Source organism: Piscibacillus sp. B03, from assembly GCF_052246295.1.
In the GTDB taxonomy this organism is placed as follows: domain Bacteria; phylum Bacillota; class Bacilli; order Bacillales; family Alkalibacillaceae; genus Piscibacillus.
Genome location: NZ_JBQQCO010000014.1, coordinates 1 through 86,257, shown reverse-complemented (window position 1 = coordinate 86,257; position 86,257 = coordinate 1). Strand labels below are relative to the sequence as shown.

101 protein-coding genes, 2 pseudogenes, 4 riboswitches and 1 other annotated feature are annotated in these 86,257 nt (G+C 38.0%); of the genes and pseudogenes, 73 read left to right on the top strand and 30 right to left on the bottom strand.

Translation table 11 applies throughout. From position 1 onward, the window contains the following. The first annotated feature begins 175 nt into the window (after nt 1–175). The 4 genes from ACTWQB_RS10925 (at nt 176) to ACTWQB_RS10910 (ending at nt 3,044) form a co-directional block, all read left to right on the top strand. Nucleotides 176–610 carry a phage holin family protein gene (locus ACTWQB_RS10925; RefSeq protein WP_443139219.1) on the top strand — a complete coding sequence of 145 codons (435 nt, stop codon included), beginning with the start codon at nt 176–178 and terminating at the stop codon, nt 608–610. Beyond that, entirely contained in the window at nt 603–1,538 is a 936-nt protein-coding gene (locus ACTWQB_RS10920) for an N-acetylmuramoyl-L-alanine amidase family protein (protein WP_443139218.1), read from the top strand. Before ACTWQB_RS10925 ends, ACTWQB_RS10920 begins: the two co-directional genes overlap by 8 nt. 161 nt (nt 1,539–1,699) lie before the next feature. Further along, nucleotides 1,700–2,860, top strand: a complete 1,161-nt coding sequence (locus tag ACTWQB_RS10915; RefSeq protein ID WP_443139217.1) for an SDH family Clp fold serine proteinase — start codon at nt 1,700–1,702, stop codon at nt 2,858–2,860. Between the two features lie 19 nt (nt 2,861–2,879). Then, nucleotides 2,880–3,044, top strand: a complete 165-nt coding sequence (locus ACTWQB_RS10910; RefSeq protein WP_443139216.1) for a hypothetical protein — start codon at nt 2,880–2,882, stop codon at nt 3,042–3,044. 265 nt (nt 3,045–3,309) lie between these two features. Here the strand turns inward: ACTWQB_RS10910 and ACTWQB_RS10905 are convergent, their stop codons facing one another. Together ACTWQB_RS10905 and ACTWQB_RS10900 are read right to left on the bottom strand one after the other, a co-directional pair. Then, nucleotides 3,310–3,570, bottom strand: a complete 261-nt coding sequence (locus tag ACTWQB_RS10905) for a hypothetical protein (protein WP_443139215.1) — start codon at nt 3,568–3,570, stop codon at nt 3,310–3,312. Nucleotides 3,571–3,619: 49 nt separating this feature from the next. Further along, nucleotides 3,620–3,766, bottom strand: coding sequence for a hypothetical protein (locus ACTWQB_RS10900; RefSeq protein ID WP_443139214.1), 147 nt, complete (start codon nt 3,764–3,766; stop codon nt 3,620–3,622). Nucleotides 3,767–3,900: 134 nt separating this feature from the next. Between ACTWQB_RS10900 and ACTWQB_RS10895 the strand changes: the two genes are divergently transcribed. From ACTWQB_RS10895 to aceA, 12 genes are all read left to right on the top strand, one after another. Beyond that, complete coding sequence (locus ACTWQB_RS10895) at nt 3,901–4,464, top strand: hypothetical protein (RefSeq protein WP_443139213.1); 564 nt, start codon at nt 3,901–3,903, stop codon at nt 4,462–4,464. Nucleotides 4,465–4,810: 346 nt separating this feature from the next. Then, nucleotides 4,811–5,320, top strand: coding sequence for a YfiT family bacillithiol transferase (locus tag ACTWQB_RS10890; RefSeq protein ID WP_443139212.1), 510 nt, complete (start codon nt 4,811–4,813; stop codon nt 5,318–5,320). Nucleotides 5,321–5,563: 243 nt separating this feature from the next. Further along, nucleotides 5,564–6,385 (top strand): sulfite exporter TauE/SafE family protein, encoded by an 822-nt coding sequence (locus ACTWQB_RS10885; RefSeq protein WP_443139211.1) that lies wholly within the window; start codon nt 5,564–5,566, stop codon nt 6,383–6,385. A 22-nt stretch (nt 6,386–6,407) separates the two neighbouring features. Continuing rightward, complete coding sequence (locus ACTWQB_RS10880) at nt 6,408–7,787, top strand: bifunctional metallophosphatase/5'-nucleotidase (RefSeq protein WP_443139210.1); 1,380 nt, start codon at nt 6,408–6,410, stop codon at nt 7,785–7,787. Between the two features lie 63 nt (nt 7,788–7,850). Then, a complete protein-coding gene (locus ACTWQB_RS10875) occupies nt 7,851–8,156 on the top strand; it encodes a YunC family protein (RefSeq protein ID WP_443139209.1) in 306 nt (101 codons plus the stop codon). Nucleotides 8,157–8,220: 64 nt separating this feature from the next. Continuing rightward, the gene (locus ACTWQB_RS10870; RefSeq protein ID WP_443139208.1) at nt 8,221–9,318 is read left to right on the top strand and encodes an HD-GYP domain-containing protein; all 1,098 of its coding nucleotides are present in this window, start codon (nt 8,221–8,223) and stop codon (nt 9,316–9,318) included. A 54-nt stretch (nt 9,319–9,372) separates the two neighbouring features. Further along, nucleotides 9,373–10,188, top strand: a complete 816-nt coding sequence (yunB, locus tag ACTWQB_RS10865) for a sporulation protein YunB (RefSeq protein ID WP_443139207.1) — start codon at nt 9,373–9,375, stop codon at nt 10,186–10,188. Between the two features lie 58 nt (nt 10,189–10,246). Further along, nucleotides 10,247–10,415: riboswitch (Lysine riboswitch) on the top strand. Between the two features lie 101 nt (nt 10,416–10,516). After that, nucleotides 10,517–12,106: a Na+/H+ antiporter NhaC family protein gene (locus ACTWQB_RS10860; RefSeq protein ID WP_443139206.1), complete on the top strand. Its 1,590-nt coding sequence runs from the start codon at nt 10,517–10,519 to the stop codon at nt 12,104–12,106. A 373-nt stretch (nt 12,107–12,479) separates the two neighbouring features. Then, nucleotides 12,480–14,027: a sodium-dependent transporter gene (locus tag ACTWQB_RS10855; RefSeq protein ID WP_443139205.1), complete on the top strand. Its 1,548-nt coding sequence runs from the start codon at nt 12,480–12,482 to the stop codon at nt 14,025–14,027. Continuing rightward, entirely contained in the window at nt 14,024–14,128 is a 105-nt protein-coding gene (locus ACTWQB_RS10850) for a methionine/alanine import family NSS transporter small subunit (protein WP_443139204.1), read from the top strand. Before ACTWQB_RS10855 ends, ACTWQB_RS10850 begins: the two co-directional genes overlap by 4 nt. A 646-nt stretch (nt 14,129–14,774) precedes the next feature. Continuing rightward, nucleotides 14,775–16,349 carry a malate synthase A gene (aceB, locus tag ACTWQB_RS10845; RefSeq protein ID WP_443139224.1) on the top strand — a complete coding sequence of 525 codons (1,575 nt, stop codon included), beginning with the start codon at nt 14,775–14,777 and terminating at the stop codon, nt 16,347–16,349. Continuing rightward, nucleotides 16,339–17,610 (top strand): isocitrate lyase, encoded by a 1,272-nt coding sequence (gene aceA / locus ACTWQB_RS10840; RefSeq protein WP_443139203.1) that lies wholly within the window; start codon nt 16,339–16,341, stop codon nt 17,608–17,610. The genes aceB and aceA overlap by 11 nt, the downstream gene beginning before the upstream one ends. A 249-nt stretch (nt 17,611–17,859) precedes the next feature. On the opposite strand, the gene ACTWQB_RS10835 is transcribed toward aceA, so the two are convergent. Next, entirely contained in the window at nt 17,860–19,047 is a 1,188-nt protein-coding gene (locus ACTWQB_RS10835) for a S1C family serine protease (protein ID WP_443139202.1), read from the bottom strand. 160 nt (nt 19,048–19,207) lie between these two features. On the opposite strand from ACTWQB_RS10835, the gene ACTWQB_RS10830 reads away from it, so the two are divergent. Both ACTWQB_RS10830 and ACTWQB_RS10825 read left to right on the top strand, forming a co-directional pair. After that, entirely contained in the window at nt 19,208–19,888 is a 681-nt protein-coding gene (locus ACTWQB_RS10830; protein WP_443139201.1) for a response regulator transcription factor, read from the top strand. After that, a complete protein-coding gene (locus ACTWQB_RS10825) occupies nt 19,889–21,217 on the top strand; it encodes a sensor histidine kinase (RefSeq protein WP_443139200.1) in 1,329 nt (442 codons plus the stop codon). Between the two features lie 142 nt (nt 21,218–21,359). Here the strand turns inward: ACTWQB_RS10825 and ACTWQB_RS10820 are convergent, their stop codons facing one another. Together ACTWQB_RS10820 and ACTWQB_RS10815 are read right to left on the bottom strand one after the other, a co-directional pair. Continuing rightward, nucleotides 21,360–22,373: an aromatic acid exporter family protein gene (locus ACTWQB_RS10820; RefSeq protein ID WP_443139199.1), complete on the bottom strand. Its 1,014-nt coding sequence runs from the start codon at nt 22,371–22,373 to the stop codon at nt 21,360–21,362. A 63-nt stretch (nt 22,374–22,436) separates the two neighbouring features. Beyond that, a complete protein-coding gene (locus ACTWQB_RS10815) occupies nt 22,437–23,393 on the bottom strand; it encodes a M23 family metallopeptidase (RefSeq protein ID WP_443139223.1) in 957 nt (318 codons plus the stop codon). Between the two features lie 137 nt (nt 23,394–23,530). Between ACTWQB_RS10815 and ACTWQB_RS10810 the strand changes: the two genes are divergently transcribed. Further along, nucleotides 23,531–23,803: a YutD family protein gene (locus ACTWQB_RS10810; RefSeq protein ID WP_443139198.1), complete on the top strand. Its 273-nt coding sequence runs from the start codon at nt 23,531–23,533 to the stop codon at nt 23,801–23,803. A gap of 24 nt (nt 23,804–23,827) precedes the next feature. Here the strand turns inward: ACTWQB_RS10810 and ACTWQB_RS10805 are convergent, their stop codons facing one another. Both ACTWQB_RS10805 and ACTWQB_RS10800 read right to left on the bottom strand, forming a co-directional pair. Further along, entirely contained in the window at nt 23,828–24,115 is a 288-nt protein-coding gene (locus tag ACTWQB_RS10805) for a cytosolic protein (protein ID WP_443139197.1), read from the bottom strand. 43 nt (nt 24,116–24,158) lie between these two features. Beyond that, a complete protein-coding gene (locus ACTWQB_RS10800; RefSeq protein ID WP_443139196.1) occupies nt 24,159–24,431 on the bottom strand; it encodes an SAV0927 family protein in 273 nt (90 codons plus the stop codon). A gap of 140 nt (nt 24,432–24,571) precedes the next feature. On the opposite strand from ACTWQB_RS10800, the gene hepT reads away from it, so the two are divergent. Both hepT and ACTWQB_RS10790 read left to right on the top strand, forming a co-directional pair. Then, nucleotides 24,572–25,018, top strand: coding sequence for a type VII toxin-antitoxin system HepT family RNase toxin (hepT, locus tag ACTWQB_RS10795; RefSeq protein WP_443139195.1), 447 nt, complete (start codon nt 24,572–24,574; stop codon nt 25,016–25,018). Nucleotides 25,019–25,020: 2 nt separating this feature from the next. Further along, on the top strand, nt 25,021–25,782 hold the full coding sequence (locus ACTWQB_RS10790) for a TIGR01457 family HAD-type hydrolase (RefSeq protein WP_443139194.1): 762 nt from the start codon (nt 25,021–25,023) through the stop codon (nt 25,780–25,782). A 36-nt stretch (nt 25,783–25,818) separates the two neighbouring features. On the opposite strand, the gene gvpU is transcribed toward ACTWQB_RS10790, so the two are convergent. After that, complete coding sequence (gene gvpU / locus ACTWQB_RS10785) at nt 25,819–26,091, bottom strand: gas vesicle accessory protein GvpU (RefSeq protein WP_443139193.1); 273 nt, start codon at nt 26,089–26,091, stop codon at nt 25,819–25,821. A gap of 366 nt (nt 26,092–26,457) precedes the next feature. Next, nucleotides 26,458–26,949: a phosphatidylglycerophosphatase A family protein gene (locus tag ACTWQB_RS10780; protein ID WP_443139192.1), complete on the bottom strand. Its 492-nt coding sequence runs from the start codon at nt 26,947–26,949 to the stop codon at nt 26,458–26,460. Between the two features lie 76 nt (nt 26,950–27,025). Between ACTWQB_RS10780 and ACTWQB_RS10775 the strand changes: the two genes are divergently transcribed. Then, nucleotides 27,026–27,985, top strand: a complete 960-nt coding sequence (locus ACTWQB_RS10775) for a 2-hydroxyacid dehydrogenase (RefSeq protein ID WP_443139191.1) — start codon at nt 27,026–27,028, stop codon at nt 27,983–27,985. A gap of 245 nt (nt 27,986–28,230) precedes the next feature. Here ACTWQB_RS10775 and ACTWQB_RS10770 read toward each other — a convergent pair whose 3' ends face one another. Then, nucleotides 28,231–28,455: a NifU family protein gene (locus ACTWQB_RS10770; RefSeq protein WP_134338607.1), complete on the bottom strand. Its 225-nt coding sequence runs from the start codon at nt 28,453–28,455 to the stop codon at nt 28,231–28,233. 153 nt (nt 28,456–28,608) lie between these two features. On the opposite strand from ACTWQB_RS10770, the gene ACTWQB_RS10765 reads away from it, so the two are divergent. From ACTWQB_RS10765 to ACTWQB_RS10740, 6 genes are all read left to right on the top strand, one after another. Continuing rightward, nucleotides 28,609–28,935, top strand: a complete 327-nt coding sequence (locus tag ACTWQB_RS10765) for a YuzD family protein (protein ID WP_443139190.1) — start codon at nt 28,609–28,611, stop codon at nt 28,933–28,935. 41 nt (nt 28,936–28,976) lie between these two features. Continuing rightward, nucleotides 28,977–29,216 (top strand): DUF1450 domain-containing protein, encoded by a 240-nt coding sequence (locus tag ACTWQB_RS10760; RefSeq protein ID WP_443139189.1) that lies wholly within the window; start codon nt 28,977–28,979, stop codon nt 29,214–29,216. An 11-nt stretch (nt 29,217–29,227) separates the two neighbouring features. Continuing rightward, nucleotides 29,228–30,097: a diaminopimelate epimerase gene (gene dapF, locus ACTWQB_RS10755; RefSeq protein ID WP_443139188.1), complete on the top strand. Its 870-nt coding sequence runs from the start codon at nt 29,228–29,230 to the stop codon at nt 30,095–30,097. Nucleotides 30,098–30,144: 47 nt separating this feature from the next. After that, entirely contained in the window at nt 30,145–30,501 is a 357-nt protein-coding gene (locus ACTWQB_RS10750) for a HesB/IscA family protein (protein WP_443139187.1), read from the top strand. A gap of 123 nt (nt 30,502–30,624) precedes the next feature. Further along, entirely contained in the window at nt 30,625–31,125 is a 501-nt protein-coding gene (locus ACTWQB_RS10745) for an RNA polymerase sigma factor (RefSeq protein WP_443139186.1), read from the top strand. Beyond that, nucleotides 31,118–31,948, top strand: a complete 831-nt coding sequence (locus ACTWQB_RS10740) for a hypothetical protein (RefSeq protein ID WP_443139185.1) — start codon at nt 31,118–31,120, stop codon at nt 31,946–31,948. The genes ACTWQB_RS10745 and ACTWQB_RS10740 overlap by 8 nt, the downstream gene beginning before the upstream one ends. Nucleotides 31,949–31,993: 45 nt before the next feature. Here ACTWQB_RS10740 and ACTWQB_RS10735 read toward each other — a convergent pair whose 3' ends face one another. Next, nucleotides 31,994–32,674, bottom strand: a complete 681-nt coding sequence (locus ACTWQB_RS10735) for a TerC family protein (RefSeq protein ID WP_443139184.1) — start codon at nt 32,672–32,674, stop codon at nt 31,994–31,996. A gap of 175 nt (nt 32,675–32,849) precedes the next feature. Continuing rightward, nucleotides 32,850–33,848 carry an NAD(P)/FAD-dependent oxidoreductase gene (locus ACTWQB_RS10730; protein WP_443139183.1) on the bottom strand — a complete coding sequence of 333 codons (999 nt, stop codon included), beginning with the start codon at nt 33,846–33,848 and terminating at the stop codon, nt 32,850–32,852. Between the two features lie 258 nt (nt 33,849–34,106). Between ACTWQB_RS10730 and ACTWQB_RS10725 the strand changes: the two genes are divergently transcribed. From ACTWQB_RS10725 to ACTWQB_RS10710, 4 genes are all read left to right on the top strand, one after another. Further along, entirely contained in the window at nt 34,107–35,327 is a 1,221-nt protein-coding gene (locus tag ACTWQB_RS10725; RefSeq protein WP_443139182.1) for an NAD(P)/FAD-dependent oxidoreductase, read from the top strand. A gap of 96 nt (nt 35,328–35,423) precedes the next feature. After that, the gene (locus ACTWQB_RS10720) at nt 35,424–35,741 is read left to right on the top strand and encodes a YuiB family protein (protein ID WP_443139181.1); all 318 of its coding nucleotides are present in this window, start codon (nt 35,424–35,426) and stop codon (nt 35,739–35,741) included. Nucleotides 35,742–35,821: 80 nt separating this feature from the next. Beyond that, nucleotides 35,822–36,586, top strand: a complete 765-nt coding sequence (locus ACTWQB_RS10715) for a 3D domain-containing protein (RefSeq protein WP_443139180.1) — start codon at nt 35,822–35,824, stop codon at nt 36,584–36,586. A 125-nt stretch (nt 36,587–36,711) separates the two neighbouring features. Further along, nucleotides 36,712–37,137 carry a hypothetical protein gene (locus ACTWQB_RS10710; protein ID WP_443139179.1) on the top strand — a complete coding sequence of 142 codons (426 nt, stop codon included), beginning with the start codon at nt 36,712–36,714 and terminating at the stop codon, nt 37,135–37,137. 167 nt (nt 37,138–37,304) lie between these two features. Here ACTWQB_RS10710 and ACTWQB_RS10705 read toward each other — a convergent pair whose 3' ends face one another. After that, nucleotides 37,305–37,775, bottom strand: coding sequence for a divergent PAP2 family protein (locus ACTWQB_RS10705; protein ID WP_443139178.1), 471 nt, complete (start codon nt 37,773–37,775; stop codon nt 37,305–37,307). Between the two features lie 143 nt (nt 37,776–37,918). Between ACTWQB_RS10705 and ACTWQB_RS10700 the strand changes: the two genes are divergently transcribed. Further along, the gene (locus tag ACTWQB_RS10700; RefSeq protein WP_443139177.1) at nt 37,919–39,391 is read left to right on the top strand and encodes a leucyl aminopeptidase; all 1,473 of its coding nucleotides are present in this window, start codon (nt 37,919–37,921) and stop codon (nt 39,389–39,391) included. Nucleotides 39,392–39,611: 220 nt separating this feature from the next. Here ACTWQB_RS10700 and ACTWQB_RS10695 read toward each other — a convergent pair whose 3' ends face one another. Beyond that, nucleotides 39,612–40,214 (bottom strand): biotin transporter BioY, encoded by a 603-nt coding sequence (locus ACTWQB_RS10695; RefSeq protein WP_443139176.1) that lies wholly within the window; start codon nt 40,212–40,214, stop codon nt 39,612–39,614. 131 nt (nt 40,215–40,345) lie between these two features. On the opposite strand from ACTWQB_RS10695, the gene ACTWQB_RS10690 reads away from it, so the two are divergent. From ACTWQB_RS10690 to ACTWQB_RS10680, 3 genes are all read left to right on the top strand, one after another. Further along, nucleotides 40,346–40,882, top strand: a complete 537-nt coding sequence (locus tag ACTWQB_RS10690; protein ID WP_443139175.1) for a hypothetical protein — start codon at nt 40,346–40,348, stop codon at nt 40,880–40,882. Further along, nucleotides 40,879–41,058, top strand: a complete 180-nt coding sequence (locus tag ACTWQB_RS10685; protein WP_443139174.1) for a hypothetical protein — start codon at nt 40,879–40,881, stop codon at nt 41,056–41,058. The genes ACTWQB_RS10690 and ACTWQB_RS10685 overlap by 4 nt, the downstream gene beginning before the upstream one ends. 157 nt (nt 41,059–41,215) lie before the next feature. Continuing rightward, on the top strand, nt 41,216–41,647 hold the full coding sequence (locus tag ACTWQB_RS10680) for a hypothetical protein (RefSeq protein WP_443139173.1): 432 nt from the start codon (nt 41,216–41,218) through the stop codon (nt 41,645–41,647). A gap of 172 nt (nt 41,648–41,819) precedes the next feature. Here the strand turns inward: ACTWQB_RS10680 and deoD are convergent, their stop codons facing one another. The 4 genes from deoD to ACTWQB_RS10660 all read right to left on the bottom strand — a co-directional run bounded on the left by deoD (nt 41,820) and on the right by ACTWQB_RS10660 (nt 44,292). Then, nucleotides 41,820–42,527: a purine-nucleoside phosphorylase gene (gene deoD, locus ACTWQB_RS10675; RefSeq protein WP_443139172.1), complete on the bottom strand. Its 708-nt coding sequence runs from the start codon at nt 42,525–42,527 to the stop codon at nt 41,820–41,822. 75 nt (nt 42,528–42,602) lie between these two features. Continuing rightward, nucleotides 42,603–42,974 (bottom strand): nuclear transport factor 2 family protein, encoded by a 372-nt coding sequence (locus tag ACTWQB_RS10670; protein ID WP_443139171.1) that lies wholly within the window; start codon nt 42,972–42,974, stop codon nt 42,603–42,605. A 59-nt stretch (nt 42,975–43,033) separates the two neighbouring features. Then, entirely contained in the window at nt 43,034–43,837 is an 804-nt protein-coding gene (locus ACTWQB_RS10665) for a VLRF1 family aeRF1-type release factor (protein WP_443139170.1), read from the bottom strand. Nucleotides 43,838–43,968: 131 nt separating this feature from the next. Beyond that, complete coding sequence (locus tag ACTWQB_RS10660) at nt 43,969–44,292, bottom strand: hypothetical protein (RefSeq protein WP_443139169.1); 324 nt, start codon at nt 44,290–44,292, stop codon at nt 43,969–43,971. Nucleotides 44,293–44,521: 229 nt separating this feature from the next. Next, nucleotides 44,522–44,665, top strand: a riboswitch (FMN riboswitch). Nucleotides 44,666–44,700: 35 nt separating this feature from the next. Here ACTWQB_RS10660 and ribD point away from each other — a divergent pair. From ribD to ACTWQB_RS10625, 7 genes are all read left to right on the top strand, one after another. Next, the gene (gene ribD / locus ACTWQB_RS10655) at nt 44,701–45,804 is read left to right on the top strand and encodes a bifunctional diaminohydroxyphosphoribosylaminopyrimidine deaminase/5-amino-6-(5-phosphoribosylamino)uracil reductase RibD (protein WP_443139168.1); all 1,104 of its coding nucleotides are present in this window, start codon (nt 44,701–44,703) and stop codon (nt 45,802–45,804) included. After that, on the top strand, nt 45,804–46,454 hold the full coding sequence (gene ribE, locus ACTWQB_RS10650; RefSeq protein ID WP_443139167.1) for a riboflavin synthase: 651 nt from the start codon (nt 45,804–45,806) through the stop codon (nt 46,452–46,454). The genes ribD and ribE overlap by 1 nt, the downstream gene beginning before the upstream one ends. 30 nt (nt 46,455–46,484) lie before the next feature. Then, nucleotides 46,485–47,672 carry a bifunctional 3,4-dihydroxy-2-butanone-4-phosphate synthase/GTP cyclohydrolase II gene (locus tag ACTWQB_RS10645; protein WP_443139166.1) on the top strand — a complete coding sequence of 396 codons (1,188 nt, stop codon included), beginning with the start codon at nt 46,485–46,487 and terminating at the stop codon, nt 47,670–47,672. Between the two features lie 18 nt (nt 47,673–47,690). Further along, nucleotides 47,691–48,152 (top strand): 6,7-dimethyl-8-ribityllumazine synthase, encoded by a 462-nt coding sequence (ribH, locus tag ACTWQB_RS10640; protein ID WP_443139165.1) that lies wholly within the window; start codon nt 47,691–47,693, stop codon nt 48,150–48,152. 88 nt (nt 48,153–48,240) lie between these two features. Continuing rightward, nucleotides 48,241–48,426 carry a hypothetical protein gene (locus ACTWQB_RS10635; protein WP_443139164.1) on the top strand — a complete coding sequence of 62 codons (186 nt, stop codon included), beginning with the start codon at nt 48,241–48,243 and terminating at the stop codon, nt 48,424–48,426. A gap of 58 nt (nt 48,427–48,484) precedes the next feature. Beyond that, complete coding sequence (locus ACTWQB_RS10630) at nt 48,485–48,781, top strand: hypothetical protein (protein ID WP_443139163.1); 297 nt, start codon at nt 48,485–48,487, stop codon at nt 48,779–48,781. Between the two features lie 89 nt (nt 48,782–48,870). Continuing rightward, nucleotides 48,871–49,452 (top strand): superoxide dismutase family protein, encoded by a 582-nt coding sequence (locus tag ACTWQB_RS10625; protein ID WP_443139162.1) that lies wholly within the window; start codon nt 48,871–48,873, stop codon nt 49,450–49,452. Between the two features lie 29 nt (nt 49,453–49,481). Here ACTWQB_RS10625 and ACTWQB_RS10620 read toward each other — a convergent pair whose 3' ends face one another. Next, complete coding sequence (locus tag ACTWQB_RS10620; RefSeq protein WP_443139161.1) at nt 49,482–50,642, bottom strand: MalY/PatB family protein; 1,161 nt, start codon at nt 50,640–50,642, stop codon at nt 49,482–49,484. A gap of 281 nt (nt 50,643–50,923) precedes the next feature. Between ACTWQB_RS10620 and yugI the strand changes: the two genes are divergently transcribed. The 5 genes from yugI (at nt 50,924) to ACTWQB_RS10595 (ending at nt 53,958) form a co-directional block, all read left to right on the top strand. After that, nucleotides 50,924–51,313 (top strand): S1 domain-containing post-transcriptional regulator GSP13, encoded by a 390-nt coding sequence (gene yugI, locus ACTWQB_RS10615; protein ID WP_443139160.1) that lies wholly within the window; start codon nt 50,924–50,926, stop codon nt 51,311–51,313. A 102-nt stretch (nt 51,314–51,415) separates the two neighbouring features. Next, a complete protein-coding gene (locus ACTWQB_RS10610) occupies nt 51,416–52,579 on the top strand; it encodes an iron-containing alcohol dehydrogenase (protein ID WP_443139159.1) in 1,164 nt (387 codons plus the stop codon). A gap of 99 nt (nt 52,580–52,678) precedes the next feature. Beyond that, the gene (locus ACTWQB_RS10605; RefSeq protein WP_443139222.1) at nt 52,679–53,071 is read left to right on the top strand and encodes a GyrI-like domain-containing protein; all 393 of its coding nucleotides are present in this window, start codon (nt 52,679–52,681) and stop codon (nt 53,069–53,071) included. A 107-nt stretch (nt 53,072–53,178) separates the two neighbouring features. After that, nucleotides 53,179–53,481 carry a hypothetical protein gene (locus ACTWQB_RS10600; RefSeq protein WP_443139158.1) on the top strand — a complete coding sequence of 101 codons (303 nt, stop codon included), beginning with the start codon at nt 53,179–53,181 and terminating at the stop codon, nt 53,479–53,481. 69 nt (nt 53,482–53,550) lie between these two features. Continuing rightward, nucleotides 53,551–53,958, top strand: coding sequence for a YugN family protein (locus ACTWQB_RS10595; protein WP_443139157.1), 408 nt, complete (start codon nt 53,551–53,553; stop codon nt 53,956–53,958). On the opposite strand, the gene ACTWQB_RS10590 is transcribed toward ACTWQB_RS10595, so the two are convergent. The 4 genes from ACTWQB_RS10590 to ACTWQB_RS10575 form a co-directional block, all read right to left on the bottom strand. Continuing rightward, a complete protein-coding gene (locus ACTWQB_RS10590; protein WP_443139156.1) occupies nt 53,947–54,951 on the bottom strand; it encodes a potassium channel family protein in 1,005 nt (334 codons plus the stop codon). The genes ACTWQB_RS10595 and ACTWQB_RS10590 overlap by 12 nt on opposite strands. A gap of 380 nt (nt 54,952–55,331) precedes the next feature. Further along, on the bottom strand, nt 55,332–55,694 hold the full coding sequence (locus tag ACTWQB_RS10585) for a TraR/DksA C4-type zinc finger protein (RefSeq protein ID WP_443139155.1): 363 nt from the start codon (nt 55,692–55,694) through the stop codon (nt 55,332–55,334). A gap of 14 nt (nt 55,695–55,708) precedes the next feature. Then, entirely contained in the window at nt 55,709–56,092 is a 384-nt protein-coding gene (locus ACTWQB_RS10580; RefSeq protein ID WP_443139154.1) for a hotdog fold thioesterase, read from the bottom strand. A 46-nt stretch (nt 56,093–56,138) separates the two neighbouring features. Then, nucleotides 56,139–57,092, bottom strand: coding sequence for a 1,4-dihydroxy-2-naphthoate polyprenyltransferase (locus tag ACTWQB_RS10575; protein ID WP_443139153.1), 954 nt, complete (start codon nt 57,090–57,092; stop codon nt 56,139–56,141). A 157-nt stretch (nt 57,093–57,249) separates the two neighbouring features. Between ACTWQB_RS10575 and ACTWQB_RS10570 the strand changes: the two genes are divergently transcribed. The 9 genes from ACTWQB_RS10570 (at nt 57,250) to ACTWQB_RS10530 (ending at nt 66,375) form a co-directional block, all read left to right on the top strand. Further along, on the top strand, nt 57,250–58,635 hold the full coding sequence (locus ACTWQB_RS10570) for an isochorismate synthase (protein WP_443139152.1): 1,386 nt from the start codon (nt 57,250–57,252) through the stop codon (nt 58,633–58,635). Then, nucleotides 58,632–60,350, top strand: coding sequence for a 2-succinyl-5-enolpyruvyl-6-hydroxy-3-cyclohexene-1-carboxylic-acid synthase (gene menD / locus ACTWQB_RS10565; protein WP_443139151.1), 1,719 nt, complete (start codon nt 58,632–58,634; stop codon nt 60,348–60,350). Before ACTWQB_RS10570 ends, menD begins: the two co-directional genes overlap by 4 nt. After that, entirely contained in the window at nt 60,350–61,138 is a 789-nt protein-coding gene (gene menH / locus ACTWQB_RS10560) for a 2-succinyl-6-hydroxy-2,4-cyclohexadiene-1-carboxylate synthase (RefSeq protein ID WP_443139150.1), read from the top strand. The genes menD and menH overlap by 1 nt, the downstream gene beginning before the upstream one ends. 33 nt (nt 61,139–61,171) lie before the next feature. After that, entirely contained in the window at nt 61,172–61,990 is an 819-nt protein-coding gene (menB, locus tag ACTWQB_RS10555) for a 1,4-dihydroxy-2-naphthoyl-CoA synthase (RefSeq protein WP_443139149.1), read from the top strand. Nucleotides 61,991–62,059: 69 nt separating this feature from the next. Further along, nucleotides 62,060–62,362 carry a hypothetical protein gene (locus ACTWQB_RS10550; RefSeq protein ID WP_443139148.1) on the top strand — a complete coding sequence of 101 codons (303 nt, stop codon included), beginning with the start codon at nt 62,060–62,062 and terminating at the stop codon, nt 62,360–62,362. Nucleotides 62,363–62,417: 55 nt separating this feature from the next. Then, nucleotides 62,418–63,899, top strand: coding sequence for an o-succinylbenzoate--CoA ligase (locus ACTWQB_RS10545; protein WP_443139147.1), 1,482 nt, complete (start codon nt 62,418–62,420; stop codon nt 63,897–63,899). Next, the gene (gene menC, locus ACTWQB_RS10540; protein ID WP_443139146.1) at nt 63,892–64,995 is read left to right on the top strand and encodes an o-succinylbenzoate synthase; all 1,104 of its coding nucleotides are present in this window, start codon (nt 63,892–63,894) and stop codon (nt 64,993–64,995) included. The genes ACTWQB_RS10545 and menC overlap by 8 nt, the downstream gene beginning before the upstream one ends. 102 nt (nt 64,996–65,097) lie before the next feature. Next, on the top strand, nt 65,098–65,958 hold the full coding sequence (locus tag ACTWQB_RS10535; protein ID WP_443139145.1) for an ABC transporter ATP-binding protein: 861 nt from the start codon (nt 65,098–65,100) through the stop codon (nt 65,956–65,958). Nucleotides 65,959–66,048: 90 nt separating this feature from the next. Then, nucleotides 66,049–66,375 (top strand): hydrolase, encoded by a 327-nt coding sequence (locus tag ACTWQB_RS10530; protein ID WP_443139144.1) that lies wholly within the window; start codon nt 66,049–66,051, stop codon nt 66,373–66,375. 47 nt (nt 66,376–66,422) lie between these two features. Here ACTWQB_RS10530 and ACTWQB_RS10525 read toward each other — a convergent pair whose 3' ends face one another. Continuing rightward, nucleotides 66,423–67,166, bottom strand: coding sequence for a DUF6612 family protein (locus ACTWQB_RS10525; protein ID WP_443139143.1), 744 nt, complete (start codon nt 67,164–67,166; stop codon nt 66,423–66,425). Nucleotides 67,167–67,294: 128 nt separating this feature from the next. On the opposite strand from ACTWQB_RS10525, the gene ACTWQB_RS10520 reads away from it, so the two are divergent. From ACTWQB_RS10520 to ACTWQB_RS10510, 3 genes are all read left to right on the top strand, one after another. Further along, nucleotides 67,295–67,852, top strand: a complete 558-nt coding sequence (locus ACTWQB_RS10520; protein WP_443139142.1) for a hypothetical protein — start codon at nt 67,295–67,297, stop codon at nt 67,850–67,852. A 30-nt stretch (nt 67,853–67,882) separates the two neighbouring features. Next, on the top strand, nt 67,883–68,356 hold the full coding sequence (ytkD, locus tag ACTWQB_RS10515; RefSeq protein WP_443139141.1) for an RNA deprotection pyrophosphohydrolase: 474 nt from the start codon (nt 67,883–67,885) through the stop codon (nt 68,354–68,356). A gap of 210 nt (nt 68,357–68,566) precedes the next feature. Beyond that, on the top strand, nt 68,567–68,764 hold the full coding sequence (locus ACTWQB_RS10510; RefSeq protein WP_443139140.1) for a YwbE family protein: 198 nt from the start codon (nt 68,567–68,569) through the stop codon (nt 68,762–68,764). Nucleotides 68,765–68,979: 215 nt separating this feature from the next. Here ACTWQB_RS10510 and pckA read toward each other — a convergent pair whose 3' ends face one another. Further along, entirely contained in the window at nt 68,980–70,560 is a 1,581-nt protein-coding gene (gene pckA, locus ACTWQB_RS10505; RefSeq protein WP_443139221.1) for a phosphoenolpyruvate carboxykinase (ATP), read from the bottom strand. 366 nt (nt 70,561–70,926) lie between these two features. Continuing rightward, nucleotides 70,927–71,034: riboswitch (SAM riboswitch) on the top strand. Between the two features lie 142 nt (nt 71,035–71,176). Here pckA and metK point away from each other — a divergent pair. The 4 genes and pseudogenes from metK to asnB all read left to right on the top strand — a co-directional run bounded on the left by metK (nt 71,177) and on the right by asnB (nt 75,295). Continuing rightward, the gene (gene metK / locus ACTWQB_RS10500; RefSeq protein ID WP_443139139.1) at nt 71,177–72,376 is read left to right on the top strand and encodes a methionine adenosyltransferase; all 1,200 of its coding nucleotides are present in this window, start codon (nt 71,177–71,179) and stop codon (nt 72,374–72,376) included. Between the two features lie 199 nt (nt 72,377–72,575). Further along, nucleotides 72,576–73,001, top strand: a pseudogene (locus ACTWQB_RS10495) (IS110 family transposase); the annotation flags it as partial. Nucleotides 73,002–73,171: 170 nt separating this feature from the next. Beyond that, complete coding sequence (locus ACTWQB_RS10490; RefSeq protein ID WP_443139138.1) at nt 73,172–73,315, top strand: hypothetical protein; 144 nt, start codon at nt 73,172–73,174, stop codon at nt 73,313–73,315. 69 nt (nt 73,316–73,384) lie between these two features. Beyond that, entirely contained in the window at nt 73,385–75,295 is a 1,911-nt protein-coding gene (gene asnB, locus ACTWQB_RS10485) for an asparagine synthase (glutamine-hydrolyzing) (RefSeq protein WP_443139137.1), read from the top strand. A 28-nt stretch (nt 75,296–75,323) separates the two neighbouring features. On the opposite strand, the gene ACTWQB_RS10480 is transcribed toward asnB, so the two are convergent. Further along, on the bottom strand, nt 75,324–75,884 hold the full coding sequence (locus ACTWQB_RS10480; RefSeq protein ID WP_443139136.1) for a hypothetical protein: 561 nt from the start codon (nt 75,882–75,884) through the stop codon (nt 75,324–75,326). 137 nt (nt 75,885–76,021) lie between these two features. Here ACTWQB_RS10480 and ACTWQB_RS10475 point away from each other — a divergent pair, with 137 nt between their 5' ends. Both ACTWQB_RS10475 and ACTWQB_RS10470 read left to right on the top strand, forming a co-directional pair. Next, nucleotides 76,022–76,315, top strand: a complete 294-nt coding sequence (locus ACTWQB_RS10475) for a MazG-like family protein (RefSeq protein WP_443139135.1) — start codon at nt 76,022–76,024, stop codon at nt 76,313–76,315. 36 nt (nt 76,316–76,351) lie between these two features. After that, nucleotides 76,352–76,627: a hypothetical protein gene (locus tag ACTWQB_RS10470; protein ID WP_443139134.1), complete on the top strand. Its 276-nt coding sequence runs from the start codon at nt 76,352–76,354 to the stop codon at nt 76,625–76,627. Nucleotides 76,628–76,817: 190 nt separating this feature from the next. On the opposite strand, the pseudogene ACTWQB_RS10465 reads toward ACTWQB_RS10470, so the two are convergent. Then, nucleotides 76,818–77,491 (bottom strand): annotated as a pseudogene (locus ACTWQB_RS10465) (HAD hydrolase-like protein); the annotation flags it as partial. A 63-nt stretch (nt 77,492–77,554) separates the two neighbouring features. On the opposite strand from ACTWQB_RS10465, the gene ACTWQB_RS10460 reads away from it, so the two are divergent. Next, nucleotides 77,555–78,121, top strand: a complete 567-nt coding sequence (locus tag ACTWQB_RS10460) for a hypothetical protein (protein ID WP_443139133.1) — start codon at nt 77,555–77,557, stop codon at nt 78,119–78,121. Between the two features lie 32 nt (nt 78,122–78,153). On the opposite strand, the gene ACTWQB_RS10455 is transcribed toward ACTWQB_RS10460, so the two are convergent. After that, nucleotides 78,154–78,666, bottom strand: a complete 513-nt coding sequence (locus ACTWQB_RS10455; protein WP_443139132.1) for a gamma carbonic anhydrase — start codon at nt 78,664–78,666, stop codon at nt 78,154–78,156. 31 nt (nt 78,667–78,697) lie between these two features. Next, complete coding sequence (locus ACTWQB_RS10450; RefSeq protein ID WP_443139131.1) at nt 78,698–79,081, bottom strand: response regulator transcription factor; 384 nt, start codon at nt 79,079–79,081, stop codon at nt 78,698–78,700. A gap of 43 nt (nt 79,082–79,124) precedes the next feature. Then, nucleotides 79,125–79,208: riboswitch (cyclic di-GMP riboswitch) on the bottom strand. A gap of 145 nt (nt 79,209–79,353) precedes the next feature. Between ACTWQB_RS10450 and ACTWQB_RS10445 the strand changes: the two genes are divergently transcribed. The 3 genes from ACTWQB_RS10445 to ACTWQB_RS10435 are packed head-to-tail and all read left to right on the top strand — an operon-like array spanning nt 79,354 to nt 81,681. Further along, nucleotides 79,354–80,145, top strand: coding sequence for a lysophospholipase (locus tag ACTWQB_RS10445; RefSeq protein ID WP_443139130.1), 792 nt, complete (start codon nt 79,354–79,356; stop codon nt 80,143–80,145). 17 nt (nt 80,146–80,162) lie between these two features. Continuing rightward, nucleotides 80,163–81,233, top strand: coding sequence for a tetraprenyl-beta-curcumene synthase family protein (locus tag ACTWQB_RS10440; protein WP_443139220.1), 1,071 nt, complete (start codon nt 80,163–80,165; stop codon nt 81,231–81,233). 40 nt (nt 81,234–81,273) lie between these two features. Next, nucleotides 81,274–81,681 carry an NUDIX hydrolase gene (locus tag ACTWQB_RS10435; RefSeq protein ID WP_443139129.1) on the top strand — a complete coding sequence of 136 codons (408 nt, stop codon included), beginning with the start codon at nt 81,274–81,276 and terminating at the stop codon, nt 81,679–81,681. 13 nt (nt 81,682–81,694) lie between these two features. On the opposite strand, the gene ACTWQB_RS10430 is transcribed toward ACTWQB_RS10435, so the two are convergent. Beyond that, complete coding sequence (locus ACTWQB_RS10430; RefSeq protein ID WP_443139128.1) at nt 81,695–82,258, bottom strand: class I SAM-dependent methyltransferase; 564 nt, start codon at nt 82,256–82,258, stop codon at nt 81,695–81,697. 118 nt (nt 82,259–82,376) lie between these two features. Beyond that, nucleotides 82,377–82,590: a binding site (T-box leader), on the top strand. A 4-nt stretch (nt 82,591–82,594) separates the two neighbouring features. On the opposite strand from ACTWQB_RS10430, the gene ACTWQB_RS10425 reads away from it, so the two are divergent. The 3 genes from ACTWQB_RS10425 to ACTWQB_RS10415 all read left to right on the top strand — a co-directional run bounded on the left by ACTWQB_RS10425 (nt 82,595) and on the right by ACTWQB_RS10415 (nt 85,784). Next, complete coding sequence (locus tag ACTWQB_RS10425; protein WP_443139127.1) at nt 82,595–82,867, top strand: hypothetical protein; 273 nt, start codon at nt 82,595–82,597, stop codon at nt 82,865–82,867. A 62-nt stretch (nt 82,868–82,929) separates the two neighbouring features. After that, nucleotides 82,930–85,341 carry a leucine--tRNA ligase gene (gene leuS, locus ACTWQB_RS10420; RefSeq protein ID WP_443139126.1) on the top strand — a complete coding sequence of 804 codons (2,412 nt, stop codon included), beginning with the start codon at nt 82,930–82,932 and terminating at the stop codon, nt 85,339–85,341. 134 nt (nt 85,342–85,475) lie between these two features. Further along, nucleotides 85,476–85,784, top strand: a complete 309-nt coding sequence (locus ACTWQB_RS10415) for a rhodanese-like domain-containing protein (RefSeq protein ID WP_443139125.1) — start codon at nt 85,476–85,478, stop codon at nt 85,782–85,784. Nucleotides 85,785–86,257 lie beyond the last annotated feature (473 nt).

Below are 86,257 nucleotides of genomic sequence, written 5' to 3'. Positions count from 1 at the left end.
ACGAAGCTAACCCTGGTTTAGATGGGTTAGAAAGCCTAGTTAAAGAGAAATTGACGGAACGTTTTACAGCATAATTAACTTGTTGGGAGTACGAGAGGTGTTAACCACCTCTTTTTTTATGACCAAAAAATATAGAGGGGGTCTTACTCTTGATTAATTCAAAGGAGATGAGAAGATGGGAAGTGTTAATTTGTCCTATTTAGAAGCAGCGCATTTTTATTTATTTGGGAACGTAAAATTTCTACATTTACTCTTACTATTAATGGCACTTGATATTGTAACAGGGATTTTTAAAGCGTTGAAGAACGGGAACTTATGGTCCAGAAAATCGTTGTTTGGATACGCTAGAAAGCTGCTTATTTTAGTCGTGATTATCTTGGCCAATGTTGTTGATCAGATTTTAGGTTTAAATGGTGCAGTCACTTATGCGACTGTGCTTTTTTATATTGCGAACGAAGGATTGAGTATTATTGAGAATTTAGCAGCTGTAGGTGTCATCGCACCTCCTGGATTAGCTGATAAATTGAACAGCATTAATGAAGATAACAAAAGTGTAACTCAAGAAATGAAAGAAGAATTCTCAGATAAGGAGCGTGACATTAATGGTTAAGTTATATTTAGATCCCGGTCATGGTGGAAGCGACCCCGGCGCTATTGGTAACGGCTTAAAAGAGAAAAACTTAACGTTGGCCATCTCACTAAAAATAAGAGATTTACTTAAACAATACGATGGTGTGCAGGTTCGATTATCACGTACTACTGATAAGTCATTAACCTTAAAACAACGTACAGATGATGCGAATGCATGGGGGGCTGATTATTTACTATCGATTCATATTAATGCGTTCAATGGTAGTGCGAGAGGTTATGAGGATTATATTTATAGTGGACTTTCTGATTCTTCACAAACCGCTCAATACCGCAACGTTATGCATGAAGAAATAACAAAGGCAATTAACCTGCCAAACCGAGGCAGGAAGAAAGCTAACTTTCACATGCTTCGTGAATCTAGAATGTCGGCGATGTTATCCGAAAATGGCTTTATTGACAACGCTCAAGATGCAGCACTATTAAAACAAGACTCATTTCTTGATTCAATCGCAGAGGGTCATGTGAATGGGTTAGTTCGTATTTTTAGTTTGAAAAAGACGATTAATGGAAGTTCAGAGAAAACAAAACCTTCTAGGACAGCATTTAAGAATAAATTAGTTATTGATGGTAAGTGGGGAGAAAAAACCACTAGAGCACTGCAAGAATACCTAGGTACCGTTGTTGATGGCAAAATAAGTGATCAGGTACGTAATCCTATAACCAATGCATTTTATGGTAATACTATTGTTTTTGGTAGTGGTAAAAAAGGAAGCTTAGTCATTAAAGCTTTACAACAATTAATAGGTGCTAAAGTTGATGGATTATTAGGACCAGAAACCATCGGTAAATTACAAAAGTATTTAGGTACAACTCATGATAAAGTGTTAAGTCGTCCATCAGAAGTGGTTAAAGAGCTCCAACGTCGATTGAATAAAGGTAATTTGTAAGCATAAAAAGACGATTCAATAAAATAATAATAGCGTGGACTGATCACAAACATGTCCCGACTCTAAAGCCCCTCGAAATTGAGGGGCTAATTTTTTTTGCATTTTTGAAGGATTTAACAAATTATTATAGAATCCGATATAGTAAGTAAAGGGGGATTTTTATGGGCATTTATTGGGAATACATAGACAAAAAGATGAGTTTTGATGATATCACCAAAGAGAGAAAAAGAATGCTGGAAAAAATATCATCAATAAGAGGAAGAGATATCATAGTTTATACAGCAGATTTCAGTAAAGGTAGAGCGCCAATCTCACTTTCGTATGATGATTTAGTACCTTTTTATGATCAGTTGTCTAATTTAAACAATAATAAGGTAGATATTATATTAGAAACTCCGGGTGGATCAGGAGAAGTTGCAGAAGACATAGTGAAAACATTAAGGAATAAATTTGAAGATATTGCCGTCATTATTCCGGGATGGGCAAAAAGTGCTGGAACAATAATTTCTATGGCTTGTGATGATATATTAATGGATAGTACTTCTGCATTAGGTCCCATAGATGCACAAATTTCATGGCAAGGAAAAACTTTCTCTGCAGATGCATTAATTAAAGGTTTTGAGAAAATAAAAAGTGAAGTGGATGAAAAACAACGTCTTAATCAAGCTTACATCCCAATATTACAGGGAATTTCACCTGGCGAATTGGAAAGTGCGCAAAACTCATTAGACTTTGCTATAGATTTAGTGACAGATTGGTTAGTAACATATAAATTTAAGGATTGGAATATACATTCAAAAACAGGGGAAGAAGTTAGAGATGAAGAAAAAATAGCAAGGGCACAAGAAATAGCGGCTGAATTGTGTAATAATGAAAAATGGAAAACGCATGGTAGGTCGTTAAGGATTAATGACTTAGAGGAGCTTAAATTAAAAATCACTAATTATGAAGAGCAAGAGGAATTAAATGATGCTATTAAAAGGTATAACGCTCTTATGAGAATGACTTTTGATTCCAATATTTATAAAATGATTGAAACAATTAATTCTCAAATATATAGATTTTTTAATGAAAACATCAATTCTGCTCCTATTCCGCAAAAAAATGATTCGCACGAACATATATTCGTGGATTTGAAGTGTAAATGTGGATACACGAATAAAATTCAAGTAAATTTTAAATCTAAACAACAACCCGAAAAAGGGTATAAATTAATCAATGATGATGGTACAGTTGAATGTGAAAATTGTTCAAATCAAATGGATGTTACAAGAATGATAAGAGAAATTGAGAGTCAAACAAAGAAGAAAGTGATATTATAATATATAGGAGGTTGTGTAAATGGGTGATAACAAAGTTTTCGAAGAATTGAAGAGGATCCAAAATGAACCAGAATACAAATTTAAAATCAAAGATACTATGAGCGTTTCAGAAGAGATTAAAGAATTACAACGTTTATCAGAGGAAATGAAAGAAACTCAATATTTTGTAACAACTTCAACCTAAGCCCTATTTAGGGCTTTTTTATTTAAGAATGTATACTCGCACCTCCCCAGATAGCCTTTTACATATTTCATCACACTCTTTTTTGCTGGGAGTATCAAGATAAGCGTTATAACATATTTCAGACATCGCTTCGCCAAAATAGACCCAATCCTCATAATACCAATAATACTCCCATTTTTCCTAATCTACTAAATGACCTTCAAAAATGTATTCCATTATTAAATCCCCTCCTAACTCTAGAATCGAGTAAAAGGGGAATTTGGTGTTAATTACGCGAAGGATATATTAACTTGTTTGTAATATGATAATAAGCTGCATAAAATTTGTTTTCAATGTAGTCCATACCAGGCAAACCTTTTTCTAGCTCTCTTTCTGAATACCCCAAAACGGCTCTTAACAGTAAATCAATAGCTAGATCTTTTTCTCGGTCAGTTAAATTATAAATTTGATAATAGGGCCTATCTTGATCTAGGATTTCTCTGCACATTTTCGCAATTTCCCTATGCTTATCTTGATCCTTTTTCATTTTGCCACCTCCTAAAACATGTATATTAGGAAAAGCGACAAAATATGAGTTAATTTTCTTCTATATTTTTCACAACCTTTTCCAAATCCTTAACAGCTTGCTCTTTAGAATACTGGCTATCATATTTCAGCTGACAAGCTACCTCTAATATCTGAGTGATTAAAGCGTATTTATCATGTTTTTGTTGTAGTTCCATAATTTTCCCTCCTATTAACACTTAACTCTCTTTAGATACTAATAAAATAGAAATTTATTTGGAAGTCAAGATATATTGTAGAAATATTTAGAAATATGTATAATGTTGGTAGTAGTTATAGAGGGGGAGTTAATTTGAGAAAGGGTTTACTCAGTATAACAATACTATTTATTGTTGTAATTGTTGGTTGTTCTGGTGATGATGAGTTAAATTCTCAAGCAGAAGCAGAAGCTGAAGATGATAAGAAAATGGATCAAGAATTAGAAAAGTATAATGAGAAAAGTTATTTTTGGGATTATCATTTTGATGTTGACATTTCTCACAATTTCGAAGGGTTAAATATTGAATTTCAGAACATTAGGTTATCGACAGAAGATGATTCTAATTACATCGGGTTAAAAGTGGACTTCAAAAATCTCTCACATGACAAATTCAAGGTGTATCCTGGACAAATGGAAATTAAGTTAGACAACGGAGAAGAAATATCCTACCAAGATTCAGTTGCTACTTTCGAAAAAGGTGATGATGAAATTTCAGAGAAGGGAAATACTTATGAGGGGTTTTATGTTTTTGAAATGCTTACTCCAGTTCGAGATATAGAAGAAATTGAAGTAAGTTGGTCAAATTTTAAAATGGGGTATGATGATGAAGTGGATGACCATTTTGAATTTAAAAGTAATTTGACGGTAAATTATTGAAAAGAGAGTTGCATATCTTTTCTATTAAAGTGGTAAATGGTATAAGTTGATATAGCTTTTCACATGATTTAAATTGATAACAAGTATGCTAACGATATTAGTAAAGATGGCGTTTCAAACAAATATAAAAATTGCACATTGGTTGATTTAGCGGTAATTCTAGCAAACGAAATCAACCAATGCACGTATATATCATTGAAATGGAAGGTTCAATTGGTTAATAACGATAATAACCCTTGGTATAACTCAGTTTATACCAGGGTTATTTTTTTGATTTTGATTAAAGGAAACTACTTATTAATCATAGAAGATATAAATCAAGGACTATAAAAGGAGGGCGTGAAACATGGGTGTTAAATTTCCTATCGGTGAATTAGAAGTGCCAGATAACGTTACGTTAGATCACGTTCAAAAGTGGCTATCTGAAATTAAGACTTACACAGATCGATTAAGGGAAACGGTTGACTCATTAAGTGAAGAGGATTTAGACAAAACGTATCGCGAAGGCAGTTATACAGTACGTGAACTTGTTCATCACATTGCAGATTCACAGTTAAACATGTATCAACGCTTGAAGCTAGCCCTAACAGACGATAATCCAACAGTTCCAGCTTTTGACCAAGACAAATGGGCAACTCAACCCGACACCAAACTTCCGGTTGAAAGCTCCATTAAAATGTTAGAAGGCATCAATGAACGGATTGTATCGTTAGGATCTAGTTTGAAAGAAGAACAATTAGACAGAGCGTTCACTCACGAGGTAAATGGTGAAATAACGGTTGCAACAAAGCTAGCTAAGTTAGCTTGGCACGAAGAGCACCATTTAGAACATATCAAAATAGCATTATCGAAGTAGTGAAATGGCTTATTGACCTCAATAAGCCATTTTTTTGAGCAAAAGGGTCGATAAATTTAAATTAGGGGTCGATAAAACCGCATTTTTTACCTCGTCGACAAATTTCGAGGCCGATATATCTAGAAATAGGGTCGATAAATCTCAAATAGGGGTCGATAAAACAGAAGAAATTATCACTCGCACCAGCAACCTATTTAAATTGACCAAAATATGCTAATCTAATATTAAAGAGAGGGATTGCATATGTTGTTAATAATCATGCTTATAATAGGTTTAGCAAGTGCATTTATGGGAAGCTTAGTCGGACTAGGCGGTGGCCTCATATTCGTACCAGCACTATTGTTTCTTTCCAAATTCTCTGATTCATTTAGTTGGGTCACACCACAAAACGTTGTGGCAATGTCCTTGTTAATCATGATTTTTACAGGATTATCTTCAACTCTTACATATTTTAAAAGTAAACGGGTAGACATTTACAGTGGGCTTGTATTTTTAACGGGCAGTATTCCAGGCGCGCTAGTAGGTGTCTGGTTAAATAGTTATGTGGAAATAGAAGTCTTTGAACTATATTTCGGTATTTTAATGCTCATATTAGCGAGTTTATTTTTTGTAAAGGATTATTTGCTTCAGTTTGCTAAAAAACGCTATGTTCAAGATAGAAAGTTATACATTCATAGAGAATTTGAGCTATCAGGTGAGACGGTACAATACTCTTATTCCATCATCTTCGGCGTCATCATTTCTTTTTTTGTTGGAATGATCTCAGGGCTTTTCGGAATTGGTGGAGGCTCGTTAATGGTCACGTCGATGATCTTATTCTTTAGCTTTCCAGCTCATATTGCAGCACCAACTTCGATGTTTATGATTTTTATTTCAAGTATTGTGTCATCCAGTGCGCATGTTATTGCCGGAAATGTGATATGGGAATATGCATTATTAGCAGTACCGGGTGCTTGGCTTGGTGGTGTATTAGGAGCAAAGTTAAATCAAAAGTTAAACAGTCGAGTGCTGGAATGGATATTGCGATTATTAATGATTATAATTGGGATACGGTTAATTTTGTAATCGATGACGAAGGAGATGAAGTATGAGAGAAACGCTACATTTTTATTTCACTAGCGATTTACATAGTCATTTTGAAAATTGGCCAAAAATCATGCATGACATAAAAGAAAAAACGTATAAGCATCAATTCGAAAAAGAATTTTATATGCTATTAGACAATGGTGATCATATGGACAGATCGCATCCAATTACCGAAGCAACTTTAGGAAATGGTAATATTCAGCTTCTAAATCAAGCTAATTTTAACGTTGCAACATTAGGCAACAATGAAGGCATCACACTACCTTCCAAACAACTTTATCATTTATATGACGATGCAACGTTCGATGTTGTTTGCGCTAACGTTGAACCGAAATATGAAGCTAAACCGGATTGGTTAAAGCCATATAAAATTTACGAAACACCGTCTGGAATTAAAATTGGTGTAATTGGATTGACGGCCCCTTTTCAAGCATTTTATGAAAAATTAGGCTGGCAGACCTATCCACCATTTGATGTGTTAGATCAATGGTATTCAGACATTCGTGCTCAATCAGACGTATTAGTCGTCCTATCCCATTTGGGGATTAATTCCGATGAAGCAATGGCTGAGCAATATGATATCGATGTTATTATTGGTGGTCACACACATCATTTATTAAGACAAGGACAAATTCATCGCGGTACATTAATAACGGCTGTTGGAAAACATGGTTATTACTACGGAACAGTTACATTAACGTATGATCATGAGAAACGCTCAGTCATTGATCGAGAAGGGTATGCTATTTCTGTAGAAGATGAACAACCAGATCAGGCGACAACGAAGCAATTGAAAGACCTTAACGATCAATCAGACGAGACATTAGGGCGTGTTGTCGCAGAACTTGAACAGCCTTACCCGATTAATTGGTCAGAAGAAACCTCCTTGATGAAACATTTTGTTCAGGCATTAAGAAAGTGGACAAATTCTGACTGCGCCATGCTAAACTCAGGTGTTTTGTTAACTGGGTTTGATGAGGGCCCTGTTACGAGGAAAGACATCCACAGAAGCTGTCCGCACCCGATGAATCCTTGTACGATGGTTTTAACAGGTCAAGAACTGGTTGAAACGGTTAGAATGGTTGAATCAGAGCGTTTTATTCAATTTGAATTAAAAGGGCTAGGTTTTAGGGGAGAAAGAATTGGCAAAATGGTCTATTCCAATGTTGAACTTGATTATCATGAAAATTCACATTATGTCGAAACTGTTTTTGTGAATGGTGAGAAGGTAGATCCTCACGCAACTTATACAATCGCCACCGCTGATACTTTCTCATTCCCTTGGTTATTACCACCTATTTCATCAGTAAAAGAAAAACATTATTACCTTCCAGAGTTTTTACGAGACATCCTGGAGAAGTGCCTATCTACCTTAAAATAAGGGTTTGACAGGCACTTCTTTTTTTTGTCTTCATACGGTATATGAGAAGGAGGAGGATGAGAAATGGTACATGTAGAACCAATTTGGATCGATGATGTTCCTTTTACATTTGTGCATGTTGAATTACCTAAAACCGATTTATTAGTGATTTCAAATGATATAGGTTATATCATGTGTGGCGCACTTGATGTAGACTTATTAAATGAAAAATTAGCAGGCCGTAAAATCGTTGCCGGGAGAGCAGTTGGTGTCCGTACGAGAGATGAATTATTATACGCACCATTACAAAAAGTTACGAATTACGCCAAAGAAACATACGGCTGGGAAGAGGGCATGAGTGGTAAGGAAGCACTCCTTCGCCTTAAATAGTCATTGAAAAAAATGTCGTAAAAGCTTATCATAGTTAAAAAGATGTCATAATAAGGGGAAAACTATGAAGGCTGTAACGATTGACGCACTAAGACCAGGAGATCAACTCGCAAAACCTATCATTGATGCACATGGTCGCATTTTATTACAAAAGGAAGTTATATTTACTCAAAAATTAATAAATAGACTAAAAGATTTTAACTTTCGGTACGTGTATATTGAGGATTCGTTAGCCGAAGATATTGTTCCACAAAATATTATTGACGAACAGTTACGTGTCGAAGCTATTTCGAAAATTAGACAGACGTTTAAAATATTTGATCAATATAATGATAAAAAACATAAGCAATATATGTTGGAAAGATCCGTTGAAGACGTTCAAAAAACGGTCAATGAAATTATTGATGTTGTGAACAATCATGATGAAATCTTATCGATCATGTCAGATATATTCATGTTCGATGATTACTTATATAACCATTCTGTAAATGTAACTGTTTACACGTTAGTGTTAGCACGAGAACTCAATTTCTCTGAAAGACAAATAGAGGAGATTGGAATTGGTGCCATGCTTCACGATATTGGTAAAATGCATGTTCCAAAGTCTATTATTGATAAACCAGGAAAGCTATCCGATATGGAATTTGAAGTGGTAAAAGAACATACCACTTACGGCTATGAAATATTGAAACGTTTTGAAAATATTCCACAAGCGATTGCGAACTGCGCTTATCAGCACCATGAACGATTGGATGGTAGTGGTTATCCTTTAGGTCTTAAAGAACCTAATATACATGAGTACGCAAAAATCATGGCCGTATCAGATGTGTTTGATGCGGTCACATCCAATCGAGTTTATCGAAATGCATTTCTACCTCATGAAGGATTAGAAATCTTGTATTCTGGTAGTGGTACACAATATTCCAAAGAGTACATAGAATTATTTAGAAAACATATTTCTATTTATCCGAATGGCTCGTATGTTGCCTTAAGTGATGGGCGAAAAGGAATTATTGCAAGTCAAACAAAGGTGCCTGACAGGCCAATTATTCGTATTCTTGAAGAACAAGCTCACGAAATTCAAACCAGTCAAGTCTATGACTTAAATCTAGCCAGTAACCCATCTGTGGTAATTACTGAGTGTAATACGACCCCGTCCTAATTAATACATAACAAAACCCTCTCGAACATAAAATGTTTCGAGGGGGTTTTCTTCATGCGGGTTACTCATCGGCCGAAACCTTTTAAAAAACGTAAACCAAAAACATTTGGTCAAATTCTTATGTTCACATTTGTGAGTTTTGTAATTTCATTAGTTTTATCAATTTATATTATTAATCGCGGTATTGAACCAACTTTAATTGATATTGCTGAAACATTAACAGGTCAGTATGCGCGTGAAGCGATAAATGAAGCGGTCAGCAAGCGAATTGCTGATGACTTGGATGTTGAAAATCTTATTCAAATTGAAACGAACGATGATGGTAATATTGTATCCATGGGATGGAATGCCGTAATGGTGAATCGGGTCTTAAGAAATGCCACTTTTAGGGTTCAAAACTATTTAAAAAGACTGGAAAGAGGAGAACGCCCCATAGGGAACTCCCTTGACTTTGATATAGAAGAAGAGGATGAAGTGATTGAACCTGACGAACCGACGAAAAGTGAAGCACTTGTGAGGATTCCAATCGGTCAAGCTTCTGGTAATGCCTTGCTAGCTAACTTAGGTCCAAAAGTTCCAGTTCACTTTAGTGTTATAGGGGATGTTCAACCCGATTTTATAACTATAATTGAAGAGTATGGAATAAATAATGCATTGGTCCGCCTTGAAATAGAAATAAAGGTTAACGTGCAGATTGTTATTCCTTTTTCTACCAAAACGACAGAAGTAGTAACGACTATTCCAGTTGATACACGAATTATTCAAGGTCTAGTCCCAGATTTCTATAGTAGTGGAGGCAATTCTCCTAGTATTTCCATACCTTATAGTGAATTAGGTGAAGAAAAACAAATTGGTGGTTTACAAAATTAATTAACCTGTGCTATATTAACAAAGTGAAATTTTAAACAACTAGATAAACCTTATCGATCGATGAGGTAGAGGCGCAACTAACAAGAGTAATGTGCATGAGGATGACAACAATGACTGTACATGAAAGGGTTATTTGCCGAAGCACTCCATTTTCGTCAAGAAATGGGTGTTGGTGTATATCTGAATAAGGTATATACTCTCGCGTTGGGCGGGGAGCTACTGATCGAGAAATAACCAGTCTGTGTAAAGTAATGGTAGATTTCTCTATCATTACTTTTTTTATTTGGAATAAACTTGTACTAACTAAAATTTTTTAGGAGGAATGAAAATGGATTTTATCGGCACATGGTATTCATTGATTCCGCCGATTGTGATGATTATACTAGTCCTTTTAACTAGAAAAGTATTATTATCACTTGGTGCTGGAATTATCGTCGGTGCTCTAATGATTGAAAGCTTCAATATTTTAGACACGTTCGCGACGATTTGGGCTTCATTTAGAGATTTATTCTACTTAGGAGGAATGAACTTAATTCCGAATGGATCATTCTCTATAGGTGAATGGGACACTTGGAGTATTCAACTGGGATTGTTCTTATTATTACTAGGAGTATTAATCGCGTTCTTAACTGCGACTGGTGGGGCTAGAGCATTTGGTAATTGGGCCATCCAGAAAATTAAGACAAGAGAAGGTTCACAGTACACAGCTGGTTTATTAGGACTCGGAATTTTTATTGATGACTATTTCAATAGTTTAACAATCGGACAGGTTTCTCGCCCAATCACAGACCGTCAGAAAGTATCAAGAGCTAAGTTAGCTTACTTAATTGACTCTACTTCAGCTCCTGTAACGGTATTATCGCCTATATCTAGTTGGGGTGCTTATATTATCGGGATTATTGGTACCATTATCGCGGATCAAGCGCTTAATGACTACTCAGCTTTTAACGCTTTCATTGGTACAATTGGGTATAACTTTTATGCTATTGCAGCTATCATTCTTGTATTCTTAGTTATTAAAATGAAACTAGATGTCGGCCTTATGAAAGAGCATGAAGTTAGAGCACAGCAGACAGGTGAGTTAATTGATCCACTTCGCTCTGATGTGCCTGGTGACCTGCAAGATGATGTTCCGGAAAATGAACATGGCCGTATTTACCATTTAGTTGTTCCAATTTTAACATTAGTAGCAGTTACAGTATCACTAATGATTTATACAGGTGTGCAAGCATCTGAAGGAGCTGCAACCGTTGTTTCAACATTTGCTAACACTAATGTTAACTTCTCATTAGTAATGGGTGGTTTATCTGCTGTTATTGTTGCAATCTTGTTCTTCTTTGTTCAGCCTGGTACAAAATCAAACTTCTTTAGAGTTGTTTTAGAAGGAATTAAAGCAATGCTACCTGCAGTTTACATTCTGGTATTAGCATGGATGATTGTTGGGATCATCGATGGTATCGGAACAGGTGAATTTATTGCTGAGAAAGTTCAAGAAGCAGACCTTAACGTTGCATTCTTACCATTAATTATTTTCGTTGTAGCGGGCTTAATGGCGTTTGCAACTGGAACATCATGGGGAACATTTGGTGTTATGCTTCCGATTGCTGGTCAAATCGCAGCAACAACGGACCCGAGCTACTTCGTTCCAGCACTTGCTGCTGTATTAGCAGGTTCTGTGTTTGGTGACCACTGTTCACCAATTTCAGATACCTCAGTACTATCATCGACAGGTGCAGGTTCAAACCACATCGACCACGTCTTAACACAGATTCCATATGCAATATTAGCAGCCGTTGCATCTATTTTTGGTTATCTCATGTTTGCATTTACAAATTCTATGATTCTAGGTTTATTAGTGACTATTGGTACTTTAGTCTTAATGACTTACGTGATTTATAGAAAGATTTCTACAAACTAATATAAATTGGAAAGCGTAATGACAATTCGTCATTGCGCTTTTCTATTATCTGTCTAGCGCAATTCGTCCAACCACTGGGTGATTTCCCGTCTAAACCTACGATAAGTCAACATCGATTTGCTAAGCTCATCGTGTTTCCTTTATCACAGTTTAGTCGGTCCAATCACTGCGTGGTTAAACGGACGCATGCGCTTTTCTATGTATAAATTTGTTAATTGAAATTTCTGAAAAAAACTTTGACATGCTCTAGGCCATTGGTTACAATACTTTATATACACTTATGGCCTTAATTATCTGAATATATATAAAATTCATTAAAATTAAGACCAGCACATAAACTATTAGAAACTATCTTTGAAAGGGGAGTATTGAGATGGAAAATCGTGCTCAATGGGGTACAAGGCTAGGGTTTATTCTAGCAGCAGTAGGTTCAGCTGTTGGACTAGGTAACATCTGGCGTTTCCCAGCAACAGCATATGAAAGTGGTGGGGGCGCATTCTTCATACCATACCTCATCGCATTATTAACGGCTGGTATTCCACTATTAATCATGGAATTTTCTTTAGGTCATAAGCATCGTGGATCTGCGCCGTTAACATTTACGCGTTTAAACAAGAAAACAGAATGGCTAGGTTGGTGGGCAGTATTCGTATCGTTTGTTATTTCCACTTATTATGCAGCCATTATCGCATGGGCAATTATGTATTCTTATTTTGCAATTGGACAAAAGTGGGGAGCAGACACTGAAACCTTCCTATATGACTTCTTAGGCATTACAGCTGAAGGAGTGGGGCCAGGTAAAACGGGTGTATTCGTCCCTGAAGTCTTAATCCCATTATTAATTGTATGGGCTGTCGTACTATTCGTATTATTTAAAGGTGTTAGAAAAGGGATCGAGATTGCAAACCGTATTTTTATCCCAGCATTAGTAGTTATTTTCTTAATTATTGTTGTACGTGCTGTAACTTTAGAAGGTGCAGGTGCTGGTCTAACGGCATTTTTCACACCTGATTTCTCTCAGATTTTAGAACCTACTGTTTGGGTTGCGGCTTACGGACAAATATTCTTTAGTTTATCCATCGCATTTGCGATTATGATTACGTATTCTAGTTATCTAGATAAGAAATCTGATATTACAGGTAACGCATTTATCGTAGGTTTTGGGAACTCTAGTTTCGAATTATTAGCAGGTATTGGTGTATTCGCGGCGTTAGGTTATTTAGCCGGACAAATGGGTGAACCAGTACAAGAAGTTGTAGCGGGTGGAGTTGGCTTAGCATTCGTAATCTTCCCGTTAATTATTAATGAGTTCCCTGGAATGAATGGTTTATTTGGGTTCTTATTCTTCGCTTCACTTGTATTAGCTGGTATGTCGTCACTAATCTCAATTGTTGAGACATATGTGGCAGGTTTCTCTGAGAAGTTTAATATTTCAAGAAGTAAAGCAGTGTTATTAGGAGGAGGTCTAGCAACTCTTGTATCGTTACTTTTCGCGACACAAGGTGGTCTATTCTTCTTAGATGCAGCAGACTACTTCATTAACCAATTCGGTGTAGCATTTATCGGATTAGTAGAAGTTGTCGTAGTTGTTTGGGTACTACGTAAGCTTGGTAATATTCAAGAACATGCTAATAGTGTTTCTTCAATTAAGCTTGGCGGCTGGTGGAAAGCATCACTTGGTGTCATTACGCCAATCGTCCTTGGTTACATGATGTTTGGTTTATTTAAACAAAACATCCTAGGCCTACATGATACTGATAACGGTAACTATGAAGGCTACTCTGACGCATTCATCCTTTACGGTGGATGGGCAGTTGCAGCAGGAGCATTAATCTTCGGTTTACTATTTACATTGAAAAAGTGGAATCCGGAGCTCTTAGGTCAATCTTCAGACACGTCAAAGGAGGATAAAGCCGTATGACATTAGAAGCGATTGTCGTTATGATCATTGGTATGGTAATTATCTGGGGAGGCTTAGCAGCAAGTATTGTTACAGCTGTTAAACGTTCTAAAAATAATTAAATGATAGTAGAAGTGAGCAGATTGCGATCTGCTCACTTTTTTTGTTTTTAGTGGAGATAAAACTGTTAGGGCATGAGTGTTACGTTCATAAGTGATTGAAATACGTTCATACAGAGAGAAACCCGTTCATAAAAGAGAGAAACTCGTTCATAAAAGAGAGAAACCCGTTCATAAGTGAGAGAAACCCGTTCATAAAAGAGAGAAACTCGTTCATAAAAAAGAGAAACTCGTTCATAAAAGAGAGAAACTCGTTCATAAAAGAGAGAAACTCGTTCATAAAAAAGAGAAACTCGTTCATAATCAATATGCTGCATAGTAAAAAAGTACCGTTTTGAATTGAGAAAGCTATTAGAGACGGGCATGAATTAACAATTCAAGAAAAAATCTTAAAAAAGGTGTTGCATTTTTCTGAATTTACACATAAACTGTTTTATAACAGAACAACAAAATAAAACTTGTATTGTAACAGAAAGGGGTATAATTTATGAAACACATTTGCCAAGAGTGTGGTAAACCTGTTGATGAGAGTGTGGTTCTTTTAGAATGTGAGTATTGTCTTTCGAAGAAGGAAGACTAATTTTTTGTAGATGTTGTTATATAACAATTGTTATTAAAATTATATGTTTTATAACAGTAGGAGGTTTAGATCTTGATAGAAAATGTAAAGCGGATTGAAGTAACAAAGCAAGTCGATCAATTAGAAGAAGTTCTAACTAAAGAAGCTCTGGATTTCTTATACGAACTACACCATCGATTCGATGACACGCGCCAGCATTTATTAAAAGAACGCCAAGTACAGACCGAAGAATTACAAAACGGGAAACAGTTAGATTTTCTGGATGAAACAGAAGATATTCGAATGGGAGATTGGACGGTTGCACCATTACCCGATGATTTACTTGATCGACGAGTAGAGATTACAGGGCCAGTAGATCGGAAAATGATTATTAATGCGCTTAACTCTGGTGCAAAAACGTTCATGGCAGACTTTGAGGATGCTTCGTCCCCAACGTTCGAAAACATGATGAACGGTCAAATCAATCTTAGAGATGCGATTCGGAAGCAGATTGATTTTACGGGTGATAATGGAAAAGAATATAAGTTAAATGAAGATCCAGCAGTTTTAATAGTTAGACCAAGAGGGTGGCACTTAGATGAACAGCATTTAATCGTCGATGAAGAACCAATGTCAGCTAGTTTAGTAGATTTTGGACTATATTTTTTCCATAACGCTAAAGAACTAATTAACCAAGGTACAGGACCATACTTTTATTTACCGAAATTAGAAAATCATCGTGAAGCTCGCTTATGGAATGATGTGTTTGTATTTGCTCAAGATTACTTAGGTATTCCTGAAGGGACGATTAAAGCAACTGTATTAATCGAAACAATTACAGCTGCGTTTGAGATGGATGAAATTTTGTTTGAATTACGTGAACACTCTGCCGGCTTAAATTGTGGACGTTGGGACTATATTTTTAGTTATATTAAAAATTTCCATCATGACCCTAAATATGTTCTTCCAGATCGAGCAACGGTCACGATGGAGACGCCATTTATGAGAGCGTACTCTTTATTAGCGATTAAAACTTGTCATAAGCGTCAAGCTCCTGCGATTGGAGGCATGGCAGCTCAGATTCCAGTAAAAAATGATCCAGAGGCAAACGAAGCAGCCTTCGATAAAGTGCAAAAAGATAAAGAACGCGAAGTTAGGGATGGTCATGATGGTACGTGGGTGGCTCATCCAGGGATGGTCAATTTAGTGATGGATGTTTTCACAAAGTTTATGGACGGAACTAATCAAATTAGTCGTCAACGTGATGATCTTCATATTACGGCGAAAGATTTATTAGAAGTACCTGATGGCAAGATTACGGAACAAGGGTTAACGACCAATATTGTTGTTGGAATTCAGTACATTGCCGCCTGGTTAGGGGGGCGTGGAGCTGTTCCATTAAATAATTTAATGGAAGATGCCGCAACGGCTGAAATCTCACGAGCACAAGTTTGGCAGTGGCTTCAACACGGTGCGCATTTGGATGATGGAAGGAAGATTAACCTCGAATTAGTTGAATCTTTACTTCCGGAAGAATTAAAAAAGAATTACCCAGAAGCTTGTCAGTTGTTTATAGACTTAGTGACATCAGAAGAGTTTGAAGATTTTTTAACGATTCCAGCATACCAATTATTAATTCAAGGGGGAAAAACAAATGAACGTTAATCGAGTAGAACAGTTAAGAAATGATTGGGAGACGAATGAGAGATGGGTAGGAGTTGAGCGTCCATACTCACCTGAAGATGTCGAACGTCTAAAAGGTTCGATTGATATTGATTACACATTAGCGACTCGTGGAGCTGAAAAACTTTGGAAATTACTTCATGAAGAAGATTACGTTCACTCGCTTGGAGCGTTAACAGGGAATCAAGCAGTGCAACAGGTTAAAGCAGGTTTGAAAGCTATTTACTTAAGTGGGTGGCAGGTTGCAGCAGATGCAAACTTATCAGGACATATGTATCCGGATCAAAGCTTGTATCCAGCCAACAGTGTACCGAGTGTGGTGAAACGGATTAATCAAGCTTTGCAACGTGCCGATCAAATACACCATGCGGAGGGTGATGATTCGGTTGATTGGTTTGCGCCAATTGTAGCAGATGCTGAAGCTGGTTTTGGTGGTCAGCTAAACGTTTTCGAGCTTATGAAAGGGATGATTGAAGCTGGCGCATCAGCTGTACACTTTGAGGATCAATTAGCCTCAGAGAAAAAATGTGGTCACATGGGTGGTAAAGTTTTATTGCCGACTCAAACGGCTGTCCGAAATTTAATCTCAGCTCGTTTAGCAGCAGATGTTATGGGAACGCCAACATTAATCATCGCACGTACAGATGCGAATGCAGCTGACTTAATCACAAGTGACATTGATCCTTACGATGAACCGTTTATTACAGGGGAGCGAACGGCAGAAGGGTTTTATCGAACAAAAGCAGGGTTGGATCAAGCTATTGCGCGCGGTTTAGCATATGCACCTCATGCGGATTTAGTCTGGTGTGAAACGGCTGAACCAAACTTAGAGGAAGCACAACGATTCGCAGATGCAATCCATGAAAAATACCCAGGAAAATTATTAGCTTACAACTGCTCACCATCATTTAATTGGAAACGCAAATTATCTGATGCTGAAATAAAAGAGTTCCAAAAAGAGTTAGGTCGGATGGGATACAAATTCCAGTTCGTCACATTAGCTGGTTTCCACGCATTAAACCACAGCATGTTTGAACTGGCTAGTAATTATCGCGATCAAGGTATGGCGGCTTATTCAGAGTTGCAGCAAGCTGAGTTTGCGAGTGAAAAAGATGGCTACACAGCAACACGCCACCAACGCGAAGTCGGTACAGGTTATTTCGATGAAGTATCACAAGTCATCTCAGGAGGCACATCATCAACTGTGGCATTAGCAGGATCAACAGAAGCGGAGCAGTTTTGAACTGCAATGCATGGATGAACGGCCACTTGTGATTTTTTCTGCTATACAAAAACATGATTTGTCTAGTATTGAAAAAATTTTCTAGTAATATCGCGAAATTGTCTAGTAAAACTCAAATATTGTCTAGTAAAATCATCCCTTTCACACAAAAACCGCTGGGTATCGGTACTGCCCTCAAGAGTTAGAGTGAAAAATCTAACTCTTGGGGGTCACCACCATCCAGCGGTTTTGTTTAAAATCTATTACTTGTTAAATTGTTTGGTCGAGAGAAATTGTCGTCGTTTGTTTCTTACCATCACGATAATAAGTCAATTCCACTTCATCACCTAACTCTACTTCATTATAGAGATACACTTTTAAATCCATTAAGTTCTTAATCTCTTGATTATTAATTTTGGTAATGACATCATACTGCTGCAAGCCTGCTTCATCAGCTGGTGAACCACTTTCCACTTGAGCTACGACAATCCCTTCTTTAACATCTTCAGGAACATTAATGTTTTGTGTATAAGGTTGTGGCACCTCATTCATTTTAACAACACTGATTCCAACTAATGGACGTTTGACTTCACCGTGTTCCTCAATATCAGATATAATTTTCTGAGCTTGCTCAATTGGAATTGCAAAGCCCATGCCTTCAACTTGCTGTTGGGCTATTTTCATAGAGTTAATACCAATGACTTCACCTTTGGCATTGACTAATGCGCCACCACTGTTGCCGGGGTTGATGGCTGCATCTGTTTGAATAACATCCGTTACCCAATCTGGCTGTCTGTCACCATTCGTATCGACACTTAATGATCGGTTTTTACCACTAATTATGCCTTTTGTAACAGAATTAGAAAACTCTAATCCTAGTGGGTTACCAATGGCAACAACAGTGTCACCAACCATGGAATCTTCTGAACTACCTAATTTGGCCACTGTATCGATGTGTTTCCCATCAATCTTTAATACAGCCAAATCTGTTAATGGGTCTTCACCAATCACTTCAGCCTCTACACGCTCTTCTTGATTAAGTGCGACTTCAACACTTTTCGCACCATCGATGACGTGTTGGTTCGTTACAACATAGGCTGAGTCTCCGTCTTTTTTATAAACTATTCCTGAACCAGTTCCTGCATCTGAACCTTGGTCAAACACATTTTGCCTTTGAATGTTGACAACCCCTACAATAGATTTAGAAAGTTCATTGAGATCTGCAGATAAGGAGGCATCATCAAAAATTTGATCTGAAATTTCCGCAGCCTCCTGGGTAGGTGTTGGCTCTTCATTGGATGCACTTGTTAATATATTACTAGATAGTAGGAAAGCTATTAAAACCGTAGCAACGAGACCACCTAAGATGCCGGCTGCTAAGATTTGACCAGTTCCTTTTTTCTGATGAGCAGTTGATTCTTGGTGTTGTGTTTTGAAATCGTTATAGTTTTGTTCCATATTGATCACCTCATCATTTTATTTTCAATTAATATTATGGATCGTTTTTGTGGCAATCATTTAATGAAAATATATAAAAAGTGTGTAATTTAACAGGTGATTTCTCAATTTATATAAAATAGTTGTAACATAGGGTATAGAAGTAATGGAGGTGCGTAATATGAAGCGAATTGCAATTGTAGAAGATGATCCGCATATTCAGCAAATCGTATCTGCTTATTTAAAGAAATCAAATTTTGATACAATCGTGTTTGATACAGCAGAAGATGCAATGAGTCTACATACGTCACAACCACCAGATATGTGGATATTAGATATTATGTTGCCAGGGATGGATGGGTATGATTTTTGTAAAAAGATCAGAGAAGACAGTGATGTACCGATTATCATCATTTCTGCAAAAGATGAAGATATAGATAAAATCTTAGGATTAGAATTAGGCTCAGATGATTACTTAACAAAGCCTTTCAGCCCAGGTGAATTAGTTGCAAGAGTTAAAAGATTATTTAAACGCGTCGATCGTCCAAGTACTCCAAAACCTAATAATGCCATTCAAGTTGGTCCATTAAAACTAGACAAACGTGAGCGACGTGTGTTTTGGGATGATGAGGAAGTAGAGTTGACGGCAAAAGAGTTTGATATGTTAACGCTTTTCGCTGAATACCCTAATCGTGCCTATTCGCGCGAAGAGTTGTTATTACACGTATGGGGCGATGATTACTTTGGAAGTGATCGTGCCGTTGATGATTTAGTAAAACGCCTTCGTAAAAAAATGCCTGACATTCCACTTGAGACCGTGTGGGGGTATGGCTACCGTTTAAAAATGGATGAGGGATCTTAAATGAGGTTACGTACACAGCTAAATTTAGCTTTTACTACACTCTTGGTCGTTATTTTAACAGTAACAGGCTTTGTTACCTATTCACTAATTATGGACATGTTAATCGATAAAGAAGAAACGCAGCTAAAGCAAAAAGGTGAAATCTTAATCGATATATTAAATCGAGAGTATGGGTCAATTCGTTCTGTTAACGAATTCCAAGAGTTTTTACAATCACAAGATGGTGAGTTGATTTTATATAACAGAACAGAGGAAACGGTTCTGTTTTCAACTATGTCTGTTGATAATACCCGTCAGTTCTATGAAAAAGGTTATTTTAACAATTATTCCGATGAACTATGGGATGGTACGTCTCAGAAATATGTCACGGCTCGTATTGTAAGGCAACCGAATAATAGTGGAACGGAATTAATATTATTAACACCTATACGGGATTTACAAGCTGTTCAAAGTAGTTTTTTTAACAGGCTATTAATTGTGTTCTTAATAGGAGGTGCTCTTGCAATATTACTAAGTTACTTCTTAACGAATCGCTTAGTTAAACCATTAACGATGTTAAAGAATGAGTTGAAGAAAGTTGAGAAGAGACGTTTTGATGATTTAGAACGTGTTAATGCTACAGGTGAGATAAAAGAAGTTGAACAGAGTTTATTTGATATGGCTAATGAGTTAAAAAATTACATGCAATCACAGCAAGTCTTTTTCCAAAATGCAAGTCATGAACTGAAGACACCTCTGATGACGATCCAAGGGTATGCTGAAGGAATTAAAGAGGGCGTGTTTGAAGGCAAAGAGCGTGATCAAGGTCTTGAAACGATGGTTGAAGAAATTAATCGGTTAAAGAAAATCATTAACGAAATTATTTGGCTTGCTAAGCTTGAAAGCGAAGAACTACCTTATGAACGAGAATGGATCGAATCAAAAACATTATTGAATGAGGTTCATAATCGAATGTTGCCATTAGCTGAAAAAGAAGGTATTCACTTTGGTGTGAAGCAAGTCAAGGAATTTAGATTGTATGTGGATCATGAAAAGTTTTTACAAGCTGTGCTGAATATAGCTGTAAATGCAATTAGGCATGCAGATTCGAAAGTGGAGGTTAGTTTTAAAGATAGTCAAATCGTGATAGAAGATGATGGTAATGGAATTCCAAAAGATTTAATCCCATATATTTTTAATCGATTTGTGAAAGGAAAAGGTGGGGAGACAGGCTTAGGCCTTGCTATTGCTCGCACAATCATTGAGCAATCACAAGGCTCGATAAAAGTTGAACAGTCATCATTAGGAGGAGCAAGGTTTGTAATTGAATTGGTTGGGACTAAAAATTAAACTTGCCGATAAAATCGGAAAACCTGCCGAAAAATTTTAAAAAGTTGACGATAAATCTAGAAAACCTGCCGATAAATCATAAAAACTTGACGATAAAATCCAAAAACTTACCGATAAATCCAGAAAACTTGCCGATAAAACATTAAACGCCTTCTTCTTTATAGTAGTTTTCAACAATCGTAAAAATAGATACTAACTCATATAACACGATGATTTCTGCTGGGAAGGCGGTTGGGTATTCTTGCTTGCCATCACGGATTTTGTCACTGTCCTCCCAATAAAGTTCCATCAGATCTTTTAGTTTCTGGTGATGTTGTTCTAAATCGAATTGGGTATGCGTCTTCATGGCGTAAGCAAGTTCATGGACTGATTCTAAAATCTTGCTTCTTTCTTTATCGCTCAATTGCAGTTCTGTCAGTGGGGTGTTAAGTATGTTGTCCATATGATAAATCATGATTTTTACGCGCACGAGTTGGCGCTGGGCGTGCTGAAATTCTTTTTGTTCATCGACCGTTAGTGGATGATACTTTGATTCGTCTTTCTGAAACTCGATTAAGGATTCAATTTTATGTACTTCTTGGTCAAGTTGATCCAATTCGTGTTGACACTTGGCTTTGTCAACACGATTTAATATGTACTGACAAAACGTCATTTCAACAGCTTCGCCTGTCCGTTGTGTGATCGCTTTTAATTTTGATTGAATATCTTTTGTGTAATCAGGTGGTAAGACGAAGAGGTTAACTAATGTTGAGACGATTAACCCTATTGTCGTAGTACCTAATCTAATAAAGAATGATAAAAAAACATTAGTATGAATGACATCAATCATTGCCACCGCAGTCAGCGTTGCCACCAAGAGACCTGCGTATAATTTCAAGCGGTAAGTCGTAATAATTGTGAAAACAGCTGCTAGAGCGTAAGTGATTGGTGCATGACCAAATAAGGTAATAAATAAAACAGCATAAAAAGAACCGATCGCTGATGCTGGAAAACGAACGATTCCTTTTTTAATGGACTGTGACACAGTTGGTTCGATGGTAACAATCGCTGTAATAACAGCAAAAACAGGGGGCCAACCTATCATGTCACAAATCCATGCGGTTATAAAAATGGCGACCCCTGTTTTGATGACTCGACTTCCTGCAATTTTTTTCAAGGTTTTCCACTCCAAAAATTCTTCTCTCCTTATATTTTTTCAAGAATGAAGCGGAAAATCAAGTTACTGATTTCGTTCCCAACGTCTTAAATAAGGGTATGGGTCATAAGCCCACTCATGTTTACCATTATCTTTATACATACCGTAATGCAAGTGTGGTGGGAATTTACCTGATGTTCCTTCTGGTCCATAACCAGAAGCTCCAACATATCCAATGACTTCACCAGGTTCAACGATATTACCTTCTTCAATGCCTTCAGCAAAAGCGTTTAAATGTGCGTAGTAGTGATAAATATTGTACATGTCACGAATGCCAATCCGCCAACCACCAAAACGGTTCCATCCTTTAATCTCAACGACACCATATGACGCGCTTCGGACTGGAGTTCCATATCCTGCAAAAATATCAGTTCCTTCATGAATACGACGTCCTCCATAACCACGAGTGTCGCCCCAAGTGGATCGGTAACTGTAGTTATTCCATTTCGGTATTGGAAATGCGCGCTTACTTAAATCAATTGTATTAAAATGCCTAAACATCTGGGCTATTTCTGTAATGATTTTAGTGGCTTTTTCTCGTTCGTAATAAGTAGTAATCGCCGATTCCAAGTCGTGATTTTCGGCAATACTTTGCTGTATTTCCATAGCAAGCGTAAATAATACATCTTCATCATTTGTCGGATCTGCAATGCCATCACCATTCCCATCTTTTCCTATTCCATTAAATAAATTGAGAGTCGATTCGTTTTCTTTATGATTAGAATGTGGAGGTAGAATGCCGTACCACTTTTCTAAAGGAATTTGAATTCCTGTTATTCGGTCTTCATCATTTGTCTTCTTAATGTTACGTTCATACTGATCCATCGCTGCTATATAGTACCAAGGAACCTGAGTTAGTGCTTCAGTCTTTTGATATAAAGCTTTTCTCAGAGTTGCCTCATCCAGCTCTTCATTTTCTTCCGCCGAGATATTGTGAGTTTGTAAGACAACCATAATAGTTAGTAAGATGATTACTGTCATTCGCCTATGTAGACGTCTCATGTTAAAATCTCCTTTAGATAAATCTACTTGGTTGTTATACTGTTCATTTATTTGAAAAAAATGTACTCTTTAAAATAGGAAAATATGGTACACTATTTGTAGCAGAGGTGATAGTAGTGGAATTTCTAGGACAACGTTATGAATTAATTATTGATCATAAAGAAGGTTTTCAAGAAGAAGCCATTAATGAGCGTTTCAGTGATATATTAACGAAATATGACTTCATAGTTGGGGATTGGGGATTTGGACAACTCCGATTAAAAGGGTTTTACGATGACCAAAATCAAAAAGCAACTTTTGATACTAAAATCTCTACTTTAGAAGATTACTTATACGAGTATTGCAACTTTGGTTGCGCCTACTTTGTACTTAAAAAAATTGATTTATAAAAAGAATGACCTCGAAATTTGAGGTCATTCTTTTTCATCACGCGTAATGCCTTCATCATTTGGATAATCCTGTGGAACATGAGCTCCTGGGTATTGTCTTGGAAGATCTGCATGAAGTTCTTTATTCTCATATCCAAACGCAGTATGGTGTCGTTTGGATTCTTTATTTGGGTAAGGTTTTAGTGGTCGATCCTTATTGATTGGATTACCGTAATTCCCATCAGGAAACTCTTCAGGCACTTGATAATTGTCTTGTACCTCAACAGGTGTAAAATCATCTTGCTGGTCTTTAATTCTTCGACTTTTTCGCATAAAAACGCCTCCTGTACCAATAGTTTGCACAGGAGGCTTAATCTTATTCGATAACATGTTTTAAGAAATCATAAATTTCATCTGCTTCGTATTCATTTACATTAAATGCATGGGCTAAATATTCACTGTTCTCTATTTTATCCTTATGTATTTTTGTATACCTTGAACCTTGATCGTCAATGATGACCACTTCACCTTTTTTGTCTAAACTTTCGCTGGTTAACATGATAAGATCGTAACGCCTTGTGTCCGTTTTCGCACAGATATAACGAAGTTGTGCTGATTCATTTTCATCTGAAATAATTTGAAATTCCAATGTTAAGCCTCCTCAACAAGTGTTGACATCATTTTAGCAAATCTTCTTTGTTATGTCATAATATAACTGTATGCGAATTCGTTTCATGTCAATAATGTGATAATATAACGTATTGAGAACAATTTTAAGGAGTGTTTTAAATGTACTTCGTAGATCGAGACCATATTGAACAAACATTGTTATATATGAACGGCTTATTGGAAACTTATGAACAACAAACGAGTGAATCATTTTTAGAAAAGTTAGGAACAGAGCGCTTAGCTCAAATGGTAGTTGAATCTATTATTGATGTCGGAAATATGATGATTGACGGGTTCATTATGCGTGACCCAGGCAGTTATGAAGATATTATTGATATTTTAGTGGACGAGCAAGTGATTCCTAAAGAAGATGAAACTGCTTATAAAGAGACAATAGGTCTTAGAAAAATGCTTGTACGTGAATATACAAACGTCAATCATAAGGAAATTGAAGAAGTGCTGTCTAAACATGTTAAAACATTAGAGCACTTCAGACCGTATGTATTGGACTACCTTGAGAAGGAAATGGGACCTGTGACGACTTTCAAAAAACGTGAGGAGAAATAGTTGTGAAGGATTATAAAGGATACTTGATTGATTTAGATGGCACCATGTATAAAGGGAAATCCGAAATACCTGAAGCTAAAGTGTTTATTCAAGAACTAAGAAATCGAAATATTCCTCACATATTCGTAACAAATAACTCTTCACGTACACCAGAGGTAACGGTGGAAAAGCTTAAACAGTTTGGTATTGAAGCTGAAGTGGAGCAAGTGATGACGGCCTCATTAGCAACTGCCATTCATGTTCATGAGGAGAATCCTGATGCAACTGCGTATGTCATTGGTGAAGCGGGTCTAACCCATGCACTTGAAGAAAAAGGTGTCCAGGTGGTTAATGGTGAAGCAGATTATGTCGTGATGGGCATCGATCGGGAAAATACATATCGTAAATTAAGAGATGCTTGCCTTTATGTTCAAAAAGGAGCGAGATTTGTTGCGACGAATCCGGATATAAAAGTTCCAACAGAAAAAGGCTTAGTTCCTGGTAACGGTGCGTTCGTTAACTTAGTAGAAAATGTAACAGGAATAAAGCCAGAGGTCGTTGGAAAACCATCTGGCCTTATGTTACAAATTGCTTTAGAGTATTTGGGCATTCGAGCTGAAGAAGCCATTATGGTGGGTGATAACTATCATACCGATATCATGGCCGGAATTAATGCTGGTATGGATACGTTACATGTTCAAACAGGTGTTACAACTAAAGATGAGTTAACTCAATTTGGTACTCAGCCAACATATACCATTGAAACTTTAGATAAATGGTTTTAGATAAGAAAGAACAAAAGGGATGAATCATTTTTCGATTCATCCCTTTTGCTCATTATTAATCGTGCCTAAGAAAAAACCATCTACTTCTGATAATTTACCCCGCCACAAGAACTTTGTCTTAGAAGGGGTAGGCTTTTGATCTCCATTATAGACTTGAGCATCTTTTAAATGAATATATTGAATATCCTCAGAATTTTGTTGCGCAGCATACTCACTAGTTTTAGAAAGCTTTTCTGAGAATAACTTAGCAACATCATTACCTTCTTGAAACTTTTCACTCATTTCTTGAAAGTATTGGCTAGCTGACATGGTTTTTGCTCATTTAAAACCTCCTTTTAAGCGTCTGAAGACAAGATTTAAATATAGGTTGATGACCTTACAATGTCGATACCCGCATTAATAAAGTAGAAACGTAGATGAATTTATACTTGTAACTGAAAAGGAATTTTTTACCTTGAATATTAAAATTTTTGGGTTAAAGAAAAAATTTAAGTGTATGTGAATAGAAGGTTGGAATGTTAAATGAGGATTAAATATGACCTTTTTTACAAACATATTAAAATATTGAAAAAGTGGACAAGGGATAGTTAAAAATGAAAAAGACTGTCTAAGTTGGACAGTCTTTTGGGAGATGAAACGTAAATTTGATTATGATAGGATATTAATAATTAATCATTAATCATCAATTGAGCTCATTGCATCAAATTGACTGTGAGCAAGACGGCTTGAAGCTGCGGCTGCAATCGCACCTACAATATCATCTAAGAAAGTGTGGCATCCATAATTTTTATCATTTAATCGTTTCAGAACGCCAGGCTTTACTTTGTCAATATATCCATAGTTTGTAAAACCAATTGAACCATAAACGTTAACAATCGATAACGCAATCACTTCATCAATACCATATAATCCTTCATCTTGTTCAACGATTTGTTGTAACGGTTCATCAAGCTCATTTTTCTCTGCTAATTTATCTAGTTGAATGCCTGTTAGAATCGCATTTTGTACTTCACGCTTTTGCAATACCTTTTTAACGTTTGCTAAGCATTCATCTTTTGATAAGTCATCATGATATTTTTCTTGTAAAAAGTAGACAAGATCAGCAATTTCATCTAACTTTACATTTCGTTCTTCTAAAGCTTCTAATGCTTTTGTTTCTAAATTCATTATAAATCACACCTATCCTGTATTTTTTCTTTATTTTACTTCATTGACTAAATAATATAAAGGAGGCTTGGAATTGATGACAAAAATATTAATCACACGTAATTTACCCGAATCAGCCGTTGATAAACTAAACGAATCTTATGAAGTGGAAATGTGGCCCCATGAGGATACTCCGATTCCGCGTGAAGAACTTTTAGATAAAGTAAAAGATGCCGATGCGGTACTGGCTATGTTAACGGAAACAATTGACGAGGAAGTTTTTCAGAAGGCTAAGAACTTAAAGGTAGTCGCTAATATGGCAGTAGGCTTTGACAATATTGACTTGGAATCCGCTAAAAAGCATGAGGTGGTTATAACCAATACGCCGGATGTGTTAAATGAAACAACTGCCGATTTAACGTTTGCTTTATTACTTGCAACGGCAAGGCGAATTCCGGAAGCGGTGGAATATGTCAAGCAGGATGATTGGAAAACATGGTCGCCGTTTTTATTAGCAGGATCAGATGTTCATCATAAAACTCTTGGAATAGTAGGGATGGGAAACATAGGGCAGGCTGTTGCTAAGAGAGCAACAGGATTTAATATGAGTATCCTTTATCATAATCGTTCTAGGAAAAAGAATGCCGAGCAGGAACTTGGAGCGACTTATGTTGAGTTTGATGAACTTATTCAACAATCGGATTTTGTTGTTTGTATGACACCTTTAACAGATGAAACGAAGAATATGTTTAATGCAGATGTTTTTAAGAACATGAAAGAATCAGCTATTTTTATCAATTCATCTCGCGGTGGTGTCGTGAATGAAGAGGATTTATTTAAGGCGCTAGAAGATGGAGACATTAAAGCAGCTGGTTTAGATGTATTTAAAAATGAACCGATTAAGAGTGATCATCCATTATTGAGTTTGGGCAATGTTGTGGCACTTCCTCATATTGGATCAGCTAGTGTGGATACTCGAATGAAGATGGTGGAGTTAGCGGTTGAGAATATTGCGCGAGTGTTGAATGGAGAAGATCCAATTACGCCTGTTAATTAAATGTACTTCTTGCTTATCTATTTGGGTTATGCATTTCTAAAAGAATAGGTGTCATTAATAAGCCTATGGGTGTTAATTCGAACTTTATGGGTGTTAAACGGAATTCTACGGGCGTTAGTTGAGGATCTATGGGTGCTAATCCGCACTCTATGGGGGTAAATCAATCCTCTATAATAAAAATTCCATTATGATAAGAAAAAAATCGCATGTGTCGGCCACATGCGATTTGTACTGATTATAGAGTATTAGAAAATTTGTTCTACTTCTTGTACGCCAGGTACTTCTGCACGTAATGCGCGTTCAATACCTGCCTTAAGTGTGATGGCAGAACTCGGGCAGTTTCCGCAAGCACCTTTCAAACGTAGAAGTACAATACCGTCGTCATCCACGTCGACTAACTCTACGTCGCCTCCGTCACGAAGTAAAAAAGGGCGTAGTTTTCCAATGACTTCTTGTACCTGTTCAAACATCGTTCATCTTCCCCTTTCTTAACTATATTATATCACGAAATTGATATTTTTCTAACCGTTTAAACAAAAATATTGAGAATCATTATCATTGTACCTAGATTTTCTTATGGTGTAAAATAAAATTAACTGAAAGATTTACTTAGGAGGGGAAGTATGGGGAAGAACATCGAATTGACGGTTTATGGTGCTGAGGTACTTTGCCCAAGTTGTGTGAATTTACCAAGTTCTAAGGAACAATATGAGTGGTTACAAGCTGCGATCGGTCGTAAGTTTGGTGAAGATGCCATTCAATATAAATATGTTGATATATTTAATCCGCCTGAACAAGGGCCATATAAAGAGTTTGCTGAGCGGGTGGTTGAGGAAGATATGTTTTATCCAGTTGTGTTGATTGAAGATGAAATTGTTGGGGAAGGTAATCCTAAATTAAAAACGGTTTATAAGGCGTTAGAAGAACGGGGATTAGAACCACAATCATAAACAGAAATGGGTTCAATCAACAAGATTAAGGGAGTGTGTATATGAACCCAAATATAGAGTTCTGTATCAATAATTTAATGAGTGGATCTCAAGAAGCATATGATAAATTATCTCGTGATCCGGATCTCGATGTCGTTGAATTAGGATGTACGAGCCACTGTGCGCTTTGTTCAATGACGCTATTTGCGCTAGTTGAGGGTGTTTGTGTAACAGCTGAGACACCTGAACAGCTAGTAGATAATATTTATAAACAACTAGAAGAAGATGAACCGAGTATATAGGAGATATGAGTATGAATATTCCATTTACGAAAATGCATGGCCTAGGCAATAATTACATTTATATAGATGGTTTTAAAGTTGCCTTAGATGAAGAAGACCTATCACCACTAGCTCAAGCTGTCTCTAATGTCTATACGGGTATTGGTTCAGATGGCTTGATTTTAATGCTGCCATCGGATATTGCTGATGTAAGGATGAGAATTTTTAATAAAGACGGATCAGAAGCGATGAACTGTGGTAACGGACTTCGTTGTGTCGCAAAACTAGCATACGATTTAGGTTATGTTGATCAAACAACGTTTACGGTTGAAGCCAAATCAGGTGTGGTTGATGCCGAAGTCGAAGTTGAACAAGGTGTGGTGAAAAACGTCTCGATTGATATGGGGCAGCCTATTTTAGAACGTGGGAAAATACCAATGGAAACCTTAACAGGAGATGCAGATGATCATGTTATACAAGAACCGTTTTTAGTTGGTGAAGAAAACTTGTACGCAACGGCTGTGTCGATGGGGAATCCTCACGTCATTTTTTATGTAGATGATATGGTTGATGCACCACTTGAAACAGTGGGTCCGGCCGTGACGAATGATTCTCGTTTCCCGGAAGGTGTGAACGTTGAATTTGTTGAGGTGTTAAATAACCAGGAGATTAATTTCCGTGTTTGGGAAAGAGGGTCTGGCATTACCCAAGCTTGTGGAACTGGTGCATGTGCCGCCGTTGTGTCCTCTGTATTAAATGATTATGTTAAAAAAGACAAAGAAGTGGTAGTACACCTAGATGGTGGAGATCTCATGATTACGTGGAAAGAAGATGGCCATGTCATGATGAAAGGGCCGGCAGTTACAGTCGCGACAGGCGAATTTTATTGGCAGAAAATTTGAATGAACTGTATTCAATCAGTATAATGAATCTTAAGGAGGTATGTCGTATGGCAATCCAACTAACTGAGCAAGCTCAGTATCAGGTTAAAGAAATGCTTAAAGAAGAAACTGCGGAGAACGTATACTTACGCTTCGGTGTAAAAGGTGGAGGATGCAGTGGTCTTTCCTATAAATTAGGTTTTGATTATGAAGTCAAGGAAACCGATGAACTTTATGAAGACTTCGATATTCCTGTGGTCATCGCTAAGATGGACCGCCCAATCGTTGAAGGCACGACCATTGATTTTAAACAAAATATGATGGGTGGCGGATTCACGATTGATAATCCTAATGCCATCGTTTCATGTGGTTGTGGTTCTTCATTCAAAGCGAAAGAACGAGAAGGTACTCCAGAGAAGTGTTAATCAAAGCTTGTTGTCTACGGACAGCAAGCTTTTTTTCTGTAAAGAAGCCCAAAATAAAATTTTTTGTAATATGATGAACTTATGTGCGTCTATTAATTAGACAACAATTTAGGGGGTAAAGCCATGGATGAAGAACTCATTACCGAATGGTTTGATCGATATGCCGATGATATATATCGATTTTTAGCTTATTACACATCGTCACCCGATGTAGAAGATTTAGTTCAAGATGTATTCATTAAAGCTATAAACAACTTTGATTCCTTTAAAGGGAACTCAAGCCCGAAGACTTGGTTAATTTCAATTGCGCGTAACCTAGCAATTGATGAAGCAAGGAAAAAGAAACGACAGGATTGGCGTAAACTCATTGATACGTATGACACTGAAAACGAAGAATCACCTGAGGATGTTTATCAAACAACTGAGGAGAAAGCGTTGCTCTATGAAGCCATTCATACATTAAAGCCCAATTATCGAGATGTCATAATTTTACGTGGAATCGAAGAACTATCGATTAAGGAAGCGGCTGATGTATTGAATTGGACGGAAAACAAAGTACGAATCACATTCTATCGCGCATTAAAAGTGCTAAAGACTAAGGTTGGGAGGGTCAGCTATGAGTAAACATGATGATCAATTTCTTGATGAATTGAAGGGGTTAAAAACGATGAGTAGCATTGATCCAAAAAAGAAGGAAGAGATGAGAATGGCAATTTCCAAACATGCTAAGAAAAAGAGAGCACAACAGAAACGTAAGCGCCAATTTATTTGGATGGCAACTGCAGCTGCAATCTTATTATTCGGGATCGTTGCCGCGACAATGATTAATCAACAAAATATGACGGTTGATGAACCAGGTACACCACCTGATAGTGAACAGGTGCAAGGGCAGGATCCGGAAGAAGGATCAGAAGAAGAAGTGAACGAAGAGCCGGAAAATACACCTGAAGAAGACCCTGAAGAGGGTGAACAGCCAGTAGAAGAGGAAAAAAATCGCAATCTTGAAGTGAAAGTTGAAGGTCCATATGAAGAAACGATTATGATTGAGGGGATGGAAGAGAGCACAACCGTCTTGGAGTATCATATAACCTCTCATCAAATCAGCTACCAAATGAATGAATTCTTAGGAAATGACTTAATAGAGGATGATAAAATCGTTCATACAAGTGATGCTGAGAATGTGAAAATAACAGTAGAAATCATTAACAACACAGCTTTAAACGATTTTGCAACGGAGTTAGATGGAGATCAAACACCTTTAGACCCTGAGGAAAATTCCTTTGAAGGTATTATGCATCATGAAAGTGGTGATATCGCTTCTGGGTATTACGCCTATCAAATTAATGATGATGTATTATATATTCAATTTGAGTATATAATCGAAGCAGGAGACGGCGTCGAACCAAGACTAGAAAAGCTAAGGCAGTCAATAAAAGAAACCCAATAAACAGGCCGTAAAAATACCCTCCTCGTCTAAACGAGGAGGGTTTCCTTATGCTTGTCCAGCTGCTTGAGTTTGAGCTGATTTCTTCTTCATAATACCAAGGCCAATAACGGCTACAACGACCATGACTTCTAATCCGTATTTCAGAAATTCATTTGCAAACAGATTAGCTATGATCGGTTCTTTTACAATCATCTTAGAAGCGGTCCAGGCTAATACAGCACCACCAATAAAGATAATCATCGGGAATCTTTCCATTAGCTTTAGGACAATTTGACTTCCAAATACAATGATTGGAATTGAGATTAATAAACCAAGGACAACTAACAGAACACTTCCATGTGCAGCACCTGCAACAGCAAGGACGTTATCTAGACCCATCATCGCATCGGCAATAATAATTGTCTTGATGGCTGCCCATAGACTTCCTCCTGCTTTGACATTGACTTCTTCCTCTTCGGTTAAGAGTTTATAAGCAATCCAGATTAGCACGATACCACCAATAAGTAAAAGTCCTGGAATCTTTAGTAACCAAACTACGAAAACAGTTGCTAGTGCTCGGATGAAGATTGCCCCAAAAGTCCCCCAGATAATAGCTTTTCGTTGATGGTGCTTCGGTAAGTTTCGAGCTGCTAAGGCGATGACAACTGCATTATCTCCAGCTAACACTAAATCAATTAATATAATTGCGACTAATGCTGAGAAAAACTCAACTGTAAATAAATCCACTTAATTTATCCCCCCTCAATATATGTAACATAAAAAAAGAGACCTTTGCCCACCGTAAATTAGGTAAGCAAAAGTCTCGCTAACAATCTGTGATTGCCAATAAAGCCGAGAGGTTCTAACCTCCGAGAATGACGACTTTTATTGTGAAAGCTACTCCCCTTTGTTTGAAAAGAGATTACTTATCTTCAAAAATTTTCATTGATGTAGAGTGTTTCGGTTGTACTCTAGAATTAGGATCAATGCGAACTTTAGCATTATTTACAGCAGTTGGTCCTTCACCAAAACCAGCTGCAATTAATTTAACTTTTCCTGGGTAAGTACAAATATCACCAGCAGCATAAACGCCAGGAATATTTGTTTCCATTTTAGAGTTAACAACAATGCTGTTCTTCTCTAATTCTAATCCCCAATCTTTAATCGGGCCTAGAGATGAAATGAAACCGTAGTTGATAATGACATCATCAACATCAACCTCGACTGTTTCTTCTGATTTCACTTTTTGTAAGATTACCTTATTAATGTTCTCATCACCTTCAAGGTCATAAGGCACATAAGGCGTTAAAACTTCAACTGATGAATTTTTTAATTGCTCAACACTATGCTCGTGAGCTCTGAACTGATCGCGACGGTGAACAATAGTCACTTTTTCTGCGATCGGTTCTAACATTAATGACCAGTCTACTGCTGAGTCACCACCACCACAGACTAAAACTTTTTTGTCTCTAAAAGCTTCTAAATCTTTGATGTAATAATGTAAGTTTGTGCTCTCATACTTTTCAGCACCATCAATTTTTAGTCTGCGAGGTTCGAATGCCCCGTTACCAGCCGTAATGATCATTGTCTTTGTATAGAATGTATCTTTATCTGTTGTTAACTTAATTAAGTTTTCATCAACTCTCTCAACCTTTTGAACCGCATGATCTAACGTGATTTCAGGGTTGAACGGTTTAACTTGTTCATATAAGTTATCAACTAATTCTTGTGCGCGGATTTTAGGAAATCCAGCAACATCGAAGATATATTTTTCAGGATATAATGCAGATAATTGACCACCGATGTGAGGAAGGCTTTCAATGATTTGTACATCAGCCTGACGTAAGCCGCCGTAAAATGCAGTGAATAGGCCAACCGGACCGGCGCCAATGATCGTTATGTCTCTAACATGATCACTCATAAATTTTCCCCACCTTTTATGAATTCAATTCGCACCATTGAACATTATAACATTATACAGGCAGTTATGAGAACTTTTTTCTATTATAAATTATCTGAAACATTAGAAAATATTAAGAGGGTTGAAAATAGTCACAAAAAGTTCTAAGATTGACTTTAGGAATGTTTAACGAAATTATGACAATCTTTTATTTTTATCTGTGAAAAAAATCACAAAGTCATTCGTGACATAAAATTTTTAAGGATGGAAGGGATTAGTATGAACAGACCAAACATTGTCATTCTTGGTGCGGGTTACGGCGGTATTATGACGGCAGTAAACCTCCAAAAGAAAATGTCACCTGAGGAAGCCAACATCACGTTGGTAAACAAACACGACTATCACTATCAAACAACTTGGCTACATGAAAATGCAGCAGGTACACTTCACCACGATCGTACTCGTATTGCAATCAAAGATGTTGTCGATTTTAACAAAATTAATTTCGTACAAGACACAGTACAATCGATCGACCCAAAAAGCAAAACAGTTACATTAGAAGATGGCGAACTATCTTATGACTATCTTGTGATCGGTTTAGGATTTGAATCAGCTACATTCGGTATTGAAGGGCTTAAAGAGCACGCTTTCTCTATCCAAAACATTAACAGTGCGCGTTTAATCCGCGATCATATTGAGTACAATTTTGCTCAATACAATTTAGAAAAAGATGAACGTCAGGATTTAATTACAATTATTGTTGGTGGTGCTGGTTTTACAGGTATCGAATTCGTTGCAGAACTAGCAAACCGTATTCCAGAGCTTTGCCAAGAATATGATGTACCTAAAGACAAAGTGCGTTTAATCAATGTTGAAGCTGGTCCAACTGCATTAGCTGGTTTTGATCCAGAACTTGTTGAATATGCGATGAACCGTCTTGAAGAAAAAGGCGTTGAATTCAAACTTGGTACAATGATTAAGAAAGTTAATGAAGAAGGCATTATCGTTGAAAAAGACGAAGAACAAGAAGAAATTAAATCTAAGAATGTTATCTGGGCAGCTGGTGTAACAGGTAACTCGATCGTTCAAGAGTCAGGTTTCGAAACAAACCGTGGCCGTGTACCAGTTCGCAATGATCTTCGTACGCCAGACTATGATGATGTGTTTGTGGTAGGGGATTGTGCAGTGATCATGAACCCTGAATCAGAACGCCCTTATCCACCAACAGCACAGATTGCGATTCAAATGGCAGATGTTGTGGCTCACAACTTAAAGCAATTAGTCAGCGGAAGTGAGAAACTTGAAGGATTTGAACCAAACATTCAAGGTACAGTAGCATCATTAGGTCACACGGACGCAATTGGTGTTGTGTTTGATGATAAGAAGTTATTTGGTCGTTCAGCTTCAATTATGAAAAAAGTAATCGATAACCGTTATCTAATGAAATTAGGTGGCGTTGGTCTAGTCCTTAAAAAAGGTAAACTTGATATGTATCACTAAATTGTAACGATTTGAAAAGCAAAGGCATAGGTCTTTGCTTTTCTTTTATGTTAAACTGATAGAGGTTTAACGAACGAATAAAGGTAGGGAACAAACGTGGGTATTTTATTTGGATTTGTTGCAGCATTATTGTTTTTTGTATTATTTTTTGGCATTGCGTTTATTATCAACATGTTGTTACGTACAACATGGTTAATGTCGTTGGTTTATCCTATTGTTGTTATTTTAATTATTGATAATGTTTCATTCTGGAGTTACTTCACGTCTCCAACAGATTCCTTTTCACAACTACCAGATCGCATTGTTGCTCTTGAGGCATTTGACTTAATTGTCCTCTTGGCAGGGTTGGCTGGTACCATAGTAGCTGGAATTGTCATTAAAATTTTAAGGCAAAAAGGATATCAAATGTTTTAGTGTGTTAATTTCGAAATTTTCAGGTAAATGTATAAAAGCTTCTTAATTTGGTTACGCTTCATGACAAAGAGGTGTTAAACATGCGTAATCAATTAAGAAGCTTTTTCTTTTTCGCTATTTTATTAGTGAGCATGACATCACTGCTGTTGACTGTAAATCTATCTTTTAAAGCAGCTGATGAATACACACCATCTATTCAATCTAAAGAATTTGAAGGACACCAAGTCTCATTAACTCATAAATCTAAGGTATGGGAAGAGGCAGAGGAAGATCGAGAAGATGGGGAACAGTTATCAGTAGCTGGCGTTAGTGAGCAAGTTGATGCGAGTGAGAAACAAGAGGACAAGGAAGTACAGCCAGTTTTGGCAGAGCAAGAAAGTGGACAAGCAGATCAAAGTGATGAAGTTGAACAGACGTCTATGACTGCAGAAGTTGCGTTCAAACAATATCCTACTAAAACGGTTGTGGCAACAGGCTACACTGCAGGTTATGAATCGACAGGTAAAACAGAGGGTCACCCTCTGTACGGTATTACGTTTTCTGGATTAACAGTACAAAGAGGCGTACTGTCTACGATTGCAGCAGACCCAAGTGTGTTTCCATTAGGCACTGTGATGTATGTACCTGATTATGGTTATGGAATTGTAATGGATACTGGCGGAGCTATTAAAGGTAATAAAATAGATTTGTATTATGAAACAGTAGATGAAGTGTACAATGAATGGGGTAAAAAGAGCACGGATGTGTATGTCATCGAAATGGGTGAAGGTACCGTGACAGAAAGTGATTTAGCGTTTTGGGAAGAACAGATTACTTCAGAGGCATTACCCGTTTTTAATGAATAGTAGATTAAGGCTACCAAAGTCTAATAAAAGACTGAGGTGGCCTTTTGCTTTAAGTTTGAAATGGCTCCTGAAACGAAGTCAACCTACATACGGGTTGAAGGGTATCGCTGGATGTCGTCAGGGAAGTGCTGAATGTCGATAGGGAGCCGCGGAATGTCGATAGTGGAGCGCTGAATGATGATAGGGAAGCGCTGAATGTCGATAGGGAGACTCTGAATGTCGATAGTGAGCCGCGGAATGTCGATAGGGAGCCGTGGAATGTCGATAGTGGAGCGCTGGATGTCGATAGGGAAGTGCTGAATGTCGATAGGGAAGTGCTGGATGTCGATAAGGAAGCCCTTGATGTCGATAGTGGAGCGCTGAATGTCGATAGGGAAGTGCTGGATGTCGATAAGGAAGCCCTTGATGTCGATAGTGGAGCGCTGAATGTCGATAGTGGAGCGCTGATTGTCGATAGGGAGACTCTGAATGTCGATAGGGAAGCGCTGAATGTCGATAGGGAGACTCTGAATGTCGATAGGGAGCCGCCGAATGTTGATAGGGAGGGCTGAACGTCCGAAAGTGTACGAGAAATGCGACGCTGTGTCTGTAAAACGGATCAAAGCCCACACTAAATGGACATGGCCACTTTTAGCCGATTAGGAGTATTGCATTTTGACTATCCTACAATATGAAATAAACCGAACCCTAGGTGTTAATCCAAGAGTTCGGCCTATATTTATATTGCATAAAAGATAACGGATATTAAGATTCCTGTTAGTGCACCAAAGAACACTTCGATCGGTTGGTGCCCGAGTAATTCTTTAAGTTCACGCTGTTTTTCACGTTCTTCTTTTTCTTGCCAATGCTTTGCCTCATCGACCAAGCGTTGAAAATCTTTTACCAATTGATTTAAAATCGTTGCATGTTGACCGGCATGTCGTCTTATTCCTGTTGCATCATACATAACGATAATACTTAAGACGCAGGCTATCGCAAAATAAGGCGAATCTAACCCGTGTTCAATTCCTACCGCAGTTGTTAGTGCTGCCACTGCCGCTGAGTGGCTACTTGGCATTCCACCTGTACTGAATGCAAGTGAAAGTTCTAACTTACGGTCCGCAATAAAATGGATTGGAATTTTGACAACTTGAGCAAACACAACTGCAAACAATGCTAAAACTAACGGTGTATTGTGTAGTATTTCCATTTTGACGCCACCTTCTAAAACTGTTCTGTATCTAATCTATATAATCATCATACCCTATTTATGTTCTGAAAAAAACAAACATTTGTGATTTCGAACTGATAAAATATTTGATAAGATAATGATAATAATACGGAGGTGTACACATGGTCAATGTAATTAATAATCAAGTCACAAACGTCGAAACAGATGCACTATTAGTAGGTCTATACGAAGAAAGTAAAGAAGAACAACAAGTGTATCAGTCTTTAAATGAGGTACTAGATGGTCACCTAGAAGAACTTGTTAAGCAAGGCGACATCCACAATGCTTATGGAAAAGTTTCTAAAGTACATACATTTGGAAATGCGGACGCAAAACGAGTTTATTTTGTAGGATTAGGTAAAAAAGATGAACTAGATGTCAGTCGTTTTCGCAAAGTGATGGGGAAAGCGTTCAAACAGGTAAATAGTGATCAGTTAACAGGAGCGACGGTTGCTTTAGAAAGTTTTACAGAAGATTTAACGTTTGCAGAAGCAATCGGAGAAGCTTTTGTTATGTCGACTTATCAGCTTGAAACGTATCACACAGATCGAGAGAACAAAGGCTTCTTATCAGACCTCACTGTAATTTCAGGCGAGGAAGGTGTAAAACAAGCAATCGAAGTTGGTTTAGCTTTAGGTGAAGGGACAAACTCAGCTCGTCACTTAGTTAATTTGCCTGGAAACTTACTTACAGCTTCTGACTTAGCAGCTTATGCTGAGAATATTGCACATAAACACGGCATGGAAATCGAAATTTTTGAGAAAGAACAGATTGAAGAACTAGGCATGGGTGCATTATTAGCAGTTAACCAAGGGTCCAAGGAACCACCTCGTTTTATCGTAATGAAATATCAAGGGAAAGCGGAGTGGAGTGATCCTGTCGCATTAGTCGGTAAAGGGATTACATTTGATACAGGTGGCTACTCGTTAAAAGGTAAAGAAGGCATCATTGGCATGAAAATGGACATGGGTGGAGCAGCATCAGTGTTAGGTGCGATGGATGCGATTGGTCAAATCAAGCCTGAGGAAAACGTACTATGTTTGGTTCCATCTACTGACAATATGATTAGTGGTGATGCGTTCAAGCCAGATGATGTGATTGTGTCTATGAGTGGAAAAACAATAGAAGTCCGTAACACAGACGCAGAAGGTCGCTTAGCGTTAGCGGATGCAGTCACTTATGCGAATCAACAAGGTGCATCACGAATCATTGATGTGGCAACGTTAACAGGAGGCGTTGTGGTAGCGCTAGGAGATGAAATGACAGGCGCTATGACGAACAACGGCGAGTGGTTTGATCAAGTTTACGAAGCTTCTGAACAAGCAGGAGAGCTTATATGGGAACTTCCATACCATGACGTATTTAAGAAAAAAGTTCGTACAAGCCACATTGCGGACTTAAATAATTCACCAGGTCGTAAAGGCCATGCTGTATTAGCAGGTTGTTTTGTAGGTGAATTTGTCGGTGATACACCATGGGTTCACTTAGATATCGCAGGTACGGCCATGTCTGAATCAGAACACGACCTAGGTCCAAAAGGCCCAACAGGTGTCATGGTCCGCACGTTAGCGAAGACGATTATGAATCAAAAATAAATATGGAACTTTTGTGCAAGCGCAAAAGTATTCGATTGAAAGCTGGCGGATGCAAGTCCGTCAGCTTTTTCTTTTGGAATGGGATGAGTTCACGTGAAATCGAGGGCTGCACATGAAATCAAAAACAGTACCTAAAATCATAGAAAAAAAGCCATTTCGATCAAATCGAAATGGCCAACCACTGATTAGAAATGTGGAAAGGAAAATGGGTGTATATAAATTATGTTCTAGACGCTAAAGTTGGGACGGCTTTAGACAATCTAGATATAAACTGCGGTAATACAACCGCAAGTCCCATTGTTATAATAAAATCTTTAATAAAGAATGGAATCATGGAAATGACTGAAGCTTTCATCGAAATTGCGACTTCTGAGATGTAATTTAATGATAGATACATAAATGGTGTGCCGATTACGTAATTTGTCATAAGTCCGGCAAACGTTGCGATTAAGTAAATGCTTACTTTTGGCTGACTTGCTTTCTCAACGATATAACCTGCAATGAATGCGACAAAAATAAATGAAATTAAGAATCCACCTGTTGGTGAAATTAGTGCAGTCGCGCCAGCGCTCATTTGTGCGAAAACTGGAACTCCCGCGATTCCAACAAGTAAGTAGACAATCATCGAGAATGCGCCTAATTTTTTACCTAAAATTAAACCAGCCATGATCGCGAAAAGTGTTTGTAGTGTAATTGGTACTTCCCCGCTTGCGTATGTAATTTTAAATGCAGGAAACCAAAATGCAATGTTTGCACCAATCATCATTAGTACGACGAATACGGCGCCTAGTGTTAAGTCTAAAGTTTTAAATTTTGAATTCATGTATTGTCACCCTTTCTGAAAATATGGTAAACAATTACGAAAATAATGTCAACTAGTTTTTTGTTAAGGTGAACAATGCATGAGAAGGAAAAATAATCACTATATAGAATAAATACCTTTGGGGGGTTTTTATGTCTGAAACTGTAAAAAATGTTATAACTATCGTTGCACTCATAAGTTTAGCTGTTGGATTTTATTATTACTACCAAAATAGTCCAGAGCAAAAAGTTAAACGCGTCGCAGAGGAATATTATGAATCGTTAATCGACGAAGACTACGAGAGTACATTCAACCATTTGTACGTATATGACGATAATGAGAATCATCATCCAACAGACGGCACAAAGTTATCTGAGAAGGAAGCCAAACAATTTTATATGGAAAAAGTTAAAACGCTTAACGAATTTGAATATCAAATTAAGGATTTTGATATTTATAATATTAGAAAAGAAGATGGTCATACCTCGTTCGCGGAAACAACGTTAGTGGTGGACGTTCAAGGTCATACATATGAGTGGAAAGAAACAATCGATGAGTATAATGGAGAGGCTTGGATTGTTGATAGTAACGATCCATTTGTTAAGTTTCGTGATGGTACCGTTAATTTTGATCTCGACGAAGCTCAACCTAAGTACTTTTTTCAAGACGGCGAGGAGTCCCAGGAGTGAAAAAGCTCATAATCATATTAGTCGTATTTCTTGCAGGCTGCATCGGAAATAAAACATTTACGTGGGAAATTGATGCTTTGACCGAAGACGATGTGATGGTAGTCGACTGTTCTGAGCAACTCAATAAGACGGATGATGACTTTGGCGTAGAGTGTCCCATCGAGATCACAGACTAAACAGAAATTAAAAATCAAGAAGAAAAGTCGTTATCGATTGATGACCTTAAACCTGGGAGTAAAGTTGAAGTGACGTTAACCACTTCAATTGATATTGATATAAAACAAAATTTCGAAGCTGATCAAATTATTATATTAAGTAGAGGAGAAGATTAAGGTGAGATTTCTATGGATCGCACTAATAGTTACAATTTTAATTTTATCAGGATGCCAGTCTGAGAAGGAATTATCAGTAGAAAAATTGAATGAAGCAGATCTTGATGAAACGATTCGTGATTCTTTTGGTCACGTTGACGAAAATGGTGCACACCTATTTTATGGTAATGAAAAGGATGTACTTTATGTTTATCTAAACGGGTCTAATGTCCAACAAGGGGAGACTGCCACTTATTTTACACAGTTTGAAGTGGATTCGAATGGCGATACGTTAAATCTTAGATACAACAGTGATCATACTGAAGATTACGGTGATGAGTCGTTAGATTATGAAGCTTTCTATAAAGTTTCGTTAGATCAGGAATATGATACGATTTTGGTATTTGAAAATGGTGAGGAGGTTCCACTAGGGACCGTCATTGCTTCGAAATAACGATCACAGCCAATATAATCGACCCCATTTGATTAAATATCGACCCCATTTCAAAAAAAATCGACCACGAAATTTGTCGGCGGGGTAAAAAATGCGTTTTTATCGACCCCTAAACGAAATTTATCGACCCCAAAAAAAGAGCACCGACTACTCTCGGTGCTCATACCAATCATTATTTTGTCGCAGCTTCTAAAGCTACTTCGATCATGTCGTTAAACGTTGTTTGGCGTTCTTCAGCTGTTGTTTCCTCGCCTGTTAAGATGTGGTCACTTACTGTCAGAACAGATAATGCGTTACGGTTGTACTTAGCAGCTAATGTGTAAAGAGCTGTTGTTTCCATTTCAACCGCAAGCACGTTGTAATCCGCAAGCTTTTGGAATAGTTCCATTGCATTGTCACGGTAGAAGCTATCGCTTGTGAAGACGTTACCGACTCTTAGGTTCAAGCCGCGCTCTTCACCAACCTCGTAAGCTTTCTTAAGAAGATTGAAGTCTGCACCAGGAGCATAGTCAATTCCACCAAACTCCATACGGTTCATCTGTGAGTCAGTCGTTGATGTTTGAGCTAAAATGACGTCACGAACTTTAACGTCTTTTTGAAGCGCGCCACAAGAACCAACGCGAATTAAGTTTTGAACATCATACTCTTGAATTAATTCATTTACGTAAATTGAGATACTAGGGACGCCCATACCTGTTCCTTGTACAGAGATGCGCTTACCTTGGTATGTACCAGTGTAACCGTACATACCACGAACTTCGTTATAGCAAGTCACATCTTCTAAAAATGTTTCCGCAATATATTTGGCACGTAGCGGGTCACCTGGAAGTAGAATCGTATCTGCAATATCGCCTTTTTTGGCACCAATATGTGTACTCATATCGTAGATCCTCCTTGATTCTTTCTTACCTCCTTAACCTACCATATTTCATATTAGTGCACAATTTAAACGTATTTAGTTAATTAATTCAATATATTCGCGCAATAATTTCCACTGGTTATTTTCCTGACGCCAAACAAAGATCGCCTTAGCAGGATATTCGATTCCATTAACCGTATTAGTTTCAGTCCCGATTACTAACATGTCATTCGTTCTTTCAGTAATAGATTCTATTTCAAATGACTTTTGGGCATTCATATTTAAATATTGTTCTAAGACAGCATTTAAATCATAGTTGTAGTCATATTTCGAAGGGACATCTAGTGCGCTGTGACACCAGAAACCCGTAAATCTTTTAGACATCTTTTGGCGAATGTAGTCAGGATTGTTCGTATCAAGTGCTTTATTCCAGGCCTCAAAATATTCCTTTACAATTTGTTCAATCATCGGTGTTCCTCCTCATTTTGTTTAAAAAAACTGAGCCCGTGGTCGAGCTCAGTTAACATTTATACAACCTCTTCTAGCACTTTCATTTCTTCGTGATCGAGTAAGTTCTTATTAATTTTACCTTCAATTTCTTTATTCATATGGTCTTCTAAGTCATTAACTTCATCTGATTCACCAACTAGATAAATTCGTTCCCAACCATGATCTTTGGCGACTTTATCTAGTTTTGGTGCAATGCTTTTGTACCAACGATAACGGTTAGCTTCGAAACGTTCGTTAAATTCATCTTTTTTAGATGTTTTGCCACCGCCAGTACCTAAGTTGGAATCAGCTTTGTGGGTACCTTGGTGCATTCTCCAATCTTCTGTATCTAAGTCTAGTTCATATACATTTGTTTCATTGACCGTTCCTAAATCTGCATCAATATATTTGATTTGGTTCTTCTGAGTCAAAATGATGCCTGTTTTAGGGAACGTTTGTTGTAATTCTTTTAACTGATCTAATACAGGTTCTTCTTCCCAATAGAACGCTGTTTTAACTGGCATTTGTAAAATATCTGCGAACCAGATATCGCCATCTCCAGTTGCAAAAATGATAACACTCTTTTTAAGGTTCATTTCATTTTCATTCATAAAGTTTTCGACTTTCTCTTTAACAGCCCAGTAGTTACGCTTTTCATCTGAATCACCATCTTCTTGTAAGTAGGATTCAAAATTATTTAATCCATTTTTAAGCTGTAATCTCCATTTTCCACCTTGTTGGTCAGGGTCAGCTGGGTCTGTATTTAAATACATCGTAAACACTTTATTCGGTTTTTCAGAATGATAATGTTCAAGTTTATTTAGTAATGGTTTTAAATCCAATGAGATCATCTCCTTTTTGTGGATTTATTTGATTAATTCCACGAAAAGAATTGGTTTAAACACTTTTGAAAATTTGTTTTTTATTATATCAAGGATTGTCCAATATAATATATCGAAATATATGTAATAGCTTATGAGTTAATATCATCTATTTGTTTTTGAATAGAATTTAACCAAATGACGACTTGATCTATACTTTCTTGTTGTTGATCCTGATCACTTGTTAAGTCATCTAGTTGATTTTGAAGATTAAGTAATTGTTGATTTAACTCTTCTTTTTCTTGTTCGGCTTGTAAATTAGCTTCTTTAGTTTCATCGATTGCTAATAATGCGGATAAGGTAGCTATTGCATCAGCCAATGTTGTAAGTGTGCTGGCTACTAATGCTAATTTTAGACTTTCAGGTATGTCACTAGTATTTGTATTGTTAGATTTTAGGAAATCATAAATCTCCATTCAGATGCCACCTTTAAAAGATTTTGTAATTTAATATATGTCATGCTTAAAAGAGTGTTATAAAATGTCAGAGTTAACATTAAAGAGTAGGCCAATTTATAGCGTTTCTAAAAGACTTATTGTATAATTGTTAGTATCAGTTAACTGTTAATCACAGTATTATCTGATTTAATGTTTAATCCTAAAGTTAATTAGGGTTTATCGTATTCAGTTTTAAGCAATCTGAGTATTGATTCTTCGGGGCTGGGTGAAAATCCCGACCGGCGGTGATGGATGCAGAGCCATTCTTAGTCCGCGACCCGCTTTTTTTATGGCGGCTGATCTAGTGAGAAACTAGAACCGACAGTGAGAGTCTGGATGGGAGAAGGATCGGATCGTTACCCGTTTATGAAAAAAGGGGGTTAACGATTGAGAGATAAGTATTTCTTTATGCATCATGCCTTAGAATTGGCGAGACTTACGATTGGTCAAACACGTCCGAATCCATCTGTGGGTGCGGTCGTAGTTAAAGATGGCCAAGTGGTTGGCACTGGTACTCACATGAAGTCTGGTGAACCGCACGCTGAAGTGTTTGCGCTTAAGCAGGCTGGTGAACTTGCTAAAGATGCCGAAATTTATGTGACGTTAGAACCTTGTGCACATTACGGCAAAACGCCTCCGTGTACCAAAGCAATTATTGATGCTGGGATAAAAAAGGTATACGTTGCAACGCTTGACCCGAACCCGAAAGTTGCAGGTGGCGGTGTTGAGTGGATTCGCCGAGAAGGTATTGATGTTGAAGTTGGTATTTTAGAACAAGAAGCTCAAGACATTAATAAAATGTTCTTTCATTTTATGAAAACCAAGCGTCCATATATCACGCTAAAAACAGCTGTTTCCTTAGATGGGAAAATGACAGCTAATAGTGGTGATAGTAAATGGATAACTAGTGATCAATCAAGATTAGATGTTCATCATAATCGTCATCGACATGACGCGATTTTAGTTGGAAGTGAGACGGTTTTACGAGATGATCCTCTATTAACCACCCGTTTGCCCCACGGAGGTATGAACCCTACACGTATCGTCCTCGATACACATTTATCGATTCCTTTAGAAACTAAGCTTTTAACAAACCATGATTCAAATACAATAGTAGTTTGTGGAAAAAATGCAAATACTAACAAAGAAGACGTACTGAATGACATAGATCATGTGCAAGTATGGCGGCTAAATCATGAACAAATTAATTTAGAAGCCTTACTAGATCGCATGGCTGATGAAAAACTCATGAGCCTTTATGTTGAAGGTGGCTCAACGATTCATTCTGCTTTTATACAAGAGAAATTATTCAATGAGATACATGTTTACATGGCGCCGAAATTAATCGGTGGAGCCATGAGTAAAGCTTTTTATAATCAATTAGGTTTCGATGAAGTCAAAGACTCCATTCATGTGGAATTTGATTCGGTTGAAACGATTGGTCAAGATATAAAAATTATCGCAAAGCCTCGCGAAGAGGAGGGTTCATAATGTTTACAGGTATTGTTGAAGAAGTAGGGACAATTAAACAAATGATTCAAGGTGAAGAGTCGTTACAATTAACGATTGAAGTTGAAAAGATTACCCAGGATGTCCAGCTAGGCGACAGCATTTCGGTTAATGGTGTTTGCTTAACCGTGACGAATTTTACAAACACGACGTTTGATACTGATATTATGCCAGAGACATTTCATCATACTGCGTTAAAAGGTTTATCAGAAGGGTCGAAAGTGAATCTTGAACGTGCGATGCCAGCAAATGGACGTTTTGGTGGTCATTTTGTGTCAGGGCATGTGGATGGTGTCGGGAAAATTGTTAAACGTGAACGTAAAGACAACGCTGAGTACTTCTACATTGAGGTACCAGATGAGTTAGCCAAATATTTTATGTTAAAAGGATCTGTCAGTGTTGACGGGACATCGCTTACCGTATTTGGCGTTGAGAACAATCGATTTACGATTTCACTGATTCCTCATACTCAAGAAGCGACGATTTTAACATCTAAGCATGAAGGTGATGAAGTCAATATTGAATGTGATATGTTGTTGAAATACGTTCATCAACTGGTGAAGCCAAGTGAAGGTGAAGCAGACGGTATTTCAGTTGAACAATTACGCCGTGCAGGTTTTATGGGACAGTAACTAGAGAGGGTTAAAATAGGAGGGGCATTTATGTTTGATTCAATACAAGAAGCAATTGAAGATTTAAAAAAGGGGAAAGTCATCATTGTCGTTGATGATGAAAATCGTGAAAACGAAGGTGATTTTGTCGCACTAGCAGAATATACAACACCAGAAGTCGTGAACTTTATGGTAAGTGAAGGACGCGGATTACTTTGCGCACCCATCACGCAAGAAAAAGCGGATCAACTACAGCTTAATTTAATGGCTGATGTGAATACAGATAGCCACGGAACAGCATTCACGGTAAGTATTGACCACGTAGATACGACAACAGGAATTAGTGCAGAAGAGCGTTCGAATACGATTACTCGATTGGCAGAGGATGAGGTGGTACCGACCGAATTTAAGCGTCCAGGGCATATTTTTCCACTAATTGCGAAAAAAGGTGGCGTGCTTCGTCGTGCTGGACATACGGAAGCGGCGGTTGATTTTGCTCAGTTAGCAGGGTCAAAACCAGCAGGTGCGATTTGTGAAATTATGAATGAAGACGGTACAATGGCCCGTGTACCTGAATTACGCAAGTTAGCAGACAAACACGATCTAAAACTTGTCACCATCGAAGATTTAATAAAATATCGTCGCATGCATGAAAAACTCGTTCACCGTGAAGTGGAAATTAACTTACCAACGTCATATGGCGATTTTCGCACGGTAGCTTATACGAACCAAATTGATGGTCGTGAGCATATTGCGCTTGTTAAAGGTGAAGTGACACCTGATGAGCCTACACTTGTGCGTGTGCATAGTGAGTGCTTAACAGGGGATGTGTTTGGTTCACATCGTTGTGATTGTGGACCACAATTAGAGTCTGCATTACAACAAATTGAAGAAGAAGGCAAAGGTGTCTTATTATACATGCGCCAAGAAGGCCGTGGCATTGGTCTTTTAAATAAATTAAAAGCTTATAAACTTCAAGAAGAAGGCTATGACACGGTTGAAGCAAATGAAAAACTAGGATATCCAGCAGACTTACGTGATTACGGAATCGGCGCACAAATTTTAGAAGATCTAGGCGTTCGCAAAATGCGCCTGTTGACTAATAACCCACGTAAGATTAAAGGGCTCCATGGTTATGATTTAGAGTTAGTTGAACGTGTGCCTTTGAAAATGCAGCCAAACAAAGACAACCAAAAATACTTAGATACTAAACGTGATAAATTAGGACATTTATTCTAAGACGGAGGGGAATTTATTATGAAAACAATTGAAGGTAATTTAGTAGGATCAGGATTAAAAGTGGCCATCGTAGCAGGTCGTTTTAACGATTTTATTACAGAAAAACTAGTCGATGGAGCGGTTGGCGGACTTAAGCGCCACGGTGTTAACGACGATGACATCACATTAGCATGGGTACCAGGTGCATTTGAGATTCCACTTGCGGCGAAAAAATTAGCAGCTTCTGGCGATTACGATGCTGTCATTACATTAGGTGCGGTGATTAAAGGGTCAACGCCTCACTTTGATTATGTTTGTAGCGAAGCAGCTAAGGGCGTTTCACATGCTAACTTAGAAACTGGCGTACCAGTTATTTTCGGTGTCATCACAACCAACACCATAGAACAGGCAATCGAACGTGCTGGCACAAAAGCTGGCAACAAAGGTTACGACGCTGCAGTTGGTGCAATCGAAATGGCGAACTTAGTTAAAGAACTTTAATTTTCATAAAATCGAAACAAAAGTATTGAAGGATCGCTTGGCGCATCTGATATAATGAAGTTAGTTTAAAGAAATAGGTGATTTAGCTATGATGGAGTTTTTATACTTCCCAGAAGATAAATCTGCATATATTCCGGCGATTCTCACACTGTTAATATTTATCACAGTGGCCGTTTTAGTCATGAGAATGATTATAAAAAAAGCCAAGCGAGATCAAGAAAAATTTGAATCTCAGTATCCTGAAGGAAAACGTGAATCAGAACAACCTAGGTGACATAGCTCACCTAGGTTGTTTTTTATGAGACGAAAGAGCAGAGATGAAGTTCAGGTTTATGAACGAGTTTGAGCAGATCATGAACGGGTTCCGGGAGTTTATGAACGAGTTTGAGCAGCTTATGAACGGGTTTGAGCAGGTTATGAACGAGTTTGAGCAGCTTATGAACGGGTTCGAGCAGCTTATGAACGGGTTTGAGCAGGTTATGAACGAGTTTGAGCAGGTTATGAACGAGTTTGAGCAGGTTATGAACGGGTTCGAGCAATTTATGAACGAGTTTGAGCAGCTTATGAACGGGTTCCGGGAGTTTATGAACGAGTTACGGGAATTTATGAACGGTTTCCCCAATTTATGAACGGCTATTCAAAACAAAATCTCTGAAAATGACTTTCGTATGTTTAAGATTCCTCATTTTTCTACAAACTGAATAATGAGGTGAGAAGGATGCGAAAATTATTAATTGGAATTGGATTTTTATTGATTTTGTCAGCATGCCAAGCAGATGTGGAATCGATTTATGAAGCGGATATTAAAAATCAAGATTTAGATATTATAGGAAAGGCTAAGTTTCAAAGTGACCCAGGCGGTGTGAAATTAACCGTTAACTTAGAAGGATTGGAACCTGGTTTTCACGGGATTCACTTGCATGAGTTTCCGAAATGTGAAGCACCAACATTTGAGTCGGCCGGGAACCATTGGAATAATGAAGGTGAAAAGAAGCATGGTCTAATGCACCCTGATGGTCATCACATCGGTGACATGACCAATCTTGAGGTTAAAGAAGACGGCACCGCAACATATGAATATGTAATTGAAGACGCCACACTTCAAGATGGGAAAGGTTCACTTTTTAAAGATGGAGGAAAGGCATTGATTATACACTCCGACCAAGACGACGGTGTTAGTCAGCCTGCTGGAAATGCAGGTGATCGCGTTGCTTGTGCTGAAGTAATCAAAGGTCAAGAGCGCTCAGAAGGTCAAAACCCAGGTGATCAAGTCGAAGAACAAGAAGAAGAGAAAAAGTAAAGCGATTGGGCTACCCCAATCGCTTTTCCTTATCCAAAAACTTTAATAATACGATCGATTCCTTCTTCAATCACTTGCTTAGGTGAAGCGATATTTATCCGCATAAACGTTTCACCTTGGTCACCAAATGATTTACCGTCATTTAGACCAACTTTTGCTTCATCGTTCAACTTGCGCTTGATTTCATCATGGTCTAGACCTGTTTTAGAAAAATCTAACCATACTAAATAAGTACCTTCAGTATCAACAGCAGATATTTTTGTACCTGCCAATTTTTCATCAATTAACTGCTTATTTTCCTCAAGCTGGCGAATCAATGCATCTAGCCAGTCAGCACCATGATTATAGACTGTTTCCATCGCCGTGAATGCGAAGGTATTCAGTGATGAGAATCCTTGACGCATTAACTGCTCATTGACTTTCTTTTTAAGATCTTCATTTGGTGAAATAACATATGAAGCCTGAAGACCAGCAATATTAAACGTTTTAGATGGAGCCATTAATGTAAAAGTAAGCTTAGCTATCTCATCATTTAAAGTAGAAATCGGCGTGTGTTCGTATCCATCAAACACAATGTCTGCATGAATATCATCAGAGAATAACCAAACATTATATTTAACACATAAATCAGCCAATTTTTCTAGCTCATCGTTATTCCAAACGCGCCCAACTGGATTGTGTGGACTACATAAAATAAATGCTTTGGCTCCATTTTTAAACGTCTCTTCTAGATGGTCAAAATCCATCTCATAATGTCCATTACGATTAACTAATGGATTCTCAACTAGCTCACGATTATGAGCTTTTATGACAGAGAAAAATGGAGGATACACTGGTGGTTGAATGACAATTTGGTCATTTTCCTCTGTGAAAATTTGAACAAGTGCATGTAAAGATGGAATCACACCAGGACTAAAACTTAATAAGCTCGTGTCGATCTCAAAATTATGTCTTGATGACAGCCAATTTTTAATAGATTGTAAGATGTCATCATCAAATGTGGTGTAACCATATAAATTATGTTTTGCTCTCTTAATTAACGCTTCTTCCAGCTCTGGAACGGATTCAAAATCCATGTCAGCCACCCATAATGGGAGGACATCCGAACGGCCAAATAATGTTTCGCGATATTCAAATTTGGCTGCACGCGTATTTTCTCGATTAATTACATCACTAAAATTATATGTCATGTTTATTCACCTCAATATTAAGTTTAACGAAATATGGAAGTGAATGCTAAAAAATTTCAAAAAAAAAGAGCAAAGTGCTTATCCAACACTTTGCCAAAGGGGGAATACGAGAAAGTATTACATTACTATTTATAACCGTTTTAAAAATTATTAAACATGATTTTATAAAAAAATGCAGAAAATATACGTGATGGTTTAACTTAAGCATTTTTTGATTAAGTGCTTAGATTGTGTTAAAATATTAAATTGTGCAAAAGAAATAGCGTCGGGAGTTGTATAATATGTCAAAAATCATCGAAGAAGGACAAGTGCTAACTGGTAAAGTAACAGGTATCCAACCTTATGGTGCCTTTGTTGCCTTAGATGAAAATACTCAGGGCCTTGTTCACATTTCAGAAGTTACTCACGGTTATGTAAAAGATGTGAATGATCATCTTACCGTTGGTGATGAAGTACAGGTTAAAGTGTTAAACGTAGAAGAAGATAGTGGAAAATATTCTTTATCTATTCGTGCTACGGAAGAAAAACCAAAAACACAAAAACAGCCTAAAAAGCAAGCTGCTCAACCTAAGAAACAAGAAGATCAAGGAACTGGCTTTAACGTTCTTAAAGATAAACTTGAAGAGTGGATTGAGCAATCAAAAGACCGTGAACAAACGTATCGTGGTTAATCTTAAAGTGTCTCAGAGGAATTCCTCGAGACACTTTTTTTGATTAAAAAGGATTTTTTCCTCATAATAAAAATTAGGTAATGGAAGAAAGGAGTAATCGACATGGAAAATTTCACGTTTCACAACCCTACAAAATTAGTATTTGGTCGAGGTCAGCTAGAGAGTTTACCTAACTTAATTCCTGACGGCGTAAACAAAGTGTTAATTGTTTACGGTGGAGGAAGTATTAAACGTAATGGTATTTTTGCTAATGTACAGAAAAAATTACAAGACAATGGATATGAAACTTTTGAATTTGGTGGTGTTGAGCCAAACCCACGCTTAGCGACAGTGAATAAAGGTGCAGATTTTTGTAAAGAAAACAACATTGATTTCTTATTAGCGGTAGGTGGCGGTAGTGTTATTGATGCAACAAAAACAATCGCAAACGCAGCTAAGTACGATGGAGACGCTTGGGATCTTGTTACGAAAAAAGTAACCCCACAAGATGCGCTTCCGTTAGGCACAGTGTTAACGCTAGCAGCTACTGGTTCAGAAATGAACGCAGGTGCGGTTATTACAAACTGGGAGACAAACGAGAAATATGGGTGGGGCTCACCTTTCTCTTATCCTAAATTCTCAATCTTAGACCCAGTTCATACTTATTCAGTTCCAAAAGATCAAACGATTTACGGAATTGTTGATATGATGAGTCATATCTTTGAGCAGTACTTTTATCGTCCAACCACAGCGCCAGTTCAGGAGCGCATGTGTGAAGGTGTATTAAAAACGATTATTGAAACAGCACCGAAGTTGATTAATAACTTAGATTCATACGAGTATCGCGAAACGATTATGTATGCAGGAACTGTTGCATTAAACGGTATGCTACAAATGGGTACACGCGGTGACTGGGCATCACACAATATTGAGCACGCAGTATCAGCTGTCTATGACATTCCACACGCAGGCGGATTAGCGATCCTATTCCCTAACTGGATGAGACACAATGTGGATGTTGATCCGAAGAAATTCAAACAATTAGCAGTGAGAGTATTTGGTGTTGACCCTTCAGGTAAAACTGATAAAGAAGTGGCTCTTGAAGGAATTGATCGACTAAGTCAATTCTGGACAGCTCTAGGCGCGCCATCACGTTTAGCTGATTATGACATTGATGATTCTAAAATTGACCTAATGGTAGACCGTGCGATGAAGAACGGACCATTTGGTAACTTTAACAAGTTACAAGATGAGGATGTAAGACAAATTTTAACGATGTCATTATAAGAAAAGCTCAAGCGCATGGATTTGAAGCAAATCCATGCGTTTTTCTATGGGATTTAATGTTAGACTTAAATCAGACGGTAGAAAGCACAGAATGTAGATATACCTCAATTTTGGAATGAGTCTCACGCGAATGGAACGGTTGAACAGATATCTAGACAAGCGGGAGATTTAGGAGTTTTAGGTGTTTGTATGGATTTTTCATCTGATTTAGAGAAATTATCCTATGTAATTGGTATTGAAAAAACTAAACATGAACCAATGGATGGCTTAGTTGAGAAAGAAATTCCAGAAGCAACTTGGGCCGTTTTCGAATCCGTTGGTGCGATGCCAAATGCCATTCAAAATGTATGGAAGCGAATCTTTTCTGAATGGTTCCCTTCAACCGGTTATGAACATGCTGGTGGACCTGAAATCGAAGTGTATCCTAATAGTGATGCCTATAGTGAAGGTTATCGTTGTGAAGTTTGGATTCCTATAAAAGAAAAAAACTAATTTTTTTTACTAACACATAGGTTCTCTGAATTTGCGTGTTTTTATTTCGGTTGGAATTTTATGTTAATATAAGAATGATTAAATTTTTATCAAAGGGTGGGTAAATGATGACTTGGTTAAACATCGGTAGTCTAATTCTGGGTGTTGTGGCTTGGTTTATACCAATTATTGCTCTTGTGTATGATAAACAGCGCGAGAGCTCTAATTTGGCTGTTCTAGCCTTTATGAGTATTAGTGCTTGTGCGGTTGCATTATTTTTTCAAATTATTTATCAAAATCATTTAGTTAGGATTGAAGATTGGGCAGCAATCATGGATACAACAGGAGCCTTAGTAAAAGTTGGGGCTGTGCTGCTATTGGTGACGTTGGTTTTAAACACGATCATGATTTATCGCCATAAAACATCTTAAATTTCTTTGGCAAATTCTTAAATGAATGTTTATTTTTTCGCCGTACATACTAGTGGTGAGGTGATAAACGTGAAACAGTTAGATTCAGGTATTGATAATCAAATGTATGACTTATATGATTTAGAAAATATATTAAAACGCTTAGACTTTGTCATTGGCGGTAACTGGGATTATGACCATGCATACTTTGACTATCAATTAGATAAAGACCCAGAGCAGTATGTCTTTTTAAGAATTCCGATTAAAACTGAAATAGGTTACTTAGATGAGCGTGATGCCAAGGTCCGAATCGGTAAACCATTTGTTTTGGCTCACCGATTTGAGTCAGCCATTGACCAAGAAGGGATGAGCGGAAACCGTTCAGCGACCTTTAACCAATTCGCAGCTCCAGAGGAACCAGATGCCGAAGTTGACTCAAGATACGTGCAGGAAGCTGAAGAAGTTTTACAAAAAGTCGAAAGAGCGTTATTGCACTAATTTTTCAGAGAAAATAATTTGATCTCCCTCTACAAGTTCTTCTTGTGGTGCTGGATTCATGACGATTTTCTTATCACGGATAAGTCCAAGTAATAAAAGGCCTTCTTTTTTCATTTTATAAGTTAGTTCGATGACCGTATGACCCTTCCATTGATCGGCAACGTTATGAACGATAAATTCTTGGTCAGATAATAAAGCCATCACATATTCAAAGGTTTGAATTTGCTGGTGGCTTGTTAATTCATGGAAAAACAACGTACTCGTCGATTCATTTGTACAAATTGCTTCAGATGCGCCGGCTCTTAATGCGTTTGCTTTCTGAGCACTTGTTAATACTTCAACAAAAATAGGCACCTGATTATTAATTCCTCTTGCTGTAATGGTAATTAGTATTGAATAAGTATCAGCATCACGTTCGTATTTAGACTGGTCGGCTGTAATAATAACCTTTTTAGCTTCTTCAATATTCGCTTTATGCCACGTTTCATCTAAGCTTGGATCATGGCAAATAAAATGTACATACGCAACATTGATTGGATCTTTTCGCATGGATTCATCGATCAGTACAATTGATGTTTTATCACCATATTGCTCATGTAAAAGCTGAATTAATCGTCTTGATCGCTCATTCCACCCGACGATGATATAGTGATCTCTCCCTTTATAAGCAACTCTTCCTTGTTCATAGGATTTTTCTCTTGTAATTGTGCTCCTCGAAAATGCCACCATATAAAACGTAATCACTCCTCCGCCAGCTAGTATTAATAAAATAGCCACTAACCGACCTAACGCCGTTTGAGGAACATAATCCCCATACCCAATCGTCGACCCAGTAATGAATGCCCACCATATGCCATCAAAAGTCGTTTTAAATTCATTTGGTTCTAACAAATGTACTATGTAACCAAATACTGTCATAGTAAGAAAAATTGTTCCTAATAGTCGAACAAACTGAGGTACTTTGAAATACCATCGCTTTAATCTATATAACATATGTGAATCCCCCTCTGAACGCTATATACATTTTGTCCAGAGGGGGTGTATTTTAAACCTTATTAGTTTTGAGAACAAAATTGAGCATTTGAACGTCATGACAGTGGGTTTTACGTTCACTTCTGGGCTATAGAGCGACATTGCTTAGAAACTTATAGTTAAAGGTTTATTATCTAAAATGCGAGGTTTATTATCTAAAATGCGAGGTTTATTATCTAAAATGCGAGGTTTATTATCTAAAATGCGAGGTTTATTATCTAAAATGCGAGGTTTATTATCTAAAATGCGAGGTTTATTATCTAAAATGAGTAGTTTATTATCTAATTTAGAATTTTATTATCTAATTCTGCCTTTTATGATCTATACAAAACAAACCAACCTTATTCAGGTTGGTTTGCGGCTTCGATCGTATATCTAGCTGTTGGCATCGCTTTGAGGCGTTCAGCTGGTATTTCTTTACCTGATTTTTCACAGATGCCGTATGTGCCGTTTTCCATCTTTTCTAGTGCGTGGTCGATTTCGCTTAGTTCTTCTTCCGCGCGGCGGTGCAGGGCCATGTCTTTTTCACGTTCGTACATTTCAGTGCCCGTGTCAGCAGGATGTTGCTGGTCAGCGGAATTAAGCTCGCCAATACTTTCTTCTAGAAAAGATTCGTTCGTTTCAAATGAATCTAATTCTTCTTGAACTCGTTGTCTATCCTCTAATAGTTGCTGTTTCAATTGATTCATTAACTGTTGATCCATTAAATCTCACCTCATTATTTTAGGTTTACTACACCTAAGGTACATCTGGAAATCGAAATGAGTTGGTCCTTTTCATCGACAATGTTAACTTCCCAAACCTGAGTTGTACGACCTGTATGTTTAGGTTTGGCAACGGCTTTCACATATCCGTCGCGTTTACTTTTAACGTGATTAGCGTTAATTTCAATGCCAAATACGCTTTGTTTTTCTTGATCAATATGCAAAAATCCACCCATGCTTGCTGCGGATTCTGCTAGTGCAACGGAAGCACCGCCGTGTAAGAAACCTAGGGGTTGATGAACTTTAGGTGTAACGGGCATTTTCAATATAATCTCATCTTTCTCATACTTAACAATTTCAATCCCCAATGTCTCAAACAGTGTATTCTCCAACTGCATATTCTTCTCTCCCTTTTATAATGTTTTATGGACCGTTAATTTATACTTAAGTTAACGATTGAAACGCGTATAAATGGTTTAGTAAAAAGGCAATTCCGAATAAGAACCCGAAGATTGTATTCGTTTGTGCTGTAAATTTCATCGCTGGCATCATTTCAAGTGGAGTGTTGTTATTTTTGAAAACTTTGATTGCGTTTATCGCCTTTTTAACACTTAATAGAGTTAATAATCCCCAAACAGGCATAATGCCCATAATGATAAACAGGATCGTAATCGCATATGCTGCAATGAAAAATCCAGCAAGTACATTAATCGCATTGTTACGACCAACTAAAATGGCTAATGTTTTTCGGCCATTTTCTTTATCGCCATCAAGGTCGCGAATGTTGTTAGAAAGTAAAATAGCTCCAATTAGAATCGCAATTGGAATTGATAATAAAATAGCTTCAATTGAAATGAACTCTAACTGGATATAGTAACTGATCCCGATAATAACGGTCCCCATAAAGAATCCTGCGAAGAGTTCTCCAAAAGGTGAATATGCAATTGGATAAGGACCCCCAGTATATAAATAACCGAATAACATCGAAATTAATCCTATAACAGCAATCCAAAATGTCGTTAATAAACAAATATAAAAACCTAAGATAATAGCTATTCCATAAAAGATAAAGGCTAGGTTTCGAACGGTCTGTGGTGAAATACCATCACGGACGATTGTTCCTCCAATCCCAACTGAATCTTCAGTATCTAAGCCTTTAACAAAATCATAATATTCATTAAACATATTTGTAGCGGCTTGGATCAACATAGAGGCTATTAACATGGCCAAAAATAACCCAATGTGAACAGACGTCTCAATGCTCGCAATCACGGTTCCAACAAAAACTGGAATAAATGAAGCAGTTAACGTGTGTGGGCGTAGCATCCGCCACCAAATTTGGAAGCCTGACTTCTCCCCAAGAGCCTCTTTAGTTGTTTGATTTGACACGATTGTCATCCCTTTCTATACTAGTACAATTAACCTAAACATAGTTTAGAGAATCGACGTAACCATGTCAACGTTGGCTGCTTATACCTTGTCTGTTAAGGAAAAAAGTCATACAATAATGAAAGAGTGTTTTTTATTAGGTATGTTTTAAATGGAGGCGTATGCCATGCTACAAACAAAGCCACTTACTATACAAGAACAACTAAATAAGGCTAAAGAATATATGACCGAGCATAACCAAACTAAATTGATGGTTTCGATCGTTGAGAAGGTTGATCATATAGATCCAATTCGCTTTTTTAAGCATTTTCATAATGAAGACCTATTAAGATTGTTCTGGAAAGACACGGAAGATTCCTTTTATTTAGTAGGAATTGATGAGTTTAAAACAATCAAAGCTCAAGAAGACCGTTTTAATCAAATTCGTAAGCAGCGCCAAGAACTGCTAGAACAAATTTATACACCTAATGGCTTTGATAAAGGGACAGGTCCTGTCATGTTAGGAGGGTTTTCGTTTAACGATAAGACTACTGGAGACAAATGGCGTTCGTTTGAATCTGGCTTAATGGTCATTCCTAGAGCGATGTTAACCGTCGATGGTGACGAATGCTTTATGACTTACAATGTTACTGTTAAAGAGGATACGAACGTGAAAGCGTTAAGCTCAGATTTAAAGTATTATACAAGACGTGTTTATTTAGAAGATGAACAAAAAACGCAACAACTTAAGTCAACGAACAGCTTGGATTATCGTAATTGGGATCAACTTATAAATAAAGCTGTCAAATCAATTAATAATGGCTTAATGAGTAAAGTGGTACTTGCGCGAGAATTAGAAGCAGAGTTTAATCAACCAATTGATCTAAATGAAGTTTTAAATAAATTGGTTGAACAACAAACAGATAGTTATATTTATATCTTTGACCAAGGTGAGGACGCCTATATTAGTGCTACGCCAGAACGTCTTGTTAAAGTTGATAACGGTGAGTTACTTTCTACTTGTTTAGCTGGAACGATTAAGCGTGGTCAAACTGCAAATGAAGATGTAGAGCTTGCAAATCAATTAATGAATGACGAAAAAAATAGAAGTGAACATCAATATGTGGTTAATATGATAAAAGAATCGATTGAGCCGTTAACTTATTCAATCAACATTCCCAGTCAACCAGTCATATTACCATTAAGAACGTTACAGCATTTATACACACCAGTAACAGCAATGCTCAAAGAGTCTTATACGATTTTCGATTTAATTGAAAAACTTCACCCAACACCTGCGTTAGGTGGGGAGCCACGTGAAGTTGCGATTAACTATATTGAAGAAAATGAACCGTTTGAACGCGGGTGGTATGCTGCACCAGTTGGTTGGGTTGACCAAGAAGGTAATGGGGAGATGGCTGTTGCGATTCGTTCTGCTTTAATTAACAACAACACGGCTACATTATTTGCTGGTTGTGGTATTGTGGCAGAATCAGACCCACAAGAGGAATATGAAGAGACGAAGTTGAAATTCACGCCGATGTTAGAGGCTCTGGGAGGTATCTCTCAATGAATATGGGAGAGAAAACGTATTATGTGAGTCATTTTATTGATGAACTCTATCAAAATGGTTTAGAACATGTGGTAATCTCACCAGGTTCAAGGTCAACACCACTAGCCATGACATTTGCAGAACATCCATCCATTCGTGAGTGGATACATTTTGACGAACGATCGGCAGCTTTTTTTGCTTTAGGAATGGCAAAAAGGACTCAAAAGCCAGTAGCACTTGTATGTACGTCTGGCACAGCGGCTGCCAACTACTACCCAGCGATTGTGGAGGCTTACTACAGTCGCGTTCCTTTATTGGTGTTAACGGCAGATCGCCCGCATGAATTACGCGACAATGGTGCACCACAAGCCATCGATCAAATCAAAATGTATGGCTCATACACGAAGTATTTTCACGAAATGGCGGTCCCAGAAAATACAGACCAGATAAAGCGGTATTCGCGTAGACAAGCGAGTCGTGCTTTTTCAATCGCAGATCATCCAAATAAAGGGCCTGTACAGTTGAATTTCCCATTTAAAGAGCCACTGGTACCGGATTTATCATTATCGGATTTATGGGGAAATAGTACGGAACAATATGTGAACCATATCACAGGTCAGGAACAAGTTGATGAACACGCTGTTCATGACATGATTGAAATGATTAGTGGTTTAGGTAAAGGTGTTATCGTTTGTGGCGAGCTTCATTCTGAGGAAGCGCGTAAGCTTATTTTAAGGTTGGCTCAAAAGTGGGAAATTCCTGTGTTTGCAGATGTATTATCGAATCTAAGAAAACATCCTGACACAAACCAATACATCATCTCGACGTATGATGCGATTCTAAAACAAGAACAAGTTCGTCTTAAGTTAGATATAGACTTTGTCATTCGTTTTGGCTCGATGCCCGTATCGAAGCCTTATATGCAGTGGGTTACCGCGAAGAAACCATTGCACATTGTGGTCGATGAAAATCAAGGCTATCGAGAACCAACGAGTATAGAATCAACCATGGTATTTAGTGAACCAGCCGCATTATTAAAACAGCTTGTGGAATCGGAATTAACGCCTTCGATTGAGCAGCAGTGGAAAAACTTTTGGCTTAATAATGATCAAATGGCTAAAGAGTTACTAACATCTGATCATAACGAGTTAACTGAAGGGACCACTGTTTTAAAGCTATCTGAAGCGGTAGAAGAAAAGTCAGTTGTGTTTGTCGGAAATAGTATGCCAATTCGTGATTTAGATACCTTTTTCTTAAATGATGAGAAGTCTGTGAATGTGATGGCAAATCGCGGGGCGAATGGCATTGATGGTGTGATTTCGTCAGCGATGGGTGTCGCCGCAACAGGTCAATCTGTCACTCTTGTTATTGGCGACGTATCGTTTTTGCATGACTACACGGCTTTATTTATTGCAAAACAGTACGACTTACCTGTTCGCATTATCGTGTTAAATAACAACGGTGGAGGGATCTTTTCGTTTTTACCGCAAAATAATGAAAAGAAACACTTCGAGGCATTGTTCGGAACACCGTTTAACCCGCCGATTCAGACGATGGTAGAGGGGCTACAAGTTGCGTATGAGCATGCGCACGACTTAAAGCAGTTAGAACAGTGTTTGCGTGAGCAAATTAACCATTTAGAAGTCATCGAAGTCCAAACAGATCGAGAAGAGAATTTAGTCTGGCACAAACAGCAATGGCAAAACGTCTTTGAACAGTTGAAGTGGGATAATTAATGATGAACGTTCAAGTTAATCAAAATCAGTATTTTGTAGATGTTCAAGGTGAAGGTGAGCCAGTTGTCTTATTTCACGGATTTACTGGCTCAACAGATACTTGGAGAGAAATCGTAGAACTTTTGAAAAGTCGTTATCAGTGTATCTTGATTGATTTACCTGGGCACGGCAAGACCGAAGCTCAAGTAGATAGCATGGAACAGGCATGTGAAGAACTCTCAGAGGTAATAGACTCACTTTCTATTCATGCTTTTCATTTAATCGGGTATTCTATGGGAGGGCGAACAGCACTCGTCTTTGCCTCAATGTTTCCTGACCGAGTAAAGAAACTCATTCTCGAAAGTGCTTCACCTGGGCTAGAAGGTAACGCGAAGGCTGAGCGAAAAGAGCGTGACGATCGCCTAGCTGAGTTTATAGAATCAAAAGGCATAGAGGCATTTGTCGATTACTGGGAGACGATTCCGTTATTTAAGTCACAAGAAAAACTGCCGGAATCCAAACAGCAACAAATTCGGGCAGAACGTCTAAGACAAGAGCCTTCAGGATTAGCGATGTCATTAAAAAGTATGGGCACAGGAGTCCAACCTAACATGTGGCCGAAGTTAGAGAGCATTCAAATTCCGACTTTATTAGTCACGGGCGAGCTTGATCAAAAATTTTTTGAACTCAACAAAAGAATGGTTGAAGCCCTACCTGACGCTATTCATAAAACTATACCAAAAGTTGGCCATGTACCACACTTAGAAAATCCTGATTTTTTTGGTAAAATAATATTGAATAATTTATAATTAAATCGATTACATAAAAGGGAGGCAATCATTGTGACAGTACAATGGGAAAAAGTTCGTGATTACGAAGAAATTATTTATGAAAAATACAATGGTATTGCAAAAGTAACCATTAACCGTCCTCACAAACGTAATGCGTTTACGCCATTAACGGTCCAAGAAATGATCAGCGCATTTGCAGATGCACGTGACGACTCTGAAATCGGAGTGATCGTGCTTGCAGGTGAAGGTGATGAAGCATTCTGCGCAGGCGGTGACCAAGGTGTAAGAGGTCACGGTGGATATGTTGGAACAGACCAAATTCCACGACTTAACGTATTAGACTTACAACGCTTAATCCGTACGATTCCAAAACCAGTTGTAGCAATGGTATCTGGTTATGCGATTGGTGGCGGACACGTGCTACACGTAGTTTGTGACTTAACAATCGCAGCAGACAACGCAATCTTCGGACAAACTGGACCAAAAGTAGGAAGCTTCGATGCTGGTTATGGTGCAGGACTGCTTGCACGTATCGTAGGCCATAAGAAAGCTCGCGAAATCTGGTACCTATGTCGCCAGTACAATGCGGAAGAAGCAAGAGAAATGGGACTAGTTAACACAGTCGTACCAGTAGACAAGCTAGAAGAAGAAACAATCCAATGGTGTGAAGAAATGCTAGAGAAATCACCAACAGCTCTACGTTTCCTAAAAGCATCATTCAATGCAGACACAGACGGTCTAGCTGGATTACAACAAATGGGTGGCGACGCAACACTTCTTTACTACACAACTGAAGAAGCAAAAGAAGGCCGTGACGCATTCAAAGAAAAACGCAAACCAGACTTCAAGCAGTTCCCACGTTTCCCATAAGTTTTAATGTTAAAGATCGCGTTTTATACGCGATCTTTTCATTATGTTTTATAGGTGGGGTCAGGAAACTTGCAGGTAAAACTTAAGAACCTGCAGGTAAACTCGAAAAACCTGCAGATAAATTCGAAAAACCTGCAGGTAAATCCAAAAAACCTGCAGGTAAATCCAAAAAACCTGCAGGTAAATCCAAAAAACCTGCAGGTAAATCCAAAAAACATGCAGGTAAATTCAATAATCTTGCGGGTAAAACTCAAACAGGCCGATAACTGCACAAAACAGGCCGAAAAGTTTGAAAAAGAGACTGATAAAATCAAAAAACTGACTCATAAATCCAGAAAAGAGACCAATAAATTTCAAAAAAAGACTGATTAAATCAAAAAAACTGACCGATACGAATCATACATAACAAAGACAAAGAGGGATTCAAATGACCATTATGCCCAACTGGTTAGATAAAAGAGCATATTTAACACCTCATATGGAAGCCATCGTCTTAAACGATGGCTCTAGATATACTTTCAAGCAGCTTCAGCATGACGCTAAGGTGTATGCTGCTCACTTAAAACAACAAGGTTACGGCAAAGGCGATCATATTGCGCTCTTATCCAGTAACTGCTATGAATTTGCTGTTGTCGTTCATGCATTCCACTACATTGGTGCTGTAGCATTTTTACTTAATACGAGATTGACGGAGTCAGAGCTTTTATTTCAACTTAATGACGGTGAAGTTAAAAGTCTAATCTATCATACGCAATATAAGGAAGTGGCAACCAATTTAAGTGAGCAATGTAATCTGCCAATATTCGCGATGGACGTGCCGGATCAGCCAGAAATCTCAAATTACGAACCTGAACTAGACTTGAATGATGTTTCGCATATATTATACACATCAGGCACAACTGGAAATCCTAAAGGGGTTCAACTGACATACGGGAACCATTACTGGAGCGCAACATCCTCTGCTTTAAATTTAGGACTTCACCAAAACGATCGTTGGTTATTGAGCCTACCAATGTTCCATGTTGGTGGTTTATCTATTTTATACAGAAGTGTGATCTATGGAATGCCTGTACACTTACATGAGAAATTTGATGTTGAGGAGATCCACCGTGATATTATGGAGAGAGGTGTAACCATTGTATCGGTCGTTACCCTCATGTTAGAGCAATTAATGGATCGACTAGGAAAAAATAAATACCCTGAAACGTTCAGATGCATGCTACTTGGCGGAGGTCCTGCTCCAAAAACACTTGTAGAAACATGCCAGACTAAGGGAGTTCCTGTCTTCCAAACGTATGGCATGACTGAGACAGCTTCACAGTTTTGTACACTAGATGAAGATCATATGCTGGCGAAAATTGGCTCATCTGGTAAGCCACTATTTCCTGGGCAATTGAAAATTGTCGAAAACGAAGAGGAGCGTGCTGCGAACGACGTAGGTGAAATTGTCGTAAAAGGTCCGAACGTTACAAAAGGATATTGGAAAAGAGAGCAGACAAATCGAGAGGATTTTTATGACGGTTGGTTTAAAACAGGTGACCTAGGTTATTTTGATGAAGATGGCTTTCTTTACGTCGTCGATCGCCGTAAAGACCTTATCATTTCTGGAGGGGAAAATATTTACCCTGCAGAAATTGAATCGACGTTAAAAGGTTTTGACCGTATTCAAGATGCCGGTGTGGTCGGTAAAAAGGATGATCGATGGGGAGAAGTGCCTGTTGTATTTATTATCAAAAGGGACAAAAACCTATCAAAAGAAGAAGTTATTAACTACGCCAAAACCCATTTAGCCAAATACAAAATACCTAAGGAAGTCTATTTCATCGATGAGCTACCAAGAAATGCTTCAAGAAAACTTCAGCGCCATAAGTTACTCGAACTTATTGAAGGGGAGGGGAACCATGATTAAGCTAGATCAAGTAAAAGTAAGACATGTTTCAATGAAATTAAAAAAGCCTTTTCAATCAGTTAACGGACTTGTCGTCGTACGAGACACCCTCATCATCGAAGCGCATGATCAAGATGGCCAAATAGGTTATGGGGAGTGTGTCGCTTTTTCAGACCCTTTCTATTCACCTGAGACGACCACAACAGCTTGGGATCAACTGAAAAACTTCTTACTTCCCATGCTTAATAAAAAGAGAATTAAGCATCCAAGTGAACTGCACACGATTTATTCCTCCATTCAAGGTCATCAAATGGCCAAGGCAGGAATCGAAACGGCAGTTTGGGATCTTTATGCCAAACAACAAGGCAAGTCACTAAAAGAAGTCATTGGTGGCGTGCGAGACGAAGTTGAAAGTGGTGTGGTCCTCTCTCTAATGGATGACATAGAGGAGCAGGCTGAAGAATATAATAAAAAGGGCTATAAACGGTTTAAGTTAAAAGTTCAAAAAGGTCAAGAGAAAGAGACGATTGAGCGTGTTCGAAGTGTGATTGATGAGACACCGCTCATGTTTGACGGTAATGGAATGTATGAGCCAGATGATATTCTACATTTAACTAAATTAGATGACCTTAACTTATTAATGATCGAGCAGCCGTTTAGAACGGATGATTTTTACTATCACCATCAATTGAAAAAACAAATGAACACAGCGATTAGTCTTGATGAAACGATCAAGTCTGAACATGATGCATTCCAAGCGATTGAACTAGAAGCTTGTGACAACATTAACGTTAAACTGGGGCGTGTTGGTGGTTATCAGCAGGCGATTCAAATTCATAACTTTGCAAAAGTGGCGAACATGCCGCTATGGTGTGGAGGCATGCTTGAAACGGGAATCGGCCGTGCTCATAATGTGGCACTTGCATCGTTAGAACAATTTACACTTCCTGGAGATTTATCCGAATCTTCCCGTTACTGGGAAGAAGATATTATTAAGGAACCTTTTACTGTGAAGAAAGGAAAAGTAAAGGTGCCAACCAAGCCAGGTATTGGTGTGACTGTAAATGAGAAGCTTTTAAATAAACGAACTATTCGAGATTTCACACATAATTTTTAAAAATACAAGCATCACATCTTGCAATGATAATGATTTTCATTTACAGTAAGAGTAGATACTTAAGGTTTCGCGAATGTTTGATTAATAAGGGAGCGTTGACCTATGGAAACCCTAACGGCAAATAACCTAACGCTTGGTTACGGAGAAAAAATCATTATAGATGAATTAGATATAGAAATTCCTAAAGGAAAAGTGACTGTTCTGATCGGAAGTAATGGTTGCGGTAAATCGACGTTACTACGTTCGATGGCAAGGTTACTACAACCGAAATCAGGTGAAGTCGTGTTAGACGGTAATGAAATCGCTAAAATGAACACGAAGGAAGTCGCTAAACAAATGGCGATTTTGCCACAAGGACCATCAACACCAGAAGGACTTTCTGTTTATCAGTTAGTTAAAATGGGTCGTTACCCATATCAAGGCGTATTTAAAAAGTGGTCTCAAGAAGATGAAGATGCTGTCAACAAAGCGTTAGAAGATACAAATTTAATGGATTTAAAATATCAATCTGTTGACGAATTATCAGGCGGACAGCGTCAGCGTGCATGGATTGCGATGACGTTGGCACAAGATACAGAGCTTATTTTATTAGATGAGCCAACAACATATCTAGATATGACTCACCAAATCGATATTTTAGATTTATTGTTCGAGTTAAATGAAAAAGATAATCGTACGATTGTGATGGTGCTTCATGACCTAAACTTAGCATGTCGTTATGCCGATCATATTGTGGCAATTAAAGATAAAAAAGTTTACGAATCTGGTCAACCTGAAGACATCATTACTTGTGACCTCGTTTATAATGTATTCAACATGAACTGTGATGTCGCATATGACCCTCTATTTGGCACACCAATGTGTATTCCACACGGCAGAGGACGTTGTATCTTAGCTGAAGCACACGCAGAAAAAACAGGTGTTAAAAATAATTGTGTAACAACAGCTCTTAAGGCTAATTAGGTCTTAAGAGTTTTTTATTATACGTGCGCTTGCACTTTTTTTATGTATATGAAAATAAGTTTGGTCCACATTAAGAATGAGGTGGATAATATGGATAAACGTAAATTCTATATCAATGTTGAATCACGCGAGATATCTGAATTAAAGGCAGGGAATAACGATGAATTCGTTTTATATGGGACGCCTGAACAAATTATTGCATTGAGAGAATTGTTTGAGGATATGGAACATGCCGATCTAGGTACGTTTTGGCGATCGCATATGCCGTTTAAGGAGTATCACCGTGATGAAGACAATGATGCTTACGATCAATGTTTGCTTAAAGCGTACAAAATGATTCATGACCTTGGTGATGAGGCAGCCAAACAGCACGTCGAACAAATGCCTTTCTATGATGAATTAAATAAGCTTGATTAATTCCAAAAAACGACACCCATTCAGAAAATCCAAATGGGTGTCTTTCTTTATTCTTCAGGTATTTCTTTTGCTTGTTGATTATAGTCTGTATAATCACGTTTAATTTCTTGGCTAATTGAGGTTTCATTTTGTTCACTACTAAAACTAGTATTAATTGAGACAACTTCATAAGTATCTTGGTTAATTACGATTTCAACCTTCACTTCTTTAACATCAAGCTGAGCCTCTTTTATTGGTAACTCAGAGCCTCCGAATGTTGCTGTTTCTAATTGGTTTTTAACGTATGATTGAAAGTCCTCACCTTCACCGTTCATCACCAATGTAGCGTATTCATCACCTTTTTTTAACTCAAATTGATCTTCCATCGTTTGAAATAATTCTATTAAAACAGGTAGATGACGTTGTTTTTCTATTAACTCTGGTAACTGACTAATATTTTCATCAGAAATAGGTTGCAACGAATCATCTTGTTGAAGCGAGTATAATTGTTCATCTTTATAAACGATTGATAAATCCAAGCCAGTCGCTTTAACTTCTGTTAAAAATTGAAAAGGATCCATTTCTATGTAAGTAGACTCCTCTTGTTCCACAATGATTGGTTCATTGATTTCTGGTACGACAACTTCTTGATTGAGTGAATAATTCATCGAATAGTCCTGAACCTCTTCAAGATTATTAGATATTTTCTCAAATACTTCCGTTGCGTTATCACTTGATGTCTGTTGTTCATCATCCGAACATCCAGCCAGTAAAAGTAAAATAACTGCAACCATTACTACAAATTTCTTCATTTTTGTTCCCCCTAAAGTTAGTTCTTAAGTTCTATTTTTAGTAATTATTATAAATAGTGTTTATATATTATTCGTATGAGGAATAGTATTTATGAGAGTTAAATTAATAGAAAAGGTGGGAAGGCATCATGAAAAAAATTACTTACTTAATCGCATTAACAGCACTTATTCTAATAACAATACCATATTCTCTATCTGATATAAATGCAGAATCTAGTTCTTATAATTCCGAAGATTTTTCAAAGCATGTTGTATCTTCAAAAGTGACAGGACAAGCTGATTGGACGAGTGAACAAGCTGAACTATCAAATGAAGATATTAATCAGGTCCTTAACCAGTTTATGGACCAACTTGTTCAAGAAACGGATGATCAGTGGAAAGTGTTAAACTATCAATCACTAGAAGAATACAAGTCTAGCTTTGATCAAATCGCAGAGCGTAAAGTAGTAGATTATTTTGTAGATGAAATTTATTATGAAGAAGGGCAAACCTTATATCTTAAAGGAATGGACACGCCACCATGGTTTGATTCGGATCAAGATTTTAACAAAGAACAACTAGACGACGAAACGTACCGCATTACTCAAGATAATGAGTCGGACTTTTATGGGAATTATCGTATTGTCATTGATCTAAAATTGAATGAGAATGGAGAACCGTATATAATAAATGTACAATACCAATAATTCTCAAACATAAAGGAATGTAACCGACGCGTGGAAGTATTCAAAGACTATTACAACAATACAGTAAAATTAGTAATCGGAAGAGAAGCATTTTCAAAACAACCAAAGCATGTGTGGGTCATCACACGTTATCAAAATCAATGGCTTTTAACAAAGCACTCAGATCGAGGCATTGAGTTCCCTGGGGGCAAGGTTGAAGAAGGGGAAATATCTGAAGAGGCCGCCATCCGTGAAGTCAAAGAAGAGACGGGTGGTTTAGTTTCAGAGCTTTATTTCATCGGACAATATTATGTCGATGGAAAAGGTGGAGATATTATTAAAAACATCTATTTCGCTGATGTTGATGTTTTAGAGGATGAAGCACACTATTACGAAACAGAAGGCCCGGTCTTAATGGACGATTTACCGAAAAATATAAAGCGAGACCGACGCTTTAGCTTTATGATGAAGGATCAAGTTTTAGTAAAAGCAATGAAAATAGTAGAAGAACGGTTTTTGACATAGCACTCGAGCAAATCGGGTGTTTTTTATTTGCTCACTGATTCAAATAATGTTGCTTATGTTTTATAAAACTACCTCAGAAAAACATCGAATTCATTGATTTTACCGACATTATCCTTAGGCACAGCGACAATGGATTGATAGGATCAGCATCACGAGCGATTAAGTCCCTTCCCCCATCCTATGCTATACTAGTGAAAAGGAGGTGCTTCCATGGATCCAACCAAACGACCATCCATTAAGCCCGGTCAGTCTGTATCCATTGTTCTAAAACGTGATCAGAGTTCAGGTCGCTTAACCAACGGTATAGTCGGCGAAATTTTAACCAATAGCCCTCATCATCCACACGGCATCAAAGTCCGATTAACATCAGGCGATGTCGGACGTGTGAAGGAGATTCATCTTGATTAACCCTATCCAACTCATTGGATGGGTTTTGTTTTAAAACGTAAAGATAACATTAAAACTGACAAAATAGACACATCTACTAAAAAAAGAAATGCCTTTATATAGGCATTTCTTAGGTTTAATCCACTTGGAGATTTAAGTTTCAAAAATGTGTTATCCGTATGATATATATCTAGTTATTTGACGTTTTCTCCAAAATTGGAACGTCTTTTTAAATATTATTTATATGTCGGACCTGCTTGACGGATGTCGTCAGTCACGTGGTCGAACTTTTTGAAGTTATCATGGAACTTGCTAGCTAATTCTTTAGCTTTCACATCATAAGCATCTTTGTCATTCCAAGTTTTCTTAGGGTTTAAGACGTCACTTGGAACGCCTGGGCAATGTGTTGGAATCGATAGGCCAAAGAACTCATCTTGTGTTGTTTCAACGTTGTTTAACTCACCTTCTAGGGCTGCTTGAACCATCGCACGAGTGTAGCTAAGTTTCATACGGCTACCTTCACCATATGATCCACCAGTCCAGCCAGTGTTAACTAAGAATACTTGAGCATCATGCTCATCAATTTTCTCACCTAACATTTTCGCATATTCTGCTGCAGGTAATGGTAAGAATGGTGAACCGAAGCATGCTGAGAATGTAGCTTCTGGCTCTGTTACACCGCGTTCTGTACCAGCTAATTTACTTGTGTAACCACTTAAGAAGTGATACATCGCTTGTTCTTTCGTTAATTTACTGATTGGAGGTAAAACTCCGAATGCGTCAGCTGTTAAGAATACGATTGTATTAGGGTGACCTGCAATGCTAGGCTCGATAATGTTATCGATATGATCAATCGCATAAGCGGCACGTGTATTTTCAGTTAAGCTTGTGTCGTCATAATCCGGTAAGCGTGACTCTTCATCAACGACAACGTTTTCTAAAACGGCGCCAAAGCGAATCGCATTGTAAATCTGCGGTTCTTTTTCTTCTGAAAGGTTTACACATTTTGCATAACAGCCACCTTCAATGTTGAAGATTCCGTTTTGCGACCAAGCATGCTCATCATCACCGATTAAACGACGGTTTGGATCAGCTGATAATGTTGTTTTACCTGTGCCGGAAAGTCCGAAGAATAATGCCACATCGCCTTCTCCACCAACATTCGCTGAGCAGTGCATTGGTAGAACATCTTGTTTCGTTGGAAGCATATAGTTCATAACTGAGAAAATTGATTTCTTAATTTCTCCAGCATACTCCGTACCACCAATTAACACGATGCGGTGTTTGAATGATACTATCACAAATGCTTCAGAGTTCGTTCCGTCTACTTCAGGATTAGCTTTGAAGTGTGGAGCCGATACTACTGTGAACTCTGCATTGTGGTTAGCTAATTCTTCATCGGTTGGACGAATAAATAACTGATTCGCAAATAGATTATGCCATGCAAACTCAGTTACTACTTGGATTGGTAAGCGGTACTTTTCATCAGCACCTGCAAAACCATCAAACGTAAAGATCTCATCTCGTTCAGATAAGTAATCTGTTACCTTATTAAATAGATTTAAGAAAATATCTTCGCTGATTGGTTGGTTAACTGAACCCCAATCCACTTTATCCTTTGTTTCTTCATCTTCCACAATAAATTTATCTTTTGGCGAACGTCCTGTATACTTTCCAGTCGTGGCACGAACAGCACCAGTTGACGTTAACATACCTTCTTCTCTAGATAAAATACGTTCTACTAAACTGGCGATTGGTAAATTCGCCTGATTATTTTTATGTTGATTAAGCTGAGATACAGACGCTTGAACATTCATAGTTTTCACACCTAACCATCCTTTTCAATACAAAATTATTCATAATTAATAAGTTTATTTGATTAATAGTATAACACATTTATTTTAATAAACCATACTAATTGAATAATTTTTCATAATTTTTCTTAATGCCGTTCTTTATTATAAATTAAAATGTAAGCCTGTCATAGTGATAAGATTATAGTTTTTTGAACTGTTTTTAACTTTTATGTGTTAAAGGCTGCAAAATTATATTTATTGTCCCTTTAATATGACAAAAATTAATATTAAAATCCAAGTCTTATAAATTATGCGAGGGCGTGAAGTTGGGTCAATATCCATTGACACTCGTGTGGTTTCAAGTTATGATAAATCAGAACGGTACGTCTCTTATCAAGAGCAGTGGAGGGTGCAGGCCCTATGAAACTCAGCAACCATCACATATGTGACAGGTGCTAACCTGATGCAAGGGGAAGATCCCTTGAACGATAAGAGTGAAAGGCCATGCGTAATGAACCTTTCCTCATAATTGTGGAAAGGTTTTTTCTGTGTTTTGGGTAAAATATCAATGAAGTTAATATAGCTTTTCACACATAAGAGAGCCGTTGAAGATCCAAATCGAGGAGGAAACGATTTTATGACACATCAACGTCGACTATTTACTTCCGAATCCGTAACGGAAGGCCATCCGGATAAAATTTGTGATCAAATCTCGGATGCAATTTTAGATGAAATTTTAAAGGAAGATCCAAATGCAAGGGTGGCTTGTGAAACGACAGTCACAACGGGCTTAGTATTAGTAACGGGTGAAATCTCAACGACAACTTACGTAGACATTCCAGCAATCGTTCGCGAAACGATTAAAGACATTGGTTACACACGTGCTAAATATGGCTTCGACGCTGAGACATGCTCAGTGCTGACATCCATTGACGAACAATCACCTGATATTGCACAAGGTGTTAACGAGGCATACGAGAAGCGTGAAGGTAGCATGACAGATGAAGAGATTGAAGCGATTGGTGCAGGTGACCAAGGGTTAATGTTCGGTTATGCGTCTAACGAAACTGAGGAACTGATGCCATTACCAATCTCGTTATCACATAAGCTTTCGAAACGTTTAAGTGACGTTCGTAAGTCTGGTGAGTTAGATTACTTACGTCCCGATGGTAAGACTCAGGTGACAGTAGAGTACGATGATGATGGACAACCTGAACGAGTGGATACAATTGTGATCTCAACTCAACACCATCCTGAAATTACATTACAACAAATTAATGATGATTTAATTGAAAAAGTCATTCGACCAGTTGTGCCGTCTGACTTAATTGATGACAAAACGAAGTACCTTATTAACCCAACAGGTCGATTTGTCATCGGTGGGCCACAAGGCGATGCTGGGTTGACAGGTCGTAAAATTATCGTTGATACGTACGGCGGATATGCTAGACACGGTGGCGGTGCCTTCAGTGGTAAGGATGCTACGAAAGTAGACCGATCAGCTGCTTATGCGGCACGTTACGTGGCAAAAAACATAGTGGCAGCTGGTTTAGCAGATGCATGTGAAGTGCAGCTAGCCTATGCTATTGGTGTTGCACAACCTGTATCTATTTCAGTAAACACATTTGGTACTGGAAAAGTTAAAGAAGCTAAAATCGTAGAAGCGATTCGTGAAACATTTGACCTTCGTCCAGCAGGTATTATTAAAATGTTAGATTTAAGAAGACCAATCTATAAAAAGACTGCTGCCTATGGTCATTTTGGACGAAATGATGAAGATTTTACATGGGAATATACTGATCGCGTAGATGAATTAAAAAAATATATTAATAATTAAAACAAATCGTGACAAAACTTACCTTATAAACGTCTTTATAATGAAAACAAAAATGACTTTATAAGGAGCATTCCTGTAATAAGAAAAATTGACCCTAGATGAGGTTATTTGGAGTTACACAAAAAAAGCCCTCCTTGGTAGTATAGAGAGTGTCACGTCACGAAACAATGACCTCGAAAATACCGAAGGAGGACTCAAAATGGATTTTACACAAAACAAACGATTAATGCAAATCACGGAAAACACAATTATTATCGGCGTTGATATCGCCAAACACAAGCACGTTGCGCGTGCTATTGATGATCGAGGAATCGATTTAACCAAACGATTCGTATTCCATAACACACTAGAGGGATTCAATGGATTCGTCCAATGGATCGAATCCTTATCACATGAATTAAACCGTTCTATCTTGTGGGCATGGAACCAACGGGTCATTATTGGCTAAACTTAGCTTACTTTTTAAAAGAACGAGGTCTTCATTGCGCAAATCGTACGTGACGGTCGGTATCATGAACCAACATTACCTGAGGATGTGTACGCTGAATTACGTGAAGGCATGAAGCTTCACGATATCATTCAAGAAGATCTTAATTCTATTCAAGCCCAAATGCATAATTTGTTAGGCTTTGATGATAAATGGACATTTGAAGCACGGATTAGCCGGTCGATATACAACCATTAGGGCTATGACCCACTTAAGGAGCATTTCCGGCAGCCACGCATGGATAGGTTGAACGAAGGAATTTACGCGCATTGACGCCGAGAGACATGGGAAGGTTTACCGCCATGTGAATGTGGAGATCCAGTCGTGCGATTATAAAAATTCCACTAAATTGGAATATATATCCAATTTGGGTGGTTGGATGGCCATTCAACTACCAATTTCAGCCTAATTTTGAATCAATTGGTGGCCACCACTTGATTCAAAAGCAATAAAACCATAAAAAATCAAAGAAAAACGGCGAAATTCTAAGAAATAATTAATTTATTGAGGGAGTGTTGTCTGTGTGCGGTTTTATTGGACTAATCAAGAATGAAGCATCTGAACCCAATGAACATCTCAAGCAACGGATGGCTAAGGCGAATAACCTGATTGCACACCGTGGACCTGATGATGAAGGGTATTATGTTGATTCTTGTGTATCGTTTGGTTTTAGGAGATTGAGTATTATTGATTTAGAGAGTGGCCACCAGCCATTATCTTACGAAGATCAACGGTACTGGATGGTCTTTAATGGTGAGATTTATAACTATGTAGAATTAAGAAAAGATTTATTAGAAGAAGGCTATGATTTTTCTACTGAATCGGATTCTGAAGTCATCCTAGCGTTATTTAAAAAATATCGCGGCGAGGCGTTTAAACGTTTAAGAGGAATGTTTGGCATTTTAATTTGGGATAAACAAGAACAAGAGCTTTTTGGAGCACGCGATCCATTTGGGATTAAGCCTTTGTTTTACTCAACAAATGACCAAGGAACATTCTTCGCATCAGAGAAAAAGAGCTTATTAGAAATCATGAACAGCCATCAGGAATTAGACCTTGATAGTTTACAACACTATCTAAGTTATCAATTCGTCCCAGAACCATACACACTTACTGAAAATATTAAAAAAGTCGAACCTGGTCACTACTTTCACATGAAGCCAGGTGAAGACCCTACTTTTGAAAAATATTATCAAGTTGAATTCAAGCCTAAGCATATAGAGAAAAATCAACTGATCTCTAATATTCAAGACGTGTTAATAGACTCGGTGAAGGTTCACATGCGTAGTGATGTTCCAGTCGGTTCTTTCTTATCAGGAGGAATTGACTCTACGATTATGGTCGCTTTGGCAAAAGAAATTAACCCTAATCTTAAAACCTTTTCTGTAGGGTTTGAACAAGAAGGTTACTCAGAAGTCGATGTCGCTAAAGAATCTGCAGAAGCATTAGGTGTTGAGAACATTTCATATACGATTACACCTGAAGAGTTTGTTTCTCGTCTACCAAAGATTATCTGGCATGCCGACGATCCTTTAGCAGATCCTGCTTGTGTACCTCTCTATTTTGTAAGTCGAGAAGCTAGCAAACACGTGACAGTTGTGTTGTCAGGCGAAGGCGCAGATGAGTTGTTTGGTGGTTATAATATTTATAGAGAACCACAATCGTTAGAAGTCTTTAACTCTATTCCAAAGCCAGCGAAACATTTACTTGGAAGAGTCGCAATGGTTTTGCCTGAAGGAGTTAAAGGGAAGAGCTTTTTAATACGAGGCACAACACCATTACAAGAACGATACATCGGTAATGCAAAAATGTTTGAAGAAGCGGAAAAAGCGTACTTACTACAAAATTATAATGAGTCGCTCCCTTATCAAACCATTACCAATCCACTCTATCAACAAGTGAAGAACGAACACCCTGTTACACAAATGCAGTACATTGATATGCATACGTGGATGCGGGGGGATATTTTATTGAAGGCAGACCGAATGACGATGGCTCATTCACTTGAGCTTCGCGTTCCATTTTTAGATCATGAAGTCATGAGAGTGGCCAGCCAAATTCCGGTTGAATATAAGATTGCGAACGGCACCACGAAATCAATTTTAAGAGAAGCGGTTCAAGGCATCGTGCCCGATCACGTGTTAAACCGTAAGAAATTAGGTTTCCCAGTTCCAATCCGTCACTGGTTGAAAGATGAACTTTACGACTGGGCTCGTAATCTTATTTTAGAAAGCCAAACTGATCATTTAATCAATAAACTATATGTCCTTAACTTATTAGAAAAACATTGCAAAGGAAAACTCGACTACAGCCGAAAAATATGGACAGTACTCATGTTCATGCTATGGCATCAAATTTTTGTCGAAGGCGTCTACAAACAAGAAGACCTCATTCACGATCAAAGCTTTGAAGTCGAAATCTTATCGTCATAAAATGATACCCACTAGATGCGCCATGCATCTAGTGGGTGTTTTTGGTTGAATATAATACTTCGCCTGATGCGGTGATACCTTTGATATTGACGGGGCTATGTATAGGTTTATTTACTTTTTTATAGAAGAAGGTATTCTCACTTGTTGTGAAAAGTTTAGCATCTTCATATACGTTACTCTGAACTTCAACTTCCACTGCCGCTAAATTCGGATTTAAAATTTGCCCGAAATAATAGGAGTACTCATCCTGGTCACTCTCATTTGCACTCCACGCTAGGTCCTTTTCCTCATGATTAGGGTAACTAATTGAAGCTAGGGTTTTATCGTGACCAACGTCATTTCTAAGTTCCCAATTTCCTAGCCAGTTTTGCTCTAATTTTGCAATCATAATGGAATGTTGATTCCTAAAAATCGTTAGCCACTCGTCATTAACCTTCTCAACGAGTAAAACATCTTCAGTTGGCGGCGACCAGTCTTTAGTTATATCGAAAACATCATTTTGATTCGGCAACTGTTGGTGGTTGTAGATGATGTATGTAGCGAAAACAATCCCTATGATTAATATACTAATTCCGATTATTTTATTCATACTCTCACTGCCGGATTTTGATTTTACCATAAAATTTCCAATTTATGTTCAATTTATGTTCAATTAATGTTACACTAAATTTAGCTCTTAAGGAAAAGTATGGAAACTTATAAATCATTGAAATAGGGGGCTAGATTATGGAGCATTTATTAAAGGAAATTAAGATGTTAAGTCAAAAAGAACCTAAAACATTAGAACAAATGGCTTTAAAGTTATCAGAAGAAGCAGGTGAAACGGCACAAGCTGTATTATCTTATCAAAAAGCTAGTGGTAGCAACTATAAACAATTAGGAATAGAAGATGTAAAAGAAGAATGCATAGATGCTCTTTTAGTTTCCTTAGCCATGTTTTATAAAATGAGTGATGATGAAGATTTATACGACCTTATAAAGAAAAAGGTTACTAAATGGGACAGCAAAATCAGTAATTAGTGATAAGAGGATCGACAGTACTTCAATGTACGAGCCATGGATGTTGATAAAAGAGGTGTGAGAGTTGATAGGGCGAGTCGGAATGTCAATAGGGGAAGGTTGAATGTCGATTGGGAGGCGTTGTTTGTCGATAGGAGGAGCTTGAATGTCGATTGGGAGGCGTTGTTTGTCGATAGGAGGAGCTTGAATGTCGATTGGGAGAGCGCGAATGTCGATAGAGGCAATCCAAGTCGCGATAGGGAGCCTGCGAATGTCAATAGAAAGCGCCCGAATATCGATTGTGACCATGTGAACATCGAATGGAATTTATAAATTGGCGAAACCCCGAAAAGTTTGGCGAGACCTTACCTAATACTGGCGAAAGTTCGTGCGAATCCGGCGAAACCTCCTGTAAGTTTAGCGAAACATTACACTAATTAGGCGAAACATATAAAGACTTTGGCGAAACGAACTGTATTATAAAGAAAGACGCTCGTGCAATTTGCCGAGCGTCAACCGCAGACTATAATGAAAGCACTTTTCTTATTTCCAGTAGATCATCAATAACATCATCAGCTTGTGCGAGCTCTTCTTCACGTGCGAAGTCGAAGTTACACCCGACAGACATGAGATCGTTATCTTTTGCCGCGTTGATATCGGAGAGACGATCGCCAACAACGACACCGTCCGTAATGTTATATTTATGAATGATCGCCTCAACTAACTCGGACTTATTCAAGGAATCAATGTGCTGAATACTAAACGTCTCGGTGACCCAGTGATCAAGTATATAGTAACTCACGATTGCTTCTAAGTACTTGATGAGACCGTTACTAGCTATGAATATAGAAAAATTGTTCTCTTTTAAATCCTGAAAAAGTTCCTCAACATGAGGGTAGAGAGCGCCCTTCCCGTCATAAATATTTTCTATTAACCGTTCCAAGAAATAGGCATCAACTTGATTTCGTTCTTCAACAGAATGCTCAGGCAATAATATCTCCCACACCTTAGGTAAAGGAACTCCCATGATATCTCGGTATTGCTCAATCGGTGTTTCAGAACTCCATTTATTTTGCGACCTTAAATAGCTAAATGTATCGTCCAGTGATAATTCTAGTATTTGATCTGTTTGGAAAAGCGTCCCATCCATATCAAAGATGACAGCTTTGGTCATATGTAGTCTCCTTTGCTTTCATAATTAGTAAGTATGCTTAATAATGTATCATTAGATGTATAAGCCTGTGAAGAGGGTGTTAGGTTATGAAAAATGGAATTACCTTGGTACTGGTTGGTTTAGGTATCATATTAATAAGTTGGTTTGTGAGGTCTGACTTTGAGGTTAGAACATATGAAAACCTTCAAGAAGCGATGGACAAATCAATTCCTTTTAAAGTGAATCGTGTGATACATACAACTGAGTATGATGGTGTGACGATTGTGATGTACTCAACGATTCCAGATGACTTAGCTGGTGCTCAAGAAAATGAAGCACTAGGACTTGCTTACTTCAAGGGAAATGATGAAGATGGTTGGGAAAACGTTGGACATCATGGGTGGAGTCATTATCACCATGATCAGCTAAGTCTTTACTCAGAACCTTTCCGTGAGTATGACAGTAAAGGAAGGCCACTTCACGACTTTCACGTAGCATATGGTCAAATAGTTAATCCTGAAATTATAGAAGTAAAAGCAAGAGTGGATGAAACATATGAAAAAATAGACATCATCACGAATGAATGGAAACGTTACTATTTAACCATTGGTGAGGTTACAGCTATCAAAGGGTTGTCTAAAGATGGTGAGGTTTTAAGTAAGCATGGGGAATAAAAAACGCCCAGAACAATCTCTGAGCGTCAACATTAACCCTGTAACTTCTTATAGTTTTGTCCTCTTTCCACATAGACAGTTCTTACGCGTTCTAATTCCTTGTAGTCTTCTTCATTCAGCTCGCGAACGACTTTGGCAGGTCGCCCGAATGCCAGCGTGTTCGCAGGAATTTTTTTGCCAGGCGGAACAAGACTGCCTGCGCCGATAAAGGCGTTTTCTCCAATCTCAGCTCCATCTAAAATTGTCGAGCCCATTCCGATTAGGGCATTTTTTCTAATCGTACACGAATGAAGCATCACTTGGTGCCCCACTGATACACCGTCTTCTAAAATAAGCGGTAAATTTGGACTCTGATGTAACATCGATTGGTCCTGAACGTTGACGCGGTCCCCTATATAAGTTGGCGACACATCTCCACGGATGACAGTTTTAAACCAAATACTGCTATACTTCCCAATGGTCACATCACCTGAAATGACAACATCATCTGCGATATAAGCGGTTTCATCAATTTTTGGATAAGTTCCTTTGTATGGGAGTATCATGTGGTTCCTCCTTTAGTTCATTTTTCTACTATTATTGAAAGTCATTAGCTATTTTTGCTTCGAAAATTTGGTCTAAGGATCGAATAATTGACTTGAAATTAGGCTTTGCAATTATGTCTTTAGCACCTAGTTGAAAACATTCATCTTTAGTTAGTTTGCTAGTTAATGATGAAAAGACGATGACATTTGCAAAGGGAAAAAGCTTCAACATTAAGGATAGCGTTTTAAACCCGTCTAATTGATCCATGGTTAAATCAAGAATGACCGCATCTGGCTTCAACTTACGATATATGGATAAAGCTTCAATCCCGTTTGAGGCCTCCGATATAACCCTATAATGTTTTGTTTGATCTAAGGTGTTGGTAATTCTTTGACGAATAAACTTTGAATCGTCTACTACCAGAATGTTATACATGTTTTAAATCACTCCTCTATCAATCGCAAACACTAGAAAAAGTGATTGCAACCCGGCTACCGTAGGAAACCCCCTTAGGCCCGTGGCTTTGCGTCTCTTACTTTCATAAGATTTGCCTTTAAGATATAGTACCATATTATCGTGTGAATAAACATATTTCGACAAGGATTACACGTTCACAAAATTACCTTCAGCATACTGTTGTTTCTCCTTTGTTGAATTATGCTAATATGTTAATAATAAGATTTATTAAATGAAACGGGGGAGTTGTGATGATCGTTAGACGCGCTGATCAAGCGAAGGCAATAGTTGTAGTAGTGCATGGTGCTTTTGAGCATTCAGGACGTTACGAGTGGTTTTTTGATCGATTAAATCACCATGGATTCCACGTGATTGCTGGGGATTTGCCTGGCCAAGGTAAGACAAAAGGAAAAAGAGGACACATCAAGTCCTTTACAGAATATATTGTTACGGTCCTTTCCTGGATCGATGAAGCGAAAAAATATGACTTACCCGTGTTCCTATTTGGACACAGCATGGGCGGGTTAATCGCAGTCCGTACGGCTCAACAGCACAAAGAAGACTTAGCTGGAATTGTTTTATCCTCACCAGCTTTAGGTATGAAAAATGGATTAGCAAGACCTGTATATTATTTTTCAAAACTCTTAAATGTCGCATCTCCTTCCGTACGTTTTAAAACAGGGGTCCGGTCGTATTACGCAACTCGTAATGAAGCGTACAATGCGCACGATGTCTCAGATCCATTGTTTTTAAGAAAAGTATCCGTCCGCTGGTATCATGAATTTGAAAAAGCGATAGCCATGGCATTTAAAAAAATGGACCAATTCCCAGATGTTCCAACAATTTTACTCCAAGGTGGAGAGGATCATTTAGTAGATGTTGAAGCGGTAAAAGAATGGTTTAATGGAATTGACGTCAACGAAAAATCGATCAAAATTTACGAAGACCTTTATCATGAAATCATTAATGAACCTGAACGTGACGTAGTACTAGAAGATATTATTACTTTTCTAGACCATCGAATTAAACAAGAACCAGTTTAGGAGGGTTCACATTGACTGTGAATGTCCCGAGGACGTTGCCAAAATTACTGTATACGTGTTACCGACATATTTTTCCTGAAGTGAGAAAAAGTCTAAAGTACTGGGAAAACTATGCCGACCGAATACCGAATGAAGAATTAAGGACTCAAGCTAAAGCCAGTATTGGCACCAAAACCTTTCACTGCGAGGGTGGGTCCATCTATGCCACCCTTGCGAAAACTCGTTGGAAAGATGCGATAAACTTCATCATAGCTTACCAGACAATTAGCGATTATTTAGATAACCTTTGTGATCGCAGCACATCGATGGATCCTGATGACTTTAGACGCTTACACGACTCCATGCTCAATGCGATATCTAAGGACCCAATTGAAGAGCACCCTAATTATTATGAACTTCGTGAAGATCAAGACGATGCAGGTTACTTGAAGTCATTAGTGGATACGTGCCAAGAAGTCGTACAATCGATTCCAAACTATCAACGCGTTTACCCAGCTGTCAGACGGCTCGCCCAACTTTACATAGACTTACAAGTTCATAAGCACGTGACACTGATTGAACGCGTTCCAAGGTTGACCGAATGGTACGAACATGAAAACGAACATGATGAAGTGCTGTGGAATGAATTCTCCGCAGTCACTGGGTCAACTATTGGTATTTTTTCAATTATTTCATATGCACTGGACGGCTACGATTACAGCGCACAAGTGATGAAATCCTATTTTCCTTATATGCAAGGCCTACATATTTTATTAGACTATTATATCGACCAACGCGAGGACGAAGAAGAAGGCGACTTAAACTTCTGTCATTATTATCACGATGAACAAAAAACAATCGAGCGACTGAAGTTTTTTATCGATGGCAGCAAAACATCAACTAAAAAAATCCCAGACGCCGACTTCCACCAACTCATCGTCTCCGGCCTCGTTGGCTTATATTTATCCGATTTAAAGGCCGATGAACTAAACAATGGAGAACAACTCAAGAAAGAACTTCTAAGGCATTGTGGGCTTAAAGCACAATTGATTTATATGAATGGACGAGCCTACCGAAAGTGGAAAAAAAAGAAAGGATTGGGGGAGTGATCCCTTTTTCTTTCGCTTAAATCATGGGGGAAGTAGATATATGAAACGAATTGATGTAGCCTATACACTTTTGTTTGATGAAAAAACGAATAAAGTTTTAATGGTATTAAACAGGAACAAAACCTGGTCATTGCCAGGTGGGGCCGTTGAAGTCAATGAGACGCTGAAGGACGCAGCTGTTAGAGAAGCCAAAGAGGAGACGGGGTATGATGTACAGGTTCATGAAGTGATCGCAATTAATGAAGCGTTTATGGATGGAAACCATGTTCATTTTATTACATTTAAAGGTGAAACTTTGAAAGTTCCAGATGTCATACCAAAAGAAAAAAATATACTGAAAGTGGAATGGGTCGACATAGAGGAAGCTGACCGACTAATGCCTTATCATCCTGAAGGAATCTCTCAATTACTTAACCGTTTAGGTGCTAGATACATACTACAGTCTTAACAGTGGTATGTATCTATTTTTTATACAACGCCACTACAAACGGCGCTTTCTCACTTCGATTGACCATCTGATATCGGATAATGTCAGCTTGCTTCGCTGGGAAATTTTTAAGATAGGTCAGCAGCTCGTTCTTCTCAGCCTGACCCTCTTCATGCCCTGGATAAATGACAATGACGATGTAACGCTCTGGTTTCAATTTTAAAAATATCTGATCGATTGCCTCAATTGTCGTACTACTATTGGTCGTGACTGCTTTATCACTTCCAGGTAAAAAACCTAGATTAAAGATGCATCCGTCAATGGATTCAACCGACCTTCTACCGAGTTCGTCGCCAGCTTTTTCGTGACCGTTCAAAATCGTCGTCACATTATGTACGTCGTGCTTGGCAAAAAGTTTTTCCGACTCTCGGATCGCTTCCTCTTGAACATCAAAAGAATAAACGTGCCCACTTTCGCCAACGAGTTCACTTAAAAATAAACTATCATGTCCGTTTCCAAGCGTTGCATCAACGACCACCGAACCTTTCGAAACGGTTTCGTCTAATAAACTATGTGCAAATGGAATGATCTGTTTCATATACCTCTTCCTTTATTTAAACTTCATACTTATAATATCATGAAACATTGGATAATATAGTTACAAATATAGTTGACATTTACCATTTCATTGCATAGAATATGTATTAAATTAAAATAGTCCGACGTTAATGAAGGAGTAGTAAAAAGCTCTGTAAGCTTTGCAGAGAGGTAGCGGTTGGTGCGAGCTATCCTTACAACTTTTGAACTCGCCTTCGTAGTTGACCATCTGAATTCAAGTAAGATGGACCGTCTCATCCGCGTTAAGGATTTCAAGTGAGTACATAATTGTACTAATTTGGGTGGTACCACGGGTAAACTCTCGTCCCAACTACGGTTGGGGTGGGAGTTTTTTAGTTTAGGTTGTTTTATTAAAAAAATGGTGAGCGAAGGCGGCGACTCCAGGTCGGCTAAAAGCGGTCACGTCCTGCGCCTGCGATTACTCGGCGCAAACTTAAGCAAAGATGTAATGCAAGTAGCATTTGTGACCAACGCCGACACTAGAACGTCCAGTTCGTCGCGGGAACAGCACGAGCTGAAAATCACTCCGAATGAGGTTGACGAATTCGGAGAAGTTGAAGCCGTGCCCGCGGAAAGCGTCCGCCATTAGTAAACCCAAAACAGCCTTATTATATATAAGAAGTGGAAACTAAATTTTTAGGAGGAGTTTATATGGCGTTCGATCATCAAAGCATTGAACAAAAATGGCAAACATATTGGGAAAACAATAAAACATTCAAAACTAACGCTGATTCGGATAAACCGAAATTTTACGCGCTAGACATGTTCCCATACCCATCAGGCGCAGGCCTTCACGTCGGTCACCCTGAAGGTTACACAGCAACCGACATCGTATCCCGCATGAAACGTATGCAAGGGTATGAAGTCTTACACCCAATGGGATGGGATGCGTTCGGTTTACCAGCTGAACAATACGCGATTGATACAGGAAACAGCCCAGCTGCATTTACTGAACAAAACATCGCGACTTTCAAACGCCAAATCAAATCACTCGGCTTCTCATACGATTGGGACCGAGAAATTAATACGACGGATCCAAACTACTATAAGTGGACTCAATGGATTTTTGTCAAAATGTATGAAAAAGGTCTCGCTTATATGGATGAGGTTGCCGTTAACTGGTGTCCGGCTCTTGGTACAGTTCTAGCAAACGAAGAAGTCATCGATGGTAAAAGTGAACGCGGAGGTCACCCAGTTATTCGTAAACCAATGCGTCAATGGGTGCTAAAAATCACAGAATACGCTGACCGTCTCCTTGAAGACCTAGAAGAACTTGATTGGCCAGAAAGTCTAAAAGATATGCAGCGCAACTGGATCGGAAAATCTGAAGGTGCTGAAATCACGTTCCAAATTGCTGACACGGACCATACGTTTAAAGCGTTCACGACTCGCCCAGATACGATTTTCGGTGCGACGTATGCCGTACTATCACCTGAACATCCACTAGTTCAAGACATTACAACGGATGACCAGCGTGAAGCGGTAGAAAAATACGTGAATGACGTGCAAACGAAAAGTGAACTCGAGCGTACCGATCTTGCAAAAGATAAAACAGGAGTTTTTACGGGTGCATATGCTTTAAACCCAGCCAATGGCGAAAAGATGCCAATCTGGATTGCCGACTACGTTCTTATGTCGTACGGAACTGGTGCGATTATGGCCGTTCCAGCACATGATGAGCGTGACTATGAATTTGCGAAAAAGTTCGACCTTCCAATAGTCGAAGTCGTATCAGGTGGTAACGTTGAGGAAGAAGCTTACACAGAAGACGGTACCCTTGTAAACTCAGACTTCCTTAATGGCCTTAATAAAAATGAAGCCATTGAGAAAGCCATCGCTTGGTTTGAAGAAAAAGGTCACGGTGTTCGCAAAACGACTTATCGTCTCCGTGACTGGCTATTTAGCCGTCAGCGTTACTGGGGTGAACCAATTCCAATTGTTCATTGGGAAGACGGTACGATGTCAGCGCTTGATGAAAGCGAACTGCCATTAGAACTACCTGAAACAGATCAAATCAAACCATCTGGTACAGGTGAGTCACCACTAGCGAACATTCCAGAATGGTTAGAGTACACAGACCCTAAGACCGGTAAAAAAGGTCGCCTAGAAACAAACACCATGCCTCAGTGGGCAGGAAGCTGTTGGTACTATCTACGTTATATTGATCCAGATAACGACGACATGCTGGCTGATCCTGAAAAACTTAAGAAGTGGCTACCAGTCGACCTTTACATTGGAGGAGCTGAACACGCAGTCCTTCACCTACTTTACGCTCGTTTCTGGCACAAAGTTCTTTATGACCTTGGCGTTGTCCCAACTAAAGAACCATTCCAAAAACTCTTTAACCAAGGGATGATTCTAGGTGAAGGTAATGAAAAAATGAGTAAATCAAAAGGGAACGTTGTAAACCCTGATGATATCGTTGAGACTCATGGTGCCGATACACTTCGTCTATATGAAATGTTCATGGGTCCACTAGATGCATCCGTTGCATGGAGCACCAACGGACTTGATGGAGCACGCCGTTTCCTTGATCGTGTATGGAGACTATATGTTGAAGACGATAAACTTTCTTCAAGTATCCAAAATGAAGCAAACAGCAATCTAGAGAAGGTCTACCATGAAACAGTTAAGAAAGTAACCGAAGACTTTGCTAATCTTCATTTCAATACTGGAATCTCGCAAATGATGGTATTTGTAAATGAATGTTATAAAAATGATGTTCTTCCACGTGACTATGCTGAAGGATTTATCAAACTACTTTCGCCGGTTGCACCACACATGGCAGAAGAAATCTGGTCACTACTTGGGTATGAAGGAACCATCTCATATGAAGAATGGCCAACTTATGACGAATCCAAGCTTGTAGAAGACACAGTAGAAATTGTGCTTCAAGTGATGGGGAAAGTTCGTGGCCGTGCAGAAGTTCCAAAAGAAGCATCTAAAGATGAACTAGAAGAACTAGCACTAAAAGACGAACGCGTACAAGAGTGGATTGAAGGGAAAACAGTAAGAAAAGTCATTGTTGTTCCAGGAAAATTAGTAAACATTGTAGCTAATTAGTAATATAATTAGTAGAAATAATCCTAACGTCCTCAGACGATTTCGTTTGGGGGCGTTTTTCATTTGTCAAAATTGACATGGATTTAAAAACTTCTATATGATGAAAATATAAAAAGATAGAGAGGAGAATTGTAATGAGTGATGAAATCCGTGAAATCACACCAGAACAATTGGAACAAGAACTTGATTCAGGAAAATATGAAGTAGTTGATGTACGTGAAGACGAGGAAGTGGCTGGTGGAATGATTCCAGGAGCGAAACACGTGGTACTTGGTACAATCCCTGAACGTTTAGACGAATTCGATCAAAATAAAGAGTACGTGATGGTATGCCGTTCGGGCCGCCGCAGTCATAATGCATCACAATATCTACAGGAACAAGGTTATAAAGTACTTAACTTAAAAGGCGGTATGCTTGAGTGGAAAGGCGATGTGATCGCTTAGTATATTTTTTAAATTACTGTTTCGGGCGGCGAGTAATATAATCGATTAAAAAAATATATAAAAACCCATTGACTTATATTAGTGTGCGTATTATTATATTACTTGTCGCTTTTGAAGCGGCACTAAAAAATAGTTGAATTTGTTGTTGACGAATTAATACTTTTCGTATTATGATGTCAATTGTCGCTCTAAAACGACAGATCAAATTCAGGTAACAAAAATATTGACTTTTAACATCAAATTATGATATATTAATTGTTGCCGATAGATATGGGAGTTATCATTTTTGAAATTGATTTTTAAAAAGTTATTGACTTTTGAATTGCTTCCATGATATATTTATCAAGTCGCTTTTTTGAGGCGACATCATTTGAACCTTGAAAACTAAACAAAATAGCCTGTAGTCAATTCTAGTTTTTCATCTGGATTGGCAGATGAAAAACCTTAAACTATTTAGCCAATCAAACTACTTT

Coding starts and splice junctions, on each gene's coding strand:
- ACTWQB_RS10535 (WP_443139145.1), top strand. CDS start 65,098: ATGGAAACCCTAACGGCAAATAACCTAACGCTTGGTTACGGAGAAAAA.
- ACTWQB_RS10670 (WP_443139171.1), bottom strand. CDS start 42,974: ATGATTGAACAAATTGTAAAGGAATATTTTGAGGCCTGGAATAAAGCA.
- ACTWQB_RS10645 (WP_443139166.1), top strand. CDS start 46,485: ATGTTTGATTCAATACAAGAAGCAATTGAAGATTTAAAAAAGGGGAAA.
- ACTWQB_RS10920 (WP_443139218.1), top strand. CDS start 603: ATGGTTAAGTTATATTTAGATCCCGGTCATGGTGGAAGCGACCCCGGC.
- ACTWQB_RS10870 (WP_443139208.1), top strand. CDS start 8,221: ATGAAGGCTGTAACGATTGACGCACTAAGACCAGGAGATCAACTCGCA.
- ACTWQB_RS10695 (WP_443139176.1), bottom strand. CDS start 40,214: ATGAATTCAAAATTTAAAACTTTAGACTTAACACTAGGCGCCGTATTC.
- ACTWQB_RS10745 (WP_443139186.1), top strand. CDS start 30,625: ATGGATGAAGAACTCATTACCGAATGGTTTGATCGATATGCCGATGAT.
- ACTWQB_RS10580 (WP_443139154.1), bottom strand. CDS start 56,092: ATGCAGTTGGAGAATACACTGTTTGAGACATTGGGGATTGAAATTGTT.
- ACTWQB_RS10815 (WP_443139223.1), bottom strand. CDS start 23,393: ATGACAGTAATCATCTTACTAACTATTATGGTTGTCTTACAAACTCAC.
- ribE (WP_443139167.1), top strand. CDS start 45,804: ATGTTTACAGGTATTGTTGAAGAAGTAGGGACAATTAAACAAATGATT.
- ACTWQB_RS10610 (WP_443139159.1), top strand. CDS start 51,416: ATGGAAAATTTCACGTTTCACAACCCTACAAAATTAGTATTTGGTCGA.
- ACTWQB_RS10475 (WP_443139135.1), top strand. CDS start 76,022: ATGGAGCATTTATTAAAGGAAATTAAGATGTTAAGTCAAAAAGAACCT.
- ACTWQB_RS10575 (WP_443139153.1), bottom strand. CDS start 57,092: ATGACAATCGTGTCAAATCAAACAACTAAAGAGGCTCTTGGGGAGAAG.
- yunB (WP_443139207.1), top strand. CDS start 9,373: ATGCGGGTTACTCATCGGCCGAAACCTTTTAAAAAACGTAAACCAAAA.
- ACTWQB_RS10545 (WP_443139147.1), top strand. CDS start 62,418: ATGACCATTATGCCCAACTGGTTAGATAAAAGAGCATATTTAACACCT.
- ACTWQB_RS10860 (WP_443139206.1), top strand. CDS start 10,517: ATGGATTTTATCGGCACATGGTATTCATTGATTCCGCCGATTGTGATG.
- ACTWQB_RS10510 (WP_443139140.1), top strand. CDS start 68,567: ATGGATCCAACCAAACGACCATCCATTAAGCCCGGTCAGTCTGTATCC.
- ACTWQB_RS10825 (WP_443139200.1), top strand. CDS start 19,889: ATGAGGTTACGTACACAGCTAAATTTAGCTTTTACTACACTCTTGGTC.
- ACTWQB_RS10620 (WP_443139161.1), bottom strand. CDS start 50,642: ATGACATATAATTTTAGTGATGTAATTAATCGAGAAAATACGCGTGCA.
- yugI (WP_443139160.1), top strand. CDS start 50,924: ATGTCAAAAATCATCGAAGAAGGACAAGTGCTAACTGGTAAAGTAACA.
- ACTWQB_RS10730 (WP_443139183.1), bottom strand. CDS start 33,848: ATGAGTGATCATGTTAGAGACATAACGATCATTGGCGCCGGTCCGGTT.
- ACTWQB_RS10780 (WP_443139192.1), bottom strand. CDS start 26,949: ATGAATTTAGAAACAAAAGCATTAGAAGCTTTAGAAGAACGAAATGTA.
- ACTWQB_RS10480 (WP_443139136.1), bottom strand. CDS start 75,884: ATGAATAAAATAATCGGAATTAGTATATTAATCATAGGGATTGTTTTC.
- ACTWQB_RS10910 (WP_443139216.1), top strand. CDS start 2,880: ATGGGTGATAACAAAGTTTTCGAAGAATTGAAGAGGATCCAAAATGAA.
- ACTWQB_RS10725 (WP_443139182.1), top strand. CDS start 34,107: ATGAACAGACCAAACATTGTCATTCTTGGTGCGGGTTACGGCGGTATT.
- ACTWQB_RS10435 (WP_443139129.1), top strand. CDS start 81,274: ATGAAACGAATTGATGTAGCCTATACACTTTTGTTTGATGAAAAAACG.
- ACTWQB_RS10855 (WP_443139205.1), top strand. CDS start 12,480: ATGGAAAATCGTGCTCAATGGGGTACAAGGCTAGGGTTTATTCTAGCA.
- ACTWQB_RS10600 (WP_443139158.1), top strand. CDS start 53,179: ATGACTTGGTTAAACATCGGTAGTCTAATTCTGGGTGTTGTGGCTTGG.
- ACTWQB_RS10775 (WP_443139191.1), top strand. CDS start 27,026: ATGACAAAAATATTAATCACACGTAATTTACCCGAATCAGCCGTTGAT.
- ACTWQB_RS10660 (WP_443139169.1), bottom strand. CDS start 44,292: ATGGAGATTTATGATTTCCTAAAATCTAACAATACAAATACTAGTGAC.
- ACTWQB_RS10625 (WP_443139162.1), top strand. CDS start 48,871: ATGCGAAAATTATTAATTGGAATTGGATTTTTATTGATTTTGTCAGCA.
- ACTWQB_RS10430 (WP_443139128.1), bottom strand. CDS start 82,258: ATGAAACAGATCATTCCATTTGCACATAGTTTATTAGACGAAACCGTT.
- ACTWQB_RS10705 (WP_443139178.1), bottom strand. CDS start 37,775: ATGGAAATACTACACAATACACCGTTAGTTTTAGCATTGTTTGCAGTT.
- leuS (WP_443139126.1), top strand. CDS start 82,930: ATGGCGTTCGATCATCAAAGCATTGAACAAAAATGGCAAACATATTGG.
- ACTWQB_RS10900 (WP_443139214.1), bottom strand. CDS start 3,766: ATGGAACTACAACAAAAACATGATAAATACGCTTTAATCACTCAGATA.
- ACTWQB_RS10850 (WP_443139204.1), top strand. CDS start 14,024: ATGACATTAGAAGCGATTGTCGTTATGATCATTGGTATGGTAATTATC.
- aceA (WP_443139203.1), top strand. CDS start 16,339: ATGAACGTTAATCGAGTAGAACAGTTAAGAAATGATTGGGAGACGAAT.
- ACTWQB_RS10450 (WP_443139131.1), bottom strand. CDS start 79,081: ATGTATAACATTCTGGTAGTAGACGATTCAAAGTTTATTCGTCAAAGA.
- ACTWQB_RS10590 (WP_443139156.1), bottom strand. CDS start 54,951: ATGTTATATAGATTAAAGCGATGGTATTTCAAAGTACCTCAGTTTGTT.
- menD (WP_443139151.1), top strand. CDS start 58,632: ATGAATATGGGAGAGAAAACGTATTATGTGAGTCATTTTATTGATGAA.
- ACTWQB_RS10470 (WP_443139134.1), top strand. CDS start 76,352: ATGGATGTTGATAAAAGAGGTGTGAGAGTTGATAGGGCGAGTCGGAAT.
- ACTWQB_RS10875 (WP_443139209.1), top strand. CDS start 7,851: ATGGTACATGTAGAACCAATTTGGATCGATGATGTTCCTTTTACATTT.
- ACTWQB_RS10760 (WP_443139189.1), top strand. CDS start 28,977: ATGAACCCAAATATAGAGTTCTGTATCAATAATTTAATGAGTGGATCT.
- ACTWQB_RS10490 (WP_443139138.1), top strand. CDS start 73,172: ATGTGGAGATCCAGTCGTGCGATTATAAAAATTCCACTAAATTGGAAT.
- ACTWQB_RS10635 (WP_443139164.1), top strand. CDS start 48,241: ATGATGGAGTTTTTATACTTCCCAGAAGATAAATCTGCATATATTCCG.
- ACTWQB_RS10525 (WP_443139143.1), bottom strand. CDS start 67,166: ATGAAGAAATTTGTAGTAATGGTTGCAGTTATTTTACTTTTACTGGCT.
- ACTWQB_RS10530 (WP_443139144.1), top strand. CDS start 66,049: ATGGATAAACGTAAATTCTATATCAATGTTGAATCACGCGAGATATCT.
- ACTWQB_RS10455 (WP_443139132.1), bottom strand. CDS start 78,666: ATGATACTCCCATACAAAGGAACTTATCCAAAAATTGATGAAACCGCT.
- ACTWQB_RS10915 (WP_443139217.1), top strand. CDS start 1,700: ATGGGCATTTATTGGGAATACATAGACAAAAAGATGAGTTTTGATGAT.
- gvpU (WP_443139193.1), bottom strand. CDS start 26,091: ATGTCAGCTAGCCAATACTTTCAAGAAATGAGTGAAAAGTTTCAAGAA.
- deoD (WP_443139172.1), bottom strand. CDS start 42,527: ATGAGTACACATATTGGTGCCAAAAAAGGCGATATTGCAGATACGATT.
- menH (WP_443139150.1), top strand. CDS start 60,350: ATGATGAACGTTCAAGTTAATCAAAATCAGTATTTTGTAGATGTTCAA.
- ACTWQB_RS10885 (WP_443139211.1), top strand. CDS start 5,564: ATGTTGTTAATAATCATGCTTATAATAGGTTTAGCAAGTGCATTTATG.
- metK (WP_443139139.1), top strand. CDS start 71,177: ATGACACATCAACGTCGACTATTTACTTCCGAATCCGTAACGGAAGGC.
- ACTWQB_RS10630 (WP_443139163.1), top strand. CDS start 48,485: ATGAACGAGTTTGAGCAGATCATGAACGGGTTCCGGGAGTTTATGAAC.
- ACTWQB_RS10415 (WP_443139125.1), top strand. CDS start 85,476: ATGAGTGATGAAATCCGTGAAATCACACCAGAACAATTGGAACAAGAA.
- ribH (WP_443139165.1), top strand. CDS start 47,691: ATGAAAACAATTGAAGGTAATTTAGTAGGATCAGGATTAAAAGTGGCC.
- ACTWQB_RS10765 (WP_443139190.1), top strand. CDS start 28,609: ATGGGGAAGAACATCGAATTGACGGTTTATGGTGCTGAGGTACTTTGC.
- menC (WP_443139146.1), top strand. CDS start 63,892: ATGATTAAGCTAGATCAAGTAAAAGTAAGACATGTTTCAATGAAATTA.
- ACTWQB_RS10445 (WP_443139130.1), top strand. CDS start 79,354: ATGATCGTTAGACGCGCTGATCAAGCGAAGGCAATAGTTGTAGTAGTG.
- ACTWQB_RS10890 (WP_443139212.1), top strand. CDS start 4,811: ATGGGTGTTAAATTTCCTATCGGTGAATTAGAAGTGCCAGATAACGTT.
- hepT (WP_443139195.1), top strand. CDS start 24,572: ATGTACTTCGTAGATCGAGACCATATTGAACAAACATTGTTATATATG.
- ACTWQB_RS10770 (WP_134338607.1), bottom strand. CDS start 28,455: ATGTTTGAACAGGTACAAGAAGTCATTGGAAAACTACGCCCTTTTTTA.
- ACTWQB_RS10715 (WP_443139180.1), top strand. CDS start 35,822: ATGCGTAATCAATTAAGAAGCTTTTTCTTTTTCGCTATTTTATTAGTG.
- ACTWQB_RS10585 (WP_443139155.1), bottom strand. CDS start 55,694: ATGGATCAACAGTTAATGAATCAATTGAAACAGCAACTATTAGAGGAT.
- ACTWQB_RS10925 (WP_443139219.1), top strand. CDS start 176: ATGGGAAGTGTTAATTTGTCCTATTTAGAAGCAGCGCATTTTTATTTA.
- ACTWQB_RS10835 (WP_443139202.1), bottom strand. CDS start 19,047: ATGGAACAAAACTATAACGATTTCAAAACACAACACCAAGAATCAACT.
- ACTWQB_RS10690 (WP_443139175.1), top strand. CDS start 40,346: ATGTCTGAAACTGTAAAAAATGTTATAACTATCGTTGCACTCATAAGT.
- pckA (WP_443139221.1), bottom strand. CDS start 70,560: ATGAATGTTCAAGCGTCTGTATCTCAGCTTAATCAACATAAAAATAAT.
- ACTWQB_RS10880 (WP_443139210.1), top strand. CDS start 6,408: ATGAGAGAAACGCTACATTTTTATTTCACTAGCGATTTACATAGTCAT.
- ACTWQB_RS10905 (WP_443139215.1), bottom strand. CDS start 3,570: ATGAAAAAGGATCAAGATAAGCATAGGGAAATTGCGAAAATGTGCAGA.
- ACTWQB_RS10805 (WP_443139197.1), bottom strand. CDS start 24,115: ATGCGAAAAAGTCGAAGAATTAAAGACCAGCAAGATGATTTTACACCT.
- ACTWQB_RS10750 (WP_443139187.1), top strand. CDS start 30,145: ATGGCAATCCAACTAACTGAGCAAGCTCAGTATCAGGTTAAAGAAATG.
- ACTWQB_RS10460 (WP_443139133.1), top strand. CDS start 77,555: ATGAAAAATGGAATTACCTTGGTACTGGTTGGTTTAGGTATCATATTA.
- ACTWQB_RS10830 (WP_443139201.1), top strand. CDS start 19,208: ATGAAGCGAATTGCAATTGTAGAAGATGATCCGCATATTCAGCAAATC.
- ACTWQB_RS10520 (WP_443139142.1), top strand. CDS start 67,295: ATGAAAAAAATTACTTACTTAATCGCATTAACAGCACTTATTCTAATA.
- dapF (WP_443139188.1), top strand. CDS start 29,228: ATGAATATTCCATTTACGAAAATGCATGGCCTAGGCAATAATTACATT.
- ACTWQB_RS10740 (WP_443139185.1), top strand. CDS start 31,118: ATGAGTAAACATGATGATCAATTTCTTGATGAATTGAAGGGGTTAAAA.
- ACTWQB_RS10700 (WP_443139177.1), top strand. CDS start 37,919: ATGGTCAATGTAATTAATAATCAAGTCACAAACGTCGAAACAGATGCA.
- ACTWQB_RS10570 (WP_443139152.1), top strand. CDS start 57,250: ATGCTACAAACAAAGCCACTTACTATACAAGAACAACTAAATAAGGCT.